General features: G+C 62.3%; 109 protein-coding genes and 1 pseudogene (2 of these 110 running past the window's edge). 63 read left to right on the top strand and 47 right to left on the bottom strand.

The genetic code is table 11. The features are described 5' to 3' along the window. From E4Z66_RS05400 to E4Z66_RS05280, 25 genes are all read left to right on the top strand, one after another. Positions 1-1158: the 3' portion of an NADH-quinone oxidoreductase subunit E gene (locus tag E4Z66_RS05400; protein WP_136461914.1), read on the top strand. 99 nt of this gene lie to the left of the window's left edge; only the last 1158 of its 1257 coding nucleotides appear in the window; the start codon falls outside the window, past its left edge; the stop codon is at positions 1156-1158. Positions 1159-1256: 98 nt separating this feature from the next. Beyond that, on the top strand, positions 1257-2216 hold the full coding sequence (locus E4Z66_RS19815; protein ID WP_246035885.1) for an endonuclease: 960 nt from the start codon (positions 1257-1259) through the stop codon (positions 2214-2216). A gap of 29 nt (positions 2217-2245) precedes the next feature. Further along, positions 2246-2458: a DUF5337 domain-containing protein gene (locus E4Z66_RS05390; RefSeq protein ID WP_136461913.1), complete on the top strand. Its 213-nt coding sequence runs from the start codon at positions 2246-2248 to the stop codon at positions 2456-2458. 31 nt (positions 2459-2489) lie between these two features. Continuing rightward, on the top strand, positions 2490-3776 hold the full coding sequence (nuoF, locus tag E4Z66_RS05385; RefSeq protein WP_136461912.1) for an NADH-quinone oxidoreductase subunit NuoF: 1287 nt from the start codon (positions 2490-2492) through the stop codon (positions 3774-3776). Next, complete coding sequence (locus tag E4Z66_RS05380) at positions 3776-4237, top strand: DUF3291 domain-containing protein (protein ID WP_136461911.1); 462 nt, start codon at positions 3776-3778, stop codon at positions 4235-4237. The genes nuoF and E4Z66_RS05380 overlap by 1 nt, the downstream gene beginning before the upstream one ends. After that, positions 4234-4620 (top strand): hypothetical protein, encoded by a 387-nt coding sequence (locus tag E4Z66_RS05375; RefSeq protein WP_136461910.1) that lies wholly within the window; start codon positions 4234-4236, stop codon positions 4618-4620. The genes E4Z66_RS05380 and E4Z66_RS05375 overlap by 4 nt, the downstream gene beginning before the upstream one ends. Before the next feature lie 139 nt (positions 4621-4759). After that, the gene (locus E4Z66_RS05370; RefSeq protein ID WP_136461909.1) at positions 4760-5170 is read left to right on the top strand and encodes an MAPEG family protein; all 411 of its coding nucleotides are present in this window, start codon (positions 4760-4762) and stop codon (positions 5168-5170) included. Then, the gene (locus E4Z66_RS05365) at positions 5167-5493 is read left to right on the top strand and encodes a hypothetical protein (protein WP_136461908.1); all 327 of its coding nucleotides are present in this window, start codon (positions 5167-5169) and stop codon (positions 5491-5493) included. Before E4Z66_RS05370 ends, E4Z66_RS05365 begins: the two co-directional genes overlap by 4 nt. Positions 5494-5626: 133 nt before the next feature. Further along, complete coding sequence (locus E4Z66_RS05360; RefSeq protein ID WP_136461907.1) at positions 5627-6028, top strand: DUF5333 domain-containing protein; 402 nt, start codon at positions 5627-5629, stop codon at positions 6026-6028. A gap of 33 nt (positions 6029-6061) precedes the next feature. Continuing rightward, positions 6062-6373, top strand: a complete 312-nt coding sequence (locus E4Z66_RS05355) for a hypothetical protein (RefSeq protein ID WP_136461906.1) — start codon at positions 6062-6064, stop codon at positions 6371-6373. 16 nt (positions 6374-6389) lie between these two features. Then, the gene (gene nuoG, locus E4Z66_RS05350) at positions 6390-8402 is read left to right on the top strand and encodes an NADH-quinone oxidoreductase subunit NuoG (RefSeq protein ID WP_136461905.1); all 2013 of its coding nucleotides are present in this window, start codon (positions 6390-6392) and stop codon (positions 8400-8402) included. Further along, positions 8399-8782: a hypothetical protein gene (locus tag E4Z66_RS05345; protein ID WP_136461904.1), complete on the top strand. Its 384-nt coding sequence runs from the start codon at positions 8399-8401 to the stop codon at positions 8780-8782. The genes nuoG and E4Z66_RS05345 overlap by 4 nt, the downstream gene beginning before the upstream one ends. A gap of 9 nt (positions 8783-8791) precedes the next feature. Continuing rightward, positions 8792-9832, top strand: coding sequence for an NADH-quinone oxidoreductase subunit NuoH (nuoH, locus tag E4Z66_RS05340; protein WP_136461903.1), 1041 nt, complete (start codon positions 8792-8794; stop codon positions 9830-9832). Between the two features lie 3 nt (positions 9833-9835). Beyond that, the gene (gene nuoI / locus E4Z66_RS05335) at positions 9836-10330 is read left to right on the top strand and encodes an NADH-quinone oxidoreductase subunit NuoI (protein WP_136461902.1); all 495 of its coding nucleotides are present in this window, start codon (positions 9836-9838) and stop codon (positions 10328-10330) included. Next, positions 10327-10728 carry a carboxymuconolactone decarboxylase family protein gene (locus tag E4Z66_RS05330; protein ID WP_136461901.1) on the top strand — a complete coding sequence of 134 codons (402 nt, stop codon included), beginning with the start codon at positions 10327-10329 and terminating at the stop codon, positions 10726-10728. The genes nuoI and E4Z66_RS05330 overlap by 4 nt, the downstream gene beginning before the upstream one ends. A gap of 52 nt (positions 10729-10780) precedes the next feature. Beyond that, positions 10781-11674 carry a hypothetical protein gene (locus tag E4Z66_RS05325; RefSeq protein ID WP_211097109.1) on the top strand — a complete coding sequence of 298 codons (894 nt, stop codon included), beginning with the start codon at positions 10781-10783 and terminating at the stop codon, positions 11672-11674. A 43-nt stretch (positions 11675-11717) separates the two neighbouring features. After that, the gene (locus tag E4Z66_RS05320) at positions 11718-12323 is read left to right on the top strand and encodes an NADH-quinone oxidoreductase subunit J (protein WP_136461899.1); all 606 of its coding nucleotides are present in this window, start codon (positions 11718-11720) and stop codon (positions 12321-12323) included. A 3-nt stretch (positions 12324-12326) separates the two neighbouring features. Next, positions 12327-12542, top strand: coding sequence for a hypothetical protein (locus E4Z66_RS05315; protein WP_136461898.1), 216 nt, complete (start codon positions 12327-12329; stop codon positions 12540-12542). Positions 12543-12657: 115 nt separating this feature from the next. Then, complete coding sequence (gene nuoK, locus E4Z66_RS05310) at positions 12658-12963, top strand: NADH-quinone oxidoreductase subunit NuoK (RefSeq protein ID WP_136461897.1); 306 nt, start codon at positions 12658-12660, stop codon at positions 12961-12963. Between the two features lie 6 nt (positions 12964-12969). Then, positions 12970-15123, top strand: coding sequence for an NADH-quinone oxidoreductase subunit L (nuoL, locus tag E4Z66_RS05305; RefSeq protein ID WP_136461896.1), 2154 nt, complete (start codon positions 12970-12972; stop codon positions 15121-15123). After that, positions 15123-16667, top strand: coding sequence for an NADH-quinone oxidoreductase subunit M (locus E4Z66_RS05300; protein WP_136461895.1), 1545 nt, complete (start codon positions 15123-15125; stop codon positions 16665-16667). The genes nuoL and E4Z66_RS05300 overlap by 1 nt, the downstream gene beginning before the upstream one ends. Before the next feature lie 12 nt (positions 16668-16679). After that, a complete protein-coding gene (gene nuoN / locus E4Z66_RS05295; RefSeq protein WP_136461894.1) occupies positions 16680-18122 on the top strand; it encodes an NADH-quinone oxidoreductase subunit NuoN in 1443 nt (480 codons plus the stop codon). Between the two features lie 30 nt (positions 18123-18152). Beyond that, on the top strand, positions 18153-18908 hold the full coding sequence (locus E4Z66_RS05290; protein ID WP_136461893.1) for a biotin--[acetyl-CoA-carboxylase] ligase: 756 nt from the start codon (positions 18153-18155) through the stop codon (positions 18906-18908). 12 nt (positions 18909-18920) lie between these two features. After that, positions 18921-19694, top strand: a complete 774-nt coding sequence (locus tag E4Z66_RS05285; RefSeq protein WP_136461892.1) for a type III pantothenate kinase — start codon at positions 18921-18923, stop codon at positions 19692-19694. Continuing rightward, on the top strand, positions 19691-21361 hold the full coding sequence (locus tag E4Z66_RS05280) for a ribonuclease J (RefSeq protein ID WP_136461891.1): 1671 nt from the start codon (positions 19691-19693) through the stop codon (positions 21359-21361). The genes E4Z66_RS05285 and E4Z66_RS05280 overlap by 4 nt, the downstream gene beginning before the upstream one ends. A gap of 119 nt (positions 21362-21480) precedes the next feature. Here the strand turns inward: E4Z66_RS05280 and E4Z66_RS05275 are convergent, their stop codons facing one another. The 8 genes from E4Z66_RS05275 to E4Z66_RS05240 form a co-directional block, all read right to left on the bottom strand. After that, complete coding sequence (locus E4Z66_RS05275) at positions 21481-22899, bottom strand: DEAD/DEAH box helicase (RefSeq protein ID WP_136461890.1); 1419 nt, start codon at positions 22897-22899, stop codon at positions 21481-21483. A 107-nt stretch (positions 22900-23006) separates the two neighbouring features. Beyond that, positions 23007-23981, bottom strand: coding sequence for a glycosyltransferase family 2 protein (locus E4Z66_RS05270; RefSeq protein ID WP_136461889.1), 975 nt, complete (start codon positions 23979-23981; stop codon positions 23007-23009). Positions 23982-24043: 62 nt separating this feature from the next. Beyond that, a complete protein-coding gene (locus tag E4Z66_RS05265) occupies positions 24044-24499 on the bottom strand; it encodes an invasion associated locus B family protein (RefSeq protein ID WP_136461888.1) in 456 nt (151 codons plus the stop codon). Between the two features lie 75 nt (positions 24500-24574). Then, positions 24575-25600: a VPLPA-CTERM sorting domain-containing protein gene (locus E4Z66_RS05260; RefSeq protein ID WP_136461887.1), complete on the bottom strand. Its 1026-nt coding sequence runs from the start codon at positions 25598-25600 to the stop codon at positions 24575-24577. A gap of 286 nt (positions 25601-25886) precedes the next feature. After that, positions 25887-27494 carry a peptide chain release factor 3 gene (locus tag E4Z66_RS05255; RefSeq protein WP_136461886.1) on the bottom strand — a complete coding sequence of 536 codons (1608 nt, stop codon included), beginning with the start codon at positions 27492-27494 and terminating at the stop codon, positions 25887-25889. Between the two features lie 133 nt (positions 27495-27627). Beyond that, positions 27628-28179 (bottom strand): hypothetical protein, encoded by a 552-nt coding sequence (locus E4Z66_RS05250; RefSeq protein WP_136461885.1) that lies wholly within the window; start codon positions 28177-28179, stop codon positions 27628-27630. 58 nt (positions 28180-28237) lie between these two features. Continuing rightward, on the bottom strand, positions 28238-29083 hold the full coding sequence (locus tag E4Z66_RS05245; RefSeq protein WP_136461884.1) for a universal stress protein: 846 nt from the start codon (positions 29081-29083) through the stop codon (positions 28238-28240). A gap of 150 nt (positions 29084-29233) precedes the next feature. Then, positions 29234-30229, bottom strand: a complete 996-nt coding sequence (locus E4Z66_RS05240) for a Hint domain-containing protein (RefSeq protein ID WP_136461883.1) — start codon at positions 30227-30229, stop codon at positions 29234-29236. A gap of 145 nt (positions 30230-30374) precedes the next feature. Between E4Z66_RS05240 and E4Z66_RS05235 the strand changes: the two genes are divergently transcribed. Both E4Z66_RS05235 and E4Z66_RS05230 read left to right on the top strand, forming a co-directional pair. Next, positions 30375-31154, top strand: a complete 780-nt coding sequence (locus E4Z66_RS05235; RefSeq protein ID WP_136461882.1) for an SDR family oxidoreductase — start codon at positions 30375-30377, stop codon at positions 31152-31154. Between the two features lie 122 nt (positions 31155-31276). Further along, complete coding sequence (locus tag E4Z66_RS05230; protein ID WP_246035884.1) at positions 31277-32365, top strand: ABC transporter ATP-binding protein; 1089 nt, start codon at positions 31277-31279, stop codon at positions 32363-32365. 48 nt (positions 32366-32413) lie between these two features. On the opposite strand, the gene E4Z66_RS05225 is transcribed toward E4Z66_RS05230, so the two are convergent. After that, positions 32414-33283, bottom strand: a complete 870-nt coding sequence (locus E4Z66_RS05225; protein ID WP_136461880.1) for an alpha/beta fold hydrolase — start codon at positions 33281-33283, stop codon at positions 32414-32416. Positions 33284-33347: 64 nt separating this feature from the next. Here E4Z66_RS05225 and E4Z66_RS05220 point away from each other — a divergent pair, with 64 nt between their 5' ends. Then, positions 33348-34286 (top strand): DMT family transporter, encoded by a 939-nt coding sequence (locus tag E4Z66_RS05220; protein ID WP_136461879.1) that lies wholly within the window; start codon positions 33348-33350, stop codon positions 34284-34286. A gap of 70 nt (positions 34287-34356) precedes the next feature. Here the strand turns inward: E4Z66_RS05220 and E4Z66_RS05215 are convergent, their stop codons facing one another. Then, entirely contained in the window at positions 34357-34884 is a 528-nt protein-coding gene (locus tag E4Z66_RS05215; protein ID WP_136461878.1) for a YHS domain-containing (seleno)protein, read from the bottom strand. A gap of 203 nt (positions 34885-35087) precedes the next feature. Beyond that, on the bottom strand, positions 35088-36473 hold the full coding sequence (locus E4Z66_RS05210) for a dipeptidase (RefSeq protein WP_136461877.1): 1386 nt from the start codon (positions 36471-36473) through the stop codon (positions 35088-35090). Positions 36474-36700: 227 nt separating this feature from the next. Here E4Z66_RS05210 and hemA point away from each other — a divergent pair, with 227 nt between their 5' ends. The 5 genes and pseudogenes from hemA to E4Z66_RS05190 all read left to right on the top strand — a co-directional run bounded on the left by hemA (position 36701) and on the right by E4Z66_RS05190 (position 41964). Further along, positions 36701-37924: a 5-aminolevulinate synthase gene (gene hemA, locus E4Z66_RS05205; protein ID WP_136461876.1), complete on the top strand. Its 1224-nt coding sequence runs from the start codon at positions 36701-36703 to the stop codon at positions 37922-37924. Positions 37925-38069: 145 nt separating this feature from the next. Beyond that, positions 38070-38324: pseudogene (locus tag E4Z66_RS19995) on the top strand (helix-turn-helix domain-containing protein); the annotation flags it as partial. Next, positions 38325-39374: a DUF4115 domain-containing protein gene (locus E4Z66_RS05200; RefSeq protein ID WP_425456111.1), complete on the top strand. Its 1050-nt coding sequence runs from the start codon at positions 38325-38327 to the stop codon at positions 39372-39374. Between the two features lie 93 nt (positions 39375-39467). Further along, positions 39468-40601 carry a flavodoxin-dependent (E)-4-hydroxy-3-methylbut-2-enyl-diphosphate synthase gene (gene ispG, locus E4Z66_RS05195; protein WP_136461874.1) on the top strand — a complete coding sequence of 378 codons (1134 nt, stop codon included), beginning with the start codon at positions 39468-39470 and terminating at the stop codon, positions 40599-40601. Continuing rightward, complete coding sequence (locus E4Z66_RS05190) at positions 40564-41964, top strand: ATP-binding protein (RefSeq protein WP_136461873.1); 1401 nt, start codon at positions 40564-40566, stop codon at positions 41962-41964. Before ispG ends, E4Z66_RS05190 begins: the two co-directional genes overlap by 38 nt. A gap of 49 nt (positions 41965-42013) precedes the next feature. On the opposite strand, the gene E4Z66_RS05185 is transcribed toward E4Z66_RS05190, so the two are convergent. Both E4Z66_RS05185 and E4Z66_RS05180 read right to left on the bottom strand, forming a co-directional pair. Continuing rightward, complete coding sequence (locus E4Z66_RS05185; RefSeq protein WP_136461872.1) at positions 42014-42757, bottom strand: DsbA family protein; 744 nt, start codon at positions 42755-42757, stop codon at positions 42014-42016. Then, positions 42757-44100 carry a M48 family metalloprotease gene (locus E4Z66_RS05180; protein WP_136461871.1) on the bottom strand — a complete coding sequence of 448 codons (1344 nt, stop codon included), beginning with the start codon at positions 44098-44100 and terminating at the stop codon, positions 42757-42759. Before E4Z66_RS05180 ends, E4Z66_RS05185 begins: the two co-directional genes overlap by 1 nt. Positions 44101-44134: 34 nt before the next feature. Between E4Z66_RS05180 and E4Z66_RS05175 the strand changes: the two genes are divergently transcribed. From E4Z66_RS05175 to E4Z66_RS05150, 6 genes are all read left to right on the top strand, one after another. After that, positions 44135-45280 carry a pyridoxal phosphate-dependent aminotransferase gene (locus E4Z66_RS05175; RefSeq protein ID WP_136461870.1) on the top strand — a complete coding sequence of 382 codons (1146 nt, stop codon included), beginning with the start codon at positions 44135-44137 and terminating at the stop codon, positions 45278-45280. 116 nt (positions 45281-45396) lie between these two features. Continuing rightward, the gene (locus tag E4Z66_RS05170; protein WP_136461869.1) at positions 45397-46608 is read left to right on the top strand and encodes an N-acetylmuramoyl-L-alanine amidase; all 1212 of its coding nucleotides are present in this window, start codon (positions 45397-45399) and stop codon (positions 46606-46608) included. A gap of 99 nt (positions 46609-46707) precedes the next feature. Next, entirely contained in the window at positions 46708-49233 is a 2526-nt protein-coding gene (locus E4Z66_RS05165; protein WP_136461868.1) for a penicillin-binding protein 1A, read from the top strand. Between the two features lie 150 nt (positions 49234-49383). Then, positions 49384-50505, top strand: a complete 1122-nt coding sequence (gene prfB / locus E4Z66_RS05160; RefSeq protein ID WP_136461867.1) for a peptide chain release factor 2 — start codon at positions 49384-49386, stop codon at positions 50503-50505. Positions 50506-50592: 87 nt separating this feature from the next. Next, a complete protein-coding gene (locus E4Z66_RS05155) occupies positions 50593-51939 on the top strand; it encodes an NAD(P)/FAD-dependent oxidoreductase (RefSeq protein ID WP_136461866.1) in 1347 nt (448 codons plus the stop codon). A 32-nt stretch (positions 51940-51971) separates the two neighbouring features. Next, positions 51972-53135, top strand: coding sequence for a M20 aminoacylase family protein (locus E4Z66_RS05150; protein WP_136461865.1), 1164 nt, complete (start codon positions 51972-51974; stop codon positions 53133-53135). A gap of 33 nt (positions 53136-53168) precedes the next feature. On the opposite strand, the gene moaA is transcribed toward E4Z66_RS05150, so the two are convergent. Beyond that, the gene (gene moaA, locus E4Z66_RS05145; protein WP_136461864.1) at positions 53169-54176 is read right to left on the bottom strand and encodes a GTP 3',8-cyclase MoaA; all 1008 of its coding nucleotides are present in this window, start codon (positions 54174-54176) and stop codon (positions 53169-53171) included. A 116-nt stretch (positions 54177-54292) separates the two neighbouring features. Here moaA and E4Z66_RS05140 point away from each other — a divergent pair, with 116 nt between their 5' ends. Further along, positions 54293-54808, top strand: a complete 516-nt coding sequence (locus E4Z66_RS05140) for a hypothetical protein (protein WP_136461863.1) — start codon at positions 54293-54295, stop codon at positions 54806-54808. Between the two features lie 65 nt (positions 54809-54873). Here E4Z66_RS05140 and E4Z66_RS05135 read toward each other — a convergent pair whose 3' ends face one another. The 4 genes from E4Z66_RS05135 to E4Z66_RS05120 all read right to left on the bottom strand — a co-directional run bounded on the left by E4Z66_RS05135 (position 54874) and on the right by E4Z66_RS05120 (position 61326). Beyond that, complete coding sequence (locus tag E4Z66_RS05135; protein ID WP_136461862.1) at positions 54874-55599, bottom strand: DUF1499 domain-containing protein; 726 nt, start codon at positions 55597-55599, stop codon at positions 54874-54876. 82 nt (positions 55600-55681) lie between these two features. Beyond that, positions 55682-57040 carry an efflux transporter outer membrane subunit gene (locus tag E4Z66_RS05130; protein WP_136461861.1) on the bottom strand — a complete coding sequence of 453 codons (1359 nt, stop codon included), beginning with the start codon at positions 57038-57040 and terminating at the stop codon, positions 55682-55684. Then, positions 57037-60144, bottom strand: a complete 3108-nt coding sequence (locus E4Z66_RS05125) for an efflux RND transporter permease subunit (RefSeq protein ID WP_136461860.1) — start codon at positions 60142-60144, stop codon at positions 57037-57039. Before E4Z66_RS05125 ends, E4Z66_RS05130 begins: the two co-directional genes overlap by 4 nt. Positions 60145-60147: 3 nt before the next feature. Next, positions 60148-61326: an efflux RND transporter periplasmic adaptor subunit gene (locus E4Z66_RS05120; protein ID WP_136461859.1), complete on the bottom strand. Its 1179-nt coding sequence runs from the start codon at positions 61324-61326 to the stop codon at positions 60148-60150. 78 nt (positions 61327-61404) lie between these two features. On the opposite strand from E4Z66_RS05120, the gene E4Z66_RS05115 reads away from it, so the two are divergent. Beyond that, complete coding sequence (locus tag E4Z66_RS05115; RefSeq protein WP_136461858.1) at positions 61405-61998, top strand: TetR/AcrR family transcriptional regulator; 594 nt, start codon at positions 61405-61407, stop codon at positions 61996-61998. A gap of 112 nt (positions 61999-62110) precedes the next feature. On the opposite strand, the gene E4Z66_RS05110 is transcribed toward E4Z66_RS05115, so the two are convergent. The 3 genes from E4Z66_RS05110 to glmU are packed head-to-tail and all read right to left on the bottom strand — an operon-like array spanning position 62111 to position 65956. After that, on the bottom strand, positions 62111-62788 hold the full coding sequence (locus E4Z66_RS05110) for a DNA alkylation repair protein (RefSeq protein ID WP_136461857.1): 678 nt from the start codon (positions 62786-62788) through the stop codon (positions 62111-62113). Next, entirely contained in the window at positions 62785-64602 is a 1818-nt protein-coding gene (gene glmS, locus E4Z66_RS05105; RefSeq protein WP_136461856.1) for a glutamine--fructose-6-phosphate transaminase (isomerizing), read from the bottom strand. The genes E4Z66_RS05110 and glmS overlap by 4 nt, the downstream gene beginning before the upstream one ends. 4 nt (positions 64603-64606) lie before the next feature. After that, on the bottom strand, positions 64607-65956 hold the full coding sequence (glmU, locus tag E4Z66_RS05100; RefSeq protein WP_136461855.1) for a bifunctional UDP-N-acetylglucosamine diphosphorylase/glucosamine-1-phosphate N-acetyltransferase GlmU: 1350 nt from the start codon (positions 65954-65956) through the stop codon (positions 64607-64609). A 122-nt stretch (positions 65957-66078) separates the two neighbouring features. Here glmU and E4Z66_RS05095 point away from each other — a divergent pair, with 122 nt between their 5' ends. From E4Z66_RS05095 to E4Z66_RS05080, 4 genes are all read left to right on the top strand, one after another. Next, positions 66079-66759: an HAD-IA family hydrolase gene (locus tag E4Z66_RS05095; RefSeq protein ID WP_136461854.1), complete on the top strand. Its 681-nt coding sequence runs from the start codon at positions 66079-66081 to the stop codon at positions 66757-66759. 96 nt (positions 66760-66855) lie between these two features. Then, on the top strand, positions 66856-68046 hold the full coding sequence (locus E4Z66_RS05090) for a DegT/DnrJ/EryC1/StrS family aminotransferase (protein WP_136461853.1): 1191 nt from the start codon (positions 66856-66858) through the stop codon (positions 68044-68046). A 74-nt stretch (positions 68047-68120) separates the two neighbouring features. Further along, a complete protein-coding gene (locus tag E4Z66_RS05085) occupies positions 68121-69539 on the top strand; it encodes an amidase (RefSeq protein WP_136461852.1) in 1419 nt (472 codons plus the stop codon). Positions 69540-69570: 31 nt separating this feature from the next. Next, entirely contained in the window at positions 69571-70407 is an 837-nt protein-coding gene (locus E4Z66_RS05080) for a DUF2189 domain-containing protein (RefSeq protein ID WP_136461851.1), read from the top strand. Here the strand turns inward: E4Z66_RS05080 and E4Z66_RS05075 are convergent, their stop codons facing one another. The 3 genes from E4Z66_RS05075 to E4Z66_RS05065 all read right to left on the bottom strand — a co-directional run bounded on the left by E4Z66_RS05075 (position 70408) and on the right by E4Z66_RS05065 (position 72709). Next, positions 70408-70626, bottom strand: coding sequence for a hypothetical protein (locus E4Z66_RS05075; protein WP_136461850.1), 219 nt, complete (start codon positions 70624-70626; stop codon positions 70408-70410). Between the two features lie 12 nt (positions 70627-70638). After that, positions 70639-71793: an aromatic ring-hydroxylating oxygenase subunit alpha gene (locus E4Z66_RS05070; RefSeq protein WP_136461849.1), complete on the bottom strand. Its 1155-nt coding sequence runs from the start codon at positions 71791-71793 to the stop codon at positions 70639-70641. 118 nt (positions 71794-71911) lie between these two features. Next, complete coding sequence (locus tag E4Z66_RS05065) at positions 71912-72709, bottom strand: helix-turn-helix domain-containing protein (RefSeq protein WP_246035883.1); 798 nt, start codon at positions 72707-72709, stop codon at positions 71912-71914. Positions 72710-72973: 264 nt separating this feature from the next. On the opposite strand from E4Z66_RS05065, the gene E4Z66_RS05060 reads away from it, so the two are divergent. Next, positions 72974-73339 (top strand): hypothetical protein, encoded by a 366-nt coding sequence (locus tag E4Z66_RS05060; RefSeq protein WP_136461848.1) that lies wholly within the window; start codon positions 72974-72976, stop codon positions 73337-73339. Between the two features lie 20 nt (positions 73340-73359). Here E4Z66_RS05060 and ilvN read toward each other — a convergent pair whose 3' ends face one another. The 4 genes from ilvN to E4Z66_RS05040 form a co-directional block, all read right to left on the bottom strand. Next, positions 73360-73920, bottom strand: a complete 561-nt coding sequence (gene ilvN, locus E4Z66_RS05055) for an acetolactate synthase small subunit (protein ID WP_136461847.1) — start codon at positions 73918-73920, stop codon at positions 73360-73362. 82 nt (positions 73921-74002) lie between these two features. After that, on the bottom strand, positions 74003-75757 hold the full coding sequence (locus tag E4Z66_RS05050) for an acetolactate synthase 3 large subunit (RefSeq protein ID WP_136461846.1): 1755 nt from the start codon (positions 75755-75757) through the stop codon (positions 74003-74005). A gap of 469 nt (positions 75758-76226) precedes the next feature. After that, positions 76227-76871, bottom strand: a complete 645-nt coding sequence (locus tag E4Z66_RS05045) for a response regulator transcription factor (RefSeq protein WP_136461845.1) — start codon at positions 76869-76871, stop codon at positions 76227-76229. Beyond that, positions 76868-78289 carry a cache domain-containing protein gene (locus E4Z66_RS05040; RefSeq protein ID WP_136461844.1) on the bottom strand — a complete coding sequence of 474 codons (1422 nt, stop codon included), beginning with the start codon at positions 78287-78289 and terminating at the stop codon, positions 76868-76870. The genes E4Z66_RS05045 and E4Z66_RS05040 overlap by 4 nt, the downstream gene beginning before the upstream one ends. 231 nt (positions 78290-78520) lie before the next feature. Here E4Z66_RS05040 and E4Z66_RS05035 point away from each other — a divergent pair, with 231 nt between their 5' ends. From E4Z66_RS05035 to E4Z66_RS05025, 3 genes are all read left to right on the top strand, one after another. Then, positions 78521-79597: a TRAP transporter substrate-binding protein gene (locus tag E4Z66_RS05035; protein ID WP_136461843.1), complete on the top strand. Its 1077-nt coding sequence runs from the start codon at positions 78521-78523 to the stop codon at positions 79595-79597. Positions 79598-79710: 113 nt separating this feature from the next. Then, positions 79711-80658 carry a TRAP transporter small permease subunit gene (locus E4Z66_RS05030; RefSeq protein ID WP_136461842.1) on the top strand — a complete coding sequence of 316 codons (948 nt, stop codon included), beginning with the start codon at positions 79711-79713 and terminating at the stop codon, positions 80656-80658. Between the two features lie 18 nt (positions 80659-80676). Then, positions 80677-83028: a TRAP transporter large permease subunit gene (locus tag E4Z66_RS05025; RefSeq protein ID WP_136461841.1), complete on the top strand. Its 2352-nt coding sequence runs from the start codon at positions 80677-80679 to the stop codon at positions 83026-83028. A 95-nt stretch (positions 83029-83123) separates the two neighbouring features. On the opposite strand, the gene E4Z66_RS05020 is transcribed toward E4Z66_RS05025, so the two are convergent. The 3 genes from E4Z66_RS05020 to E4Z66_RS05010 form a co-directional block, all read right to left on the bottom strand. Next, positions 83124-83540 carry a VOC family protein gene (locus E4Z66_RS05020; RefSeq protein ID WP_136461840.1) on the bottom strand — a complete coding sequence of 139 codons (417 nt, stop codon included), beginning with the start codon at positions 83538-83540 and terminating at the stop codon, positions 83124-83126. Positions 83541-83625: 85 nt separating this feature from the next. Next, positions 83626-84162 carry a GNAT family N-acetyltransferase gene (locus tag E4Z66_RS05015; RefSeq protein ID WP_246035882.1) on the bottom strand — a complete coding sequence of 179 codons (537 nt, stop codon included), beginning with the start codon at positions 84160-84162 and terminating at the stop codon, positions 83626-83628. A gap of 2 nt (positions 84163-84164) precedes the next feature. Further along, positions 84165-84725 (bottom strand): helix-turn-helix domain-containing protein, encoded by a 561-nt coding sequence (locus E4Z66_RS05010; protein WP_136461839.1) that lies wholly within the window; start codon positions 84723-84725, stop codon positions 84165-84167. A 132-nt stretch (positions 84726-84857) separates the two neighbouring features. Here E4Z66_RS05010 and E4Z66_RS05005 point away from each other — a divergent pair, with 132 nt between their 5' ends. Continuing rightward, entirely contained in the window at positions 84858-85751 is an 894-nt protein-coding gene (locus E4Z66_RS05005; RefSeq protein WP_136461838.1) for a sulfotransferase domain-containing protein, read from the top strand. A 13-nt stretch (positions 85752-85764) separates the two neighbouring features. On the opposite strand, the gene E4Z66_RS05000 is transcribed toward E4Z66_RS05005, so the two are convergent. The 5 genes from E4Z66_RS05000 to E4Z66_RS04980 form a co-directional block, all read right to left on the bottom strand. Beyond that, positions 85765-86157 (bottom strand): VOC family protein, encoded by a 393-nt coding sequence (locus E4Z66_RS05000; protein WP_136461837.1) that lies wholly within the window; start codon positions 86155-86157, stop codon positions 85765-85767. Between the two features lie 5 nt (positions 86158-86162). Beyond that, complete coding sequence (locus tag E4Z66_RS04995) at positions 86163-86975, bottom strand: arginyltransferase (RefSeq protein ID WP_136461836.1); 813 nt, start codon at positions 86973-86975, stop codon at positions 86163-86165. A gap of 114 nt (positions 86976-87089) precedes the next feature. Next, a complete protein-coding gene (locus E4Z66_RS04990) occupies positions 87090-87533 on the bottom strand; it encodes an RDD family protein (protein ID WP_136462137.1) in 444 nt (147 codons plus the stop codon). A gap of 92 nt (positions 87534-87625) precedes the next feature. Beyond that, positions 87626-88048 (bottom strand): DUF2852 domain-containing protein, encoded by a 423-nt coding sequence (locus tag E4Z66_RS04985; RefSeq protein ID WP_136461835.1) that lies wholly within the window; start codon positions 88046-88048, stop codon positions 87626-87628. 174 nt (positions 88049-88222) lie between these two features. Then, a complete protein-coding gene (locus E4Z66_RS04980; RefSeq protein ID WP_136461834.1) occupies positions 88223-88687 on the bottom strand; it encodes a YbaK/EbsC family protein in 465 nt (154 codons plus the stop codon). Between the two features lie 77 nt (positions 88688-88764). Between E4Z66_RS04980 and E4Z66_RS04975 the strand changes: the two genes are divergently transcribed. The 4 genes from E4Z66_RS04975 to E4Z66_RS04960 all read left to right on the top strand — a co-directional run bounded on the left by E4Z66_RS04975 (position 88765) and on the right by E4Z66_RS04960 (position 93667). After that, positions 88765-91554 (top strand): [protein-PII] uridylyltransferase family protein, encoded by a 2790-nt coding sequence (locus E4Z66_RS04975; RefSeq protein ID WP_136461833.1) that lies wholly within the window; start codon positions 88765-88767, stop codon positions 91552-91554. After that, positions 91547-91828: a hypothetical protein gene (locus E4Z66_RS04970; RefSeq protein ID WP_136461832.1), complete on the top strand. Its 282-nt coding sequence runs from the start codon at positions 91547-91549 to the stop codon at positions 91826-91828. The genes E4Z66_RS04975 and E4Z66_RS04970 overlap by 8 nt, the downstream gene beginning before the upstream one ends. 85 nt (positions 91829-91913) lie before the next feature. After that, positions 91914-93122: an RSP_2647 family RNA methyltransferase gene (locus E4Z66_RS04965; protein ID WP_136461831.1), complete on the top strand. Its 1209-nt coding sequence runs from the start codon at positions 91914-91916 to the stop codon at positions 93120-93122. Then, on the top strand, positions 93119-93667 hold the full coding sequence (locus tag E4Z66_RS04960; protein WP_136461830.1) for an RSP_2648 family PIN domain-containing protein: 549 nt from the start codon (positions 93119-93121) through the stop codon (positions 93665-93667). Before E4Z66_RS04965 ends, E4Z66_RS04960 begins: the two co-directional genes overlap by 4 nt. 14 nt (positions 93668-93681) lie before the next feature. Here the strand turns inward: E4Z66_RS04960 and E4Z66_RS04955 are convergent, their stop codons facing one another. The 5 genes from E4Z66_RS04955 to E4Z66_RS04935 all read right to left on the bottom strand — a co-directional run bounded on the left by E4Z66_RS04955 (position 93682) and on the right by E4Z66_RS04935 (position 98360). After that, positions 93682-94380: a M48 family metallopeptidase gene (locus tag E4Z66_RS04955; RefSeq protein ID WP_136461829.1), complete on the bottom strand. Its 699-nt coding sequence runs from the start codon at positions 94378-94380 to the stop codon at positions 93682-93684. 22 nt (positions 94381-94402) lie between these two features. Then, positions 94403-95557, bottom strand: coding sequence for a cytochrome P450 (locus E4Z66_RS04950; protein ID WP_136461828.1), 1155 nt, complete (start codon positions 95555-95557; stop codon positions 94403-94405). A 53-nt stretch (positions 95558-95610) separates the two neighbouring features. Then, positions 95611-96171, bottom strand: coding sequence for a YdcF family protein (locus tag E4Z66_RS04945; protein WP_136461827.1), 561 nt, complete (start codon positions 96169-96171; stop codon positions 95611-95613). 6 nt (positions 96172-96177) lie between these two features. Beyond that, complete coding sequence (locus E4Z66_RS04940; protein ID WP_136461826.1) at positions 96178-97365, bottom strand: vWA domain-containing protein; 1188 nt, start codon at positions 97363-97365, stop codon at positions 96178-96180. Between the two features lie 92 nt (positions 97366-97457). Next, positions 97458-98360 (bottom strand): LysR family transcriptional regulator, encoded by a 903-nt coding sequence (locus tag E4Z66_RS04935; protein ID WP_136461825.1) that lies wholly within the window; start codon positions 98358-98360, stop codon positions 97458-97460. 118 nt (positions 98361-98478) lie between these two features. On the opposite strand from E4Z66_RS04935, the gene E4Z66_RS04930 reads away from it, so the two are divergent. Beyond that, a complete protein-coding gene (locus E4Z66_RS04930; RefSeq protein WP_136461824.1) occupies positions 98479-99219 on the top strand; it encodes an SDR family oxidoreductase in 741 nt (246 codons plus the stop codon). 23 nt (positions 99220-99242) lie between these two features. Here E4Z66_RS04930 and E4Z66_RS19590 read toward each other — a convergent pair whose 3' ends face one another. The 3 genes from E4Z66_RS19590 to E4Z66_RS04920 are packed head-to-tail and all read right to left on the bottom strand — an operon-like array spanning position 99243 to position 101258. Further along, the gene (locus tag E4Z66_RS19590) at positions 99243-99407 is read right to left on the bottom strand and encodes a hypothetical protein (RefSeq protein WP_168797724.1); all 165 of its coding nucleotides are present in this window, start codon (positions 99405-99407) and stop codon (positions 99243-99245) included. 31 nt (positions 99408-99438) lie between these two features. Beyond that, complete coding sequence (locus tag E4Z66_RS04925; protein ID WP_136461823.1) at positions 99439-100830, bottom strand: DUF2927 domain-containing protein; 1392 nt, start codon at positions 100828-100830, stop codon at positions 99439-99441. Continuing rightward, entirely contained in the window at positions 100830-101258 is a 429-nt protein-coding gene (locus tag E4Z66_RS04920; RefSeq protein ID WP_246035881.1) for a GNAT family N-acetyltransferase, read from the bottom strand. The genes E4Z66_RS04925 and E4Z66_RS04920 overlap by 1 nt, the downstream gene beginning before the upstream one ends. A gap of 393 nt (positions 101259-101651) precedes the next feature. On the opposite strand from E4Z66_RS04920, the gene E4Z66_RS04915 reads away from it, so the two are divergent. Then, the gene (locus tag E4Z66_RS04915) at positions 101652-101906 is read left to right on the top strand and encodes a hypothetical protein (protein ID WP_136461822.1); all 255 of its coding nucleotides are present in this window, start codon (positions 101652-101654) and stop codon (positions 101904-101906) included. 115 nt (positions 101907-102021) lie between these two features. Here the strand turns inward: E4Z66_RS04915 and E4Z66_RS04910 are convergent, their stop codons facing one another. After that, positions 102022-103560, bottom strand: a complete 1539-nt coding sequence (locus tag E4Z66_RS04910) for a trimethylamine methyltransferase family protein (RefSeq protein ID WP_136461821.1) — start codon at positions 103558-103560, stop codon at positions 102022-102024. A gap of 359 nt (positions 103561-103919) precedes the next feature. Between E4Z66_RS04910 and E4Z66_RS04905 the strand changes: the two genes are divergently transcribed. Beyond that, the gene (locus E4Z66_RS04905; protein WP_136461820.1) at positions 103920-104495 is read left to right on the top strand and encodes an outer membrane protein; all 576 of its coding nucleotides are present in this window, start codon (positions 103920-103922) and stop codon (positions 104493-104495) included. Positions 104496-104571: 76 nt separating this feature from the next. On the opposite strand, the gene E4Z66_RS04900 is transcribed toward E4Z66_RS04905, so the two are convergent. Then, the gene (locus E4Z66_RS04900; protein WP_136461819.1) at positions 104572-105744 is read right to left on the bottom strand and encodes a pyridoxal phosphate-dependent aminotransferase; all 1173 of its coding nucleotides are present in this window, start codon (positions 105742-105744) and stop codon (positions 104572-104574) included. 222 nt (positions 105745-105966) lie between these two features. Here E4Z66_RS04900 and cysS point away from each other — a divergent pair, with 222 nt between their 5' ends. The 4 genes from cysS to E4Z66_RS04880 all read left to right on the top strand — a co-directional run bounded on the left by cysS (position 105967) and on the right by E4Z66_RS04880 (position 110612). Further along, positions 105967-107439, top strand: a complete 1473-nt coding sequence (cysS, locus tag E4Z66_RS04895; protein WP_136461818.1) for a cysteine--tRNA ligase — start codon at positions 105967-105969, stop codon at positions 107437-107439. A gap of 75 nt (positions 107440-107514) precedes the next feature. Continuing rightward, entirely contained in the window at positions 107515-109134 is a 1620-nt protein-coding gene (gene cimA / locus E4Z66_RS04890; RefSeq protein WP_136461817.1) for a citramalate synthase, read from the top strand. After that, positions 109134-109844, top strand: coding sequence for a class I SAM-dependent methyltransferase (locus E4Z66_RS04885; RefSeq protein WP_136461816.1), 711 nt, complete (start codon positions 109134-109136; stop codon positions 109842-109844). The genes cimA and E4Z66_RS04885 overlap by 1 nt, the downstream gene beginning before the upstream one ends. A 9-nt stretch (positions 109845-109853) precedes the next feature. Continuing rightward, on the top strand, positions 109854-110612 hold the full coding sequence (locus tag E4Z66_RS04880) for a squalene/phytoene synthase family protein (protein WP_136461815.1): 759 nt from the start codon (positions 109854-109856) through the stop codon (positions 110610-110612). Between the two features lie 6 nt (positions 110613-110618). On the opposite strand, the gene E4Z66_RS04875 is transcribed toward E4Z66_RS04880, so the two are convergent. Further along, positions 110619-111854: an MFS transporter gene (locus E4Z66_RS04875; RefSeq protein ID WP_136461814.1), complete on the bottom strand. Its 1236-nt coding sequence runs from the start codon at positions 111852-111854 to the stop codon at positions 110619-110621. A gap of 63 nt (positions 111855-111917) precedes the next feature. Here E4Z66_RS04875 and E4Z66_RS04870 point away from each other — a divergent pair, with 63 nt between their 5' ends. Both E4Z66_RS04870 and E4Z66_RS04865 read left to right on the top strand, forming a co-directional pair. After that, positions 111918-112565 carry a DNA-3-methyladenine glycosylase family protein gene (locus tag E4Z66_RS04870; RefSeq protein WP_136461813.1) on the top strand — a complete coding sequence of 216 codons (648 nt, stop codon included), beginning with the start codon at positions 111918-111920 and terminating at the stop codon, positions 112563-112565. Continuing rightward, a protein-coding gene (locus E4Z66_RS04865; protein WP_136461812.1) for an alpha/beta hydrolase crosses the window boundary here: on the top strand, positions 112562-112570 show its 5' portion. It continues 657 nt past the right edge of the window; 9 of the gene's 666 nt are visible here — the first part of the coding sequence; it begins with the start codon at positions 112562-112564; its stop codon lies beyond the right edge, outside the window. Before E4Z66_RS04870 ends, E4Z66_RS04865 begins: the two co-directional genes overlap by 4 nt.

Here is a 112570-nt window from a genome sequence, read left to right as displayed (position 1 = left end):
CGGGAGGCATCGGCCATCATTCCGCTTTTGTGGCGGGCGCAGGAACAAGAGGGCTGGCTGAGCCGCCCGGCGATTGAATATGTGGCCGATATGCTCGGCATGGCCTATATCCGCGCGCTTGAAGTGGCCTCATTCTACTTCATGTTTCAGCTGCAACCGGTTGGCAAAATTGCGCATTTTCAGATTTGCGGCACCACGTCCTGCATGATCTGCGGGGCTGAAGACCTGATGGAGGTGTGCAAAAAGAAGATCGCCGCGAAACCGCATGAGATCAGCGCCGACGGCAAGTTCTCCTGGGAAGAGGTCGAATGTCTGGGGGCCTGTTCCAACGCGCCAATGGCCCAGATCGGCAAGGATTATTACGAGGATCTGACCGCCGACCGCTTTGCGGAGATCATCGACGAACTGGCCGATGGAAAAGTGCCGACGCCGGGTCCCCAGAATGGCCGCTACGCGTCCGAGCCGCTCTCCGGTCTGACCTCGTTGACGGAGTTTGACAGCGGGCAGACCAAGTTCAACGCGTCCGTGCAACTGGCTGATGATATTGGCGAAACCGTCAAGCGGATCGACGGGACGGAAGTGCCTTTGGTCGCGCCGTGGGGCGATCAGGGCGGGCGGCCTCATGGCGAGGCGCGCGTGGCGCCTCCGGCAAATGATGCGGCGGCGCCGACCCCGAAAAAACCCTCTGCACCAGAACGCAAGGTCGCGGCGGCCCCGGTGAGTGAGGCGCAATCCAAGGCCAAACCAACCGCGGACCCGTCGGAAAAAACCGCGCCGAAATCCAAGGGCAAAGCTGCGGCGAAACCCAAGGCGAAGAAAGCCGATGCGAAGCCGGTCCCGGCGCCGGCAACGGCTCCAACCGATGCGGATCGTCCTGCGGCGCTGAGCGAAGCGCGCGGCGGTCAGCCCGATGATCTGAAGCTGATCAAGGGCGTCGGTCCCAAGCTCGAAGCCCTGCTGCATTCGATGGGCTTCTTCCATTTCGACCAGGTTGCGGCCTGGACCGAAACCGAGGTCGCGTGGGTCGATGACAACCTCAAGGGCTTCAAGGGGCGGGTGTCTCGCGACAACTGGGTCGAACAAGCCAAATCCCTCGCTGAGGGCAAACCGACAGAATTTTCCCAACGTGCGCAAAAAGACGGTATTTATAAGTCATAAAACACGCATTTAACGGGAGAGGTGAAACGATGAGTACCAGTCAAACTGGGGCAAGCTGCAGATCGAAAGTCTGGTGGCTGGCCATTGGGGCGGGGGTTTTGACCGCCATACTGTTGTTGCTTCTGGGGGATTGGCGGCTCATATCCGCGATCTTCGCCGGGGTCATTCTGACGATTATTCTTGGCGCTTTGCTTGAGTGGACGGTCTGCCGGACGCAGCCTGCATCCGGTAATGCCACCTACGGCGGTGCGGGCCATGACGGCGCGGCTGCCGGGCAGGAGCCTGTGGCCAGCAGTTCCGCAACAGCCGCCGCTGCTGGCGTTGCGGCGGGCGGTGCCGGGGCAGCAGTTGCGGCTGCAGCGACCACGGCGGAAAGCGAAGAGGCCGAAGACGCAGCGGCTTCCGGCGCGGCACCAGCCGAGGATGCAAATCCGCTTGCGGATGATGCGGCCATGGCCAGCGCGCCCGGTGACGCGGCGACCGCTGCGCCGGAAACGGCCGAGGCGGAAGCTGTGATGAAGCCCTCGCAATCCCTTCCGGGAGAGGAAGAATTGGCGGCGCGAAAAGGCTCGTGGACCTATGACGGCGGCGCGTCCGGCGATGCGGCAGAGCCGGCGAAGGCCGCGCCAGAGCCGACACCTGCACCCGCGCCAGCGGCTGAGGACCCCGTCGCCGCCGCCCCGGTGGCCGCGGCCCCGGTTGCTGCAGCGGCGACGACTGAAACGGGCGTCGACTATGACGGCGACGGCGTGATCGAAGGCACCAATGAGGGCGCACGGCCCGAAACGCTCGACGGTCCGCGCGGCGGCAAGGCTGACGATCTCAAACAGATCAAGGGGATCGGGCCGAAGCTGGAACAGCTGTGCAACAGCCTTGGCTTCTATCATTTCGACCAGATCGCGAGCTGGTCCGCTGATGAGGTCGCTTGGGTGGATGCCAACCTTCTTGGCTTCAAGGGGCGCGTGTCGCGCGACAAGTGGGTCGAACAGGCAAAGGTATTGGCCAGCGGCGGAGAGACTGCGTTCTCCAAGCGGGTCGAGGATGGCGGCGTCTACTGACGCCCGTCAAAGGGAATTGAGAAAGAGAGATGGCGGGAGAAACAGAGGATACCGGGAAGGCAGGGCGACGTCTGTCGCTTGTCATCGCTGGCACCGGGGTTCTTTGGGTTCTCGCCAACCTCATCGGGTCGGAATACGGCTGGTCCAACAGGGTCCGGGCGTTATTCGATCTTCTGGCGCTGGCCGGTTTCGGCGGGGCGTTGTGGATTGCAATCGGGCTGTGGCGCGCGCGCAAGGATTGACGCGGGCCGGGGCAAGTAAAGGATAGGGCGTATGCTGAAGGATCAGGACCGGATCTTTACCAACATCTACGGGATGCATGACCGGACGCTGAAGGGCGCGCAGTCGCGCGGTCATTGGGACGGTACGGCGGGCCTTATCAAGAAGGGCCGTGACTGGATCATCCAAGAGATGAAGGATAGCGGGCTGCGCGGTCGCGGCGGCGCGGGCTTCCCGACGGGGCTTAAATGGTCATTCATGCCCAAGGAAAGCGACGGGCGTCCGTCCTATCTGGTTGTGAATGCTGACGAATCCGAACCGGGCACCTGCAAGGACCGGGAAATCATGCGCCACGATCCGCATACGCTGATCGAAGGGTGCCTGATCGCCAGTTTCGCGATGAACGCCCATGCCTGCTATATCTACATCCGCGGCGAGTATATCCGCGAGAAAGAAGCGCTGCAGAACGCCATCGACGAGGCATATGATGCCGGGCTTCTGGGCAAGAATGCCGCTGGGTCGGGCTGGGATTTCGACCTGTACCTGCACCATGGGGCCGGGGCGTATATCTGCGGCGAGGAAACCGCGCTGCTGGAAAGCCTTGAGGGCAAGAAGGGCATGCCGCGCATGAAACCGCCATTCCCGGCGGGGGCGGGGCTTTACGGGTGCCCGACCACGGTGAACAATGTGGAATCCATTGCCGTTGTGCCGACGATCCTGCGCCGGGGCGCCGATTGGTTCGCAGGCTTTGGCCGTCCCAACAATGCGGGTACCAAGCTGTTCGCGATTTCGGGCCATGTGAACAACCCCTGCGTCGTCGAAGAGGCGATGAGCATCTCTTTCGAAGAACTGATCGAAAAGCATTGCGGCGGTATTCGCGGCGGTTGGGACAACCTGCTGGCGGTCATTCCAGGCGGGTCGTCCGTCCCGTGTGTGCGCGGCGAAAAGATGCGCGATGCGACCATGGATTTCGACTATCTGCGCAACGACCTTGGCTCCGGCCTTGGGACGGCAGCGGTGATCGTGATGGACAAAAGCACGGACATCATCAAGGCGATCTGGCGTCTGTCGAAATTCTACAAACACGAAAGCTGCGGCCAATGTACGCCCTGCCGCGAGGGCACGGGCTGGATGATGCGGGTGATGGAACGCCTTGTCACGGGCGAGGCGGAGCCCGAGGAAATCGACATGCTGTGGGACGTGACCAAGCAGGTCGAAGGCCACACGATCTGTGCTCTGGGCGATGCGGCGGCCTGGCCGATTCAGGGGCTGATCCGCAATTTCCGGGACGAGATCGAGGACCGGATCAAGCACAAGCGGGCGGCGGTCGCGGCCGAATAATGCATCTTGCCGCGTTCAACATAGGCATTCTGCGCTATGCTTGGGATGATCCGCGCATTGTGGATTTCGCGGATAATATTGACCGCGTGAACGCGGTTGCGCAGCGCAGCCCGGGCTTTGTCTGGCAGTTGCACGCCGACGCGATGGAAGCCGCGCAGACCGCGCCCGATGGCCCGTTGGGGAACAACCCGCGCACGGCCTCGACCTTGTCGGTCTGGACCGATTTGGAAAGTCTTAAGGGCTTTGTGTTCAACACGGTGCACAAGAAATTCTATGACCGCCGGGCCGAATGGTATGATGTGACCGCGCAGGGCTGGAACGGGCAGCGTTTGGTGTTGTGGCATGTGCAAACCGGCCATCGCCCCACCATTGCGGATGCGGTGGCGCGCTTGACCCATCTGGCAAGGCATGGTGACAGTGACATGGGTTTCGGGTGGGATTATGCGAGGAACGCCGCATGACGCGACTGCCCCTGATCTGTGCCGTGGCCCTGTTCCCCTCCGTCGCTTTCGCGGCCGCGACGCCTGCGGAACTTATGGCGAAACTGCTTGTGGCCGGGGATTTGGCCGATGCCTGTCCTCACTACGTCCAACGCAAGGGCGGCGGCACGCAGGAGGATTTCATCTCCAACGGGGTGATCCAGATCATCAACGAGAATGACGTGACGATGTCCGATCTGGCGCGGGTGACGCAAGAGATTGACCTCGATCGGATGTATCTGATGAAGCGCGAAGAGCTGGAGCGGCGCGGCGTCGATATCGAGAACACGCAGCGGCTGTGCTTTTTCGCGTTGCAGATCGTTGGCGGCAATGACGACATTGGCCGCTATTTGGAACGGCGCTGACATGGGCGCGGCGATGGAACATATAGGCCGATTGCAGGCCGGCCCGACCGCCCCATCCGTGGTGGAGAGCGGCCGGGCCAATTTGGATAAGTCGCGGATGTGGGTAGCCCACACCAGCGGCGGGGCGGGGGAGTAAACCTTGGAAATTTTCGATCCTTACAGTCACTCTTTGGCGGCGATGGCCGGATTTGCCATTCTGATCCTCGTGCTGGGCGCGCTGTCCACGGTGGGGCGAACGCCCGAGAACCGCTGCGCCTGCGGGCAGGTCAAGCGCGACTATTCGGATCCGGCCTATCGGCGCGGGCGGGCCTTCATGAACGCGATCGAGATTTCCGGCCCCTTCGTCATGGCCACGCTGGTGGCGATCATGACCGGGGCCGCGCCGTTCTGGGTGAATATGTTGACGACGGTTTTCCTTGTGGCGCGGATCGCAACTGCGGTGGTGCATATCGCGACGGAAAATCAAGGGCTGCGCTCGGCAACGTGGGCGGTTGGAACAGTTTGCGTTGCCGTGCTGGCAGTGACGGCCATGGGAGGAGCTTTCCGGTGAGACTTTTTGTGGGGATGATGGTGTGCGCCGTGGCGTTGAGCGCGTGTCAGTCGAGAAAGGACCAGATCGCCTTTGATGGGCAGTTCTTCCGGTCCAAGCTTAGCAAGGTCGATGGCGACCGGGCGCAGATCATGGTGACGGTCAAGCCAGTCAGCGCTTCGCTGGAAGGGGCGCGGGAAGCGGGCCGTTATGAGGCGACGCGCTATTGCGTGACCACGTTCGGAAACTCGGCGGTGGATTGGGTCGTCGGCCCGGATCAGGCGCCGGAGACCTATTCGATCGAAAACGATACGCTGGTTTTGCGAGGCGCCTGCGAGGGATGATCGCTTTGGCTGCATATCGCACGTTTTTTCGTGGTAAATTGGGCTGTTATTGCATATCAGGGCATCAAGTTCCCATCTGCACCGCGCGCGTCGCAATGCGCGCGTTAGAAGCAGCAGATAAGGAGTATCGCTGATGCGGTTTTTTGTGGTGTCATCGCTGGTATGTGCAGTTGCGGCGGGAAGCGTTGCGGCCAAGCCGTCCCTAAGGGATGTGGATCCGGTCGAGAACGGGCTTTTCGCCATCGCGGTCGCGGATAAGATCCGAAACGAGTGTGATGCGATCTCTGGCCGCGTGCTGAAGGCGATGCGTCAGTTGAGCGATCTTCAAGACTATGCAGTTTCAATCGGTTACTCCAAGGATGAGATCAAATCCTATGTGCGCAGCGATGCTGAAAAGCGGCGCATGGAGGCCAAGCGGGATGCGTATTTGACGACACTGGGGGTTGTGAAATCCGACCCCGCAACGTACTGCGCGGCAGGCCGTGCAGAAATTGAGAAATCCAGCCGGATCGGCGCGCTGCTACGTGCGCGCTGACAGCTAGAAAGCGTCGGAGGCAAGGCGAACGACATGTTCAATGCGACGGGTGTTCAACAGGCTGCTCCGGCCGTGGCGGCGATCCTGCCGGGCGGCGCGGATTTGAGCTGCCTTGGTTCGAACGGTTCGGCCCGTGCATCCATTGCCTTTGACGCGATGCTTATCCAGCAAAATCAGGACGTGGAAGCGCGCGTTATGCGCCGTGGCGGGCGCAGGGTGTCTGCGGCCATGCGGCAGGCGCGCAGCTTCGGCAGCAGCGAAACGAAACCGGACGCGGGCAAGGCGTGCGTGGCAGGTCGGGCGCGCGGCGTCCGGGGCGCTGTCATTGCGCGGCTCTTGAAGTAAATGGCGGGAAAACGACATGTCTGACCTTCGCAAAATCAATATCGACGGGCGGGAGATCGAGGTCGACGGGGCGATGACCCTGATTCAGGCGTGCGAAGAGGCGGGGATCGAAATTCCGCGTTTCTGCTATCACGAACGTCTGTCGATCGCGGGCAATTGCCGGATGTGCCTTGTGGAAGTCGTAGGCGGCCCGCCGAAGCCTGCGGCCTCTTGTGCGATGCAGGTGCGCGATCTGCGCCCCGGTCCCGAAGGTCAGCCGCCGGTGGTCAAGACGAACTCGCCCATGGTCAAGAAGGCCCGCGAGGGCGTGATGGAATTCCTGCTGATCAACCACCCGCTGGATTGCCCGATCTGCGATCAGGGTGGCGAGTGTGATTTGCAGGATCAGGCCATGGCTTACGGCGTCGATTTCAGCCGTTTCCGCGAGCCAAAGCGCGCGGTGGACGATCTGGACCTTGGCCCGCTGGTCGAAACCCATATGACGCGCTGCATTTCCTGCACCCGTTGTGTCCGTTTCACGACCGAGGTCGCCGGGATCACCCAGATGGGCCAAACCGGCCGCGGGGAAGATGCGGAAATCACCTCTTATCTGGGGGAAACGCTCCATTCCAACTTGCAGGGCAACATCATTGACCTGTGCCCGGTGGGCGCGCTGGTGTCGAAACCCTATGCCTTCACCGCCCGCCCGTGGGAATTGAACAAGACCGAAAGCATCGACGTGATGGATGCGCTTGGGTCCAATATCCGGGTCGATACCAAGGGGCGCGAAGTGATGCGGTTCCTGCCGCGCAACCATGACGGCGTGAACGAAGAGTGGATTTCCGACAAGACACGTTTTGTCTGGGACGGTCTGCGCCGCCAGCGGCTGGACAAGCCCTATGTGCGCGAGAACGGAAAGCTGCGCCCGGCCACATGGCCCGAAGCGCTTGGCAAGGCCGCCGAAGCCATCAAGGGCGCGTCGAAGCTGGTCGGCCTTGTGGGCGATCTGGCCCCGGTCGAAGCGGCCTATAGCCTCAGGCAGTTGGTCGAGGGGCAGGGCGGCGTGGTCGAGTGCCGGACTGATGGTGCGAAACTGCCGACGGATAACCGGTCGGCCTATGTCGGCACGGCCCGTATCGAAGATATCGACGACGCCAGGATGATCCTTCTGATCGGCACCAACCCGCGCGAAGAAGCGCCGGTGCTGAATGCGCGGATCCGCAAGGCCTGGACCCATGGTGCCACCGTGGGGCGCATCGGCCCGTCGGTCGATCTGAGCTATCCGGTGGTCGAACTGGGCGCAGGCCGCGCCGCGATTGACGAGGTCATGGCCCAAGACCATTCCGACAAGCCGGGCGGTGTGATCATCGTGGGGCAGGGCGCGTTGCAGGAAGCCGATGGCGCGGCGGTTCTGGCTGCGGCCATGAAGCTGGCCGAGATGGGCGGTGCCAAGTTGATGGTTCTGCACACGGCGGCCGGACGGGTCGGGGCGCTGGATGTGGGCGCTGTCAACGACGCGGGCATCGCGGCAACCGAAGATGCGGATGTGATCTTTAACCTCGGCGCAGATGAAGTCGAAATCGCTGCGGGTGCGTTCGTGATCTATCAAGGCAGCCATGGCGATCGGGGTGCGCACCGCGCCGACGTGATCCTGCCGGGCGCGGCCTATACTGAAGAAAACGGGCTTTTCGTAAACACCGAAGGGCGTCCGCAGCTTGCGATGCGCGCCAGTTTCGCGCCGGGGGAGGCCAAGGAAAACTGGGCCATCTTGCGGGCGCTGTCCGCAGAAGTCGGGGCGCAGTTGCCATGGGACAGCCTTGCGGGGCTGCGTCAGGCGCTGGTAAAGGATGTTCCCCATCTCAAGAAAATCGACGCAGTGCCGGAAAATGCGTGGCAGCCCTTGGCGATGGGCAAGCTGGGCAACGCGGATTTCCGCTATGCGCTGCGCGATTTCTACCTGACCAACCCGATTGCACGGTCTTCGGAACTGATGGCGGAGCTCTCCGCCGGGGCCAAGGCGCGCGGGCAAGAGGCGATGGCAGCAGAGTGAACCGGGCCTTGCTCATATCCCCCCTGCTTCTCGCCGCCTGCGGCGAGCCTGTCCTGACGGCAGAGCAGTTGATCCCTGATTACCGGGGCGTCGATACGCAATTGTTGGACGGGGATCTGGTGCAATTTCGGGTGGAAATGACCAACGCATTGGAGCCGCGCAACGTCGCGGCCTATGCCGAATGTGCGGCGGCGGGCTATACGCTGGTGCGCGGCTATGGTTTTGCCCGGCATGTGCGTACGTCGGTCGACGAGCAGAACGGCGTCTGGACCGGTGACGCGGTCTATACGATTTCTCCGACCCTGCCGGAGGGGCTGACGAAAATCGACGCGGAGGTGGTTGCCGCCAACTGCCGCGAAAAGGGAATACCATTGGTGTAAGGGCCTGAGATGTACGAATTCTTCACCACAACCGTCCTTGGCCAGCTTCTGGTCATCATCGGGCAGATCTTCCTTCTGGTGATCCCGCTCCTTCTGGCGCTGGCCTTCCTGATGTATGCCGACCGCAAGGTCTGGGCCGCTGTGCAGATGCGGCGCGGCCCGAACGTGGTCGGGGTCTATGGCCTGCTGCAAAGTTTTGCCGATTTCCTGAAATACATCGTCAAGGAAGTGGTCTTCCCGGCGGGGGCGGACAAGGCCGTGTTCCTGCTGGCGCCGCTGATCAGCCTGGTGATGGCGCTGGTGGCTTGGGCGGTGATCCCGTTCAATGACGGCTGGGTGCTGTCGGATATCAATGTGGCGATCCTGTACGTTTTCGCGATTTCCTCGCTTGAGGTGTATGGCGTGATCATGGGGGGCTGGGCATCGAACTCGAAATACCCGTTCCTCGGCTCGTTGCGGTCTGCCGCGCAGATGATTTCCTACGAGGTGTCGATCGGCCTGATCATCATCGGCGTCATTATCTCCACGGGGTCGATGAATTTCACCGGCATCGTCGAGGCGCAGGATGGTCGGTTCGGCCTGTTCTCGTGGTATTGGCTGCCGCATCTGCCGATGCTGTTCCTGTTCCTGATCTCTGCGCTGGCGGAAACCAACCGCCCGCCCTTCGACCTGCCCGAAGCGGAATCGGAACTCGTCGCTGGCTATCAGGTGGAATATTCGTCGACGCCGTTCCTGCTGTTCATGATTGGCGAGCTGGTGGCCGTGGTTCTGATGTGCGCGCTGGTGTCGCTGATGTTCTTCGGCGGCTGGCTGTCGCCCATTCCGGGTCTGCCGGACGGCATTCTGTGGATGCTGATGAAGATGCTGTTCGTGTTCTTCATCTTCTCGATGGTGAAAGCGATCACGCCCCGCTACCGCTATGACCAGTTGATGCGGATCGGCTGGAAGGTGTTCTTGCCGTTCAGCCTGTTCTGGGTTGTCTTCGTGTCCTTCGCGGCAAAGTTCGAATGGTTCTGGGGCGCCTATGCGCGCTGGACCACAGGAGGTTAAGCAATGACGCAGATCGATTATTCACGCGCTGCCAAATACTTTCTGCTTCAGGATTTCTGGGCGGGGATGAAGCTGGGCCTGAAATACTTCTTCGCGCCCAAGACCACGCTGAACTACCCGCATGAGAAGGGGCCGCTCAGCCCGCGCTTTCGTGGCGAACATGCGCTGCGCCGCTATCCCAATGGCGAAGAGCGCTGCATTGCCTGCAAGCTGTGTGAAGCGATCTGCCCGGCGCAGGCGATCACCATTGACGCCGAACCGCGCGAGGATGGCTCGCGCCGGACCACGCGCTATGACATTGACATGACCAAGTGCATCTATTGCGGGTTCTGTCAGGAAGCCTGCCCGGTCGACGCGATTGTCGAAGGGCCGAATTTCGAATTCTCCACCGAGACCCGCGAAGAGCTGTTCTATGACAAGGACAAGCTGTTGGCGAATGGGGACCGCTGGGAGGCCGAGATTGCCCGCAACCTTGAACTGGATGCGCCCTACAGATGAGCAGTAAATCCCCCTTCGAGCTGATGATGGAACAGGCGCAGGCGATGGCGAAGTCCTTCCCGGCGATGGAAGCCTTTTCGCCCAAAGGGTTCGACAAGCTCTGGCCCACGATGCCAAAGGAACTCATGGAAGCATGGTTCGGCAACGCGGTGAACGAGAACGGTTTGGACGCCAAGACTCGGCTGATGCTGACGCTGGCGGGGATGACCATGCAAGGCGCGCAGAACGAAATCGGGCTGCGTCAGACGGTGCGCCATCTGGTGGAGCTTGAAGCGACCGATCAGCAGGTCTACGAGGCGATCGGCATGATGAGCATGTTCGCGGGGCTGCCTGCCTCGACACGCGCGATGGAGATTGCGCGGGACGTGTTGGAAGACGGAAAGGACACCGAGGAATGAGCGACGAGCTTCAGCGCCGTTCCATCGCCGTGCGAAAGGCGTCGTTGCTGACGTGACGGGCGTGGCCGGGCATAACGGGGCGAAAGCCACCTATCTGCCAGTGCGTTCTGGCAAGAGCTCTCCGGCTTTGGGGACGTTGTGGCTGGGCGATAGCTTGCCGCGGATGGAGTTGCTTTGCCTCCTCAGCATGGTCGCGCATCGCTGGGACATCACGGTCTTTTCCTATGCGCCGATCAAGAACCTTCCTGAAGGCGTCGCGTGGCGCGATGCCCGCGATATCTGTGAGGTCAACCTCGCGGATGAGGCGCTGTGCGGCGCGCGGGTCATCAAGCCGGCGATGTTTGCGGATATCTTCCGGCTCCACATGATCGAACAGGAAGGGCTTGTCTGGGTCGATAGCGATCTTCTGGTCGTCAAGGACGCCTTCCCACAGGTCGGCGGGTTGCTTTTCGGGAACATGCCGGGCGACCATGTGAACAACGCGGTGTTCTATGCGGATGCCTATCATCCGCTGTTGCAGGCCTATTTGGAGGCCGTCAGCGAAGAATATCCGACGCCGAAACCCTATTTCCGCGATGTGCGCAATGCCGAGCTTCGTCTGCGGGCGCAGATGGATGACCCGGTGCACCGCAACACGTTCGAGCCGAAATATTACAGTGGCCCATGGCCTCTGCGGCATATGTTGGACGCGATGAATTACCGTCATCTGGGCCTGAGCCCAGAGGTGTTCTATCCGATTTCCTACAACAACCGAAAGTATCTGTGGCGGTCCAACAGCTTCGTCGAGTCTTGCCTGTCACCGCAAACCGTCGCCGTGCACCTTTGGGGCAGCTTCATGCGCCCGTGGTTCGAAAACCAACAGGCTGGGGCGGATACGTTTTTCGCACATCAGATCAAGAAACTGGATGCAGCCGGGCCGGTCCCGGTGCGGGCAGGTGTGTCATGACCTGCCCATATAGCGGCGCCGCCGGCGCGCGAGAGGAGAGATAATGGCACATGCTTTTGCCTTTTACCTGTTCGCCATTTGCGTGATCGCAGGAGGGCTGTTCACTGTCATCAGCCGTAACCCGGTGCATTCGGTGCTGTGGCTGATCCTGGCGTTCCTGTCATCGGCGGGGCTCTTCGTGCTGCTTGGGGCGGAATTCGTCGCGATGCTGCTGGTGATCGTCTATGTCGGCGCGGTGGCCGTTCTGTTCCTGTTCGTCGTGATGATGCTGGATGTGGATTTCGCCGAGCTGAAGGCCGAGATGGCCCGATATATGCCGCTGGCCTTGTTGATCGGCGTTGTGATTTTGATGCAATTCGCCATGGCCTTTGGCGCGTGGGAAGCCAATGCCGCTGCCGAGGGGCTGCGCGCGAACCCGGTGCCGGACGATCTGCACAACACGCAGGCGCTTGGGATGATCCTGTACGATCAGTATTTCCTTTTGTTCCAGCTGTCCGGTCTGATCCTGCTGGTGGCGATGGTCGGGGCGATCGTGCTGACGCTGCGCCACCGCGCGGATGTCAAACGCCAGAACGTGCTGGCGCAGATGTACCGCGATCCGGCAACGGCGATGGAACTGAAAGACGTCAAACCGGGGCAGGGGCTGTAAAGAATGGCGGAGCTTTGGGCCTTTCTGTTTTCGCCGGCAGGCATCGCGGCATATGCCGGGTTCTGGGCGTTCAAGCTGATGGCGGGCGCGTGGATTATTCGCCAGTCGCTGCGCGTGCTGCCAGAGACCGCACGGGCGCGGGTCGAATACCGGCTGTCGCGCCTCAAGGCGATGTCGCCGCGCCGCCCGAGCTTTCGCAGATCAAGGCAGGGGCTCTGATGGATTGCAAAGTGACCACCCCAGCGCCCGCCGTTTTCCGGTTGCGGAAAACGGTCCGGAAAACGCGCACGTTTTCCGCGCCCACCCGAAGGACTTATGAGGATCGAGGTTCCAGATGATCGGACTTGAACATTATCTCACCGTCGCGGCGACACTGTTCGTCATTGGCATCTTCGGGCTGTTCCTGAACCGCAAGAACGTCATCATCCTGCTCATGAGCATCGAACTCATGCTGCTGTCGGTGAATATCAACCTTGTCGCGTTCTCTTCGTATCTGGGGGATCTCGTGGGGCAGGTCTTTACGCTCTTCGTGCTGACCGTCGCCGCGGCCGAGGCCGCGATCGGACTTGCGATCCTCGTCTGTTTCTTCCGCAACCGTGGCACCATCGACGTCGAAGACGTCAACGTGATGAAAGGCTGACCTGATATGGAGACGCTCATTCTCTTCGCCCCGCTGGTTGGCGCGATCATTTGCGGGTTCGGCTGGAAATTCATTGGCGAACGTGCCGCGCTTTGGATCGCTACGGGGCTGCTCTTCGTCGCGGCGTTCTTCTCGTGGATCGTGTTCCTGAGCTTCGATGGCGTGACGCAGCAGATCACCATTCTGCGCTTCATCGAAAGCGGAACATTGTCGACCGAATGGGCCATCCGCCTTGACCGCCTGACGGCGATCATGCTGATCGTCGTGACCACGGTGTCGAGCCTCGTTCACCTGTATTCCTTCGGCTACATGGCGCATGACCCCCAGTTCGAGGGGGAGACATACAAGCCGCGTTTCTTCGCCTATCTGTCCTTCTTCACCTTCGCGATGCTGATGCTGGTGACCTCGGACAATCTGGTGCAGATGTTCTTTGGCTGGGAAGGCGTGGGCGTTGCCTCCTATCTGCTGATCGGTTTCTATTATCGCAAACCGTCGGCCAATGCGGCGGCGATGAAAGCCTTCGTGGTCAACCGTGTCGGCGATTTCGGCTTTGCGCTTGGCATTTTCGGCCTGTTCTTTCTGGTCGACAGCATCAACTTCAATGACGTCTTCGCCGCCGCGCCGACGCTGGCGGAAACGCAGGTCAGCTTCCTGTGGACAGAGTGGAACGCGGCCAATCTGATTGCCTTCCTGCTGTTCATTGGCGCGATGGGCAAATCGGCCCAGTTGTTCCTGCACACATGGCTGCCCGACGCGATGGAAGGTCCGACACCGGTGTCGGCACTCATTCACGCCGCGACCATGGTGACGGCGGGGGTCTTCCTCGTCTGCCGCATGTCGCCGCTGATGGAATTCGCCCCCGAGGCGATGGCCTTCGTGACCATTATCGGTGCGATCACAGCCTTCTTCGCGGCAACGGTGGGGCTGGTCCAGACAGACATCAAGCGCGTCATTGCCTATTCGACCTGTTCGCAGCTTGGCTATATGTTCGTGGCGGCGGGTGTCGGCATGTATTCGGCCGCGATGTTCCACCTGTTCACACACGCGTTCTTCAAGGCGATGCTGTTCCTTGGCGCCGGTTCGGTCATCCATGCGATGCATCACGAGCAGGACATGATGAACTATGGCGGCCTGCGCAAGAAGATCCCCTATACCTATTGGGCGATGATGATCGGCACGCTGGCCATCACCGGGGTCGGAATTCCGCTGACCACAATCGGTTTCGCCGGGTTCCTGTCCAAGGATGCGATCATCGAAAGCGCCTATGCAGGCGGTTCGCTTTTCGGCTTCTGGTCCCTGGTGATCGCCGCGGCGATGACCAGCTTCTATAGCTGGCGGCTGATCTTCCTGACATTCTTCGGCGAGGCACGTGGCGACAAGCACACTCATGAGCACGCCCATGAAAGCCCGATGGTCATGCTGATCCCGCTGGGCGTTCTGGCGCTTGGCTCGGTTCTGGCGGGGATGATCTGGTACAACAGCTTCTTCGGGCACGCGGATCAGGTCGGCAAGTTCTACGGCATCCCGGTTGCAGAGGCCGGTGCGCATGACGACGCGAAGGCCGATGGTCACGACGACGCCCATGGCGCGGATCATGACGCGGATACCCATGCCGCGCATGAGGCCGACGGCACGGCAGAGGCGCATCACGGCGATGAGGAAATGGCCCATGGCGGCGATCATCACTATGCGTTCACCGGCCAACCGGGCGAGGGCGCGCTGTATTTCGCGCCGGACAACCACGTATTGGACGACGCCCATGCGGCACCGAAATGGGTGAAAACCTCGCCCTTCATCGCGATGCTGCTGGGGCTGGGTCTTGCCTATCTCTTCTATATCGTGAACCCGTCGCTGCCCGGTCGCTTGGCCGAAAACCAGCGCCCGCTGTACCTGTTCCTCAAGAACAAATGGTATTTCGACGAGATTTACGACGTGATCTTCGTCAAGCCAGCCTTAGCCATTGGCCGCTTCCTCTGGAAGAACGGCGACAGCGCCACGATTGACGGGACGATCAATGGGGTGTCCATGGGCATCATTCCGTTCTTCACCCGCCTCGCGGGCCGGGCGCAGAACGGCTACATCTTTACCTATGCCTTCGCGATGGTGATCGGCATGGCGCTTCTGATTACTTGGATGACGCTCAGCGGAGGAGCGGAGTAATGGACAACCTGCTTTCCATCACCCTTGCCATCCCGGCACTGGCCGCCATCATTCTTGCCCTGTTCCTGCGGGGCGAGGACGAGGCCGCGCAGCGCAATGCAAAATGGCTGGCGCTGATTGCCACCAGCGCGACCTTCCTGATCTCGCTGTTCATCCTCTTTGGATTTGACCGCAACGACACGGGCTTTCAGTTCGTCGAAGAGGGCGCTTGGATCCTTGGCCTGAAATACAAACTGGGCGTGGACGGGATCAGCGTGCTGTTCGTGATGCTCACCACCTTCATGATGCCGCTGACCATTCTGGCCAGCTGGGATGTGAAGGTGCGCGTCAAGGAATACATGATCGCCTTCCTGATGCTGGAAACGCTGATGATCGGCGTGTTCGTCGCGCTGGACATGGTGCTGTTCTACCTCTTCTTCGAGGCAGGGCTGATCCCGATGTTCCTGATCATCGGGATCTGGGGCGGGGCGAACCGGATTTATGCCTCGTTCAAGTTCTTCCTCTACACCTTCCTTGGCTCGGTTCTGATGCTGGTCGCGATGGTGGCGATGTATGTGGATGCCGGTACAACCGATATCGAGGCGCTGCTGAAACACTCCTTCGAGTTCAGCGATTTCAGCGTGCTTGGCGTGCAGGTCGTCGGCGGGATGCAAACGCTGATGTTCCTTGCCTTCTTTGCCAGCTTCGCGGTGAAAATGCCGATGTGGCCGGTGCATACATGGCTGCCGGATGCACACGTGCAAGCGCCCACGGCGGGTTCCGTGGTGCTGGCCGCGATCCTGTTGAAGATGGGCGGCTATGGCTTCCTGCGGTTCAGCCTGCCGATGTTCCCCGTCGGGGCCGATGTCATGACGCCGCTGGTGCTGTGGATGTCCGCGATTGCGGTGGTCTACACATCGCTGGTCGCGCTGGTGCAGGAGGATATGAAGAAGCTGATCGCCTATTCCTCTGTCGCGCATATGGGCTTTGTCACGATGGGTATTTTTGCCGCGAACCAGCAGGGGATCGACGGCGCGATTTTCCAGATGATCAGCCATGGCTTCATCTCGGGCGCGCTCTTCCTGTGTGTCGGCGTGGTCTATGACCGGATGCACACGCGCGAGATCGACGCCTATGGCGGGCTGGTCAACCGGATGCCGGCTTATGCGCTGGTCTTCATGCTCTTTACGATGGCCAATGTCGGGCTGCCTGGAACCTCTGGCTTCGTGGGCGAATTCCTGACATTGATGGCGGCCTTCCAGGTCAACACATGGGTTGCGGCGGTGGCGGCGACCGGGGTGATCTTCTCGGCGGCCTATGCGCTGTGGCTGTACCGCCGGGTGGTGTTCGGGGATCTGATCAAGGAAAGCCTGAAGACGATTTCGGACATGACCGCACGTGAACGCTGGATTTTCGCGCCGCTGGTGGTGATGACCCTGTGGCTGGGCATCTATCCGGCGCTGGCGCTGGATGTGATCGGCCCGTCGGTCGAAGCCTTGGTATCGAATTATGACACGGCGCTTGCCGCGGCAGAGGCCGCGACGCAAGTGGCCGAGACTCAATAAGGGGACGGGCGAATGAGCGCGGATCTGAACATCATCCTACCCGAGATCATTCTGGCGGTCTTCGCGATGCTGGGGCTTGTCGGAGCGGTCTATACCGGCAAGGACAAGGTGGCGTCGCTGCTGCTGTGGATGACGGTGGCGGTCATGCTGGCCGTAGCGCTGTGGATCGGGATGACCCGCGAGGGAGGGCATCTCGCCTTTGGCGGGCTGTTCATCGACGATGCGTTCTCGCGCTATGCCAAGGTGGTTCTGCTGGTCTCTGGCGCGGCGGTTCTGCTGATGAGCGAAGGCTACATGACCCGCAAGGGGCTGCTGCGGTTCGAGTATCCGATGCTGGTGGCGCTGGCCTCTGTCGGGATGATGGTGATGGTCTCTGCCGGCGACCTGATGACGCTGTATATGGGGCTGGAGCTGCAATCGCTGGCGCTTTACGTCGTGGCCTCGCTGCGCCGGGATAGCCTGCGTTCGACCGAGGCAGGGTTGAAATACTTCATTCTTGGCGCGCTGTCGTCGGGCCTTTTGCTGTATGGTGCGTCGCTGGTCTATGGCTATGCGGGGACGACGCAATTTGGCGGCATCATCCAGACAGCCGTGCATGGCGAGGTGTCGATCGGTCTTCTCTTTGGCCTTGTCTTCCTGATCGCGGGTCTTGCCTTCAAGGTGTCTGCGGTGCCGTTCCACATGTGGACGCCGGACGTCTACGAAGGCTCGCCCACGCCGGTCACCGCCTTCTTTGCGACGGCGCCCAAAGTCGCGGCGATGGGGCTGTTTGCCCGTGTGATGCATGATGCTTTCGGGCAGGCTGTCGCGGATTGGAGCCAAGTCATCGCGCTGCTGTCTGTCGCTTCCATGTTCCTTGGCGCGATCGCGGCGATCGGGCAAACGAATATCAAGCGGCTGATGGCGTATTCCTCTATCGCGCATATGGGATATGCGATGATCGGTCTGGCGGCGGGCACCGCGCTGGGTGTGCAGGCCATGCTGATCTATATGGCGGTCTATGTGACGATGAATGTCGGCACCTTCGCCTTTATCCTGATGATGGAAAAGGACGGCCAACCCGTCACCGATATCGGGGCGCTGAACCTTTACGCCAAACGCGAACCGGCCAAGGCTTGGGCGCTTCTGTTCCTGCTGTTCTCGCTGGCCGGTGTGCCGCCCTTCCTTGGCTTCTTTGCCAAGCTGGGCGTCTGGATCGCGGCGATTGACGCGGGCATGGTCTGGCTGGTGGTGGCGTCTGCTGTCGCCTCGGCCATCGGGGCCTATTACTACCTGCGCATCGTCTATTTCATGTTCTTCGGCGAAGACCGGGGGGATACCCTGGATGTCGGAAAATCGACACCGGTTCTGTGGGGTCTTTTGATGGCCAGCGCGGCGGTGATGATCCTTGGCATCGTGAATCTGTTCGGGATCGAGGGCGCGGCGAACGCGGCAGCACTGTCGCTTGTCAACTGACATGACCCCGCGAAGGATGCGCGTGACAGGATGACCCAGCAGGACTGGCCTGTGGGCTATGGTCGCCGTGTGTTGGCCGAAGTGGACAGCACGTTGGACGAAGCGCGCCGCATCGCGAACAGCCTTGCGGGGCCGGAGTGGATACTCGCCCTGCACCAGACAGCGGCCCGTGGCCGCCGCGGGCGCGCATGGCACAACCCCAAGGGTAACTTCGCGGCAACGCTTGTACTTCGCCCGGACGCGCCGCCGCAACAGGCGGCGCTGCGGTCCTTCGTGGCGGCGCTGGCGCTGTTCGATGCGGTTGTTGCGGTAACGGGGCGCGCGTCCGGTCTGTCTTTGAAATGGCCCAACGATGTCTTGCTGAACGGCGGCAAACTGGCGGGTATCCTGCTGGAGAGCGTCGGGAACGGCACCGGCGTCAACCATCTGTCGATCGGGATCGGCGTCAACCTTGCCGAAGCCCCCTCTGCCGCGCAGGTCGAGGAAGGTGCGGTACGGCCCGTGTCACTTCTGTCCGAAACTGGCATCGCCGTCACGCCAGAGGATTTCCTGAACGCACTCGCCGCCGCCTATGCCCGGCATGAGCACAGCTTTGCCACGCAAGGTTTTGCACCGATCCGCCGGCTTTGGCTGGACCGGGCGGCCCGCCGGGGGGAGGTGATCACCGCCCGCACCGGCACCAGCGAACAGCAGGGCCGCTTCGTGGACGTGGACAATGACGGTCAGCTTGTTCTAGAGACCGCCAATGGTCGCGTGGCGATCCCCGCTGCCGATATCTACTTCTAGGGAGGGACCGCCATGTTGTTGGCGATTGATTGCGGAAATACCAATACGGTGTTCTCGATCTGGGACGGCGAAACATTCCTGTGCACCTTGCGCACATCGACCCACCATGCGCGCACGGCGGATGCCTATTTCACATGGTATTCGACGCTTGTTGCGCATTACGGGATCAAGGCGCAGATCACCGATGTGGTGATCAGTTCAACGGTGCCGCGCGTGGTGTGGAACCTGCGCGTCTTTGCCGACCGGTTCTTCAACTGCCGCCCGCTGGTCGTGGGCAAGCCGGAATGCGCGCTGCCCGTGCCGCCACGTGTGGATGCGGGAACGGCAATCGGGCCGGACCGTCTGGCCAATGTCGCCGGTGCCTTTGACCGGCATGGCGGCGATGCGGTCGTGGTGGATTTCGGCACGGCAACGAATTTCGATGTGGTGGCGGAGGATGGCGCCTATGTGGGCGGTGTGATCGCTCCGGGCGTGAACCTGTCCCTCGAAGCGCTGCACCAAGGGGCCGCCGCGCTGCCGCATGTGGACATCACCCAGCCCGACAAGGTGATCGGCACCAATACGGTGGGCTGCATCCAATCGGGCGTGTTCTGGGGCTATGTCGGGCTGATCCGCGGCATTATCGGGCAAATCAAGGCGGAGTATGGCCGACCGATGAAGGTTATCGGCACCGGAGGGCTTGCGCCTTTGTTCGCTTCGGGGGAGATGCTCTTTGATACAATTGAAGACGATCTGACAATGCACGGGCTGACCGTGATCTACGATTATAACAAGGATAAGGCATGAGCCAGAAACGCGTGATCTACCTGCCCCTCGGTGGGGCGGGTGAAATCGGGATGAACTGTTACGTCTACGGATATGGTCCGGCAGGCAAGGAGCGGCTCATCGTCGTTGATCTTGGCGTGACCTTCCCGAACATGGAAACCTCTCCCGGGGTCAATCTGATCCTGCCCGATATCGCGTGGCTGGAAGAGCGGGCCGACCAGATCGAGGCGATTTTCATCACCCACGCGCATGAAGACCATGTGGGCGCGCTGCCCCATTGCTGGCCGCGTCTTGGGGCCAAGGTTTATACCCGCGCCTTCACCGGCAATATCGCACGGCGCAAGATGGCCGATAACGGTCTGCCCGAAGACGTGGTTGAGACTGTTTCGGCATGGCCGCAGCAGGTTGAGGCCGGGCCGTTCCGCGTGGGCTTCGTGCCGATCAGTCACTCGATCCCCGAAAGCTCTGCGCTGGTGATCGACACGCCCGAGGGGCGGATCGTGCATTCGGGCGATTTCAAGCTGGATGCGACCCCGGTGGTGGGGGAGCCGTTCGACGAAGAGATGTGGGCGGAGATCGGAAAATCCGGTGTCATGGCCCTGGCCTGTGACAGTACGAACGTCATGTCGCGCAGCCCGGGCCGGTCCGAGATCACCGTCGGGCCAGAGATCGAAGCGCTGGTCGCCGGGGCCAAGGGCATGGTGGTGGCGACGACATTTGCCTCCAACGTGGCGCGGGTCAAGACGCTGGCGGATGCGGGGGAACGGGCAGGGCGGTCGATCTGCCTTCTGGGCCGGGCGATGCGGCGCATGGTCGAAGCCTCCATCGAAACGGGGGTTCTGACCAAGTTCCCCAAAGTCATCAGCCCCGAAGATGCGCGGCAGATCCCGCGTGAGAACCTGATGATCCTAGCCACAGGCAGTCAGGGCGAGCGCCGCGCCGCCTCTGCGCAACTGTCGCGGGGCAAGTATAACGGCATCCTGATGAAGGAAGGCGATACGTTCCTGTTCTCGTCTAAGACCATCCCGGGCAATGAACGGGAGGTGCTGCGCATCGTCAACCAGTTCTCCGAAATGGGGGTGGATGTGGTCGATGAAAGCTCTGGCGGGCATTACCATGTGTCCGGCCATGCCAACCGGCCCGACCTTGAGCGGCTGCACGAGATCGTCAATCCGCGCTCCGTCATTCCGATGCATGGCGAACACCGGCATCTGCGTGAACATTCCCGCTTGGCGATGGCCAAGGGCTATCGCAGCGCGCTGGCCGTGAATGGCACGATGCTTCAGATCGGGCCGGATATGCTGGACGTGGCCGAATACGTCGAAACCGGACGCACTTACCTGGACGGGACGGTGCAGATCGGCGCGATGGACGGGGTGGTGCGGGATCGTATCCGCATGGCGCTGAACGGTCATGTGGCGGTGTCGGTCCTGATCGATGAAGAGAACGAACCCCTGGGTGAGCCGTGGTGTGAGCTGATGGGCCTGCCAGAGATTGGCCGGTCCAAGGCGCCGCTGCTGGACGTGCTGGAAGAGGATCTGTCGCAGTTTCTTGGCCGTGCCTCGCCCGCCACGCTGTCCGACGATGACAAGCTGGAGGACGAGCTGCGCCGCATAACGCGCAGCACGGCGCAAGATGAAATCGGCCGGAAGCCGGAAGTCACGGTGATCGTCAGCCGCCTCAGCTAAGCGCGGACAATCGGACCAACGAAAAACGCAGGCCAGATCACTGGCCTGCGTTTTCATTTCTAGCATCCGCCGACGGGGGCAGGCGATGGTCTTTGCCGGAACCGGCAGCGCTGCGGGGGTTAGCCCGCTTTACGCTCCTCAAAGCTCATCGCGATGAAGCCGGGCAGGTGATCGCCCAGACCGACGACCTTGTTCTTGTCATCGCGGCGGCTGCGGTCACGGCTGCGCCCGCTCTCCTGTTTTTCACCGCGCGGCTCATTGCGTTGCGGCTGCGGTGTCGGCTCTTTGGGCTTGGGCTCGCTCCGGCGGCTGCGCGTGCTGCGCTTTTCCTGCGGTGCTGACTCTTTGGCCGCCTCATTATCTTCCTTGGGCGCAGGGGCGTCCTTGGTTTTCAGCGGGTTGTCCAGACGAGGGATTTCCTTCTGGATGAGCTTTTCGACCGCATCGAAAGCCTTCTCATCGCGCGGCGAACACAGGGTAATCGCCTTGCCCTCACGCCCGGCGCGACCGGTACGGCCAATGCGGTGCACGTAGTCTTCGGGATGGCCCGGCACGTCGAAGTTGAACACATGGCTCACCGCCGGAATGTCCAGCCCGCGCGCCGCCACATCGGACGCCACCAGCAGGCGGAGGTTCCCGTCGCGGAACCCTTCCAGCGTTTTGGTCCGTTGCGACTGGTCCAGATCGCCATGGATCGCCGCCGCATCATACCCGTATTTTTTCAACGACTTGGCGCAGATATCCACATCGGTCTTCCGGTTGCAGAAGATGATCGCGTTGGAGCATTTCTCCCCCTCGCCATCGATCAGCATGCGCAGAAGTTTGCGTTTCTCAGAGGCTTCCCGGTCCTTGCGCGAGGCGCGGAACATCACAACACCCTGTTCGATCGTCTCGGAGGCCGTGGCCTGACGCGCGACTTCAACCCGTTCGGGGTTGGACAGGAAGGTGTTGGTGATCCGCTCAATCTCTGGCGCCATGGTGGCGGAGAAGAACAGCGTCTGCCTGGTGAAGGGGGTCAGGCCGAAAATGCGTTCGATATCGGGGATGAACCCCATGTCGAGCATCCGGTCGGCTTCGTCCACGACCATGACTTTCACATCCGACAGGATCAGTTTGCCCCGTTCGAAATGGTCCAGAAGGCGGCCCGGCGTGGCGATCAACACGTCAACGCCCTTGTCGATGATCGCCTCTTGTTCCTTGAAGCTGACGCCGCCGATCAAAAGGGCACGTGTCAGTTTGAGGTACTTGGAATAGGTGTCGAAATTCTCGGCCACCTGTGCGGCAAGTTCGCGTGTCGGGCACAGCACGAGGCTGCGCGGCATACGGGCGCGCGCACGGCCACGGGCCAGAAGCGACAGCATCGGCAGGGTGAAGCTGGCGGTTTTGCCGGTTCCGGTCTGGGCAATCCCCAGCACATCGCGCCCGTCCAGCGCGGCGGGGATGGCCCCGGCCTGAATGGGGGTGGGACTTTCGTACCCGGCTTCTTCAATCGCCTTGAGAACCTTCGGGTTCAGATTAAGGTCAGAAAACTTTGTCATTATGTCCGTCTATCGGGTGCGGACACATCTGCTTTGGCCCGCCAACTAGCAATGCGCCACCCGTATGGCAGCGCTTGGGTGGGTCATATCAGGCGCGGTGCTCAGGGTCAAATTTTGCTTGAGAATATGGCGGTTACAGCCTCTTCCAGTTGTAAATCGGCACGGTGCAGCAATCCGTGACGCTCCAGCTCCTCCAAAAGCGCCGGGTGGGCAGTGCAAACCTGATCGTAGAACTGGCGCAGACCGTCCTCGCCCGAGTCGATTTCGATCTGGCTCAAGAGTTCGTGCAAGGTGACGCCGCCCTGTTCGCGTGGCCGGTTTGGCGCAAGTTCCGCCCTGTAGGATCCGCGCGTCAGACGGAACCGGTAAGCATGTAAGAACGCGTCGCAATTCGGGGCGTGCATGTGGGCCAGTCGCATCTGGGCGATCTCGGTCATGGCGGGGTTGCGCACCTGCCCCTGAAAGACGTTGTGAATGCGCAGGCGAATATTGCGCGCACCGGTCCGAACAAAGAGCTTTCCGGCGGTGTGGCTGAGCAGTCCGCCTTGCAGCAAGTCCGCCCAATCGGGGTAGAGGTCTTGCAAGATACGGTCCCGATCCGGGCCGCGCGGGACACTGCTTTTGAACAGGCCCGGCGCGCCGGCCAAGGGCTCCATCGGGCGCAGGCGCAGGCAGAATTGCTCTGCCGCCACAGTGCCAAGCATATCTGCGATGGGGGCGGGTGCGGTGATGAACTCATCCACGTCGATATGCGCGATCCAGTCGAGCCTGCGGCCAGACTGCCTATAGGCCCATGTGGCGTTAAGCGTTTGCCGCTGCTGATGTTTCTCCGGCCGTTTGCCTGTCAGGTCGCGCCAGTGCTGGGCGTCGCAACGCTGTAGGGTGATGCGCGGATGCGCGGCCACCGGGGCGGGCACGTCGCCGTTCGGGTCGTCCAGGCAAAGAGTGATATGCGCCGCCCCGGCGCGAAGGTGATAGGCGCAGAACTCCGCGATCCGCGCGGGCGGCGCCTTCACCGTGGTGACGATACCCCATCGCGGCGACGGGGCAGGTGGCAAATCGGGCGGGGTGGGCGTGACCATATCCCGACGATGCTGACCTGCGCGCGCGGGTCAAGCCCTGCCGGGCAGGTGCGTGGCAGTGATTACTGGTCGAACGCGCCCAGCATCCCATCCACAGGCATCACGATGGAGACCGGGTTCGCCGAGCCATAGGCGAAAAAGCGGACAGAGATTTCGTCAGCCCCTTCGACCTTTTCCAGTTCCTCGGGGGTGAATACGCGCTGTGCGCGGCACCCGTCGGGGAAACAAACTTCAAAGGGCAGGTCCAAGGCGGTTCCGTCCAGATCGAAGCGCACACCAGGTTCCAGCAGGATACCAAGAGGCAGGGCGACACCCAGGCGGATTGCGCCAGAGTCGATCTGTTTGACGGCAAAGAATGTCGCCACGCGCTTGCCATCCTCTGCGCGGTTCAACTCCCGCGCCATCGTGCATTTCGTATCATCGCATTTCGGGATCCAACCGCCAGATTGTTCTTGCGCGGCAGAGAGGGTCGGGAATGTGGCCAATGACAGAAGGCCTGCGACGAAGAGTTTACGCATGACGATGTCCTTGCTTGCGGGCAAAAGAAAACGGGCGCCCGAGGACGCCCGTTGTAGACTATTTCAAACTGCGGGTCACGCGGTCTTGCGTTTCCGCATCGCGCCGATTGCGCCCAGACCTGCCAGCAGCAGAACGGAGCTTGCCGGCAGCGGAACCGCGCTCGGGTTCGGTGTGGTCGGCGGAATGATCACAGTGCCGCCAACGCCGGAGAAGGCGAAGATGAAGGTGGGCGTGAGATCACCGTTCACGTCGCTGAACCCGTCTTGGTCAGCATCGTCACCGGACCAACCGAAGGAGAACAGCTCTGCGCCAACAGCGCCGAGTGCCGCTTCAGCTGCGTCCAGGTTCTCTGCACCACCGTAGAAGATGGAGAAAGAGTAACTGTCGCCACCAGCGATGGACCCGAAGTCAAAGTCGAACACCGCGCCGTGATCGTCAGGACCACATGCGGTGAAGTCGACGGTTTCGCCACAGCTTAGCAGATCGGAACCTGCAATCGGGGACGACAGGATGTCGCCGCCGATGAAACCGTCATCGGAGGAGGCTGCAAGCAACGATGTTGTGCTGGTGCCGCCGATTGTGACGAACTCGTTAAACGGGGTCGGCGATGCGTCCCAGTCCATTTCACGGCGGTACATCACATCGTTCACTGCGGTTGTGCCGCGGTTTTCGATCGTGACGACAACTTCCATCAGGTCGTCCGAAGCGGACAGTTGGAAGTCGTGCGTGACGAAAACGTCAGATCCGCTCAACTGGACAACCGATTGAGCGGTGGTCGCTGTGGATGTGAAGCTGACGCTGGACAGGCCAGCAACGCCGTCGGCGTTGTCGGCATAGCCTGCGGTGGTGCCGTCGATGGCAATACCCCAGCCTTCGCACAGGCAGCCGTGCGAAGTGCCTTCATATTCGACGCCGGTATCGGCAATCCAACGTACGCCGACTACTGTTTCGCCGGCGACATCTGCGTTGCCGCCGCTCACATTGAGTTGACCCAGATCATCGATGCCGAGCGACACGTTCCCGTCTGAGATGATTGTGGCGGCATGCGAGACCGCCGGAAAAGCTGCAATGACTGATGCAGCAGCAAGTTTACGGAGCATTGTAAGCGCCCTTCCTCTCGTTAACGACTAAGTCGGGGAGTGAACCACCGACATGCCAAAAAAGGGCCGATCCCCCGACCCGGTACTAAAGCGCTTAACAAACCCGTAACCAAAAAGAAATCTATAAACTTTATCTTATCGTGAGAATTGGTGCTTATTTGTCAATAAGTTTCTAAAAGATAGGCGGATTGTCTCTGATTGGGAAAATTCCCCACACGTCAGGCGGGAAATGTGGTTTCGGTGCGGCGCGCAGGTGCTCAAAATTGGCGCAGGCCGCAGCTGAGTCTCAGGTCATCATTTCTTTGGTCGCGGTCAGCGTGATGTCCGGGTAATCCCGCGCAATCCGGTCGATATCCCATTGCAGGCGCGTCAGGTACACGACGTCGCCATCATGGTCATAGCTGATATGCTGCTTGTTGGCGTCGATGAAGGCGTCGAGGGCCTGTTTCGCCCCCGAGGCCCAGCGGGCGGAGGTGAATTGCGAGGCCTCGAACCGGACGGGAAGGCCGTATTCCAGTTCGATCCGGCTGGCGAGCACTTCGAACTGAAGCGCGCCGACAACGCCGACGATAAAGCCAGAGCCGATCATCGGTTTGAACACCTTGGCCGCGCCTTCTTCGGCGAATTGCATCAACGCCTTTTCGAGGTGCTTGGCCTTCATCGGATCGCCCGCGCGCACGCCTTGCAGCAATTCCGGCGCGAACGAAGGGATACCCTTGACGCGCAGGGCTTCACCTTCGGTGAGGGTGTCGCCGATGCGCAATTGTCCATGGTTTGGGATGCCGATGATGTCGCCCGCCCAGGCCTCTTCGGCCAGTTCCCGGTCAGAGGCGAGGAACAGCACCGGGTTCGACACGGCCATGGGTTTCTTGGTGCGCACATGGTTCAGTTTCATGCCGCGTTTGAAGTGCCCGGACGCCATGCGCACAAAGGCCACCCGGTCACGGTGTTTGGGGTCCATATTGGCCTGCACTTTGAACACAAAGCCCGACACCTTGGTTTCGTCCGGCGCAATCTGACGCGGTTCGGCCGATTGGGGTTGCGGCTCCGGCCCGTAGGCACCGATACCGTCCATGAGTTCCTTCACACCGAACGAGTTGATCGCAGAGCCGAACCAGATCGGGGTCATGGTCCCTTCCAGCACCGCCTTGGGGTCCAGCTTGGGCAGCAATTCGCGCGCCATTTCAAGCTCTTCGCGCAGTTGAGCCAGCTGGTGTTCCGGCACATGTTCGGCCAGCTTGGGATCGTCCAGCCCGTCGATTTCGATGGCATCGGCAACACGGTTCCGGTCGGCCCGGTCCATCAGTTCCAGCCGGTCGCGCAGAATGTCATAGCAGCCGATGAAATCGCGGCCCTGACCGATGGGCCAGCTTGCCGGGGTCACGTCAATGGCAAGGTTTTCCTGAATTTCGTCAATGATTTCGAAGGTGTCGCGGCTTTCCCTGTCCATCTTGTTACAGAAGGTCAGGATCGGCAGATCGCGCAGACGGCACACTTCGAAGAGTTTCTGAGTCTGGCTTTCGACCCCCTTGGCCCCGTCAATCACCATCACCGCGGCGTCCACCGCCGTCAGCGTGCGGTAGGTGTCTTCCGAAAAGTCCGAGTGGCCGGGCGTGTCGACGAGGTTGAAGCGCAAGTTCTTGTAGTCAAACGACATTGCCGATGCAGAGACAGAGATGCCCCGGTCTTTTTCCATCTGCATGAAGTCGGACCGCGTGCGGCGCGCTTCGCCTTTGGCACGGACCTGGCCCGCCATTTGGATCGCTCCGCCGAAAAGCAGAAACTTCTCGGTCAGCGTGGTCTTGCCCGCATCCGGGTGCGAGATAATCGCAAAGGTGCGACGACGCGCGATTTCGGGCGGCAATTCGGGGCGATTTGAGGCGGAATCCAACATGGCTGTGATTTAGGCGAGCGCCGCGCAAAGGGCAATCTGTTAACGCAGCTTACCGCGCGCGGGCAGGGGGGAATTGGCCCGAATTGACGCGAAATTGTGGTGCGATCGCCCGTTGTGAGCCTTCAGGGCCGCATCAGGGGGCGGGTTTGGCCTGCGTCAGGGTCAGGAAACTGTCGGTCTTGCTGGTCCATGCCTTGAGAACCAGTCGATCCGAGCCATTGGTCAGCAGGATGTCCTGGCGCATATCCTGCCCGGCGGTGTCAAAGCCTGCGGCCTTGGTGTGGGCCAGTGCAAAGCGGCCAAGCGCATTTTGCTGGCTGGGCAGACCGACCCGCAGGGCGCAGGCGCGTTCGGGTTCAGCCGTTACGCCCATGACCAAAGCGACTGGCTTGCGCGCATCGGGGTGCTGGACCTTTTGCTTGTATTGCAGGCTTCGATCCGTGTGCGCGATATTGTATCCGGCCACGGCAAAGCCCTCGCTGCTTGGCGAACGCCCCTTTGTCACGAAGGTCAGGCATTGGGCGAAAAGCGGGCTGACCCGGCTGTCCAGCGCCTGCGCAAGGCCGATGGGGGCGGGCTGCGGGACGGGTTCGATCCCGGCACCACTACGAGAAGCCAGCGGCGCGGAAGCGTCACAGGCGCCTAGACTCAAGGCGAGAGCCAGCAGAAGCGGCGGGCGGTACACGGGTAGAACTGCTCTTTTTGTCGTTTTGACGCCAAACTGTTCTGCCCGCGTCGCCGGGTCAAGCCCTTGCGATCAGAACGTCGCAGGGAGGGTTGCGCATAAGATCCAGTGCCAGCGAGCCAAGATAGGACCGTGCCGCCCCAACACGCCCATGCGCCCCGGCGGTGATCAGATCGTATTGACCGCCCTGTGTCAGATCCGCCACGAAACTCATCGGCGGGCTTTGCGCCATATGGGTGTCAGGGGTCAGTTGCGCGGGCAGGTCCGTCCGTTCGCGCCAAGCGGCATCCTCGGCCTTCGCGTCTTCCTGAAAGGCCACTTGCAGGTCCATCTGCACCGCGCCGGTGGTATCAAGCGCCCCGGCATAGGGGATGTTGATCGCATGAGCCGCAGTAATCCTGGCCGACGGGGCAAGTGCCGCGCCCATGTGCAGCGCCGCTGTAGACACCGCGCCGTAATCCAGCAGCGATAGGATGCCGGTATAGGGTCCGGTCACGGGTTCGCGGGCCAGAAGCACGGGCGCGGCGGTCCGGCGCACGATGCGCTGCATGGTGGTCTCGCGGAGGCTGTCGAGGAAGGGGCGCGGGCGATGCGGCCCCATGACAAGCAAGCTGGTTTCTTCGGGCACAGCGGCTTTCAGGATTTCCTCTGTCGGGTCGCCGGGCTGAACGCTGACCGTATAGGGGCGGCCATCGGCACAGCGGGCGCAGATCGCCTCAAGCTGGGCGTTGGCCTTGTCGTGCAGCGGTGCAAGAAGGTCTTCGGGCAGGGCATCGTCGAGGACCAGCAGCGCTTCGACGGGCAGGCCCAGTTCTGCGCCCAGTTGGAAGGCGCGTTCGACCGCGCGGTCTGAGCGCGCCGACATATCCGTGGCGACGAGTATTCTGGAGAGCGGGTGTGACATGCAATTCTCCTGTCTTTGCCAGACAAGAGTGGCCTGCTTTGCGGGGCGTCACCTTGACGTGAATCAATCCGCTGTCGCCGTGTCGGGGGCGGCCAATCTGCACGCGTTCCAATCGTCAGGGAACGGCCAGTGGCGGATTGAGCGCCCTGGTTAGCGGCTGGAGGCCAGGCGCAGCAATTCGGCCGCATCGGGCCGGTCCAGAAGACCTTCGTTCACATCCAGACGGGCCATGCGGTTGCCGGGCGTGCTGGACATGCGGCTGGACAGTTCGATCGGCACTGCGGGGGCGGTGCGCAGGTCCACAAGGAAGCTTTCCGCGGCGATACCTTCGGCAAAAATGATCTGGTGATCGTCGAAAAGCAGTTGGAAATAATCGATATATCCGCCCTCCATCACCACGACGCTGTCGCCATTGACGAGGTGCCGCGCCTTGACCAGCAGTTCAGAGCGCCCGGCGCCGATGCGGTCTTCGCGTTGGTAGATGAACAGGCGGTGGTCGGGCGACACGATCAGGTCGCGGTCGTTGTTGAGGGTTCCGGCCTTGATGCGGATCGGGGCGAATTGGCCTGTGGCGCGCAGCGTGTTCTGGCCGATCCAGCGGATTTCCTGCGCGCCCGCATCGCGGGTCAGCACCTTGTCACCGGGTTGCAGGTCTTCGATCGGGCGTTGCAGCCCGCTGGACAGGGTGATCTGCGTCCCGCGCGAGAACGACACGCAGGCGATCCGGGCCAGCATTTCGCGCGCGTCGGAAATATCGATCCCGACCAGCGCGTAATCCATTTTGGGGCTTATCGGGGCGAGGGGCAGCAAATAGCTGGCGGCGACATAGTCGTTCCCATCCAGTTCGACCATCACGATGGCATCGGTGGTCTCCCCGTCTTCCGACATCAGCGTCAGCGCGCAATCAAGGCAGACACGCGCGCCGATCTGACCGGCCTCACTGCCTTCCGCGATTCGAAAATGGCCGCCTTCGCTGGTCAGCGACATGCGCGGGCGCAGGGCGGTTTCCGACAGCTGGTAGATATCGTCCAGCACCAAGTCGTCCGCAAAGGACAGTCCATCGCCCAAATTCGCCCCTCTAACGACTTTGAAGGCGCGACCATCGATCACCGCGAGGCTTTGAAGGGGGGCACTGTGTGGGGACATGGATACTATACTCGAACAACTCGTTCCTGTTTCCAGCATCAGACCATAGGAATATGTCATCAATCGGTCAACGGTCCGGCGTTTTGCTGGCAATTGTTCAAGCCTTGGGGCAGTGTGCGCCGAAATTGACTTGAGGAGGTCGGATATGGATTTGGGTATCGCAGGAAAACGGGCGCTGGTCTGCGCGTCATCCAAGGGGCTTGGTCTGGGCTGCGCGACGGCGTTGGCCGAGGCCGGGGTGGACCTTGTCATGAATGCACGCGGCGCGGAAGCCCTTGAAACGGCTGCGGAAAACCTGCGCGCGGCGTATGGGGTCAAGATCGACACTGTGGCCGCGGATGTCACGACCGAAGACGGGCGCGGCGCGCTGTTGGAGGCTGCGGCAGGTGTCGACATCCTGGTCACCAATGCGGGTGGTCCGCCGCCGGGCATGTGGACGGATTGGGACCGGGAGGACTTCATCAAAGCGCTCGATGCGAACATGCTGACGCCGATCTCGCTGATCAAGGCGCTGGTGCCAGGCATGATGGAGGCCGGATGGGGCCGGGTGGTCAATATCACCTCGCAATCGGTGAAGGCACCGATCCCGGTGCTGGGTCTGTCCAACGCGGCGCGGGCGGGTCTGACAGGCTATGTGGCGGGCACGGCGCGGCAAGTGGCAAGCAAGGGCGTGACGATCAACAACCTGCTGCCGGGTATCCATGCGACGGACCGGGCAGTGGCGCTGGATACGGGCGCGGCGCAGCAGGCCGGTATTTCCATCGAAGAGCAGAAAAAGCAGCGCGCGGCGTCGATTCCCGCAGGGCGCTATGGCACGGCGGCAGAATTCGGTGCGGCCTGCGCCTTCCTGTGCTCACAACATTCCGGGTTTATCATCGGCCAGAACATCCTGCTGGATGGTGGCGCGACGAACCTGTCGATGTAAGACAGCCCATCGGTTCGGCCCCCTCACCGGGGCCGGGCCCAGCCCCGGCGGCGCGCCGCACAGCGGTTGCAGCGGCGGGGCGGGGCTGATAGGGGCAAAGCGTTTTGGTCGGGAATGACAAAGTGAACGCACCGGGCAGTCCAACCCCCCGTTTGGAAATTCGCAATCTCGTGCGCGCCTATGGCGGGCGCCGGGTGGTCGATGACGTGTCGCTGACCGTCATGCCGGGGCAGGTGACGTGTCTGCTTGGCCCGTCGGGGTGCGGCAAATCCACAACGCTGCGGATGATCGCCGGGGTGGAGATGCAGGATGCGGGCGAAATCTGGGTCGATGGCAACCTGATCTGCGACACGGTCTTTCGCGTTCCGCCGGAACGGCGCCAGATCGGGCTGATGTTTCAGGATTTCGCACTGTTTCCGCATCTGACCGTTGGGGCCAATGTGGCCTTTGGGCTGACCGGCAGCAAGGCGGAGAAGCGGGAACGGGCCGAAGAAATGCTGTCGCGCGTGCATCTCAAGCGCTTTATCGACGCCTATCCCGACAGCCTTTCGGGCGGGGAGCAGCAGCGGGTCGCCTTGGCGCGGGCGCTTGCCCCGCGGCCCCGGATCATGCTGATGGATGAGCCGTTCTCGGGGCTGGACAACCGGCTGCGCGACGGTATCCGGGACGAGACCCTTGCGCTGATGCGCGAAGAGGATACGGCCGTTCTGCTGGTCACGCATGAACCCGAGGAAGCGATGCGCATGGCCGATCAGATCGCATTGATGCGCGACGGGCGGGTGGTGCAACTGGGCGCGCCTTACAATGTCTACACCCGTCCCGCCGATAAGGCGGCCGTCGCGTTCTTCAGCGATACCAATGTCTTGAAGGCAAAAGTTGAAGGCGCGTTGGCGATGACGCCGTTCGGGCGTTTCCTTGCTCCGGGCCATCCGGATGGGACCGAGGTAGAGATCGTCTTTCGCCCGCAGCATCTGCGGATCGACTTCGACCGGGGGATGCCTCCGGCGCCGACCCCGACCGAAGGGACGCCCGCACGGGCCGAGGTCGAGCGCGCGCGGTTCCTTGGCAATGAGAGCCTGATCGAGTTCAAGTTGGTTGAAACCGGAATCCGGCTGAAGGCAACGGTGCCGAATGTCTTTCTGCCGAAGGTCGGGACCATGCTGCTTTTGCGGGTGCCGCGCGATCGTTGCTTCGTGTTCGAGGCCGGTTGACGGCGCTCTTGGCCCCTTGGCCAACTCGCCCCGCCCACCGTCCCGTGATCACCGCGCGTTCAGAAAGCTCTGCAAGGCGTCAAGCGTGTCTGCCGGGTTCGTGTCGGGAAAGAAATGCCCGCCGGGAATTCCCTTGGCAGTCATGTTGGACAGCCTGTCTTTCCATGTCGCCGCGACATCATAGGCCCGGGCCATGGCCCCATCCGCGCCATAGAGGACCAGCGCCGGGCAGGTGACTTGCCGACCGAGGTCTTGTGCATCGTGGTCGAAATCAAGGGTCAGCGACGCGCGGTAGTCGTCGCACATCGCCCGGATGGTTTCGGGCCGCTGCCAGCTTGTCCGATAGGCGGCAAGTGCGGCGGCGTCGAAATCGGCCAGCTTTGCCGCACCCCAGCCCAGAAGGCAGCTTTCATAGTAGAAATCCGGGTCCGCCGCGATCAGCGTTTCGGGAAAGGGTTCAGGCTGGGCAAGGAAGAACCAGTGGTAATAGCCCGCCGCGACCTCTTTGCGCAGATCATCCAGCAGTAGATATGTCGGCACAATATCCATCAGCGTCAGGCTGTTGATACGTTCTGCGTGATCCAGTGCAAGGCGGTGCGATGTCCGCGCGCCCCGGTCGTGGCCAACAAGGTGGAAGCGGTCGAAGCCCAGTTCCGTCATCAGTGCCGCTTGGTCGGCGGCCATCGCGCGGAAACTGTATTGCGCCACCCCCACCGGTTTGGAGCTGTCGCCATAGCCGCGCAGGTCCGCCGCGACCACGGTGAATGTCCGGGCCAGCACTGGGGCGATTGCATGCCACATCGCGCGGGTTTGCGGAAACCCGTGTAACAGCAGCAAAGGCGGGCCGTTACCGCCTTTTTCATAGGCGATGGTTTGGCCGTTGACCTTGGCGGTCGCCGATGTGAACCCGTCGATCATTTTTGTGCCCTCTCCCTGTGCGCAGGCACTTTACGTTCTTTGATTGCGCGCCGATAGGGGAGGGATGGAGAACAGCGCACAGCATCGGACCCTGCTTGGGGTCATGTTCATGTCGATTGGCATGTTTTGCATCTCGCTCAACGATATGGCGGTCAAAGCCTTGTCTGGCGGCTATCCGCTGCATGAGATCGTGCTGATCCGGTCGGTGATCGGCATTTGCATCACGGTGGGGCTGCTGCGTTTCGAGGGCGGGTTTGCCGCGCTGCGGGTGCAACAGCCGGGGCTGCATGTGGCGCGGGCGCTGTGCATCGTTTTCGCCAATTCGGCGTTCTATGCCGCGATCGTGGCAATGCCCTTGGCGACGGCCTCTGCGATTTACTTCGTGGCGCCGCTGTTTGTCACGTTGCTGGCGATCCCGGTTCTGGGCGAGGCGGTCGGTCCGCGCCGGATCGCGGCGGTGAGCGTCGGCTTCATCGGGGTGCTGGTGATCTTGTGGCCGGAGCTGGACAGCGCGGCGGGGCTTGGCTGGGTCACGGCGCTGCCGGTGATGGCCGCAGCGGGCTATGCTGTGACATCGGTGCTGACGCGCAAACTGGGCGCGGCGGCCCCGGCGTCGGTTCTGGCGTTCAACTTGCAGGCGGCGTTCATCCTGTCCTCGCTGGCGGTCTATCTGATCGCGGGTGATGGCCGTTTCGCGGCGCAGGAGGGCATATCGGAGAGCAGTCGCTTCCTGCTGCGCGCATGGGTCTGGCCCGAGCGCGCGGATCTGCCGGTTCTGGCCGGGCTTGGGCTGCTATCGGGGATCGTGGGCTATTCGATGAGCCAGGCCTACCGGATGGCGGCGGCGGCGGTGGTTGCGCCCTTCGAATATCTGTTGCTGATCTATTCGCTGTTCTGGGGCTGGACGGTGTTCGGCGAGTGGCCGAAGCCGACAGTCTTTCTGGGCGCGGCGATCATCGTCTTGGCGGGCGTCTATATTGTCTGGCGCGAGCGCGGGAAGTAGCCGCGCCCCGTTTGATGCCGGGGCGCGGCCTGTAACAATTTCCGCCTGAACTGGCGGCCGTCCGGATCGCTTATTTCGACGGCGCGGGCGAGCTGTAATTCGGAATGGTCCGATCCGAAGCTGCGTCCGGCTCAAGGCTCACCCAATTGCCCTCGGCGGTCTGGATGTTGCCGGGGATGTCTTCTTCCCAGAAGGTCACGACGTTCTTGGTGACATTGAGATAGAGCTTGTCATCGACGATGCGCCACAGGGTCGGATTGCCCGGCACCTTGCCACCCTTGGCGACGCCATAGGCGCAGTGGCCATCATATTGCGGGGCGAAACGGTCAGGATCGGCAAGGAAGGTGTCGCGGTTTTCAGCCGAAGAGAACGCGAATTTGGCCCCGTTATATTCGGCGGTGTATTCCGCTTTGCCCGCGATGGGGGCGGGCTGCGACTGGCCGACGGGGCTTTGTTCAAGGTCGAAATAGGCGACCACGTCGAAGCCGGAAGCGGCATAGCCTGTCTCGTCCACATATTGCGGGCCGGCAAAGGCGGTTTGGGCAAGGGTCAGGACGCTGACGGCGGTGGCAGCGATGAAAAGCGGAATGCGGGTCATAGCAATATCCTTCGTTCGGGCATTAAGCCGGGTCTGCCCACCCTGAACCGGGCGGGTTCCAATAGCCTAATGGCACCGCTCGCGTTGCGGCAGTCCCCCTCACGGCCTCGTCATGCCGGGGGAGACCTTCGTGATCCGGTGTAACGATTTCCGGCACGGAAATCGGAGCGGAAACCGTGTCGGTTTCCGCCCCCTCTGGGGTGTCAGCCGCTCAACTTGTCCATGATCCGCGCCCAGCTGCGGATGCCGCGGTGGAAGCTTTCCACATCGTATTTCTCGTTCGGGCTGTGGATCGAGTCGTCCTCGTTGGCAAAGCCGATCAGCATCGAATCCATGCCCAGGATCGACTTGAAGAAGCCCGCAATCGGGATCGAACCGCCCATGCCGGTGAATACGGCTTCACGCTCCCATTCGTCGGTCAATGCGGTGCGAGCGCGTTCGAATTCGGGGCGGGTTACATCCATGACAGAGGCTTTGGACCCATCCAGCGATTGATCCCAGCGCACCGTGCAATCGGCCGGCAGGCGGTCTTCCACGTGTTTGCGGATTTTCAGGCGCAGCGCGTCCGGGTCCATATCGCCCACGAGGCGGCAGGTCAGCTTGCAATGTGCCTCGCTCGGGATCACGGTCTTTGTACCCGCGCCCTGATAGCCGCCCCAGAGCCCGTTGATTTCCAGCGTGGGGCGCGCCCATTGCTGTTCCAAGGTGCTATAGGCCTTTTCCCCGTGGGCGACGCTGTATCCCGCCGCACCCAGGTAATCTTTCTCGTCAAAGCCGCAGCCCTCCCACTGGCGGCGCAGCTCGTCCGAGATGTCTTCGACGCCTTCATAGAACCCTTCGACCGCCACCGCGCCGGTTTCCGGGTCATGGAACGAGGCGATGATATGCGCCATCTCGCGCAGCGGGTTGAGGCCGGGACCGCCGTAATGGCCCGAATGCAGATCGCGCGCGGGGCCGATCAGGGTGAATTCGTCTTTCAACATGCCGCGCAGTTGGCTGGCGATAGAGGGCACGCCGGGCGCGACCATGCCGGTGTCGCAGATCAGCGCCAGATCGGCGCGCAGCTCGTCCGCGTGTTCTTCCATGAAGGGCACCAGCGAGGGCGAGCCGGATTCCTCTTCTCCCTCGAAGAAGAAGGTAATGCGGAAGGGCAGCGTGCCATGTTCAGCCTTCCACGCCCGGCAGGCTTCGACAAAGGTCATCAACTGGCCCTTGTCGTCCGATGCCCCACGCGCCTGGATGATGCGGCCATTGGGGCCGTCCGCGATAATCGGCTCGAACGGGGGCTGGGTCCAAAGCTCCAGCGGGTCAACGGGCTGCACGTCGTAATGCCCGTAAAACAGCAGATGCGGCGCGTCTTCGGGGCCGTCCACATGCGCGGTGACCATGGGCTGACCGGGGGTCGGCCGCTTTTGCGCGTCGATGCCGATTTCTTGCAGATTGGCCACCAGCCAATCGGCGGCGCGGTCGCAGTCGGGCTTGTAGGCGGGATCGGTCGAAATCGAGGGAATCGCGAGGAAGGTTTTCAGACGCTCCAGGGCCGCGTCCAGATCGGTGTCGATGCGGCTGAGGGTATTTTCGAGGGTCATGGTTTCTCCGGGGTTACTGCTGCGCGAAGCTAGCGCCGCGCGGACGGGAAAGGCAACCGGGGCTGGCGCTGGGTCCGGATTTCCCCACTTTCCCGCATGTGCCTTATGGTCCAACCTTCGGATGCGACCCGATGTCCGGCGCCAATGCGTTGATCGCCCGGACTTTTGCCGCTAGATAGTTCCAAACCGAGAACTATTCTAAGTCTTCGTGCTGCGAGGAGAGACTGTTGACCTACGAGACCCGGCTGGATGACGCGCTGAACCGCCTGCACGACGAAGGACGCTACCGGACCTTCATCGATATCGAGCGCCGCCGCGGGCATTTCCCCCATGCGGTCTGGACGCGGCCCGACGGGACGGAGCGTCCGATTACCGTTTGGTGCGGCAACGATTATCTGGGAATGGGCCAGAATCCGGTCGTTCTGGAAGCGATGCACGAAGCGATCGATGCCACCGGGGCAGGTTCGGGCGGGACGCGGAATATCTCTGGCACGACGGTCTATCACAAGCGGCTTGAGGCGGAACTGGCCGATCTGCATGGCAAGGAAGCGGCGCTGCTTTTCACCTCTGCCTATATCGCCAATGATGCGACGCTGTCGACGTTGCCCAAGCTGTTTCCCGGTCTGATCATCTATTCGGATGCGCTCAATCACGCTTCGATGATCGAAGGCGTGCGCCGCAATGGCGGGGCCAAACGGATTTTCCGCCATAACGACGTGGCGCATCTGCGCGAATTGCTGGCGGCGGATGATCCGGCTGCGCCGAAATTGATCGCATTCGAGTCGGTCTATTCGATGGATGGCGATTTCGGCCCGATTGAAGAGATTTGCGACCTTGCCGATGAATTCGGCGCGCTGACCTATATCGACGAGGTGCACGCGGTGGGCATGTATGGCCCGCGCGGGGGCGGCGTGACGGAACGTGACCGGCTGGCGCATCGGATCGACATCATCAATGGCACCTTGGCCAAAGCCTATGGTGTCATGGGCGGGTATATCGCCGCATCTGAAAAAATGTGTGACGCGGTGCGCTCTTACGCGCCGGGCTTCATCTTTACCACCTCGCTGACGCCTTCGGTTGCGGCGGGTGCGGCGGCATCGGTGCGATTCTTGAAATCCGCATCCGAGCTGCGCGAACAGCATCAGACGCAGGCGAAAATTCTTAAAATGCGCCTGAAAGGTTTGGGCTTGCCCCTGATCGATCATGGCAGCCACATCGTTCCGGTGATCGTCGGGAATCCGGTTCACACCAAGAGCATTTCCGATATGCTATTGGAAGATCACGGAATTTACGTTCAGCCGATCAATTTCCCGACGGTGCCACGCGGCACGGAACGTCTGCGTTTTACGCCATCACCCGTACACGGTCCGAAAGAGATCGACGCGCTCGTACACGCTATGGACGAGCTTTGGTCACATTGTGCGCTAAATCGTGCCGAATTAGCCGGCTAAATTACACAATAGTGAAATCTTCTTTGCCTTGTGTTAGGTTTTCCTAAACAAAAGGCCATGCGCCGAATCGACAGGCAGATCTGCTGACTGGCATAAGCAGATTTCACAGGCGTATAGGTTGGGGACACGAGGATAGGGCAAGCGCATGATTGGGCGCAGATCATCCAAATTGGAAAAGGTTGAAGACGTCGCTCCGAAGGGGTTTGACGACTATGATCTGCGTTTGGGTGACGTCATGCGCGGCGAACGCGCAACCATGGGCAAATCGCTTCTCGATGTGCAGCGCGAATTGCGCATCAAGGCCGCCTATATCGCCGCAATCGAAAACTGTGATCCCGGCGCGTTTGAAACGCAGGGATTCATCGCAGGCTATGTCCGGTCCTATGCGCGCTATCTCAACATGGATCCCGATCTGGCCTTTGATGCCTTTTGCCGGGAAAGCGGCTTTGAGGTCGCGCATGGCATGTCGGCGGAAGCCTCCGGCCTGCGCAAGCCAAGCCGCGAAGACCGGCTGAAGCCGCGCGACGGCAAAGATATTTTCGCCACGCCGACCACGCCCTTCGTTCCCACCGGGGAAAGCGTTCTGTCGCGGATCGAACCGGGGGCCATCGGGTCCGTCACGGTGCTGGCCTTGCTGATTTCGGCGATTGGTTATGGCGCGTGGACTGTGTTGCAGGAAGTGCAGAAGGTGCAGGTCGCGCCGGTCGAACAAGCGCCCGTCGTGGCTGCCGATATCGACCCGCTGGCCAATGTGCAGGCTGCGATTGATCCTGTCTCCCCCGAGATTTCCGCAAGTGCGAACATGGAAGTGTCGCGCTCTGCCTCTCTGGATCGGCTGTACCGCCCGCAGGCGCTGGATGTGCCGGTGCTGGTGGCACGTGATGCACCGATTGCCACACTGAACCCGCAGGAAACCGGCGCTTTCGCAGCGGTTGGGTCCAATGCGCGCCGGGGGCCCGGTGCCGCAGCCCAGCCGGGTGGGGCGTATGATCTGAATTCCGCAGTCACCGCCGCCTTGGGCGAAGCGCTGCAATCGCCCGAAGCGGGCACGCCGAACGGGCAGCGGATGCCGCAGGTGGTCGAAGACCTTGGCCCGTCGATCCGTATGGTCGCGACCGAGGAAAGCTGGGTGCGGGTGCGTTCGGCCGAGGGGAACACCCTGTTCGAAACCGTGATGAAACCCGGTCAAACCTATGACATCCCCGTCATGGAAGGCCCGCCCACGCTGCGGACCGGCAATGCTGGGGCGATCTATTTCGCAATGGGCACCGATTGTTACGGTCCTGTTGGCGGTCGCGGGGAAGTGACGTCCAATGTGGCGTTGGAGCGCGTTGCGCTGCTTGACAGATATCAGTCCGTGAACCCCGCCGATGCGGATAGCGCGCTGAACCGTATGTTCGCGACACTGGAGCCGACGCAATTGCCCAAGCTCCCTTGTCATGGCAACTGAATTTCATATCTGAACTGGAAGGTGGGGCGCGTGTCGGTGTAAGGCAGAGAGTGTCGCTGCTTTTTTTGTTTCCAGTCACCGGGAGACCGCTTGATGTCGCTCAACCATATTCGTCCTTGGCGTAATATTTACCGTCGGGAAAGCCGCCAGATCATGGTTGGCAATGTTCCTGTCGGGGGCGACGCACCGATCACGGTGCAGACAATGACCAACACGTTGACGACGGATGTGGCGGGCACCATCGCGCAGATACAGGCGGCGGCGGATGCGGGGGCGGATATCGTTCGCGTGTCCGTGCCGGACGAAGACAGCGCCCGCGCGATGAAAGAGATTTGCCGCGAAAGCCCGGTGCCCATCGTGGCGGATATTCATTTCCACTACAAACGCGGGATCGAAGCGGCAGAGGCCGGCGCGGCCTGTCTGCGGATCAATCCGGGCAATATCGGCAGCGAAGACCGTGTGCGCGAAGTGATCAAGGCGGCCCGCGACCATAATTGTTCGATCCGGATCGGGGTGAACGCGGGCAGCCTGGAAAAGCACCTGCTGGAGAAATACGGCGAACCGACCCCCGACGCGATGGTGGAATCCGGGCTCGATCACATCAAGATCCTGCAAGATAACGATTTCCACGAATTCAAAATCTCCTGCAAGGCGTCCGACGTCTTCATGGCGACGGCGGCCTATCAAAAGCTGGCAGAGGCGACGGATGCGCCGATCCACCTTGGGATCACCGAAGCGGGCGGGCTGATGTCGGGGACGATCAAATCGGCCATCGGTCTGGGCAATCTGCTGTGGATGGGGATTGGCGACACGATCCGGGTCAGCCTTTCTGCCGATCCGGTAGAAGAAGTGAAGGTCGGGTATGAAATCCTCAAATCGCTGGGCTTGCGCCATCGGGGCGTGAACATCATTTCCTGCCCATCCTGCGCGCGTCAGGGCTTTGACGTGATCAAGACTGTCGAAGCGCTTGAAAAGCGGTTGGAACATATCAAGACGCCCATGAGCCTGTCGATCATCGGCTGTGTGGTGAATGGTCCGGGCGAGGCCTTGATGACCGATGTCGGTTTCACCGGCGGCGGGGCAGGGCATGGCATGGTCTATCTGGCGGGCAAGCAAAGCCACAAGGTCGATAACGCGGCGATGATCGATCACATCGTGGAGCAGGTCGAAGCCAAGGCGGCTGAGATCGATGCCGCCGCCCAATCGGTTGATCGTGCCGCCGAGTAGCGACATATCCACCGGCGCGCCGACAGGCGCGGCTCAGGACGCAGATGACACTCTGCACAGCACGGCATATGACCTGACGGGTATGAAGAAATTCCACCGGCTCGACCGGCGGGAAATTCAGGTGCGCCTTGGTCTGTTGGGCATCATGGCCCTTGCAGTGGGCGTCTGGCTGGAACAGCCGGTCTTTCTGATCCATTTCGCCATCTATTTCGTCGCCAATCTGGCGGTGGCCTGGATCATGCGCCATGCCCCGTTCGAGACCAGCCGCGCTGGCTTCATGACATACGGGCTTGTCGCGTCCTTGCCGATGTCGCTGATCGTATTGTCGACCTTGACGCTGTGGGCCAGCGACGAGCCGTTCCTGCAGGTTCTGGCGATGATGCTGCTGTGCAGTAACCTTTTCAACATGCTCACGGTGCGGGCGGTGGCGCCGATCCTGATCAACTGGGATGTGTTGTGGGCAATGTTGGGGGTCATCTGTCTTGTAGCGATGGAAGCGATGACCCATGGGCTGTCCATGCGGGTACTGGTCTTTGCGCTCTGCTGCGCGGGGATGATGCTGTACTTCGTCAATTGCGCCGGGGTGATTGTCCGGTTTCGTCGGCGTTTGGACGCGGCGCGTTTGTCGGAACAGGAACGCTCCAAGATGGAGGCGATTGGCCGCCTGACCGGCGGGGTTTCGCATGATTTCAACAATTTGCTGACCGTGATCCTGGGCAGTATCGAATTGTCGCGCCTGACCAAAGAGGATGCAGAGCGGGAGGCGCTGCTGGCAGAGGCGGAACATGCCGGACGGCGCGCCGCACGTCTGACGGCGCAGCTTTTGAGCTTTTCGCGCCAGTCGGTGTTGACGCCGCGCGACGTTGATATCGCCAACGAGATGAGGAAGCTGCGCAGCTTCCTGCTGCGGATTTTGCCGCCCTCGATCTGGGTCGAGGTCGTCCCGCCGCCCGAAGGGCTGGGCAATGTGCGCCTTGATCCGGGCAAGCTGGAAACCGTGCTGGTCAATCTGGCGCTCAATGCCCGCGACGCGATGCCCGACGGCGGCACGTTGGAACTGTCCGCGCGCGACATCGGCATCCAGCGCTCAGAGCAAGTGGAAGGCCTTCACCTTGCGCCGGGCCAGTATGTGGTGATGCAGATGCGCGATACGGGTGAGGGGATCGCCCCGGCCACGCTGCCTTTGGTGACAGAGCCGTTCTTTACCACCAAGACGGTGGGCGAAGGCTCTGGCCTTGGGCTGTCGATGGTCAAGGGTTTTGCAGAGCAATCGGGCGGCGCGTTGGAGATCAAAAGCCGTTTGGGCGAGGGTACGATCGTGCGGCTTTATATTCCGGTGGTGGAGCAAAGCGCGTCGACGTGACGGCCCCAAGGCACGGGGCCGCCGGTTTTCTGCGTGTCGGGCGGCGCAGTTAGCCGCGCTTGTCGTCCACGATCACGGTCAGTTGGTCATAGGGCACATAGCCGCGGATCATCTCGTCCTGCACCACGAAGGTCGGTGTGCCGGTGATTTGCAGCAGTTGCGCCAGCGCGCGGGTCTGGCGGATTTCGTCAGTCACACTGTCGTCATTCATGCGCGCGGTGATGGCCTGCGCATCCAGACCGAAGCCATTGGCGATGCGCGTCAGCGTCGCGTTGGAGAATTCCCCATCGAAGGTCATCATCGCGTCGGATACCTGCTTGTAGGCGTCGGACCCGGCGACCTGCTTGGTGGCGATGGCGAAACGCGAGGCCAGCAAAGATTGCTCGCCCAGGATCGGGAACTCCTTGCGGATCAGGCGGATATTCTTGTCGGTCTCGACCAGCTTTGCCACTTCGGGATGCGACTTCCGGCAATAGCCGCAGCGGTAGTCAAGGAATTCGACCAATGTGATATCGCCGTCGGGATTGCCGCCAACAAAGGAATAGCCGTCATCAAAGATCGCCGCCGCATTGTCGGACACCAGCGATTGTTCCGCCGCGGCCTGCGCTTCGGCCTGCTGCTGTTCCAAAACGGCAACCGCTTCCATGATGACTTGCGGATTTTCAATGAGATAGGACCGCACCGCTTGGCCGAACGCCTCTTTGTCGGCATCCGACATGGCGGCGGGATCGAAGGCCTGCGCGGGCAGGGCGAACCCCAGTGCGAGGACGGAGACAGAAAGAGCACGCAGCATCAGCGTTTCCTTTTTTTCGAGTGGCGTTTGGCGGCAGACAACACATCTTGCGCGCGCTGCCAAGGGCCGGAACCAACCGGCAGAAGATCAGAGGCGCGCTGCGCGTGGATGCCCGCATCGTCGAGGCGTCCGCGCAGCGCATAGCGTTCGGCCGTGACCAGTGCGGCCATGCCCGTCTGGCCCAGCTTGGCATAGGTCGTGGCCAGATCGCGCAGCATATGCCCGTCGCGGTAGTCAATTCCGCGCGCACGCTCAAGATACCCAAGTGCCGCTTTCGGCTGACCAGAGGCCAGCAACGCGCGCCCATAGCCCGACAGCACCAGCGCATCGCGCGGGGCAAGCTGTACGGCGCGGGCATAGGACGCGGCAGAGGCCGAGAAATTCCGGCTATCCATCAGGATTTCGCCCTTTAGGTCATGCAGGAACGGATCGTTGGGGCTGGGGGCAAGGGCGCTGTCTACCGCTTTCAGCGCTTTCTTGGTCTGGGATTGGCGGTGATAGGCAACGGCCTCGCGGATCGCGCGCACATCTGCATAGCCGCTTTCCTTGGCGCGGCGCAGGGTCCATTTCGGGGCGCGCTGCCATGCGGTCAGCTTGCCTTTGACGCGGGCAAAGAAATAGGCGGCGGTCTTGTCGTCGGGCAATTCCTTGTCCTGACTGACGGCGGCATTGATCGCGCGCAGACGGTCACGGGACAGCGGGTGCGTGCGGGCGTAGGGGTCTTGGCGGTGTTCGGCCAGCACCTCTTGGCCGCGAAAGATCTGCATGACCTCGACCATGCCCTGCGTGCCGATCCCGGCAGAGCGCAGAAAGCTGATGGCGGATTGGTCGGCAGAGCTTTCCTCGGCCCTTGTGTGGCGGAAAAAGCTGCGCATAGCGGAATTCTGCGCCCCAAGCGCGATGCCGGCGGCGGCCCCGCCATTGCCGGATGCGGCCCCGGCCACCGCGGCAAGCGCGACGCCCAGCCCGGCTGCGGTACGCGCGGCCCGCAGATTGGTCAGGCGGCGCGTCAGGTGGCCATTGACGATATGCGCGGCCTCATGGGCGATGACCGATTGCAATTGCCGGGCAGAGGTCAGCTTTCCGATCAGGCCCGAATGGATGAAGATCGCGTCTTGGCTGACCACGAAGGCATTGAGCGTGCCGTCATCGACGATCAGGATCTTGACCCGCGTCGGTGACAGCCCGGCGGCCCGCAGGACCGGCGTCGCGATCTGCTTCAGCCCGTATTCCAGATCGGCATCGCGCAGCAGCGTGACGGCGTGCGCGGGCAGGGCCAGAGTGACCATGAGAAGCGCAAGGGCGGCGATTGACGCCGCGCGTCGGGCAAGGTGTAAGACCATAAGCGAAACCTGAACGAGGCAAAGGGTCTTTTCAATGCGGAAATCGAGCCGAGGCAGTGTCGATCCCTTTATTGTGATGGATGTGATGGAGCAGGCGCGCGCGCTGGAGGCGGCAGGACAGCAGATTATCCATATGGAGGTCGGCCAACCCGGCACCGGCGCGCCCAAGGGGGCGGTGGAGGCCGTGCGCGGCGCGGTCGCGGAGGATCCGCTGGGGTACACGGTCGCGCTGGGCCTGCCGGAGCTGCGCGCGCGCATCGCCGCGCTTTACGGCGATTGGTACGGGGTCGATCTGGACCCGGCGCGCGTGATCGTGACGCCGGGATCGTCGGGCGCGTTCCTGCTGGCGTTTACCGCGCTCTTCGACAATGGCGACAAGGTCGGGATCGGCGCACCGGGTTACCCGTCCTATCGGCAAATCCTCAAAGCCGTCGGGTTGGAGCCGGTGGTGATCGAAGCGGCCGAGGAAAACGGCTATCAGCTTGTCAGCGACGATCTTGCGGGGCACGGGCTGGCCGGGCTGATGATGGCCTCTCCGGCCAATCCCACGGGCACGATGTTGGACAAGGACGCATTGGCCGCGATCATGGCGGGGGCCGCGCGCGAGGGGGCTGCGTTCATCTCGGACGAGATTTACCACGGGATCGAGTATGACAAGAAAGCGGTAAGCGCGCTTGAGATTTCGGACGATGTCTATGTGATCAATTCGTTTTCCAAGTATTTTTCGATGACGGGGTGGCGTGTCGGCTGGATGGTGGTGCCGCCGGATCATGTGCGGGTGGTGGAACGTCTTGCGCAGAACATGTTCATCTGTGCTCCGCACGCGGCGCAGGTCGCGGCGCTGGCGGCGCTGGAGTGCGACGCGGAATTGCAGGCCAACCTGACGGTGTATCGCCGCAACCGTGACCTGATGCTGGACGGGCTCGCCGCTTGCGGGTTCGACAGGATCGCGCCGCCGGACGGGGCGTTCTATGTCTATGCGGATGTGTCGCGCTTTACCGATGACAGTCTGGCCTTTGCCGCGCGCATCTTGAACGAGGCCGGGGTCGCGGTCACGCCGGGGCTGGATTTCGATCCGGGGCGGGGCGGCCGGTTCCTGCGGTTTTCCTATGCGCGCAGCACGGCGGATATCGAAACCGGGCTGGCGCGCCTTGCGCAGTTCATGGCCAAGATGACCTGATCCGCGCTGGCCGGGTCCAGAGCCGCCGCCACCTGCTGTCCTTGGAAGGTGCAGGGGGGATTCAAAGCCGCGTGCGAATGGTGTAGGCTGGCGCGTAAACAAGCCGGGGCAAGGCGATGAGCAGGTTTATCTACACACTGATCTTCTGGGCGGTCTGGTCGGTCGCGGCAGCGGCGCAAGCCCTGACCGGTTTGGCACGCGTCGATCCGGCGGGCTCGTCCCTGACGGATGGCTGGTTCGGGCGCACGGAGCTGGTACTGGCCCTGTCGCAAGGGGTGCCGTTCCGGGTCTTCACGCTGGAAGGCCCGCCGCGCCTGGTGGTCGATTTCTCCGAAGCCGATTTCAGCGCGCTGTCCGCCGATACGCTGCTGCCCGAACAGGGCAGCGTCTCTGGCCTGCGGTTTGGTGTCTTTCGTCCCGGCTGGTCGCGGCTGGTCGCGGATTTGAGCGCGCCGATGCTGCCAAGTGACGTGCAGATGGAGATCGACGAAGATAGCGGTGCCGCCCGGTTCAGCCTTGCGCTGCACCCCGCCACGGTGGAGGAGTTCGCCGCCGCCTCTGGTGCGCCCGCGCGGGTCGATTGGGGGCCGGTGGCGCAGACGCCTTTCGTCGCGCCGACCGTGCCGGACCGCTTCACCGTGGTGATCGACCCGGGTCATGGGGGGATTGATCCGGGGGCGGAACGGTCCGGACTGGTGGAAAAGGTGTTGGCGCTGGATGTGGCCCTGCGGGTCAATGCTGCGCTGCGCCGCGAGGGCATTCAGGTCGTCATGACCCGTGACCGCGACGTGTTCGTAAGCCTCGAACAGCGCACGGCGATTGCCCATCAGGCGGGGGCCAGCGTTTTCATGTCGATCCATGCGGATGCGCTCAGCGATGGCGGCGCAAACGGGGCGACTGTCTATACCCTGTCGGAAAAGGCGTCGGATGCGGCGTCTGCCCAGCTTGCGGCACGGCATAACCGCAGCGATATTCTTGCCGGTCTCGACCTGACCGGCGCGGATGACGAGGTGACGAGCGTGCTTTTGGATCTTGCCCGGCAAGAGACAGACCCGCGCAGTGCCGCACTGGCGGAAGAGGTGATCGCGGGGATCGGGCAATCGGGCGCGCCGCTGAATGGCAAGCCGTGGCGCAAGGCCGGGTTTTCGGTTCTCAAATCCGCCGATATCCCCAGCGTTCTGGTCGAGATCGGCTTTTTGTCCAGTGCGCGGGATCGCCGCAACATTGCCGATCCGGCATGGCGCGCGCAGATGGCGCAGACGCTGGCGGATGCGGTGCTGCAATGGCGCGATGCGGATGCCGCGCGGGCCGAATTGGTGCGTCACTAGCGGCCCAGAAACTCGGCGCTTTGTTGCGCGGCGCCTTTGACCCTGACCGCGTGCGGGCGTATATCCGTTGAAATCAGTTTCGCCCGAGAGGCCCGTTTTATGTTTCGTTTTATCCTGTCTTTCTTCGGAGGGATTTTCACGACGCTGACCCTCGGTCTGGCGATGGTCGCGCTTGGCATTTCGGCCGTGTTCTACATGTATGGCCGCGATCTGCCGAGCCATGAGAGCCTGGCGCAATATACCCCGCCGACGATCAGCCGCATCTATTCGGGGCAGGGGCGGCTCATCGATGAATTTGCGCAGGAGCGCCGCCTTTTTGCCCCCATCGAAACGATCCCCGATCTTGTAAAGCAGGCGTTCATCTCGGCCGAGGACAAGAATTTCTATGAGCACGAAGGCTATGATCTGCGCGGGATCGCGGCGGCGGCGGTTGATTGCGCGCGCTCGCGCGGCTCTGGCTGCCGGGGTGCGTCAACGATCACGCAGCAGGTGACCAAGAACTTCCTGCTGGATGGCTCGCGACAAGCGGAGCGGAAGATTCGCGAGATCATCCTCGCGTCCCGCATCACCGACACGCTCAGCAAGGATCAGGTGCTCGAACTCTATCTGAACGAGATTTACCTCGGCGCGAACTCCTATGGCGTGGCGGCGGCGGCGCAGACCTATTTCAACAAGACGCTGGACCAGTTGAAGCCGCGCGAGGCGGCGTATCTGGCGTCGCTGCCGAAACAGCCTGCGAAACTGCACCCGGTACGCGACATGGAATACGCCATCGAGCGGCGGAATTTTGTGCTGAAGGAGATGTACGAGAACGGCTATATCGACCGGGACACCTATGCCGGCGAAGTGAACGAGCCGCTCCGCTCCGTGCAGAATGGCGATTACGAGAGCTTCAAGTCGGTCCTGCCGCCGCGCGACTATTTCACCGACGAAATCCGCCGCCAGCTCAGCCAGAACTTTGGCGAGGGCGAATTCTTTTCCGGCGGCATGACCGTGCGCGCCACGATCGACAATGAAATGCAGCCGGTGGCGGCCACGGCGCTGCGGCGTCAGCTTGAGCAATATGACCGTGGGCTGAAACGCTGGCGGGGCACCGGAAAGACCATCCCGGCGGACACACTGACTGACCCGGACGCATGGCGCGACGCCCTGGCCAGTGTCGCCGTGGCGCGCGACATCGATCTGGATGGGACGTGGCATGTGGCGGTGGTGCGCGAGGTGCAGGAAAACCAGCTGCGCCTTGGCATCGAAGGCGTGGAAGAGACCGAGGCAGAGCCGCATGTGGTCCCGCGCAAGGACATCGCGTGGATGAAGGGCAACTTCTTCGACAATTTCACGCCGGGCGATGTGGTGCATGTGCGCCGGATGACCTCTGGCGAGGACGGCGCGGGTGAGTTCATCCGCTGGACGTTGCGGCAGGTGCCTGAGGTTCAGGGCGGGTTCGTGGCGATGGACGTGAACACAGGCCGGGTGATCGCGATGCAGGGGGGGTTCTCTTACCAGCATTCAGTGTTCAACCGCGCCACGCAGGCGAAGCGGCAGCCGGGCTCTTCGTTCAAACCCTTTGTCTATGCGGCGGCGCTGGATAGCGGGTATTCCCCGGCCACCATCGTTGTGGACGCCCCGATCGAGATCAACACGCCGCAGGGGCTGTGGCGTCCCAAGAACGCATCCAACCAGTTCTACGGGCCGACACCCCTGCGCACCGGGATCGAAATGTCGCGGAACCTGATGACGGTCCGTCTTGCTCAGGAAATCGGGATGGATCTGGTCGGTTCCTATGCGACGCAATTCGGGGTCTATGATTTCATGAGCCCGGTTCTGGCAAATGCGCTGGGATCGCAGGAAACGACGCTGTACCAAATGGTTGCAGCTTACGCGATGTTCGCCAATGGCGGCGAGCGGGTGCAGCCCACGCTGGTGGACCGGGTGCAGGATCGCTATGGGCGGACGATTTATCGCCATGATGAACGGGTCTGCGCCGATTGCACTGCGGCGGACCTGCCGCCGGGGCAGGCGCCGCGCATCATTTCCAACCGCGAACGGGTGATGGACCCGGTCACCGCCTATCAGCTGACCTCCATGATGAAGGGCGTGGTCGATCGCGGCACCGCGTCCAAGGCGATCAACCTGCCGGTGCCGATTGCGGGCAAGACCGGGACCACCAATGATGAGCGCGACGCGTGGTTCGTCGGCTTTTCCAGCAATATCGTGGCTGGCTGCTATATCGGGTATGACACGCCGCGCCCTATGGGCCGTGGGGCAGGGGGCGGGGCCATGTGCGCGCCGGTCTTCCAGCGCTTCATGTCGCAGGCCATCGCCAAATATGGCGGTGGTCCCTTTGCGGTGCCCGATGAGTGCGAATTCATCAAGATCGACCGCTATTCCGGCGTGCGTCTGAGCGATGATGCTTCGGGGGCCAATGTCGTGTCCGAGTGTTTCCGTTCGGGCGAAGAGCCTTTGTTCGGGATCACCTTCGACGGTGGTTTTGCGATGGGCGCGGATCTTCGGCTGTTTGACGAGGTCGGATCGCGCTCGCGCCAGGTGACGACATCCACGGGCAAGAAAGCCGTGGTCGGTCCCAAGGCCAGCTTCGGTTCGATCAGCTCGGGCGGTCTGTACTGAACGGGCGTTGCCCTGGGGGCGGGGACGGCGCTGTTTCCTTGCGGAAATGCGCCCCGCCCACCGTCCCGCTGGCCACTGCGCAGGGTGTGCTTGTGAAGCGCGCGGCGGTGATCTATCACACCCGGACCAAGTATATGTGAGGCAATCCACATGCGCGCAGAGACGCAGAACATCGTGACCGAGATCGAGAAATCCCTGGCTCTGCTCGGCCAGAGGATGGATGTGGAAACGGCGGCGCATCGGCTTGAGGAATTCAACGCCCGAGTAGAAGATCCCAATCTGTGGGACGACCCGGCAGCGGCGCAGAAGCTGATGCGGGATCGTCAGAACCTGGTCGATGCGATGGACACCTACAATTCGATCAAACAGGAATTGGAAGACAATGCCGGGCTGATCGAACTTGGCGAGATGGAAGACGACGCGGAAGTCGTGGCCGAAGCGGAAAGCGCGCTGGAAGCGTTGCGCACCCGCGCCGCCAAGAAGGAGCTGGAAGCGCTGCTGGATGGCGAAACTGACGGCAACGACGCCTTTCTTGAGATCAAGTCCGGCGCAGGCGGGACCGAGGCCTGCGATTGGGCGTCGATGCTGGCGCGCATGTATGTGCGCTGGGCCGAAAAGCGCGGGTTCGAGGTCGAGCTGCAGGAAGAGACCCCGGGCGCGGAGGCCGGTATCAAATCGGCCACCTATCAGATCAAGGGCAAGAATGCCTATGGTTGGTTGAAATCGGAATCCGGCACGCACCGCTTGGTGCGGATTTCGCCCTTTGGCAAAGGCACGCGCGAGACCTCTTTTGCCGCTGTGGGCGCTTATCCGGTGATCGACGACAATATCGAGATCGAGGTCAACCCGGCCGATATCCGTATCGACACCTATCGCAGTTCGGGCGCGGGCGGTCAGCACGTGAATACCACCGATTCCGCCGTTCGGATCACGCACCACCCGACGGGCATTGTCGTGACCAGTTCGGAAAAGTCGCAGCACCAGAACCGTGACATCGCCATGAAAGCGCTGAAATCGCGGCTTTATCAGCTTGAGCTCGACCGCCGCAATGCCGAGGTCAACGCGCTGCACGAAGCCAAGGGCGATGCGGGCTGGGGCGCGCAGATCCGCAGCTATTTCCTGCAGCCTTATCAGTTGGTGAAAGATTTGCGCACCAACTATGAAACCTCGGACAGCCAAGGGGTGCTTGACGGCGATCTGGACGGGTTCATGGAAGCCACGCTTGCCATGGATGTGTCGGGCAAAAGCCGGGCCGAAGCGCAAGCGGAATAGGCGATTGCCGCAGCCGCCGGGCGATTTGTTCGGCGTGCGGCGGGCCTCGTCTTGCGCATCGCAAAGCGCGGCGTAAGGTGCCGCCTTATGAAGCCTTTTCCCATTTCTGAGTCGACGCCCGTCACCTATCCCGGACCGTTGCCGGAGGCCGCGGATGTCGTGGTGATCGGTGGCGGTGTCATGGGTGTTTCGACGGCGCTGCATCTGGCCCGCGCGGGCCAAAAGGTCGTTCTGTGCGAGAAAGGCCGCATCGCGGGTGAACAGTCCAGTCGCAATTGGGGCTGGATTCGCCAGCAGGGCCGCGATCTGGACGAATTGCCGATCATGATCGAATCCGCCGCGATCTGGCGCGAGTTGGAGCGGGAAACCAATCAGGATTTCGGATTGCGGCAGGTGGGCGTCACCTATCTGGCCGAAACGCAGGCAGAGGCGGACCGCTATGCCGAGTGGCTGCGCAAGGCGGCCCCGCTGGGCGCGTCGGGGCAGATGCTTTCGCGCGAGGAAACCGCCGCGCGCGCGCCGCAAATGTCGCGCAGCTATGTCGGTGCGATCCACACAGCCGCAGATATGAAGGCCGAACCGTTTCTCGCCGTGCCGGCAATTGCAGGCATTGCAGCGCGCGATGGGGCAGTGCTGGTCGAAAACTGCGCCGTGCGCGTCTTGGAGACGACCGGCGGGGCGGTGTCCGGCGTTGTGACCGAACAGGGCCGCATCGCATGCAGCCGGGTCGTTGTCGCGGGCGGCGCGTGGAGCGCGCTGTTCCTGCGTGCCCATGGGGTTGATATTCCTCAACTTTCCGTTCGCGCGTCGGTCTGCCGGACGCAGGCTTTGCCGGATATCGGGGTCTCTGCCTCTGCCGATAATACGGTCGCTTGGCGGCGGCGATCCGATGGTGGATACACGCTTGCGCCGGGCGGCTTTCACGAGCTTTTCGTTGGGCCCGATGCGTTTCGGGCCTTTCGCAAATACATCAAGCAAATGCGCGCCGATGGTATGAACACGACTCTGCTGCCCTCTGCGCCGCAGCACTATCCCGATCACTGGTTCACCCCGCGCAAATGGGCCGCGGATGAGGTCAGCCCGTTCGAGAGGTTGCGCGTTCTCAATCCCGCGCCCAATATGAAGGCGTTGCGCCGCGTTGCGCAGGGCTTTGGCACGCTGTTTCCAGAACTCGGCCCGATCCAGATCGAACAGGCATGGGCCGGTTTGATCGACACGATGCCCGATGTGGTCCCGGTCGTGGATGAGGCCCCGCAGATATCGGGGCTGTTCATCGGCACGGGGCTATCGGGGCATGGGTTCGGCATCGGGCCCGGGATGGGGCGGGTCATGGCCAGCCTTGTTCGAGGGCAGGCACCGGGTCACGATTTGACGCGGTTCCGCTTGTCACGCTTTACCGACGGGTCCGAAATCGATCTGGGCCCGGCACTTTAAAACCACGGATCTACTCAGAAGGGAGGTCGGATATGCCGATCAAGAACCGCTTTGCCGAGATGCATGAAGAAGTGACCGCATGGCGGCGCGATATCCATGCGCATCCGGAGATTTTGTTCGAAACCCACCGCACGGCGGCGCTGGTGGCGGAAAAGCTGCGCGAATTCGGCTGTGACGAGGTGGTCGAAGGGATCGGTCGCACGGGCGTTGTCGGTGTGATCCGGGGCAAGTCCGATGGGTCGGGCAAGGTCGTGGGGCTGCGCGCGGATATGGATGCGCTGCCCATGACCGAGGAAACCGGGCTGGACTATGCGTCGGAAAACGAAGGCGCGATGCATGCCTGCGGCCATGACGGTCACACCGCCATGCTGCTTGGCACGGCCAAATATCTAAGCGAGACGCGGAATTTCGACGGCACCGCCGTGATGATCTTTCAGCCTGCCGAAGAAGGCGGCGGCGGCGGCAAGGAAATGTGCGATGATGGCATGATGGACCGCTGGGGCATTCAGGAAGTCTATGGGATGCACAACTGGCCGGGCCGTCCTGTGGGCGAATTCTCCATCCGTTCCGGCCCGTTCTTTGCAGCGACCGACCTGCTGGAGATCGAATTCGAAGGTCTGGGCGGCCATGCGGCGAAACCCCATGAAACCGTCGATACGACTGTGATGGCGTCCCATGCGGTGACAGCGCTGCAATCCATTGTCAGCCGCAATGCGGACCCTGTGGACCGGATCGTGGTGTCGATCACCTCGTTCGAGACAAGCTCGAATGCGTTCAACGTCATTCCCCAGAAGGTGCAGCTACTTGGGACCGTGCGGACCATGTCGGCAGAGATGCGCGATCTGGCCGAAAAGCGCGTGAACGAGATTTGCACCGGGATTGCGGCAACCTTTGGCGGCACGGCGAAGGTGGATTACAAACGGAACTATCCGGTGATGGTCAACCATGACGACCAAACCGAATTCGCCCGCGATGTCGCCCGCTCCGTCAGCGGTGACTGCGATGAAGCGCCTTTGGTCATGGGCGGCGAAGATTTCGCCTTCATGCTGGAAGAACGTCCCGGCGCTTATATCCTGATCGGCAATGGCGACACGGCGATGGTTCACCATCCCAAGTACAACTTCAACGACGAAGCGATTCCAGCCGGGTGCAGCTGGCTTGCCGGGATTGTTGAACAGCGGATGCCTGCGGCCTGATCGCGCCGCGTTTCCATGGGCGGGTAACGGTGGTTATCCGCCCGTATGGCTCATGTGGCGGGACATTTGCCCATCGGCGCGTTGCCGCGAGTAGTCGAAATCATGCCCTTTGGGCTTCAGATCGATTGCCGCACGGATCGCGTCCTCAAGCGGGCGATCGTCCTGCGGGAAATTGCGCAGGGCAGGGCGCAGATCGGCCATGTCTTCCTGACCCAGGCACATGTAAATCTCGCCGGTGCAGGTGATCCGCACGCGGTTGCAGCTTTCGCAGAAATTATGGCTGAGCGGTGTGATAAAGCCGATCTTCTGGCCGGTTTCCTCCAGCCGCACATAGCGGGCAGGGCCGCCGGTGCGTTCAGGCAGGTCGGTCACGGTATAGGCCCCTTCATAGGCGGCGCGGACATCCTTGAGTGACCAATATTGGCCAAGCCGGTTTTCATTGCCGATATCGCCCATTGGCATGACTTCGATCCACGTCAGGTCCATATCGCGCTCTGCGCACCACTCGGTGATGCGGGGCAATTCGTCTTCGTTGAAGCCTTTCAACGCGACGGCATTGATCTTTACCCGCAGCCCGGCAGCCTGCGCGGCGTCGATCCCGCGCAGCACTTGGGGCAGTCGGCCCCAGCGCGTGATATCGGCGAACTTGCCCTCATCCAGCGTGTCGAGAGAGATATTCACCCGCCGCACGCCCACATCGGCCAATTGCTGCGCGAAACGTTCCAGCTGAGAGCCATTGGTCGTCAGCGTCAATTCCTCAAGCGCGCCGGAGTCCAGATGCCGCCCCATTGATCCGAAGAAGGTCATGATATCGCGCCGCACCAAGGGCTCGCCCCCGGTGATGCGCAGCTTGCGCACGCCCAGCCGCACAAAGGTCGAACACATGCGATCCAACTCTTCGAGGGTTAGCAGTTCCTTCTTGGGCAGGAAGGTCATGTTCTCGGCCATGCAATAGACGCAGCGGAAATCGCAGCGGTCTGTCACGGAGACGCGCAGATAGGTGATTGCGCGCTGAAAAGGATCGATCAAAGGAGCAGCCATAGGACATAGGTAAATGCCCGCCCGTGCCCCGGCAAGGGGATTTGAATAGATTGTGAGCAAGCAGACCCTGTGCTTAGGTGCTATTGTACCAGTTCAGGTTGTCGATAGGGGCCGTTATGAAATTCGCAATTGCTGCCATGTGTTTGTCTGTCTTGGGGGGCTGCGCGCTGACCCAGTCGATCCTGCCCGGCGGGACGGAACCGGCGCCGGAAGCGGCCGCCTCGGCCCAGGACGCGGCGCCAGAGACCCCTACGCCGGCAACAACGCCTGTCCCTGTGCCTGTGGAAGGCGCGCAAACGGTCGATCAGTTCGACACGACCACGAAGGAAGAAAAAGCTGCCGCGCAAAGCGTGCCGGAACCCGCGACCGAAGCCAGCTTGGGCCGCACGGTAGCATCGCTTGGATCACCCTCCGAGGCCGGGTTCTGGCTGAAAACGCCGCTTGTCAAAACCGAACAGCGCGGGCGTGTTGTCTATCCGGCCAATGGCCGATCCGTGCAGGTCACGTTGATCCCGATCGAAGGCGAGGCCACGGCTGGCAGTCGCTTGTCCCTGTCTGCGTTCCGCGTGATCGAAGCGCCGCTGACCGGCCTGCCGGAAGTGGAAGTTTTCGCGACCAGCGCCAAGGGCTGAACACCCAGTTGGCGATTATGCGATGGGGACTTTGCGGCCTTGGTAGACCCGCAAAGCCCGGCAGTTTATGCCCCAAACCGCTGTTGGAAGTCACGGATGCGGGCGGCGTTGACGCCTTGGTCGCTGCGTCCCACCCTTGAAACGCTGCGCATGTCGACGCGGCTGGCGTTGTCTTGCGGCGTCACGACCAGCACCACGTCATCGGCGAAGTAGAAGACCGAGGTGCGCGCGGTCGCTTCGAACCGGCGGCGTTCCTTGTCTTCGGCGACGATCTCCCAGCCCATGTCCCGCGCCAGTTCCAGCGCACGCTGATAAGCGGCATCTGCCGGCAGCACTGTGACCAGGGGCGCGATGTCGGGATAGGCCGCAGCCTGCGCTTCGGCCAGGTCTGGCCCGCCATATTCCAGCGTGTTTCTGGCGCCTTCGCGGGTTTCATCCAGCACCTCGAAGACCGGTGGATTGGCCGTGTCGGTTGAGATGTCGTGGATCGGCGCCGCGCGCGGCTTGGGGTTGATCGAGGCGGAAGCCAGCGGCGCAAGAAGGGCAAGGCCGATGATCGTCGCAATCCCGCCTGCCAGCATTCCGCCGCGTTCCTTACGCAGAACATGGACAACCAGCGCGAAAAGACCGACCCCGGCCACAACCATCGCCAGCGGGTTGAAATAGCTGCGATAAAGCCCGAACCCGGTGATTGGCTGCCAAAGGTCAAGGCGCGCGCCAAACAGCATCAGCGCCGCTCCGATCATGCCAAGAAGGGCGATCAGAAGCGCAATTTTTCCTATATGTTTCATTAGTTTCCAAGGCCTTTCTTGCCTGTATTCGCCGTGCGGGGCCGCTGTGCCCCGCATGTTTTGTTGCCCGCCGATGGCCAGATCAACCGCCCGCGAGGCCGGTCGCAGCCGCGCCCGCGCCTGTGGCGATCTTCAGCGTGGCCCAGGCCTGCGCCGCGTCATTGACCGCCGATGCTGCCGAAATCCTTGCGGCGGCTGTGTTCCGGTCCGTTTCGAGCAGGTCCAGAAGCGTGATCGCCCCGTTGCGATAATTTTGCTGCGCTAGGGCCAGCGCGCGGCCGTAATCGTCAGCCGCCCGTTGCAACAGCCGGGCCCGTTGCCGGTAGCGGGACAGGTTGGATTGCGCGACCTGCACGTCTTCGACCGCAGACAGAACCGCGCTTCGCCATGCGATTTCGGCCTGTTTCGCGGCAGAGATTTGCGCATCACGGCTCGCCCGCAATTGCCCCTGTTTGAACACTGGCAGCGCCAGTTGCGGACCAAAGGTCCAGCTATCCACGCCATCGGCACGCGCCACCGTGCCCGTCAGCGACAGGGACGGGTAAAGCGCGGCTTCCGCCACACCGACCTCGGCCACGGCGGCGGCAAGATCGGCTTCGGCGCTGCGTACATCGGGGCGGTTGCGCAACAGGTCGGCAGGCACACCCGTGCGCGCGCCGCCGGGTGTGGAAAGCTGCGGCGCGCCCTTCTGCAACTGCGCCAGGATCGGGCCTGCGGGCTCGTTCAGAAGCGTGGCGATGGCATAGACATTCGCATCAAACAGCGCCCCATATTGCGGCAGGCTTGCTCGCGCCGTGGACAGCAGCGCCTGCGCCTCCGCCACCTCGTATTCCGTTGCGGCGCCCGCGTCGAACTGGCTGCGGGTGATCGCCACCGTTTCTTCGCGCGATTTGATCGTCTCGCGGGTCAGGGCCAGCACTTCCTGATAGTAACGCGCGTCGGAATAGGCGGCGAGCAGTTCGGCCAGCCATGCCAGCCGGACGGTTTCGGCCTCGGCCCGTGCGGCGGTCAGTGAGGCTGCTGCGGCCTCGCGTTCGCGGCGGATGCCCCCGAACAGGTCAAGCACCAGCTCAGCCCCGAGAGAGCCGCTGTCTGTGGTGACTGTGCCGTCAATGCCTTCACCGCCGGTTGTGCTGCGCTGTGCGGAGAGCGCGCCATCGACAGCGGAATTGACGCCGGTCATGCGCAGATTGGCCTGTGCCTGCCGGATCGCTTCGGTCGCGGCCATCACGTCCAGGTTCTGCGCCAGACCGCGCGACACCAGCCCGGTCAACACCTTGTCCTTGTAGTCCAGCCACCATTTCTCGGCGGCAACCGCGCCAATGGTGTCGGCGCTGCCCGCGACAAAGCGGGTCTGAAGGGCGACCTCCGGGCGTTGATATTCCGGGCCGACGGCACAGCCGGCCATAAGCAGACCCAGCAAAAGGAATTGAGGTTTCACTGCAAGGCTTCCTTTCGGGTACGGAACATTTCCGTGGTTTTGATGACAGCGACATAGAAGACCGGGACCATCACGACACCGATCACGGCAGAGAAGATGATCCCGCCCAACATGCCTGTACCGATGGATTTCTGCGCATTGGCACCGGCGCCAGAGGCCAGAACCAGCGGCAGGATACCGAAGCCGAAAGCCAGTGATGTCATGAGAATCGGACGAAGCCGCTGCCGCGCCGCCATGGTCGTCGCCTCCATCAGGCTTTGGCCCTGGGCGCGCAGGGCTTCCGCGAATTCGACGATCAGGATGGCGTTTCTGGCCGCGAGGCCGATGGTGGTCAGCAGGCCGACCTTGAAATAAACGTCATTCGATTGCCCGAAATACCACGTCGTCGCCAGCGCCCCGAAAATGCCCACCGGGACCGACAGCATGACGGCGAAGGGCACGGCCCAGCTTTCGTACAAGGCGGCAAGGCAAAGGAAGACCACCAGCGCCGAGATCGTGTAAAGGATCGCCTCCTGATCGCCGGACAAACGTTCCTGATAACTCAGGCCCGTCCACGCGGCGGCGTAAGAGCCGTCAAGCTCGGTGGTAAGCTCTTCCATCAGGTCCATCGCATCGCCGGAACTGGTGCCGCTTGCCGCTTCGCCCGAGATTTCCAGCGCGCGGGTGCCGCCGTACCGGGCCAGCTGCGGGGTGATCATCTCCCATTCCTGGCTCATGAAGGCGGACAGCGGCACCATCTCGGAGGACGAATTGCGCACATACCAATGGTCGATATCCGAAGGCTGCATCCGCCAATCCGCGCCGCCCTGAACGATGACCTCGCGCAGATCGTTGCCAAGCGGGAAGTCGTTCACGTAAGAGCCCGCGAAGACCGTGGACAGCATGCTGTTCACATCCGATAGCGAGACGCCCAAAGCCTCGGCCCGTTGCTGATCGATCTTCAGTTTCAGGGCAGGTTCGGTCGCCGCGTCATTGCCGCGCAGGTTGGTCACTCGTCCGTCCTGGTTCCCCAACGCCACAAGCTGATCCGCTGCCGCGCTCAACGCCTCCTGGCCCTGGCCGGACTGGTCCACCAGATACATGGCGAAACCGGACGTGGTGCCCAGCCCCTGAATGGCTGGCGGTTGCAGTACAAAGATGCTGCCAAGGCGGGATTGGAAGAAGCGGCCATTCGCGCGCATCAGCAGATCGGCGGCATCATCGTTCGGGCGTTCCTCGTAATCCTTCAGCCGGATGAACAGCATCCCATAGCGCTGCCCGGACCCGCTGAAGCTGTACCCGACATTGGCGAACACCCCATCCACGACAGCGGTTTCTTCGGTCATGAGGTAGGCTTCGATCTGTTCGATCGTGTTTTGCGTCTGCTGCACGGTCGAACCTTGCGGCAGTTCGACCATCGCCATCAGAACGCCCTGATCTTCGGTCGGCAGGAAAGAGCTTGGCAGACGGTCATAGACCCAATAAGCGCCCACACCTACCAGCGCGAGTACAAGGACCATGCGGAAAGGGCGCAGGGCAAAACGCCCGACAGTGGCGCCATAGCCGCCGGTCAGCCGTTCAAGCCCGGTGTTGAACCAGCGCAGCGGCGCCAATGGGGCCTTGCCATGCCCGGGTTTCAGCAATTGCGCGCACATCGCAGGCGTCAGGATCAGCGCCACAAACAGCGACAGCACCATGGCAGAGATGATGGTGACCGAGAACTGTTTGTAGATCACCCCGGTCGACCCGGACATGAAGGCCATCGGCAGGAACACCGCAGACAGCACCATCACGATCCCGACCAGCGCGGTCGAAATCTCGCCCATGCTTTTTTCGGTGGCGGCCACCGTGTCCAGCCCGTCTTCTTCCATCACGCGTTCGACGTTTTCGACCACGACGATGGCGTCATCCACCAGCAGGCCAATGGCCAGCACAAGCGCGAACATCGTCAGCGTGTTGATCGACATGCCGAAGGCCGAGAGCACACCAAAGGTGCCCAGCAGCACGACAGGTACGGCAATTGTCGGAATAAGCGTCGCGCGCCAGCTTTGCAGGAACAGGAAGATCACAAGGAACACCAGAACGATGGCCTCGATCAGTGTCTCGTAAACCTGATCGATGGATTCCTCGACGAAGGGCGAGGTGTCATAGGGGTATTCGATGGTTACCCCTTCTGGCAAAGCCGAGGACAGCCCGTTCACGACGGTGCGGACACGTTCGGCGGTGTCGACCGCGTTGGCCCCCGTAGACAGGTTGACCGCAAAACCGGCCGCCGGATGGCCGTTGAACCGGCTGACGCTTCCGTAATCTTCTTCGGCAAGTTCCACCGTCGCCACGTCAGCAAGATAGACCGCCGATCCGTCGGAGTCGGTTTTCAGCAGGATGGACTGGAAATCCTCAACCGTGCCCAATTGCGACTGCGCCGACAGGGACACCGTGAATTGTTGGCCCTTGGTGACCGGTTGATCGCCAAGGCTGCCCACGGTCACGTTGGTGTTCTGCTCTGACACCGCAGAGGTCACATCGGAGGCCGTCAACTGGTATTGATACAGCCGCTCCGGGTTCAGCCAGATCCGCATCGCGTATTCGGTGCCGAAACTGTTGATGGAGCCGACACCTTCGGTGCGTTGCACCGCATCTTCGATCGTGCTGCTCAGGATGTCGCCCAGTTCAAGCGAGGAATAGCGCCCATCCTCGCTCACCAGCGCGCCGACCATCAGGATCGAACTGGTGGAACGGGTGACGGAAACCCCGTTATTGGTCACGGTGTCGGGCAGTTGCGATTCGACAAGCTGCAGCTTGTTCTGCACTTGCACCTGCGCCATGTCGGGGTCGATGCTGTCGTCAAAGGTCAGCGACACGGTGGCGGACCCCTCGCTGGAGGAGGAGGTCATATAGGTCAGGCCATCCAGCCCGGTCATCCCATCCTCGATAACCGCCGTCACCGAATTTTCGACCGTTTCTGCCGATGCCCCGGTATAGGTCGCGCTGATCCGCACGGTGGTCGGGGCGATGTCGGGATATTGCGAAATCGGCAGGCTGGTCATGCTGTAGGCACCCAGCAGCATGGTCGCAATGGCAAGCACCCAGGCGAAGACCGGGCGGTGAATGAAGAACGCGGCCATGAATCAGTCCTCTGCGGCGGGAGTTTCGGCATCGCGCACGACGCCGTCTTCATCGATGGTCACGGCAACGGGCGCTACCGTCTGTCCGGCTCGCAGCGAGGACAGCCCATCGACGATCAACTGATCGCCCTCGCTCAATCCTTCGCGCACGATCCATGCGTTTTGATAGCTGCCATCATCTTCCAGAGTGACCTGCTTGGCCGCGCCGTCTTCGCCCACGATATAGGCGGTCAACTTGCCGGAATTATCGCGCGTGGCGGCCAGTTGTGGCACGAGATAGGCCTGCACAGAGCCGATCCTGACCTCGCCCCGGACAAACATGCCCGGAATGATCACATGGTCCGGGTTGTCGAACTTGAACCGGATGGTCACGGTTCCTGTCGTGGTCGACACCGTGTTGCCAGCGGTGACAAGCTGACCGGTGCCGCGAAACACCTCTTCGTTTTCCAGTGTCAGCGTCGCCTCAAGCGTGTCGTTCTGCTTGATCACCCCTTCGGTAATACCCTTGCGCACGGAAAGGATACGCGCGCTGGCTTCCATCATGTCCACATAGATCGGATCGGATTGCACGATGGTGGTCAGCGCATCCGTTTGCCCGGCGGTCACAAGATCGCCAACGGAGACCGTCGAAACATCCGCGCGCCCGGAAATCGGGCTTTTCAACGTGGTCCAGGACAGTTCGGTTTGTGCATAATCCAGTGCGGCCTGCGCCGATTCCAGCGTCGCTTTCGCTTCTGCCAGACTTGCGCGGGCCGATTCTACCTCGGCCTCGGTATATCCGCGACCGGCCAATTGCACCGCCCGGTCATAGGCTGCCTGCATCACGGGCAGGTTGGCCTGCGCCGTCGCCAAATTCGCGCGCGCTGTGGCCTCTGCCGCCACGTAAGAGGAATCGTCGATCCGGAACAGGGGATCACCGACTTCGAGCAATCGATCCGGTGTATAAAGCACCTCCTGGATAACGCCGCCGACGCGCGGGCGCACCTCAACCTGTTGATACGCAACCGCAAGACCCGGCGAGGTGACGATGCGGGGCACCTCTTGCAACGTCATCTCGACAACACCAACCTCGGCAGGGCCCATCTCCATGTTGCCCGGCATCCCGGCCTGTGCATGTGCGATCGTGGCAGACCCCGCCACCGCGAGGACCACGCCTATCATTTTCAATACGCTGAACTTCATTCCGGTCTCGATCCTTGACTATCAGGCGATTTTGGTTCCCAATACGCAAACAATGCACACTACGCAAGTTTTGATAAAATGACAGTTTCGTTACGAGAGAGACGAAGACAGCAAACCGCACGCGATATTCAGCTTGCCACGCTGGATCTGGCGGCAGAGCAAGGGCTTGAAAACGTCACGACTGAAGAGATTGCCGCATCTGCGGGCGTCAGCACGCGGACCTTCTTCAACTATTACACCAACAAGGAAGCCGCAGCGATCGGATCGCCTCCGGCGTTCCTGGATGAAGACGTGGCAGCGCTGCGTGAGGGACGCGGCGCGCTTTCAGATGATCTGAAGCTGTTTTTGGACAAGCATATCAAGGTTTTGTCCGAGGAAGTGGATGTCATCAGAAAGGTCGGCAACGTCCTGCGAACCAATGAAAAGGCGCGCGGTATCCTCGAAGGTTTCCTGATGATGCAGCGCCGGACACTCACCGAAGGCCTGCGCGGTCGCATAGAGGACCGCCACACTGCGGCTGCCCTTGCCAGCATGACCACGGATGCGGTCGGGCGTGCGATTTTTCTGTGGGAACATGAAGACGGCCTGACCCTTGGTGCGGCTTTGAACACCGTCTGGCAAGGTCAGATGGCGGCGGCGCAGCTTTTGACCTCTGCATCGGCTGACCAGTGAAGACGGCGGGCGGCGCGTTCACGTGACAGGGGGAGTCTACGGTAGGTCGCAGGGCATAGGGCGGCGAATGGGACTGGCGCCGCGAATGTCGCCCCGTTGCGCCGCAGCCGGGTCAGAGATACTTGCCAGCTTCCTTGCGGGCAAAGGGCTTCATCGCGTCGCCATACGCGGCAAGGAAGGCTTCGGCACGCGGGCGGTCATGTTTCGACAGGTCGCGCACCCACCATGCAATCGCTTTCTGAATGAACCAATCACGGTCCGGCACATAGCTGGCGGCCCAGCCAAGGACGCGGTCGCGGATTTCCAGATCTTGCGGTTTGGGGAAATTCTGCTTGGCCCAGGGCAGGGTGATGACCAACGCCGCGCGGCGGGTCCACATATGCTCTGACCGCGTCCATTCTGCGACCTGATCCACCCGCAAGGGGTCTTCCTGCAGGCGTTTCTGTCCGGCCATGCAGGCATGATCGGCAATCGCCCAACTGTCAAAATCCGGCGTCCATGATGCGATAAGCGCCCAGGCCGCGCTGTCATCGGGGCGGATACGCGCGGTCGTCAGCAGCTTGGCGGCGGCGATGCGCGCCTCGTAGATATTGGTCTGCCACAGATCGCGGGCAAGGCTGACGCGGCCGTCGGCATCCAGATCGGCTCGCCACGCACGGGTCAGATCGTTCAGCACCGGGTTGGGAACGCCCAGATAGGGGCGATCCGCCTTGTGATAGGCGCGTGCGCCTTCCGCCCGCTGCGGGTCTGCGTGCTCTGCTATCTGCGCCAGCGCGTCCTCCGGGGTCATTCCACCGTCACGGATTTCGCAAGGTTGCGTGGCTGGTCCACATCGGTGCCCTTCGCAACCGCCGTGTGATAGGCAAGAAGCTGCGCAGGCACGGCGTAAAGGATCGGGGTCACGATTTCGGGCGCTGCGGGCATCTCGATCTCTTCCCAGACGTCATCACCGGCTTCTTTGAGGCCCTGCGAATCCGACATCAGCAACACCTTGCCCTTGCGCGCCATGACCTCTTGCATGTTCGACACGGTCTTGTCGAACAGGCTGTCGCGCGGGGCCATGACGATCACTGGCACGTTCTTGTCGATCAGTGCGATCGGCCCGTGTTTCAGTTCGCCCGATGCATAGGCTTCGGCGTGGATGTAGCTGATTTCCTTGAGTTTCAGTGCGCCTTCAAGCGCCAGCGGATACATCAGGCCGCGGCCCAGGAAAAGCACATCGCGCGCCTCGCTCAATTTGCGGGCAGTGCGCCGGATGCTGTCGCCCGCGCCAAGCGCGACATTGATCGCACCGGGCAGGTTTTGCAGCGCCGACAGGTGGGTGGCAAGCTCCGCATCACTCTGGGCACCGCGCGCCTTGGCCGCCTTGAGCGCCAGCAAAAGCAGCACGGTCAATTGGCAGGTAAACGCCTTGGTGGAGGCCACGCCCACTTCGACCCCGGCAAAGATCGGCAGGGTGACATCGGATTCCCGCGCGATGGAACTTGTCGTCACATTCACCACGGACACGATCTTGTCGGCCTTTTCCTTGCAGTAACGCAGCGCGGCCAGCGTATCGGCGGTTTCACCGGACTGGCTGACGAACAGGGCCATGGTGCGGTTCGGGATCGGCGGTTCGCGGTAACGGAATTCAGAGGCGATATCGACCTCGACCGGGATCCGGGCGAGTTGTTCGAACCAGTATTTCGCCGTCAGGCAGGCGTAAAAGGCCGTGCCGCAGGCGACCAGTGTCAGGCGGTCGATCTTGGTGAAATCAATGCCATCGCCGGGCAGAACGATGTCGCTGCCTTGCAGGTAATGCTCTATCGCGCGGGCCACGACGGCGGGCTGTTCGGCGATTTCCTTTGACATGAAGTGCTTGTGACCGGCCTTGTCCACGCGGGCGGCATCGACTTCGATTTGCTGCATGTCGCGGTTGGCAAGGCGGCCTTCGGCATCGGTGATCACCGCACCGGCGCGGGTGACAACGGCGCGGTCGCCTTCTTCGAGATAGGTGATCCGGTCGGTCAGGGGGGCCAGCGCAATCGCGTCCGATCCCACGAACATCTCGCCATCGCCATGGCCGATCGCCAGCGGTGAACCTTTGCGCGCCACCACGATCAGGTCTTCTTCGCCATCGAACAGGAAGGCCAGCGCAAAGGCCCCTTCGAGTTGGTCGATGGTTTTGAACGCGGCCTCCACCGGGGGCAGGCCCCGATCCATGTGCAGGCGCGTCATCATGGCAACGGTTTCGGTGTCGGTTTCTGTCTCGGGGGTCAGGCCCGCCTCGGCCAGTTCGGCGCGCAAGTCGCGGAAGTTCTCGATAATCCCGTTATGGACGACCGCGACATTGCCCGACTGGTGCGGGTGGGCGTTGATGACAGAAGGCTCCCCGTGGGTGGCCCAGCGGGTGTGCCCGATCCCGGCATGGCCCGGCAGGGGATCATGCACCAGAAGGTCCGACAGGTTGACCAGCTTGCCCAAAGCGCGCCGCCGGTCGAGCTTGCCATTCTGCACGGTCGCAATGCCCGCACTGTCATAGCCGCGATATTCCAGCCGCTTGAGTGCTTCGACCAGAATCGGAGCGACCTCGTGATTCCCAAGAACACCGACAATTCCGCACATGAGGTTAACCTTTCTTGTGTCGGGCCTTTTTCGCCCGCAGCATATCAAAATAGCGCCCGGCGCGGCCTTCTTTCACCTCGACCTGTTGTGGCGGGATCGCGATGGCATCGCCCGGAATGTCGGTTTTCACAATAGAGCCGGTTCCCGTCAGCGCCCCATTGCCGACGGAGACAGGGGCAATCAGCATCGTGTTGGAGCCGATGAACACATCCGCACCGATTGTCGTCTGGTGCTTCATCACGCCGTCATAGTTGCAGGTGATCGTCCCCGCGCCGATATTGGACCGCGCGCCGATGGTGGCATCACCGATATAGGTCAGGTGGTTGACCTTGGCGCCTTCCGCGATCTCGGCGTTCTTGATTTCGACGAAGTTGCCGATGCGCACATCTTCGGCCAGTTCCGCGCCGGGGCGCAGGCGGGCATAGGGGCCGACCACGGCGCCGCGGCTCACGTGGCAGCCTTCCAGATGGGAAAAGGCGCGAATATGGGCGCCGGTTTCGATGGTGACGCCGGGGCCGAAAACCACATTGGGTTCGATCAGCGTATCGCGGCCGATCACGGTATCCTGCGCGAAATGAACCGTTTCGGGTGCAACGAGCGTTACGCCGATCTCCAGCGCCTCGGCCCGCGCGGAATTTTGGAAAAAGCGTTCGGCTTCGGCCAGTTGCGCGCGGTTGTTGATGCCGATTGTCTCATCCTCGGTGCAGGTGACAACGGTGCTTTTCAGCCCCTGTTGGCCAGCAAGGGCGGGGATGTCGGTCAGATAATATTCGCCAGAGGCGTTTTCGTTATTGGTGGCGTCGATCAGTTCGAACAGCTTTTGCGCCGAGCAGGCCATCAGCCCGCCATTGCACATCGAGATCGCGCGCTCCGCCTCGCTCGCATCCTTGTATTCGACGATCCGGTCCAAGCGGTCGCCGTCCATCACCAAACGCCCATAACGGCCCGGATCCTGCGGCTCAAACCCCAGCACGACCACGTCGGCGTCCTGCGCCGCGTCGCGCATGGCGTGCAGGGTTTCTTCGCGGATGAAGGGGGTATCCCCGAAAAGGACCATCGCCAGCCCGTCGAAATCCTGCAGCAGCGGGCGGGCCTGGGCGACGGCGTGGCCGGTACCAAGCTGTTCTTCCTGCCGCACGGTCTGGATGTCTTCGTTCACGTCCCGCGCGGCGGCTTCGACGGCCTCGGCCCCGTGGCCGGTCACAACGACGGTGCGCGCAGGGTCAAGCGCGGCCGCGGTCGAAAGCACATGGGTCAGCATCGGTACGCCCGCAATGGGATGCAGGACTTTGGGAAGGTCCGACCGCATGCGGGTGCCTTTCCCTGCCGCTAGGATGATCAGGGCGGTCTGCATCTTTTGCCTCATATCGTCTTTTGTTCGCGCTCGTTTTATCGGAAGAGGGGTGCAGCGCAAGGCAGGGACGATCAAACAAGGTTGCGGCCTGCAATATAATTGGGATGTAACGGGTGGCGGCCATGAACACGGTTATTTTCGATTTGGACGGAACGCTGGCCGATACCAGCGGCGATCTGATCGCGGCGGCGAACCATTGCTTTCGCGAAATGGGGGCTGGCGATGTGCTGGACCCGGTGCGCGATGCGGGGGTCGCGCTGCGCGGTGGGCGGCGGATGCTGGAGACCGGTTTGGCGCGCATGGCGCATCCGGACCCGGAGCCGATGGTGCGCGATTACTATGCGGTGCTGCTGGAGGCCTATGCGCAGGCGATCGACGTGCATACGCGGCTTTACGATGGTGCAATGGAGAATGTCGAACGCCTCAAATCCGCCGGTTTCGGTGTCGGCATCTGCACCAACAAACCCGAAGCACTGGCAGATCAGTTGTTGACGCGCATGGGTATCCGGGATGCGTTCGCCGCGCTCGTCGGGGCCGATACGCTGCCGGTGCGCAAACCCGACCCGGAGCCGCTTTTCGAGGCGGCACGGCGGGCGGGCGGCACGGCCAAGGCCTGCTGCCTTGTGGGCGACAGCGACACGGATCGGAATACGGCAAAGGCGGCGGGCGTGCCCTCTATCCTTGTGACCTTCGGCCCGTCCGGGGAGGATATGGCCGCGCTGGAGCCAGAGGCGCTGATCGGCCATTTCGACGAATTGCCCGGCGTCGTGGCGCGGTTGCTGCGCGGTGCAGGATCGGCATAGGCCCGAAATCGGGGGGTGTTTCGCCGCCGCTTTGGGATTTTGAAATGCGCAAGCGCCCGCTTGACCGGGCGCGATGACAGGACGACAAGGTGTGCCATGACAGAACGTTTCACAGGCAGTTTCACCCAGCAGGAACCCATCCCCGACGCGGCCATCGACGCGGCCATGGCGGTGCTGAAAAGCGGGCGCCTGCATCGCTACAACACCGCGCCGGGAGAGCATGGCGAAACCGCGCTGCTTGAGCAGGAATTTGCAGCCGAGGTCGGCGCGAAATACTGCCTTGCGGTGGCCTCTGGTGGCTATGCGCTGGCGACGGCACTGCGGGCCGTTGGGGTCGCTCCGGGGGATGCGGTGCTGACCAACGCCTTCACGCTGGCCCCTGTGCCCGGTTCCATTGCCGCTGTGGGCGCGGTGCCGGTCTTTGTCGATGTGACCGAAGCGCTGACCATTGATCTTGCCGATCTGGAGGCGAAAGCGGATCAGGCCAAGGTGCTGCTGCTGTCGCATATGCGCGGCCATAGCTGCGACATGGACGCGCTGATGGAAATCGCCGCCCGCCATGGGCTGACCGTGATCGAGGATTGCGCGCATACGATGGGCGGGGGCTGGAACAATGTCCCGTCGGGGCGGCACGGTGTGGTCGGTTGCTATTCGACGCAGACCTACAAGCATCTCAATTCCGGCGAAGGCGGCTTTCTGGTCACTGACGATGCGCAAATCGCCGCGCGGGCGGTGATGCTGTCCGGGTCTTACATGCTGTTCGAACGCCATTTGGCGGCACCGGGGCCGGAGGCGTTCGAGCAGATACGCTATGAAACGCCCAATATCTCGGGGCGGATGGATAACCTGCGCGCGGCGATCCTGCGTCCGCAATTGCAGCACCTGAAAAAGCAGGTGGATCGCTGGAATGAACGCTACCACGTGCTTGAGGACGGCCTGCGCGGCGTTCCCGGCCTGACATTGGTCGAACGCCCGGAGGCCGAGCAGATCGTCGGCTCTTCCTTCCAGTTTCTGTTGCTGGGCTGGGACGCGCAAAAGGTGCAAGAGGTCGTGCGCCGCTGTGCCGATCGCGGGGTCGAACTGAAATGGTTTGGCGCGGCGGAGCCGGTGGCCTTTACCTCGCGCTATGACAGTTGGCGCTATGCCCCATCCACGCCCCTGCCGCAGACCGACCGGGTGCTGGCGGGGCTGCTGGATATGCGCGTGCCGCTGACATTCTCGCCGGATGATTGCGCGCTCATCGCCCGGATCATCCGCGCCGAAGTCTCTGCCGTCTATCAGGGCTAAGGCGCAGTTTTCGCTTGATCCTTGCCGGGCGGCCTGTCTGTGATGGGCGCGACCACGGCGGCAAAGGGGCGGGGATGAGCGATCTATTGGAACATTCGGGGCTTGAGTTGAGCGCGCTGATCGCGGGCAAGGACGTGTCCTGCGCGGAGGTTATGGATGCCACGCTGACCCGGATCGAGGCGGTGAACGGGCCGCTGAATGCGATCACGTCGCTGCGCGACCGGGATGCGCTGATGGACGAGGCGCGCCAGGCCGATAAGGCAGAGCCGCAGGGCTGGCTGCATGGCATCCCGATGGCGATCAAGGATCTGGCGGCGGCCAAGGGTTTGCCCAATACCATGGGCTCGCCCGTATTTGCGGATCAGATCGCAGGCGCTGACGATATCCACGTGGCCCGTCTGCGCGCGGCGGGCGCGATTTTCATCGGCAAGACGAACGTGCCGGAATTCGGGCTGGGCAGTCACACGTTCAACCCGGTTTTCGGGGCGACCGCCAACCCCTATGCGCCGGGACGGACCTGCGGCGGATCCTCTGGCGGTGCGGCGGTGGCGCTGGCGGCGCGGATGGTCAGCGTCGCGGATGGGTCGGACATGATGGGCAGTCTGCGCAACCCGGCGGCGTGGAACAATGTCTATGGGATGCGCCCGACCGAAGGCGTCATCCCGTCGGAGCCGCGCGGCGATACCTATTTGCAACGGCTGTCGACCAATGGCCCGATGGCGCGCAGCCCCCGCGATCTGGCGGCGCTGCTGGACACAATGGGCGGGCCGGATCCGCGCCAGCCCTTCGGCATTTCGCTGCCACTGACCTTGCCGGAAATCTCGGCGCAGGTGACGGGGCGGTGGATCGGATGGCTGGGCGATTGGGGCGGTGCGTACCCGATGGATGCGGGCATTCTGGCATTGTGCGAAACCGCGCTGCGCCAGATGGAAGAGATCGGCCTTAGCGTTGAAAACCTGGCACCGCCCTGTGCCGCCGAAGAGATATGGGAGCCGTGGAAAGGGCTGCGCCATTTCGCGGTGGCCTCGTCTTTGGGGCCGCTCTTTGACAACCCGGAGACCCGCGGCAAGCTCAAGCAGACAGCCCAGTGGGAGATCGAGAACGGGCGCGCATTGAGCGCACAGGACATCAGCCGGCTCAGCGCCATGCGCAGCCTCTGGTTCCAGCGGGCGGCAAAGCTTGCTGAAACCTATGACGCGCTGGTTCTGCCATCGGCGCAGGTCTGGCCGTTCGATGTGGACACCGAATACCCGCAGCAGATCGCGGGGCAGGGCATGGATACCTATCACCGCTGGATGGAGGTCGTGATCCCCGCCAGCCTGATCGGTTTGCCTGTCGTGAACGTGCCGATCGGCTTCAGTGACGACGGCCTGCCGATGGGGCTGCAACTGATTGGCCCGCGCGGCGGTGACGGGCGTTTGCTGCAATTGGCGGAAAGCTGGCACGCGGCAACGGATTGGCCGGGGCGCTGTCCGCCCACATTGGCAACTTGAAACCGGGCAGGGCTTGTCGCAAGGTTTCGCCATGACCACCACAAAGACAGAACCAGAGGTCCATGACCGCCCGCATGGGGTGCCGCCGCTGCGCAAGCCGGATTTCGCCCTGCTGCGCGAAGCGTTGCGTCAAGGCTGGGTCGATTTCCGCCTCGCGCCCGTGTTGGGGCTGTTCTTCGGCCTCGTCTATGTGCTGGCCGGGCTTGCGATCTGGTGGATTACCGTCTCGACCGGGCAAAGCTATTGGTTGGTGCTGGCCGCTGTCGGCTTCCCGCTTGTGGGGCCGTTCGCTGCCATCGGGCTTTACGAGGTGTCGCACCGGCTGGAGGCGGGCATGGCCTTGAATGCGGGCGCGATCCTTGGCGTCACATGGCGTCAGCGCGGCCGCCAATTGCCGTGGCTTTGCGTGATCATTCTGATCCTGTTTCTGTTCTGGTTCTTCATCGGCCACATGATTTTCGCTCTGTTTCTGGGGCTCAGCGCGATGACCAATGTGTCCAGTTCGCTCGACATCTACTTCACCTCCGAAGGGTTGATGATGCTGGGCGTCGGGACACTGGTGGGCGCGGTCTTTGCGGCGGTGCTTTACAGCTTTTCCGTCATCTCCCTGCCGATGGTGCTCGACCGGGAGGTCGATTTCGTGTCGGCGATGATCGCGTCCATGTCCGTTGTGCGGGACAATCCCGGCGTCATGTTCGCATGGGCGGTGTTTCTGGCCGTTGTCGTGTTTCTGGCGATGTTGCCCGCGTTTCTGGGGCTGCTGGTCGTGTTCCCGTGGCTCAGCCATGCCTCTTGGCACATCTACAGCCTGATGCGCGACCGGGAGGAGGCTGCCGATACGGGGGGCGCTGATACGGGAGCGGCCTGATCAGGCGGTCCGAGGCTCTCGCCCCATATCGACCAGACGCGCCCGAAGGGTTGCTGCCTCCGGCGCGCCTGCTTCCAGCGCGAAGACATAGGCATGGGTCAGGTAAAAGCCCCGCGCCGTATCCTCATTCGCGCTGTTCGCCGCCTCTTCATAAAGCGTGATCAACGCGCGGATGTCTCCGCTGGCATGGGCGCTGAGAAGGCGATCATTCAGATCCATCGCGCCGCCTGCTTATTCGGCGGCCTGCGCCTGCTGCGCGCGCCATATCTGCATCCGGCCGGCCACCCAGTCATGGAACAGATGTGTCGGCCCATCCATCGCGGGTGAGAACCGCCCCCCGTCGAACAGCGGCGCATGGCGGCCGCGCTGCATCCCTTCGACCACGAAGACGTCCTCTTCGAACACGGTTTTCCAAAGCTGCGTGTTGCGCTGGCGCAGGCCGCTGTCGGATTTCGGTTCGGCGTAATACAGGTGGATGTTCTCAACCGTGCGCTCCGGCCCCTGCGGGACCAGCACGATGGCGAAGGTGTGGTCGCGGTGGACGCCCAAAAGGACGTTCGGATAGACCGCAACATATTCCGCGCCGGTGTCCCACTTGTCGCTGAGCCCCTCGAAATCGGCAAAGGGGTGGCCGTCCTCGTTGGTGACTTGCCGATAGACCAGCGTGCCCTGACCGGAGAACGCGCCCGGTGCTTCAATATGATAGTGGTCTTCCAGCCGCGAATAGCTGTTGAGGCCGGGATGCACCCAGGGCAGGTGGTAGCTTTCGCAGTAGTTCTCCACCGCGAGCTTCCAGTTGCAGTTCACATCCAGTTGGAACCGGCTGTCATCGCCGCCGTGATACAGCGGCTTGTCGAATTCCGCCCAGCGGGCCAGCAATTCGGCATGGACCTCTTCAAAGGCGGGCGCGGTGCCAGAGACATTGATCCAGACCACATCCATCCAGACATGGCTGCGAATTTCGATCAGGCCCAGCAGGGCGCGGTCGATCCCCTCTGCCTTGTTCTGGCCCGGCCCACCCACATGCGGCGTGGAAACCAGCTTGCCATCGGTGGCGTAGCACCAGCTGTGATAGGGGCAGCGAATGGCGCCTTCGATCTTGCGCGGCGTTTCGACAAGGATCATGCCGCGATGGCGGCAGGTGTTCTGAAAGACACGGACCGCGCCAGACTTGTCGCGGATCAGCAGCAGCGGCATGCCCAGAAATGTGATGGGAACTGCATCGCCTGGTTCTGGCACATCTGCCGCGACCGCAAGTCCGGACCATTCGTTCAGCAGCACTGCACGGTTTTCTTCGGCATGGGTCGCCGCGTCGATGTAATGTGCGTTGGGCAGACCGTGTGCGGATTCAATCGGCTGGCGTACGGCGGAAAGCGTGTCGGACATGGCAAGACTCCGGTTCTGGGCTCTGTTCCCAGTTAACCGGAAATCGCAGTCGCGACTTTTATCAAGGCGACCCACATCCACTTTTTGCGACATCTTCGCCGACGCCAGGGCGACGCGCTTAACGGAAGGGCGTTTGCGGCTTGAGAAGGCGGCGCGTGAAATTCGGGATTTGCTCTTCTGTGACCAGCCCGGTACCTCGGCCCGCTTCAAGCGCGCGGCGGAACGTGGTGCCCAGATGTTCGTATACCATGCGCACAATGCGTTCGCTGTCGACGCTTTCCGGAACCGTGCGGCTGACATATCCGGCGAAAAAGTTGTTCTCGAATGACGGAACGGGGGCGAGGAAATTATAGCTTGCCGATTGTGCCTGACGGCGGGCAATCACAAAGCCGATCCCCGCTTCGAGCCGCAGGATATGGCCGCGAAATTCCCGATATTCGGGGGTCATGGGCAAATCTTGCTGGCGAATGGCCTCGCGCGCCTCGAAGCCGCGCACGAAACATTGCTCTTGCGAGTTGCGCCAAACGCGGACCAGACCGATCACGTAACTCTCGGGCGCGAAAAAGCTGCGCCGAGTGAAGCGGTAAAAGCCGCTGGGAAACTGTGCTTCGTTCGGATGCGCGCCCGTGCCGAAATATTCCCGCAGTTCGGGCCCCTCAAGGACCGATTGGCTCATCGTCAGGTTGCTGACCGGCTCAAGCAGGACGCGGGCGTCGACGTCAAAGAAGTCACAAATCCGGGCAAGCACGTCCGGCCGCGGGAAACTTTCCCCCGCAAGATAGCGGTTGAACTGCGTCCGGTTGATGTCGAGTTGACGCGACAATTCGGAGATCGACGGATAATCGCGGGCCATCGCTCTCAAATTCGCGCCGAACATGTTGCGCAGTTCGGCAGGGGACTTTTTCAAATGCGCCATTTTCACCCATCGGTAGCACTGCCAGCCGATTCTTGCATGCGTTTCGTTTGGATTAGCCAAGGTTTGATGCTGTTTGGCGTCAGTCTTGGCGCTGAGTTGCGTCAGAACTTATTCAGCTAGACACAAATTGCAAGAGTGCGTTGCTCGGTTGTTTGTACCCAAGTGACTCAACGAACGGTAGATTCGGTTAACAGGTGCAAGTTCCCTTGGCGCGGGGAGGGGCACTGGGCCGTGAACGGTGAATAACGATGATCGGAACGACAGATGTATGGTGTAATTCTCTGGAGTGACCCGCTTGATCGCCGCGCGGTAATTTGGTGCGAAGATCAACGGGGATTGGCCTATTACGAGGATCCCCAACGCGCGGTGGATGCCGTGGATATCGAGAAGATCTTTTTCGATCCCGGCGATCTCGTTGAATTCGATGTGACATTCGAACAGGACAAGCGCCTTGCCTTCAACGCGGCAAGCGTCGTGCTGAGCAATCGGCATGTGGTGCTGGAACCGTCAGACGGCGTGATCGCGCCATTTGTGGGCATGGCGTCAGAGACGCAAACTTTGCCGCCCAAAGACCCTGACAACGTGATCATGTTGGCAGCGCACCGCGTTGGCGGAGCGCGCTGGGATTAATTGCGCAAAGGCGGTGCCGGTTACACGCCGCGGCTAAGCGCCGCAACGCCGGTTCGGGCGACTTCCACCAACCCGAGCGGACGCATCAGTTCCGCGAAAGCGTCGATCTTTTCCGGCGCTCCGGTGATTTCGAACACGAAGCTTTCGAGCGTGCTGTCCACGACATTGGCGCGGAAAATCTCTGCGATGCGCAGGGCTTCGACCCGCTTTTCACCCGATCCCGCAACCTTGAAGATTGCAAGCTCACGCTCGACGCTGTGCCCTTCGACCGTCAGGTCATGGACGTCATGGACCGAAACGATACGGCCAAGCTGGGCCTTGATCTGTTCGATCACCTGCGGCGTGCCGCGCGTGACGATGGTAATGCGCGACAGATGACCGGTATGATCCACCTCGGCCACCGTCAGGCTGTCGATGTTGTAACCGCGCCCGGAAAACAGACCGATGACGCGGGCCAGCACACCCGGTTCGTTTTCGACCAGCACCGCAAGCGTATGGCGTTCTTCCACATCGCTGAATGTGGGACGTAGGTTATAGGCGGAATGGCTCGTGGAGCCTTTCTTGATTTTCAGGGCAGACATCGATCTCTCGTCTCCGTTCTTTCCGTTAGCGCCGGAAACCGTCACGGTTTCCGGCCCGTTTTCCGTGCCGGAAAACGCGGCGTTACACCAAGACCGAGCCTTTGGCGTCGATCACACCTTGGGTGTCGGCCTCGCCCAGCAGCATCTCGTTATGCGCTTTGCCCGACGGGATCATCGGGAAGCAGTTCTCGTGCTTCTCGACAAGGCAGTCGAAGATCACCGGGCCGTCATGGTTGATCATCTCCATGATCGCGTCATCCAGATCGGCCGGGTCAGAGCAGATGATCCCCTTCGCGCCAAAGGCTTCGGCCAGTTTCACGAAATCGGGCAGGGCTTCGGACCAGGAGTGCGAGTAACGCTCGCCATGCAGCAATTCCTGCCACTGGCGCACCATGCCAAGCCGTTCGTTGTTCAGGATGAACTGTTTGACCGGCAGGCGGAACTGCACTGCCGTGCCCATTTCCTGCATGTTCATCAGCCACGAGGCTTCGCCCGCGACGTTGATCACCAACGCGTCCTGATGCGCCATTTGAACGCCAATCGATGCCGGGAAGCCATAGCCCATCGTGCCCAGTCCGCCAGAGGTCATCCATTGGTTCGGCTGATCGAAGCCAAGGAACTGCGCGGCCCACATCTGGTGCTGGCCGACTTCGGTGCAGATGAACCGGTCCTTGCGGTCCTTCGTCAGCGCTTCAAGCCGTTGCAGCGCGTATTGCGGTTTGATGGTGGTTTTGGAGCCGGTGTAGGCGAGGCAATTCACCTTCTTCCATTCGTCGATCTTGCCCCACCATGTCTTCACGGCCTCGGCGTTGGTCTTGCGACCGCGCGACTTCCAGACTTTCAGGATGTCTTCCAGCACATGGGCCACATCGCCGACAATCGGGATATCGGTCTTGATCACCTTGTTGATCGAGGACGGGTCGATATCGATATGCGCCTTGATGGATTTCGGGCTGAACGCATCCAGCCGCCCGGTGATCCGGTCATCGAAGCGGGCACCGATATTGATCATCAGATCGCAATCATGCATCGCAAGGTTGGCCTCATAAAGCCCGTGCATCCCCAGCATCCCCAACCATTTGTCGCCGGATGCGGGGTAGGCGCCAAGCCCCATCAGCGTGGAAGTGATGGGAAAGCCGGTCGCTTCGACCAGTTCGCGCAGCAATTGGCTTGCTGCCGGGCCGGAATTGATCACGCCGCCGCCGGTGTAGAACACCGGGCGCTTGGCGGTCTCCATCGCGGCGACCAGTTCCGTGATCTCCTCCATATCGCCCTTCACCTGCGGCTGGTAATGCGAGGCCGAGGGTTTGGCACCCTGATAAGTGCCAGTGGCGAATTGCACATCCTTTGGGATGTCGATCAGAACCGGGCCGGGGCGGCCTGCGGTCGCCACATGGAAGGCCTCGTGAATGGTGGCGGACAGCCGGTCGGTCTCTTTCACCAGCCAGTTATGCTTGGTGCAGGGGCGGGTGATGCCCACGGTGTCGGCTTCCTGAAACGCATCCGAGCCGATCATGAAGGTCGGCACCTGTCCGGTCAGAACCACGATCGGGATGGAATCCATCAGCGCGTCGGTCAGCCCGGTTACCGCGTTGGTCGCCCCCGGACCGGAGGTCACAAGGCACACGCCCGGTTTCCCGGTCGAACGCGCATAGCCTTCGGCGGCATGCACCGCGCCCTGTTCGTGACGAACAAGGATATGGCGGATGTTGTTCTGCTGAAAAATCTCGTCGTAAATCGGTAGTACCGCACCGCCGGGGTATCCGAATACTGTGTCCACACCCTGATCGATCAGGGCTTGAACGACCATTTTCGCTCCGGTCATCTGGCGTGCCATTGTGCTGTTCTCCGATCTCAGGACACTGTCATTTTCGCATAAAAAAGCCCCCGGTTTGCAGTCGGGGGCGCATGGGTCTTGATATGGTCAACCGTTACCGGCCCATGCGCGTTATTCCTACAATTACGACTAGATCAGCCATTGTTCAGGGACTCCTTAAGCGTGGCGGGACATTAGGAGCCGCGTATCGGGGCGTCAACAGCGAAAACGACAAAAAACATACTCTCAGACCGGTAAATTTTGAAACTATCTTGCGTTTGCTGTCGCCGGATGGACATTTTCGCGAATTCAGCGTGGTTTTTGCCCCGGTTTCGGGCGCGCGTGCGCCTTCAAGTCCACCGCCGGGCATGATGCGGCCGGGTATCTGGGCGCATGTGCCGCGCCGGATTGGATGTATTACGCCGAAAGAGGGGACAGCGCTCCGGCGATCTTGGGGCCCCGTGTTACAGGTGGCCCCCGGCGCGCGCTTTTAGATCGATACGCCGGTGCCCTGCAAAACCCCGTGTTCCATCGCATAGCGCGTAAGGCCCGCGGTGGTGGAAATCCCCAGTTTGCGCTTGATGTTCTTACGGTGGGTTTCGACCGTGCGCACAGAGATATCCAGGGCCAGCGCGACCTCCTTGTTGGAGCGGCCTTGCGCCAGTTGCAGCAGGATCGTCTGTTCCCGGTTGGTTAGGCTGCGCGAGACAGAGACCGATTTCGGCTCCAACGCGCCTTCGGCCCCGGTGCACAAATAGCGTTCCCCGCGCATCACCGTATCGATCGCGGTGCGGATTTCGTCCGTGGGCACGTCCTTGAGCACATATCCCATCGCGCCATGCGTCAGCGCCGAGGACACATATTCCGGGCTGTCGTGCATGGACAGGATCAGGATGCGCGTGTCTGGGCGCTGTTCCAGCACGACTTCGGTCGCGGTCAGGCCGCCCATGCCCGGCATGTTCAGGTCCATCAGGATCACATCAGGGCAAAGCCTGTCCAACTGGTCCACCACCGCTTGCCCGTCGCCAAGCGTGCCGACGACGTCTATATCGTCATAGCTTTCGAGGATCGATTGAATGCCTTCGGCCACCATCGGGTGATCGTCCACGACAAGGATGCGGATACGGTCGGTCATGCGCGGTTCTGTGCGTCCTGAATTGTGGTCGGCTCGGGCGGAAGCAGGTGGCTCAGCGGCACGGTGGCTTCGATCACGGTGCCGGCTTCCGCTTTGCCCCGTGCCGACAGGATGCGCAAGGTGCCGTCGATTTGTGACATGCGCTCTTCCATGTTGCGCAGGCCAGAGCCATCGCCCCGCGCCGAAGATACGCCCACACCGTTATCGCTGATCCGCAGCGTCGCGCCCTTGCGGTGGCCGCGCAGATCGACCTTGACCTCGGTGGCCTGCGCGTGCCGTTCGATATTGGTGAGCGCTTCCTGCGCAATCCGGTAGAGCGCGATCTTTGCCTCCGGGTCGAGGCGGTTGCGAAACACCACCGTGTTGAACTCCGTCGTGATGCCGGTGCGGGCGGCGAAATCCTCGACCAGTGTCTTGATGGCGGGGCCGAGGCCCAGATCATCCAGCACGCCGGGGCGCAGATCCCGGCTGATCCGGCGCACTTCGGAGATCGCGTTGCCAAGCGCGTCCATCCCCTTGTCGAGGCTGGCGGAGGCTCCGTCCTCGCCCCGCGCCAATTTGCGCCGCGCAGTGTCCAGCGCATAGCGGATGCCGACAAGGATCTGGCTGATCCCGTCATGAAGTTCCCGCGCCACGCGCCCGCGCTCTTCCTCTTGCGCGTCAAAGACCCGCTGGGTCAGTTCCTTCAGCTTGGCATCGGCCAGTCGGCGTTCGCGGAAATTGATGAACATGCCCGAGGCAAAGACCAGCAGAAGCGCGGCCAGCGTGATCCCGGCAATGTAGAAGGATGTGCGCTGCACGCGCGCCTCGACCTCGGCGCGGGCGGCGGCGACCGTGCCCAGCACATCGTCGATGAAGACGCCGGTGCCCACGGCCCACCGCCAATCCTGAAAGCCCAGAACGAACGTGATCATGCGCGCGTCCTCCCCGGTGGAGGGTTTGGGCCACAAATGCGTGACATAGCCGGACCCTTGCCGCGCCAGCCGGACATATTCGCGGACGATCTGCGTGCCTTCGGCATCGGTCAGGTCGATCCAGTTCTGCCCGATCCGGTCTGTCTGCCGGGGCGAGACCAGATTGTTGCCGTCGTAATCATAGACGAAGAAAAACCCTTCCTCGCCATAGATCATCGCCGCGAGGATCTGGGCCACTTGCTGCTTGGCGGCGGCATCTTCGGGGGCGGCGCTGCCATATATGAAGTAGAAGCCGTTGCGCGCCTGCGTGACGTAGTTGCGCAGCTCTTCTTTCTTGGCTTCAAGCAGGCGGGTTTCCAGCGTCTGGATTTCCTGTTCGGCGACGGTTTTGGATTGCAGCGCCACAAGCGAGGCAATCGCCGCCATGGCCAGCACCAGAGGCACCGCCGCGACAAGCGAGAGTTTCTGGCTGTAGGTCAGATGTATCCGGTCGGCGAAGCGCATCGATGATTCGTTACGATGGATTGGGCGCGAATCAAACCCCGGATCACGCGGTTTTCCTACCTTTGAGTATCCTATCTTGCCCGATTCGTTCAAGTTTTGCTGCATTCGCAGGCAAACTACGTAGTGATGGGTATTTCTATCGGGCGCGCGATCGGTATGGTTGCCCCACCGTAAACGATCCGCAGGCGAGGGAGAGCCTGTACGTCTGCGAAAACCGGGAGGAGTATCTCAATGGATCGTCGTTCATTTTTGAAGAAGTCCGCACTTGGCGGTGCCGCAGCGACCACGCTGGCAGCCCCCGCCTATGCGCAGGGCAAACGTACGCTGACAATGGTGACCACGTGGGGACGTGGTCTGGCCGGCGTGCATGATTCCGCGCAGCGCGTTGCGGATTCCATCACCGCCATGACCGATGGCGACCTGACCGTTGACCTGAAAGCGGCTGGCGAACTGGTTGGCGCGTTCGAAGTCTTTGACGCCGTGACCTCTGGTCAGGCCGACATGTATCACGGTGCCGACTACTACTTCGTGGGTCAGCATCCGGGTTATGCCTTTTTCACCGCCGTGCCGTTCGGTCTGACCGCGCAAGAGCAGGTGAACTGGTACTACCACGATGGCGGTATGGAGCTGCATGACGAGCTGGGTCAGATCTTTGGTCTGAAATCCTTCCTCGGCGGCAACACCGGCGCGCAGGCGGGTGGCTGGTTCCGTAAGGAAATCAACGGCCCCGACGATTTCAACGGCCTGAAGTTCCGTATGCCGGGTCTGGGCGGCAAGGCGCTGGGCAAGCTGGGCGCATCCGTGCAGAACATTCCGGGCGGCGAAGTGTATCAGGCGCTGTCCTCCGGTGCGATCGACGGCACCGAGTGGATCGGACCCTGGGCGGACGAAAAAGCCGGTTTCCAGGAAATCACCAAGACCTACTATACCGCTGGCTTCCACGAGCCGGGCGCGTCCCTGTCGGTTGCGACCAACCGCGACGTGTTCGAAAGCCTGTCGCCGGCGCACCAGAAGGTCATCGAGATCGCATCCGCAGAAGCGCACCAGTGGAACCTGGCGCAATTCCTGGCCAACAACGGTGCGGCGCTTCAGCGTCTGCAATCGGGCGGCGTGAAGATCCTCGAATTCCCGGACAGCGTTTGGGATGCCTTCGGCAAGGCTTCGCAGGAAGTGCACGACGAGAACCTCGGCGACGATCTTTACAAGAAGATCCACGACAGCGCGATGGCATCCATGAAGTCCTCCTCGGGCTGGCTGGGCCGCTCTTCGGCAGCTTACGTGGCGCAGCGCGACCGCGTTCTGGGCTAATCACGGCCTGATCTACGGCATAGCCTCTCCGCTCCGGCGGGGAGGCGCATCTATTCAAAGACGCCGCCGTTGGGGACAGGGCGGGGCGCGCAATCATCAAATGTGGGGGCATCATGCAGGACGAGGTCACAACTTCATTCGGAGGGCAGCTCTGGGGCGGCATAATGTGGCTGCTTGAGAACCTCGTAATGGGGATCGTGAATATCTTCACAGCACTCTTCAACGCCGGATCCTGGCTGGATTGGATGAGCTGGGAGAACACGACCGAAGACAAAGAATCCCTGATGCGCTTCGTCTATTACGGTGGTTCGGCAGAGTTCTTCTTTGTCGTCTTCTCGCTGTTTTTGCTGATCACATTGGTGGGGATCTGGAAGCGGAACTGGCTTTGGGGGGCCGTCCGCGTGCTTGAGACCTTTGCCAACACGGTGGGTCGGTTCTTTGCCTGGGCGGGGCTTCTCATGGTGCTCCAGCAGATCGTAATCGTCTTTATCCAGCGTGTGTTCGCGCGGCCTGACATCACAATCGGGTTCGGCATTCCGATGCAGTTCGACATCTCGTGGTATGCAGAAGAATTGAAGCTTTACAATGCGTTGGTCGTCGCGCTTTGCGTCACATACACATTCGTGCAGGGCGGGCATGTGCGGGTAGACCTTGTCTATTCCGCCGTCAAATTCCGCACCAAGCGCGTGATCGACATGGTCGGCGCGCTGATTTTCATGATGCCGGTCGCGGTGCTGACATGGATGTATTCGTGGTACTTCCTGTGGCGTCACCTGATCGTGCCGAAGCCGTCGGCGTCAGATCAGCTTGACCGTCTGGTGATGAAAGCGCGGGCGCTGCGCTGGAATGTGGAAACCATCGGGTTCAGCCCGAACGGCTTTACCGCGTATTTCCTGTTCAAGATTCTGCTGGTTGTGTTCTGCGGCATCGTGTTCCTGCAGGCGGCGGCATTCTTCTGGCGATGCTACCTCGAATTTGTCGAGGGCGAAGAGAGCGAGGGCAAACACCTCGACAAAGATAGTCTCGGCGAGGGTGAAGAAGCCTTCGAAGGCACACACTAATTCCGGGGGCAGTGGGTTATGTTTGGACTTGATGGCGTAGAAATCGGCCTGATCATCGTTTTTGTCTGCCTGTTCGGCGGCATTCTTTCCGGCTTCCCGGTGGCATTCGCCATCGGCGGGGCAGGGCTTATCGCATTCGGGATCATTGCCGCGCTGGACAGCGCCGGGTTGCTGATCCACCAGGCGATCGACAGTTCATCGGATGCGTTCCGGGCGCTGGTGGCAGAGGGGGTCAACCCCAACACCATATCGATCTTCCGATACCCGGACCTGCCACGACTGGCAGAGCCGGTCTTCCCGCAGGGCTGGGAAGTGGCGATGGACCGGAATATCTCCTTCATCGTGAACCGGATCAACGAACGGGTTCTGGCGGGCCAGTCGATCGAGACTTTGCTGGCGGTGCTGATGTTCGTTCTGATGGGCATCACGCTGGAACGGTCCAAGATCGCGAATGATCTGCTGACCACGATGGCGCGTGTCTTCGGCCCGCTGCCGGGCGGTCTGGCCGTGTCCATCGTTGTGGTGGGCGCGTTCCTTGCGGCCTCCACCGGGATCGTGGGCGCGACCGTGGTAACGATGGGCCTGCTGGCCTTGCCGACCATGCTGCGCAACAACTACTCGCCCGAGATCGCCACCGGCGTCATCGCGGCATCGGGCACGCTGGGGCAGATCATTCCGCCATCCATCGTGATCGTTCTGCTGGGCACATTGGCCGGGGATCTTTATTCCGCCGCGCAGGAAACCCGTGCGCAGGTGGCTGGCTGTACCGATGCGCTGACCTATCTGGGCGAGCCTGCGGTTCTGTCCGTCGGCACCTTGTTCCAGGCCGCGCTGCTGCCCGGCATCCTGCTGGCGCTGCTTTATGCGCTTTATGCCTTTGGCTATGCGCTGGTGAACCCGTCCAAGGCACCTGCGGTGCCGATGGGATCGTCCAACGAAGAGCCCATCACCCGGGGTGAGGCGTTTACCTGGTTCCTCGGCGCACCTATCGCGCTGATTGCCGGGACAATGCTGCTGTCCTCGCTGGGTGTGGTCGGGTCGCAAAGCCTGACGGTGTCCAGCTTCTCCGATCTTGGGGAAAGCGCGGCGCTGCGCACCAATGTGAGCCCGGAATGCCAAGCCTCCATGATTGAACTGCATGGACAGTCCGCTTGGGATGGCGCGGTGGCCCAACAGGCAGAGATCGACGCGGCAGGCGGGCTGCAACAGTCCGAACGTCTGACCGATGAGCAAATGATCGAAGCGCGCGAGAGCCTGATTGCGAACGCTGCGCCGATCGGCAGCGGTATCGCGATCCTCGTGGTGATGCTGAGCCTCGTTCTGACAACGGCGCGCGGTATCTCTCCGTCCTCCGATCCGCGTCCCTTGCTGATCGGTGCCTTGGGGGCGGTTCTGATCTTCCTGGCCGATATCCTGCTGATCGGGGCAGATACCAGCGCGGGCCTGTCGGTCGTGATCTGGGCGCTGCCCATGGCGATGCTGCTTTACGGCTGTGTCCATGCGGTCCGCTATTGCGCCAAGAACGAGCTGATCCGCGTGGTCTTCCCGCCCTTGGTTCTGATCGTGGCTGTGCTTGGTTCCATCCTTGGGGGGATCACCAACCCGACACCGGCGGCGGCGCTTGGGGCGGGCGGGGCGATCATGCTCGCGGCCTATCGCAAGCTGCGCGATCAGGACCGCAGTCCCAAGATCATCATCTGGTCGACATTGGCCATTGTGATCTGCCTTCTGGTTGGCGTGAATTTCGACCTGCGCATCAATACGGACGATGTGAGCTTTGAAAGCTGGGTCGCGTTCTTCGTCGCCTATGCGGCCTATCTCTATGCGTTGTTCGGGCTGCTGTTCAGCTGCTACGTGCTTTATACCTCCGGCGTTCTGACCCCGGTGGTGCGGGAGACGGCGAAAGTCACTTCCATGGTGTTCGCGATCCTGATCGGCTCGCAGCTTCTGAACCTCGTGGTGATCTCCTTCGGGGGTGAGCATTACATCCAGCAATGGCTGAAAAGCTTCGATGACGAGTTCACGGTCTTCCTGATCGTGATGCTGGTGCTGTTCATCCTTGGCTTCGTGCTCGACTTCCTTGAGATCATCTACATCGTGATCCCGATCGTCGGGCCGGTCATCTATGGCGGCAGCTTCGATCCGAAATGGGTCACGATCATGATCGCGGTGAACCTGCAAACGTCCTTCCTGACACCGCCCTTTGGCTTTGCGCTGTTCTATCTGCGCGGGGTGGCACCGAAGGAAGTCACGACGGGCCACATCTATCGCGGCGTGCTGCCCTTCGTGCTGATCCAGGTGCTGGGGCTGGCGATCCTGTGGTTCTTCCCGGACATCGTCACCATCGTGCCGGAACTGATCGGCCGCTGACGCGGCTGCTGTCAGGCAATCGGAATTGGAAAGGGCGCCTCGGTCGGGGCGCCCTTTTTGCAGCGGGGGGGCGGGATCGGGGGCAGGCTGTGGTCCTAGTCGTCGCGGCCCGGCTCATCGGGATTGGCGGAGAACAGCGCGATCTTGTTGCCCTGCGGGTCGCGCAGATAACCGACATAGAACTGCGGACCATAGGCGGCACGAAACCCCGGCGCCCCTTCGTCGGTGCCGCCCGCCTGCACCGCAGCGGCATGAAGCGCGCGGACCTGCGCCTGCGCGGGCACCTCGAAGGCCACCATCGCGCCATTGCCTGCCGAAGCAGGTTTTCCGTCGAAGGTGGGCTTCACATAGAAATCGGGCAGAACCGGCGACTGGCCGTCCGGCGCGGGCAGCGCAAAGCTAAGCCCCTCTGGCCCCTCGGTCAGGCCATAGCCAAGCGCGGGTAGAAACGCGGCATAGAACCGCTTTGCCCGCGCGATATCATCCGCGCCGACAGTGACATAGGCGATCATGGCGGGGGCCTTTCCTGCTGGACCTGTGGCCCTGTTTAGGTCTTCGTCGTCGCGGGCTCAACTCTGGCCTCCGCTGGCCGGGTGCTTAAACGTAGCGATACATATAGGTGGTTGCGTGGCGCTGGATGCCGTCCGGGTCAAAAGCGTAATCCGGGATCGTCCCGGCGACTTCAAACCCGACCCGGCGATACAGCCCTTCGGACACATCGCCGCTGCGGGTATCCAGCGTGACGATGGTTTTCCCCGCGTCCTTGGCGGCGCGCAAAGCGGCCTGCATTAGGGCAGTGCCCAGTCCAAGGCGGCGCCCTTCGGGGTGGACGATCATCTTGGAGATTTCTCCGCGATGCGGCTGGTTCGGCGGCATTGCCAAAACAAGTTGCACCGTGCCAATCAGCCTGCCGTCCTGAACTGCGCCCAGCAGCAACCGGTCCCCGCGCGCGACATCGGGTCGGACGCTATCGGACCAGAACGCGGCGGCGGCTTCCTGTGACAGGGGCGACATGAAGCTGATGGCGGCGCCGTCCTCCACGCTGTCGATCAGCACGCGGCACAGATCGTCCAGATGGCGGTCCATATCGTCGGCGGTCAGGCGGGCAATCGTGGTGGTTGGGGGCAGGGGCATGGTCATGACAAGGCGATCACATAAGAACAAGGGGAGGCGGCGGTGCGAAAGACAGTCTCGCCAAACAGCACGTAGCGCAGGCAATCGCCCTGTCGTAACGGGTGGGTCCTGCCTTCGACGGTAATCTCTATCTCACCCGACAGAACATAGAGGTGATGTTCCTGGCCCGGCACCGCAGGCGCGGCATAGGTGATGGTCTGGTCTTCGCCCAGCGTGGCCTCGATCAGTTCGACGGATAATTGCCCGCTGGGCGGCGACACGCTGCGCCGGGTGAAGGCGTGGCCGGGATCGGTCCAGACCGCCTGCTCAGAGCGCCGGATAACAGGTTGGAACGCTTGTTCCATCGGGCTCAGCAATTGCGAGATCGGCAAGGCATAGGCCGACGCCAGCCGCCCCAGCGTTTCTGCCGTTGGGCTTACCTCGTTCTTCTCGATGCGAGAGAGGGTCGCGCGGCTCAGCCCCGTCGCGCGGGCCAGCGCATCAAGGGTCATGTCGCAGCCTTCACGCAAAGAGCGCAGATGCTGTCCCAATGGGGCGGAAGAGGTGACGGTGGGGTGAGTCATATGTGGGAATATTTCCGAATATGAACATTCAGTCAAGTGTCCGGACGCGGTCTTTGACAAGGCGCGCCGCATCTCGTTCAGTTGGCGGTGGGCGGGCTTTCGCACCCCGCCCGGTAGAAGGAATGACCGGACATGCCGCAGAACACGCCGCGCAGACAGCTTTATCTGGGTCCGCTCACGGATAACCGGCGCTGGGATCATGTGGACCTGCGCCCCGATGATGTGATTGTCGTGACCCCGCCCAAATGCGGAACCACATGGATGCAGACCATCGTCGCGCTGCTGCTTTCGGGCGATCCAGAGGTAGAGACACAATTATCGGTCAAGATGCCATGGGTCGATAACCGGATGCGCGCGATTTCGGATGTCGCCGGACGTCTGGCCGCCATGCAAAACCGCCGCAGCCTGAAAAGCCATACGCCGCTGGACGGCCTGCCGCTGGGGGAGGGCGGGCAGTATCTGTGCGTTTTCCGCCATCCGCTTGATGCGCATTTCTCGTTCCGCAATCACGCGCAGAATGCGCCGATGCCGGTGTTCAAGATGTGGTATCCCGAGGACGACAGCACCGGGCAGGCCTTTCGCTGGTTTCTGGAGGGTGGACCGGAAGGGTTCGATACCGATCTGATGCCGCTGGCCCATATTCTGCGCCACTACCGGGCGGCCAAGGCGGTGGCAGAGCGGCCCAATGTGACGCTGTTCCACTACCGCGATATGCAGCGGGATTTGGCCGGCACGTTCGACGCCGTCGCGGCGCTGTTGGGGGTTTCGCACCCTGCGCCGGTCATGGCCGATTTGGTGGCGGCCGCGCAGTTCGACAATATGCAGCAGAATGCGGAACGCTATTCGCCGTCGGGTGGTACGGGGTTCTTCAAATCCGATGCCGCTTTCTTTCATAGCGGCACCAGCGGCAAATGGCATGGCAAGCTGACAGAGGCGGAGCTGGCGGGCTATGACGCGATGATGGCGGCGGAACTATCGCCAGAAGATCGCCTTTGGCTTGAGAACGGCGCGCAGCCTGACGATTAGGGCCGGGCGCCGGTCAGGCGAAGGCGATCAGATCCCAGCGATTGCCCCAGGGGTCACGCCAGACCGCGACCTTGCCATACGGCTCCGACCTTGGGGCCTCTTCAAAGGTGACGCCTGCGGCCAGCATCCGGGCATGGTCCCGGTCAAAATCATCCGTGGAAAGAAAAAATCCTACGCGCCCGCCTGTCTGGTTGCCAATGGCCGCACGCTGCGCATCATTGGCGGCCTCCGCCAGCAGCAAAGAGCCGTCAGCGCCACCCGGCGGCGCCACGCGCACCCAGCGTTTGCCATCGCCCAGATCGATGTCCTGAAGCAGGGTAAAGCCCACGGCATCCACATAGAAGGCAATCGCGCGGTCGTAATCATCCACGACCAGCGTGACGGCATGCAGACTTTGACGGGCCATTTCGGTCAGGAGGCCGTGTCGGGCAGTTGGATATTGGCGACCTGCTCGGCAATTGGATCATTGGCCAGCGGGTGGTTTTCGATCTTAAAATTCGCCGGATCGTCCAGCCGCTGCCATGTGCCGCCCAGATAAATCTCCAGCCCCGAAAAGCGCGACTTGTAGCCCATCTTGGCACTGCCCGGCACCCAATAGCCAAGATAGACATAGGGCAACTGCGCTTCTTGCGCGATCTCGATATGGTCGAGGATCATGTAAGTACCCAAGCTGGCATCGGTCTTGGCGGGGTCATAGAACGAATAGACCATGCTCAGACCATCGCTGAGCACATCGGTCAGGCTGACGGCGGTCAGATCGCCGCTTTCCAGATCGGTATATTCGACAACGCGCGACCGGATCGGCGTTTCTTCGATCATGGCGGCGAATTCGAACACATCCATATCCGCCATGCCGCCGCTGGCGTGACGGCTGTCAAGATAGGCGCGGAAGAGTTCATACTGATCTTCGGTCGCCCAGGGCGATGTGGCGCGGCGTTCCAGATGGGCATTGCGCCTGATCGTGCGCCGTTGCGACTTGCCAGGCTTGAAGCGTGACACGTCGATGCGGGCGGACAGGCAGGCAGAACAATCGGCACAGGAGGGACGGTAAAGCACATTCTGGGACCGGCGGAAGCCCTGCTGGCTCAGGCTGTCATTGAGCCGCTGCGCATTCGCCCCTTGCAGCGCAGTGAACAGCTTCCGCTCCATCCGGCCCTCAAGATAGGGGCAGGGTTGCGGCGCTGTCACATAGAATTGTGGCGCAAGAGGAAGCGTGTGACGCATGGTGATCCGGACCTGTTTCGGCGGAGCGTAACAAATAGACCCGCGCAAGGACAAGCGGATACGTCAGCCCCGGTACAGGCTAATATGGACCTGTGAATATTGGGTTCAAGGCGCTTAGCGGCGACGATTCAGCGCGGTCGTTCCCATCACGTGATCGGTCAGGCCCTGCCCATAGGCGGTGGTCATCATCAGCACGATGGAAATGATCTGCAAAATCGGCACAGAAAGCGACACGGTATAGCCGAGCGTGTGCAAAAAGGCGCTGCCAAGGTCCATCCTGCGGCCATCCTGCTGGCGGATCTCAATCGCGGCAAGGCGCATGCCCAGCGTGGCAGAGCCATTGGCCAACGTCACCACGCGATAGGCAAAGCCAAGCAGGAAGAACATGGTGGGGATGAAGAACACGGCCAGAAAGGCGGTGAAGGGCAGCGACACAAGCACCAAGGTCAGGATCAGCAGCGTGTCGATGACCCAAGCCAGAAACCGCTTGGCCGGAACGCTGTCATAGAATTCCGGTTGCGTGATCGGATCGGGAAGCTGGGATGTATAGTCGGACATATAAGCCATGATCGGTTGCTTGAGTGTGTGCCTTGCGTGTTGATCGAAACGGGAGGCGCGCCCCGGCACCGGGCCGGGACACGCGGATCATATCAGCTTTGAGCGGTTTCGGCACGGGCCGCCGCGGCGCGTTCCTCCATGAACTGGTCGAACTCGGATTTGTCCTTCGCCTCGCGCAGGCGCTCAAGGAATTCCTCGAACTTTTCCTGTTCGTCCTCAAGGCGACGCAGCGTGTCGGCCTTGTAGGTGTCGAAGGCGCTGTTCCCGGTGGGGCGCAGATGGGTCATCGCGTGGCCCCGGTGGCGTTTCTGGCGGTGGGTGCAGGATGTTGAAAACATGCGTTTGCTCCAGATCATGTAGAACAGAAGGGCGAGGCCAACCGGCCAGAAGAAGATAAACCCAAGAACCATTGCGGCGATCCATGCGCCTTTGCCCTTATCATCGAGCCAAGCTTCGGTCCTTGAAAACATACCCTGAGAGCGGGCGGTGGTGTGGTTCGTGGCGACGGCGGTCATCTCGGGTCCTTTCTCGCGGTTGTCATGTCCCTTCGTTGAGGGATGTGAATTCCTTTCACATTAGAACAGATGGGGCGCGAGGGCGCACCGCGCAAGGACGGATGTAAATGTTTTTTACATTTTTCGCGCAGGTAGCTGATTTAACGTCAGAAAATACGGAGAAATCTGCGGATTTCAGACGGTGAAATCGGCCTCGACCGCGCCGGAAACCTGCATCAAAAGACCCGGCGCGCAGGAAAATACGTGATGCGGCGTGCCCGCAGCGGCCCAGATATTGCTGAAATCCGCAAGGCGCGGATCGAACCAGGCACGAATGGGATTGAGGTGTCCCAGCGGCGATACACCACCAATGGCAAAGCCGGTCTGGGCGCGGATCAGCGCGGCATCGGCCTTGCCCAGGGGGCCACCGGCGATGGCAGCGGCCTTGCCGGTATCGACTTGATTGCCGCCCGCCGTCAGGAACAGGACGACGCGCCCATCCTCGCCTGCAAAGATGATCGATTTGGCGATCTGGTCCACATCGCAGCCGACCGCATCCGCCGCGTCGCGCGCGGTTCTTGCCAGCGGGGTTTCGCGGATCGTGTCTTCGAGACCCGCATCGATCAGCGCCGCGCGTACACGTTTCAAACTCTTGCTCATGGGCGCAGTGATGGCGCAGCGCGCGCCGATTGCCAAGCCCATTGACCTTGGCGCGGGCAGGGGTCAATCCTGCCGCCATGACCACAAGTTCCCGCCTGACCCTGATGCCGCGCGCCTATCACGCGCAGCGCGGCGCCGAATTGCGGGAGATGTTCCCGCAGCTTGATACCGATTTACGAGACCTGATTGCCGGGGCGGGGGGCAGCGCGCCGTATCTCGCCGGGCTGATACAGGCGGAGGCCGAGTGGCTGACAGAGGCGATTGCGGCCCCCGAGGCGGCGATCGACGCGGTGATGGCCGATATTCCAGAGGCCGATCCGGCGCAGATCGGCAGCGTATTGCGGCGGGGCAAGCGCCGGGTGGCGCTGATGTTGGCGCTGATGGATCTGGGCGGGGTCTGGCCTTTGCACGAGGTTACGGGGCGGCTTACGCGGTTTGCCGCCTTGGCCTGCGACGTGGCCTTGAAGGCGGCACTGGCGCCGCTGTTGCGCCGGGGCAAGGTGCCGGGACAAAGCGAGGATGACCTGCCAAGCGCAGCGGGGATGGTTATTCTGGCGATGGGCAAGATGGGCGCGGGAGAGTTGAATTACTCGTCCGATATCGACCTGATCTGCCTGTTCGATCAGGACCGGTTCGACCCGGACACATATCTTGACGCGCGCAGCGCGTTCGTGAAGGCGACGCGAACCATGTCGCGCACCCTGTCGGACGCCACGGGCGAAGGCTATGTCTTTCGCACGGACCTGCGTCTGCGCCCCGACCCATCGGTCACGCCGGTCTGTCTGGCGATGGAAACGGCGGAAACCTATTACGAAAGCCTTGGCCGCACATGGGAGCGCGCCGCCTATATCAAGGCGCATCCGGTGGCCGGTGATCTGGAGGCGGGGGCGCGCTTTCTTGCCGCGCTCAAACCCTTTGTCTGGCGCAAACATCTCGATTTTGCCGCCATCGAGGACGCGCATAACATGCGGCTCGCCATTCGCGAACATAAGGGGCTGGGCGGGCCGATCACGCTGCCGGGCCACAACATGAAGCTGGGCCGGGGTGGCATCCGCGAGATCGAATTCTACACCCAGACGCGGCAGTTGATTGCCGGGGGGCGCGATCCGTCGCTGCGGGTGCGCGGCACCTGCGAGGGGCTGAAGCAACTGGCACTGGCCGGGTGGGTGCCCGAAGACCTGTCGGCCACGCTGACCGATCACTACATCTTTCACCGCACGGTCGAACACCGGGTGCAGATGGTGCAGGACGCGCAGACCCATAACTTGCCGGCAACGGACGCGGAATTCGACCGATTGGCCTGCATGATGGGGCGCGAGGCTGCTGCGCTGAAATCGGAACTGCGCGCGCGGTTGACCGATGTCCATGCGGCGACGGAAGGCTTCTTCGCCCCCGATACGCCCAGCGAGGACGACGCGACGCCGGAGCTTCTGACAGAAGAGGTCATCTCGCGCTGGACCGGCTATCCGGCGCTGCGCACCGACCGCGCCAGAACCATCCTGTCGCGGCTGCTGCCCGAACTGGAAAACCGCTTGGCCAAGGCCGACCGCCCGCCCGAAGCGCTGCTGGCGCTGGATGGGTTTTTGGCGGGACTGCCTGCCGGCGTGCAACTTTTGTCGCTGTTCGAGGCGAACCCGCAACTGATCGATCTGGTGCTGGATGTGGTGTCGATTTCGTCGGATCTGGCCACCTATCTGTCACGCAACGCACAGGTGCTGGATGCGGTGATCGGCGGGGATTTCTTTGCCGAATGGCCCGGACAGGAAGCGCTTGAGGCGTCGCTTTTGCAGATGCTTGGCCGGTTCGGCGAGGATTACGAGGCGCGGCTGGACGCTGCGCGGCGCTGGCAGAAGGAATGGCATTTCCGCATCGGCGTGCAACTGCTGCGCTCTGTCATCACGGCGCAAGAGGCGGGCGCGCAATATGCCGATCTGGCCCGCGCGGTGGTCCATGTGCTCTGGCCTATCGTGCAACAGGAATTCGCCCGCCGTCATGGGCCCGCGCCGGGCCGGGGGGCAGTGATCCTTGGAATGGGCGCGGTGGGCGCGCGGCAGATGAATTCGCGCTCTGATCTCGACCTGATCGTCATCTACGATGCCGAAGGGCAGGACACGTCCGAAGGCAAGCGCCCGCTGGCCACGCGGCCCTATTTCGCACGTCTGACGCAGGCGATGATCACGGCGATTTCCGCGCCAATGTCGGAAGGCCGTCTCTACGAGGTCGATATGCGTCTGCGCCCTTCGGGCAGTCAGGGGCCGGTGGCGACCAGTTGGAACAGTTTCCGCACCTATCAGCAAACCGAAGCGTGGACGTGGGAGCATCTGGCCCTGACGCGGGCGGATGTCATCGCGGGGCCAGAGGATCTGTCGCAGGATGTGCGCGCCTTCCGCGATGCGCTGCTGTGCGGCACGGCAGACCCGGCAGAGGTCGCCAAGGACGTGGCCCAGATGCGGGCGCGGATCGCCTCGGCCAAGCCGTCCTCTGGCTGGCTGGATGTCAAGGCGGGGCCGGGACGGATGCAGGATATCGACCTCTTCGCGCAAACCGGTGCGCTGCTGACGGGGCAGGGCGCGCGCGCCGGGCTTGCGGGCGGTCTGGCGGAACTGGCACGGCGCGGCGTGCTGGAGGCACCCGAAGACCTGACGCGGCTGCATGACCTTTATTGGACCGTCCTTGTCGGGGGGCGTTTGCTTTCCAGCGCGGTGGCGGATGCCGAAGGGCTGGGCCGCTCTGGCTGCGCTTTGTTGCTGCGTATGACCGGGATGGCGTCGCTGGATGAACTTCGGGCGGCGCTAACAGAGGGGCAGCAGATGGCCGACCGGGTGATATCGGACGGGCTGAACGGTCTGAGAGGCGGCGATGATTGACAAGGGCGATAGCCACGACCCCAAAGGTCTGATCTTTGAATCCTACCGGATCACCGGCATTTTGCCGGAAGAATGCCGCGCGATCTTTCTCGATTGGGCGCTGAGCCTGCCGGTCGATACGGACACTCGCCCCGAGATCGAGGCGCTGCTGACCCGTTATGAACCGCTGCATCCCAGCCACCCGATGACCGAAACACTGCGCGCCGGGCTTGAGGCCGCGGCCAAACCGCGGCGGCGGGGCGGGGCGCGTGGCCGGGACCGCGGCGGCAAGTAGCGGCGGGCCAACTTGCGCGCAGCCGGTGGGCCTTGCGCAAATCGGGGCTTTCCGCAGCGGCCAAGACAGCTTAGGGAACGGCCCCATGAACACGTCCCCAAATTCCCCCGACAAGCCGGTTGTCCGGCTGAAACCCAAGGTCAACGCCCGCGCCCTGCGCCATGGCGCGCCGTGGGTTTTCGACAGCGATATCGTCACGGACCGGCGCACCAAGGCGCTGGCCCCCGGCACCCTGGCCATTCTGGAAGATGCCGAACGCAAGCCGCTTGGGCTGGTGGGGTTCAACCCGGCTTCGCGGATCATGGCGCGGATGCTGGATCGCAATCCGGACGCGGTGCTGGATGCCGATTGGTTCGCCGCGCGGTTCCGCCGGGCGCTTGCCCTGCGCGAGAATTTGTTCGACGCGCCGTTCTATCGCCTGATCCATGCCGAGGCGGATGGCTTTCCCGGCGTGATCATCGACCGGTTCGGCGACACCGCCGTGGTCCAGCCCAACGCCGCTTGGGCCGATACATTGATGGAGCCGCTGGTGCAGGCGCTGCGCGAGGTTACCGGCGTGACCACCGTCATCAAGAACGCCTCGGGCCGGGCGCGCGGGCTGGAAGGTCTGGACGATGAAACCGGGCTGGTCTGCGGTACGCTGCCGGACGCCCCGATCCCGGTGCCAATGAATGGCGCGACCTATATGGCCGATCTGGTGGGCGGACAGAAAACGGGCCTTTTCTATGACCAACGCCCGAACCATGCCTTTGCCGCCGGTTTGGCGCGCGGGGCCGAGGTGCTGGACGTGTTCTCCCATGTGGGCGGCTTTGCGATGGCCGCGTTGGCAGGCGGGGCGACATCGGCGCTGGCGGTCGACGGCTCTGCCGCTGCGCTTGAATTGGCGCAGGCCGGGGCGGCGCAGTCGGGCTTTGCCGATCGTTTCAGCACGCGCTCGGGCGATGCCTTCGATGTGCTGACCAAGCTGGGCGAAGAAGACGCGCGTTTCGATCTGGTGATCTGTGACCCGCCCGCCTTCGCCCCGGCAAAACCTGCGCTGGAGGCGGGGCTGCGCGCCTATGAGCGTGTGGCGCGGCTGTCGGCGGGGCTGGTGCGCGAGGGCGGCTTTCTGGTGCTGTGTTCCTGCTCGCACGCGGCGGGGCTGGACAAGTTCCGCACCGCCTGCGCGCGCGGGATCGGACGCGCCGGGCGCACGGGCCGGTTGATCCATACCGGCTTTGCAGGCCCAGACCATCCGCAGATGCCGCAACTGGCGGAAAGCGGATATCTCAAGGCGTTGTTCTTCGCGCTATGAAGCTGCTTCTGGATGCTTGCGTGATCTATCCCACCGTGATGCGGGAGATGCTGCTGGGCGCGGCAACGCAAGGGTTGTTCCAGCCGCTTTGGTCCGCGCGTATTCTGGAAGAATGGGCGCGGGCGGCGGCCCGCCATGGCCCCGCGCAAGAGGCGCAGGCGCGCGGAGAGATCGCTTTGGTTCGTGCGGCTTTTCCCGGCGCAGAGGTCACCGTCCCACCGGCGCTGGAATCGCGGCTTTGGCTGCCCGATGACAATGACATTCATGTTCTGGCGGCCGCCATCGCCGGTTCGGCGGATCAGATCGTGACGCTCAACCGCAAGGATTTTCCGCGCGGCATTCTGGCAGAGGAAGGTCTGGACCGCATCGACCCCGATACATTGCTGATGCAGTTTCATAGCGATGCGCCGGATCAGGTCGCGCAGGTCGGTCAGAACGTACTGGCAGAGGCCCGCAGGTTATCCGCCGAGGATTGGCAGATGCGCCCGCTGCTTAAGAAAGCGCGGCTGCCGCGTCTGGCCAAGGCCCTGTCCACGCCGGGCTGATCAGGTCGGGCTGATCAGGTCGCGTCCGCCGCGCCGTTCCACTTGTCTTCCAGCTTTTTCAACGCCGCGATGCGCTGGTCGGTCTTGGGGTGGCTCATCAGCCATGCGGGCACCGGACCGGCCTTGGATCGGGTCAGTTCGTCCAGCTTGGAAAACAGCGAAATCTGAGGGGCGACGCCAATCCCGGCCTTGGTCAGCAGCGCCGCTGCATAGGCGTCTGCCTCGAACTCGTCCGAACGGGACAGCCGCGCGGCCAGCAGGGATGTCAGCATATTGGCGATCCAGATGCCGATGCCGGGCAGGATACGGCTTAGCACCATACCAAGGGCCATGCGCATCGCGTTCTGGCCGGAAAAGTCGATCATGCGCCGCCGCGAATGGCCAAGGGCGACATGGCCCAGTTCATGGGCGATCACGCTGGCCATTTCCTCGCCGCTGACTTCGCCATTACGGAACTTGTTGTAAAAGCCCCGCGTGATGAAGATACGCCCATCGGGCGCGGCCAGCCCGTTGACCGGGGCGATTTCGTAGATATGGACCTTGATCCGTGGCAGGTCGAGCGCGCCAGCAAGCCGGTCGCAGATACGGCCAAGCTCCGGGTCGTCCAGCACTGTGGATTGGCTGTCCAGCTCGCGTGCGGTGCGCCAGACCGAAAAACGGTACATGATCAGCCCATAGGCCAGCGCCAGCAGGATCGGTGTAAGTTTCAACATAAGGTGAATATGGGCACGATTGTCAGGGTGTCCAGCGCACTGGCACCCGTACCGGCCCGCGAAAGGCCCAGCCATGCAGCGGAGCATCGCCGTCGATGCGCAGGCCCGGCAGGGCGGCAAAGAGCATCGGCAAGGCGATTTCGGTGATCATGCAGCGCGCCGCAGCCGCCCCGGCGCAAAAATGCGGGCCGGCACCGAAGGGGATGGCCGGGCCGGTGTTACGGGTCAGATCGAAGGTGTCGGGTGCGGTGAAATGCGCCTCGTCCCGCCCGGCAGAGGAGAACATCAGAAAGACGCGCGACTCCGCTTCGATGTCAAAGCCGTTGATCTGAAATTGTTTGGCGGCCCGGCGCGGCGACATGCCGATGGGCGAATGCAGCCGCACATATTCGCCGAACGCATCCGCCCAATCCGCCTTGCCCTGCCGGATGAGGGCAAGCTGGTCCGGATGGTCCAGAAGGGCCAGCGCGGTTCCGGCAATGGCGTCGCGCGGTTCATTCTGACCGCCGGAGATCACCAGTTTTACATTGGCGCGTGTGTTGTCCATGGGCAGCCCGGCCTGCACCTGCACGGCAAGCACCGATTGTTCGGGCGGGGCGGCCACTTGGCGGTCGATATGCGCGTCGATCAGCGCGGTGGCCGCGTGGCAGCGCGCCTCGATCGCCGGATCGCCCGCGTAATTCGCACAGCCGTCGATCATCGCCTGCGACGCGCTGTCCATCTCCTGCGCCGTCATGGTTGTCAGGCCGGTGATCTCGCGCAGCGCATGGGCGGAGACAGGCATCGCGAAATCGCGCACCAGATCGCAGCTGCCGCGCGGCTTCAGGTCGTCCAGAATGGCGCGGGTGGCGGCTTCGAATTTCGGCTTCCAATGCCGGGCCACGGTGCGGGGGCTGAGCGCGGGGAACAGGATCTTGCGTTCGTTTTGATGATCCGCGCCGTCGCGCCTCATCAGGTTCTGGCCCATCAGGACGGTCATCAATCCGCCCGGCTGATCGGAGGAGAGGCAAGCAGTCTGCTTTTCCCAATGGTGAACATCGTCGCGCCGGGTCAGCAGCACCGCCCCCAATTGCGGAACAAAGGTCACGGGGGCGGTTTTGCGCATGGCGGCCAGCGCCGGATAGGGGTCGGCGGCAAATGCGGCAAGGTCGATTTCGGTGACGGGCGCTGTGGTCATAGGCAAAGGGTAAGGCCAGCGCGCCATCGGGGTAAAGGTTCCTTTGTCCCGTATCACGCGCGGGGGGCGCGGGTGGGTTCAGGCCCGCGTTCCGCCACCCCCTGAAGATCGGGATGCGGCGCGGGCAGGGCGCGGGCATAGAGTTTCAGCGCATAGACGGGCAGGGCCGCGCATTCGCGAAGCTGCCCTTTGAGCCGGACCTGCCAGCGCGGCGTCGGGGGCGCGTCATCGGCAGACACGACACGCGCGGCCAGGCCCAGGCGGCGAAATGTCAGCGCACTGCGCAGCCCGTGATAGCCATCGGTGACAACCACCACCTGCGGGCGCGTCAGGGGCCGCAAAAGCGCCGCGCTGTTCACGGCGTTGGTGAGCGTCGTGGTCGAGTAAGGCTCTGGCAGGATCGCGCTTTCTGGCACGCCCGCGCCGATCAGCATATGCTGCATCACCTCGGCCTCGGTCGGTGGATGGGCGCTCGGCCCGCCGGAGGGGATCACCAGATCGAAACCGCCCTCCCGCCAAAGCGCAATCGCTTTATTGACGCGCCGTTCCAATGTCGGACTTGGCCGCCCGCCGGGCCAGACCGCCGCGCCAAGGATGATCAGCGCGCGCGTCATCTGCGGTCACCGGCTCAGCGCGCGCATCCCGCGGCTGAGCCCTTCCAGCGTCATGGGCACCATCGCATCCTTGCCGAAAATCTCTTGGATCATGGTGATGGAATGGGTGTAGTCCCAGTATTTCTCGGGCACCGGGTTGATCCACAGGTGCGATGCCCACTGATCGCGCGCCCGCGCCAACCAGACCGAGCCCGCCTCTTGGTTCCAATGCTCATTCGCGCCGCCCGGATAGGCGATTTCATAGGGGGACATGGAGGCGTCGCCGACGAAGATGCACTTGTAATCGGGCCCATAGGTCCGCAGCACCTCGTGGGTCGGGGTCTGATCGTCCCAGCGGCGGCGATTGTCGCGCCAGACGCCTTCGTAAAGGCAGTTGTGGAAATAGTAATATTCCAGATGCTTGAATTCGGATTTGGCGGCGGAGAATAGCTCTTCCACCACTTTCACATGGGGGTCCATCGATCCGCCCACATCAAGAAACAGGACGACCTTGACCGCATTGCGCCGTTCGGGCCGCGTTTTCACATCCAGATAACCGTGTTCGGCGGTGGCCCGGATTGTGCCATCCAGGTCCAGCTCATCCTGCGCACCATCGCGCGCCCAGCGGCGCAGACGTTTCAGCGCGACCTTGATGTTGCGCGTGCCAAGCTCGACCGTGTCGTCGAGATTCTTGAACTCGCGCTTGTCCCAGACCTTGACCGCGCGCTGGTGCCGGCTTTCCTTCTGGCCGATCCGCACGCCTTCGGGATTGTAGCCATAGGCCCCGAAGGGCGACGTGCCCGCCGTGCCGATCCACTTATTGCCGCCCTGGTGACGCTCTTCCTGCTCTGCCAGCCGCTCGCGCAGGGTTTCCATCAACTTGTCGAAACCGCCAAGCGCCTCGATCTCTTTGCGTTCTTCCTCTGACAGATGCTTTTCGGCCATCTTCTCCAGCCAGTCGGAAGGGATATCCACGGCCTCCAGCACCTGATCGAAGCTGATCTGCTCCAACCCTTCGAAGGCCGCGGCAAATGCGCGGTCGAACTTGTCGATATTGCGCTCGTCCTTCACCATGCTGGTGCGGGCAAGGTAATAGAACGCTTCCACGTCATAGGTGGCCAGCCCGGTCTTCAGCCCTTCGAGAAAGGACAGAAACTCGCGCAGCGACACCGGCACCCCGGATTTGCGCAGATGGTCGAAGAAGGGCAGAAACATGAACGGCACCTTTCGCTTGGCTCACGGGATTTGTAGCCAATCGAAAGGCGCGGGGCCAGTGCTGACGGCGCGGCACAAAATGGCGCGCGTCGTTAGGCCTGCGCGCCGGTGTCTTGGCGCAACGCGCTGTCGGCCCAGTCGACGAAGGCGCGGACACGCGCGGACAGGTGGCGCGCCCGTGGATACAGGATCGAAACCGGCGACGCGGGCGGCGGGGTGTCCCGCAGGACTTCGACGAGGCGGCCGCTTGCAAGATCCTCCGCAGCCGAATAGCGCGGCTTTTGAATAAGCCCCAAACCCAGTCGTCCGCAATGCGCAAGCGTATCGGCCCCGCTTACCGTCACGGGCGCTGGCAAGGACACGGCCTTGACCTGCCCATTGATTACGAATTCCAACGGCAGAACCGCCCCGGTCGCCGTCGATTTGAACCCGACCATTTGATGACCTTCCAGCGCGTCCAGCGTTTCGGGCGTGCCAAAGCGGTCAAGATAGGCGGGCGATGCGCAGGTCACTTCTTCGAGGCTTGCCAGTTTGCGGATGATGAGATCGCTATCGGCTGGCACACCCACACGCAGCACGCAGTCCACGCCCTCGCGAACAAGATCGACGAGGCGGTCTCCCTCGCCGATCTCAATCTCCAGTTCCGGGTAACGCGCGACGAAGTCTGGAAGCGATGGCAATAGAAAGTGCCTTGCAAGAATGCCGTGGACATGGACCCGCAATCTGCCCTTGGGCTGCGCGCCGGAAAAGGCGGCTTCGGCATCTTCGACCTCGGACAGAATGGACAGGCAGCGGCGATAGTATGCCTCGCCGTCCAGCGTCGGGCGGACGACCCGCGTCGTGCGGTGCAGCAAGCTGACACCAAGCCGCGCTTCCAGCCGTTTGATCGCATCTGTCAGTGTCGAGCGGGGCAGGCCCAGATCGCTGGCGACCTTGGTGAAGCTGCGGGCCTCGACGATTCGTGTGAACAGATCCATCGCGTCAAGGCGGTCCATTATATTGTCCGTATGATCCGAATAGTGATGCCAGATTGTAAGTGATTATCTGAACAACGTCCAAGCCTATCTGTGCCGCACGACTGGCACGCCGCCAGCCTTTGACAAGGAATTGGACATGACAGACAGCACACGCAAAACGGCTTTGGTGACGGGCGCATCGCGCGGGATCGGGGCGGCCATCGCTTCGCGCCTCGCAAGGGATGGGTTCAATGTGATCGTGAATTACTCGGGCGACGAAAAGGCAGCGGCCGCCGTGGTCAGCAGGATCGAAGCCGAGGGCGGGCGCGCCATTGCGGCCAAGGCGGATGTGTCCCACGGCGCGGATGTACGGCGCCTGTTCGATCATGCGCACACAGCTTTCGGCGGAATCGACGTTCTGGTGAACAACGCGGGCGTCATGAGATTGGCCCGGATCGGCGACAGCGATGACGCGCTTTTCGACACCCAGGTCGCGGTGAACCTCAAGGGCACGTTCAATACCTTGCGCGAGGCGTCGGCGCGCGTGCGGGACGGCGGGCGCATCATCAACCTGTCAAGCTCAGTCGTGGGACTCGCGCTGGAAACCTATGGTGTCTATGCGGGCCTCAAGGCAGCGATTGAGACGATGACCGTGATCATGGCCAAAGAGATGCGGGGACGTCGGATTACCGTGAATGCGATCGCGCCGGGACCAACGGCGACCGCCCTGTTTCTGGACGGAAAGCCGGACGAGGTCGTTCAGAAACTGTCGCGGATGCCTCCGCTGGAACGCCTTGGCACGCCGGAGGATATCGCCAATGCGGTCGCGTTTCTTGCCGGGCCGGATGGGGCATGGGTCAACGGTCAGACCCTGCGCGCCAATGGCGGTATCGTGTGACGCGCCGCACCGCCAAGGCGGTGTCACATGCTGGTGCGGGCGAGGATCAGGCCAAGAACCAGAAAGACAAGGCCGAAAGCGATGCCGAAGGATGCAGCATATTGCAGGATGTCGGCGAGGTTGCCCTTGCGCCGCCAAGCGGTGAAGGCGCCAATGGCCGCGCCCAGAGCCAGTCCGATCACGAACATGCGTGCCTCTCCTGTTTCGCGGCCACGCCGTTCAGGACCGGGCGCGCGCCTTGAGCGGATTGAGGGCCGAGATTTCGCGCAACTTGGCACGCACGGCCCAATCCGGGCCGAACCCGTAGCGCGCCCAGCCAAGGCTGTCCAGCCTGACGGTACGGGCATGGGCAACCTGTCCGGTGAGTTCCAGCGCCTCCGCACGCAGCAGCAAAAGCGTTGCCAGCAAGGCCGCGTTTTCGTTGCGGGCGGCGGTTTCGATATGCGGTGCGACAAGATGCAGCGCGGTCATGCCATCCCCGTCCGAGATCGCGTGGGCGGCCAGCTGCGTGGCGACATAGGCGCGGTGCAGCTCGGTGCCTGGGGTGCGGGCATAGATCGCGTCGGCCTGCCGGAAATGGGCGCGGGCAGCGACCGGGTCGTTCAACTGTGCCAGCCGTCCGGCGGCGTAGTGGGCGAAGGCGCTGCGATGGTCTTCCCAACCCATTTCATCGGCGATGCGCAAGGCGCGGTTCACGGCGCGGCGTCGCTCTGCCGTGGTGGAGCCTTGCCCCAGCGCATCCTGCACCGCCTGCGAAAAGGCTGGGGGGGTGCGGGCCGAATAACGGGGGGGCAGGCTTTCGCCCTCGGGATTGATCCGCGCAAGGATCGCAGGCAGCCGGGCCGCGACCTGTCCGCGCGTCATGCCAGAGGCCAGCGCCGGGTCGTAATAGGCGCGCAGCACCATCATGTCATAGCCGGTCAGGACGGTGTGCACATTGTCGTCGTTAAAGACGCTGTCGGGCAGGCGATACAGATCGTTGAGCGGGCCAATGGCCTGCGCCAGTTCCTCGTGCAGGCAGTCGCGCACTTCCTGCGGGCTGGCATCGTTGGGCAGGAAGATCGCAAGCCGGTCGCGCGTCGTCAGGCCGGACCAGCTGACCCGCGCGCTGCGGCGAGCGCGTCGGTATTCGCTGAGCGAGGTGACGTTGGGCACCACGAAACAGGCGGCTTGCGGCAGGGCACGGCGAATATCGGCGCGGGTGACGGCCTCGATCGTGATATTGGCCCGCGACGAGGACGTGCGCGAAATCTCGATCCCGGCCTCTGTTTGCAGACGGTAGATCAGCTTTGTCAGATCGGGCGAGAGCGAGGGCGGCGGGTCGCCGGTCACGCGCACGGTGATGGGGTGTTCGAACCGGGTGAACACGGGCAGGTCGCGCCCGGATTCAAGGCGAAAGCTCAACTCGATGAAATCGATGGCCAGATCGCGGTTCGAAATATGCGGCGCGGTGACATGGGGCGCACCGAAGGATTTCATCGGTGGCAGGCCAGAGCCGTTGACCTCTGCCGAGGTGACGCCGCGGGTGGCGGTATCGGCGATGGGCCCCAGCGGTGTCACCGGGGTACAGGCGTTCAGAACCAGCGCCAGCGGCAGAAGGAACTTGCGCATCACGGGGCAGGCCGGTTGTAGCGGACGAAGCCGGAATATTCGCCAACCCGGTCATACAGACGGCGCGCGGTGTGGTTATCTTCCTGGGTCAGCCAATAGACAGAGGGCGCCCCCGCCGCATCGGCTGCCGCATAGACCGCTTCGATCAGCGCGCGTCCAATGCCGGTGCCGCGCACATCCGGGTCGGCGTAGAGGTCTTGCAGATAGCAGACGCGCTCGACCTTCCAGCCATGGGCGTGAAACAGGTAATGGGTTAGGCCGACCAGCTTGCCATCTTGTTCGGCAACCAATCCGTTGAACTGGTTCGGGTCACTGCCAAGAAGACGGGCGAAGGCAAGGTCATACACCTCTGGCGCGACGGTTGCCTTGTAAAAATCGTGATAACCCGCCCAAAGGCGCGCCCATTGCGCGCGGTCGGACTCCCTCAAGGGGCGCACCAAGGGTGCGTCTGTCGATCCTGTCACTTGCCTGCCTCGCCATTTTGGCTGTTGAACGGTCGCGTTGGCCGCAACTCGTCGCTTTTTCGTCTACGAATCAATTGGGGCGAAAATGTGGCGCGGGTCTTGGTTCCGTCACAATTGGGTTTCGGCTGCGGTCGGCAAGCACCGGCGCAAGGGGGCAGGTGGGCTGCGCCCGTTTCCGCCGAAACGGCGCGGCGTGGGCTTGCCCGGCACGGCTTTGCCGAAGCGCGCAGCCGGTTTCGGCACGCGCCTGCCGGATCAGCGCGGTGGCACGCGGGCCGTCTTTCCGGGGCGCGCCGGACGCCCCAGATTACACCTCGGCTGTCACGAATATCTCAACGACCCCAAGGAGGAGTCACCATGTTCACATCTCTTACAACCCGTACCGCAGCCGCTTTGCTTCTGACTGCCGGAGGCGCATTCGCCATGAGCGATGCTGCGGTGTCGGCAGACAAGAACGGCGACGGGATGCTGACCATCGACGAAATTCAGGCCGCGTTCCCGGACGTGTCGACCGATACGTTCACGACGATTGACGCCAATGCGGACGGTCTGCTGGACGAGGCAGAGATTTCCGCCGCCGAAGAAGCGGGCATCCTGCCAACGGGCTCCTAACGCCCGGCCAAGCTTCGCGGATGCTTTGGCCTGATACCGCCGTGACAGCCTAAAGGCTGGGGCATCCGGTGAAGGCGCGCGGCCCGGTTTTTCTCAAGCTGCCGGGCCGTGCGTGTCAGCGCGGAAGATAGATGTTGAACGTCTGCCTGATCTGCGCATCCACGGCCGGATCGAACTGCGCCTTTGAGGGTTCGGACAGGTACATGTCTTTGCGGCGCCCGGCTTTTTCCAGCAGGTCCGGCTTGCCGATTTCGGCCCATTCCTTCGGGCTGGTCCGGTCCCCAAGCTGTGGATAGACATAGTCGCTTTGCATCCGGGCAAGGGTCTGCGACGTGCCAAGGTAATGGCCCGGCCCCCCCATGCAAACGTCGCGGATCTGGTCCAGCGCCATGGTTTCCTCGTTCACCTCGATCCCGCGCACGCAGCGCTGTGCCTGGCCGATCAGATCGTCGCCAAGGATCAGGCTTTCGTGGCAAAATCCCAGCAGCGAGGCGTGCATCCCGGCGGCCTCATAGACCATGTTCAGCCCGGCCAGCCCCGCCGTGACGTTGGAACACATCGCTTCCCATCCGGCTTGCATGTCGGGCAGCTTGGAATCCGATATTCCCGCCGCCGCGCCACCCGGAATACCGTAGAACTGGTGCATCTGCGCGCATCCGGCGGTCAACAGCGCCTGTTCGCCAGAGCCGCCCGTCATGGCCCCCGAACGCAGATCCAGCCCGAAGGGCCAGGTGCCGAAGATTGCCGGGTGGCCGGGGACGATGGCATTCACATAGACCAGCCCGGCCAGGCATTCGGCCACGGCCTGCACGATGGCCCCGGCCACGGTGGAGGGCGCCGTCGCACCCGCCATCCCGGCAGACAGCAGCAGAACCGGCATCCCGGCGGCGATGCAGTGTTCCATGACGATGCAGGCTTCGGTCGCGAATTTCATCGGCGGCACGACAAAGCAGTTGGAGTTGCTCATGAAGGGCCGCGCGCGCCACTTGTCCTCGCCGCCCGCGATCATGTGCAGCATCTCGATGGAGGGGGCGACCGTTTCGGGCGCCGAAAAGGACGTGCCGATATGTTTCAGCGTTCCGGCGCAGCAGGCATAGACGGTGTTGTAATCCATCTCCAGCATGTCGGCGACGTCACGGGCCACGATGGGGCGTTGCAGGAAGTGAATATTGTCCAGCCGTTCGACGATGCGCGCCGCGTCGAACAGGTCTTGCAGTGTGCTGTCGCGGTAGTTGCGCCCGTCGATATCCACCATGGAAACCGCCGCCCCCGCCGTGCCGTAGTGAACGCGCGTACCGCTCAGGTGCAGGTCATGGGCCGGATCGCGTCCGAACAGGGTGATCTCACGCGCGGCTTTGGCCAGCGCGTCTTCGACCAGCGCGCGGGGAATGCGAATACGCCCGTCATCGCCAAGGATCGCGCCCGCGCCGGTCAGGATCTCGACGCCGCTGGGCGGGGCGTCGGCCAGCCCGATCTGCTCCAGCGCATCCAGCGCGGTGTGGTGGATATTTTCGATGTCGGTCTGGCTGAGCGGTTTGTAAGTGCCGCCGCTCATGCCGGGGCGCACGGGGCGCATATGGTCGGGCAGGGCGGATGCACGGGCGGCTCTGCGCGCGGCGCGGCCACCGGAACGGGGAGGGGAAAGATCTGTCATGGAAACCACCAGGGTCAAGGGATGTGCAAAGGGGAATGTCGGATCACATCCATGCGGGTCGACCCCGCGCCGCGCGGCCTCTGGCCGCTCCGATTGTGCGGCTCACCAACGAGATTTTGCACAGCACTGCTTGTACCATGTGTCTCCTCCGACTTGACTTAGCCTAGCGGTCTGGGAGGGGCGATCTGGCTTGGAAACGACCTGATGTCGCAAACGAGACTTATCCCGTCGGCCGACATCGGCGGAAATTGGTTTTCTGACGCGAGCGTGACTCGCAATTCCGCAATGCTCACCATATGTTAAGTTTAATCGGGTCATAGGTGTAACTTGATGTCTGTCACCCCGTCTGGAGAGTCGAAATGAAGCCCTTGGTCATCCTTGCAGCCGCCCTTGGCATCGCAGCCCCCGCCTTTGCGGGCAGCAGCGATTCTGCCCCGGCGGATGCGCCGGTCGTCGCACCGGCCCCGGCGGTCACCTATGGTGGCGAATGGACGGGCGGTTATGCCGGGTTAAGCATTGGTGGAATCGATATCGATGCAACGGGCGCACCGGATGGTGAACATTCCAGCTATGGTCTGCATCTGGGGTATGACTACGATTTCGGCCAGTTCGTTCTGGGCGGTGAAATCGAATATGAAACCACGAATATCGGCCTTGGCGCTGTTGCGGATGTGGACAGCGTGGCGCGGCTGAAGCTGCGCGGCGGTTATGATCTGGGGCGCACACTGCTATATGCGACCGCAGGTATGGCTGAAATCGATACCTCGATCGGCTCTGAAACGGGCAGTTTCGCGGGTGTTGGCGTGAGTTACCAGCTCAATGACCGCTTCTATCTGGGCGGTGAGGTTCTGGGTCACCGGTTTGACGACATCAATGGCTCTGGCGTCGATGCGGACGCAACCAGCCTGTCGATCCGGGGCGGCCTGCGCTTCTAACGCCCCCGTAAGGTTCCGCGTCAGCGCGGCGAAATTTGAAACCCGCCACGGCATTGCATGGCGGGTTTTTCTTTGTTTAGCGCGCAAGACGTTCCGCAAAGCGGCAAATCATCCGAAGGGCATCGGCAAAGGCCGCGTCTTCGATGGTCATGGCCACGCGCACATGGCCCGAGGCTGCCGCGCCGAAACTTTCGCCCGGCATGACCGCGATGTGATGGGTATCCAGCAGCTTGTCGGCAAAGTCGTCGCCGCTTAGCCCCGTGGCGCGGATATCCAGCATCAGATACATCGCGCCGCCCGACGGGATCAGGCCAACAGTGTTCTGCGCCGACAGGATGTCCTGCGCCAGTGCCCGCCGCCGCCGGAAGGGCGCTGCGATTTCCGCCTCGAACTCCGGGCCCAGACCCAGCGCATAGCTGCTGGCATCCTGGATGTAACCCGGCACCCCGTAATTGGTGTGGGTGGACAGGGTGATCAGTTGGGCGATCGCATCCTCCGGCCCGATCAGCCAGCCACAGCGCGATCCGGTCATTGCGTGGCTTTTCGACATGGAACCGACAACCAGCGTGCGGTCGGCCATCCCCGGCAATGCGCGCGGCGAAATATGCTCGCCCTCCCAGACCTGACTGTCATACACCTCGTCCGAGATCAGCCACAGATCAGCTTCGGTGCAGACCCGCGCGATGCCTTCCCATGTGGACGCCGAATAGATGACGCCTGTCGGGTTGTTGGGGGAATTGACCAGCAGCGACCGCGCACCCTCAGCGGCGGCGCGCAAGTCGTCCTCGCGCGGTTGAAACGCGTCTTCGGCCCGCGCCCGAACGGAACGGGGCAGGGCAGAGGCCCCGCGAATGGTGCCGGGATATGTCGCGTAATAGGGATCGACATAAAGCGCCGTATCCCCCGGATCGCATACCGCAATATGGGCCGCGAACAGCGCCGCCTGTCCGCCGGGCGTGATCACGACATTCTCGCGGCGGGTTTTCACGCCGGTCAGCGCCTCGGTCCGGGCCGCGACCGCATCGCGCAGCGCGGCGGTGCCGGGAATGCTGGCGTAACCCGTGTGCCCCTGCAGCGCGGTGCGGTGCATTTCCTGAAGGATCGGGGCCGCGGTGCGGATATCATGTTCGCCGATGGTCAGTTCGGTTACATCCACGCCATCCGCCATCATCTGGCGCGCCTTGTTGAACAGGTCCCACCCGTCAGACCCGCCACCAGTCAGCCCCAAAATCCGTTCCGAGAGTTGCATGCACGATCCCTTTCGTTTTGCGGCACAGCGTCAGAGCGGCCCGGCAAAGTCAAATCAATTGCCTTGACCAAGCCGATGACAGGGCGTTATGGATCACGCCATGAACCGCAAGACCTGCATCATTTGCTGCATTATCTCCTGCTGAACGTCAGCGGGCCGGTTCTTCTTTTCCTTCACGATCAGACTTGCTAGGCCCGCGCCAAACCTGCGTGCGAGGACGCCATGACCGAGATCAAGCTTTACAACACGGCCAGCCGCTCCAAAGAGGTGTTCACCCCCTTGGACCCCAAGAATGTGCGCATGTATGTCTGCGGCCCGACGGTTTATGACCGTGCGCATCTGGGCAATGCACGCCCGGTGCTGGTCTTTGACGTGCTGTACCGGCTGCTGCGCCATGTCTATGGGCCGGATCACGTGACCTATGTGCGCAACTTCACCGACGTGGATGACAAGATCAACGCGACGGCGCTGGCGCGTAAAGAGGCCGGGGCGAAGGGCACGCTGGAAGAGCTGATCGCAGAGCGCGCGGAAGAAACGATTGGCTGGTATCTGACGGATATGGGTGCGCTGGGCGCGCTGGAGCCGAACGAGATGCCCCGCGCGACCGAGTTTATCGGGCAGATGATCCAGATGATCGAAAGGCTGATCGCGGACGGGTTCGCCTATGCCAAGGACGGACATGTCCTGTTCCGCGTCCGCAAGTATGACGCTTACGGTAAATTGTCGGGCCGTTCGGTGGATGACATGATCGCGGGCGCGCGGGTGGAAGTGGCCCCCTATAAAGAAGACCCGATGGACTTCGTGCTGTGGAAGCCATCCGATGACGCGCTGCCCGGATGGGACAGCCCGTGGGGTCGGGGGCGTCCGGGCTGGCACATCGAATGCTCTGCCATGGCGGATGAGTTGCTGTGGGAAAAACCAGTGCGCGAAGGCCGTCTTTCTGCCGAGGCGATGCAAAAGCCCCATGTCTTCGACATCCACGGCGGCGGGCTGGATTTGCAATTCCCGCACCACGAGGACGAGATCGCTCAAAGCTGCTGCGCCAACCAGACCGACGAAATGGCGCAGATCTGGATGCATAACGAGATGCTGCAGGTCGAGGGCAAGAAGATGTCCAAGTCGCTGGGCAACTTCTTTACCGTGCGCGATTTGCTGGATGATGGCGTACCGCCCGAAGTGATCCGCTTCGTGATGCTCAGCACGCATTACCGCAAGCCGATGGACTGGACGGAGAAGAAGCGGCAGGAGGCGGAAATGCGTCTGACCGCTTACTTCAAAGCCACCGAGAATGTCGAAGCTGCGCAATCGGTCCCGCAAAAATTGGTCGATGCACTGGCGAACGACCTTAATACGCACTTGGCGCTGTCAGAGCTGGTCCACTTGCACAACAATTCGATGCTACCGGAGTTGAAAAGCGGGTTGCGCTTCTTGGGTTTTCCAGACGCGGAGGATGTGGAGTGGTTTCGCGGTGGAACTAAAATGGCCGCACTGTCGAACCTATCGGACCACAGCACTTTGCTGTTGGAGCTATTGTCGCGTTGGCAGGAGTTCAGAGACAAAAAAGAATACGCTGCCGCCGATGAGCTGAAGCAAAAATTGGAAGCAACAGGGTTAAAGCTGTCGGTTGGCGTTGCTGGGCCAGAAGCAGAACCAACAGGTGACTTTGACCCTGCCAAGCTCGAGGCACTGAAGTGATGCTCAACGCTTGCCGACTTCATGCTGAACGGCGCGCACGCACCGGGGTTCGCCCGATATGCAAAGGGCAGAAAAATGACTAAAGACCGCCTTTACCTGTACGACACGACGCTGCGCGACGGGCAGCAGACCCAGGGGGTGCAGTTTTCCACCTCTGACAAGCAGCAGATCGCCGCGGCGCTGGATCGGCTGGGGGTGGACTATATCGAAGGCGGCTGGCCCGGCGCCAACCCGACCGATAGCGCGTTTTTCGAAGCCGCACCCAGCACGCGCGCGACCCTCACGGCCTTTGGTATGACCAAGCGGGCCGGGCGCTCTGCCGAGAATGACGATGTGCTGGCGGCGGTGCTGAACGCGGGGACGCCTGCGGTATGTCTGGTCGGCAAATCCAACCTGTTCCACGTCACAGAAGCGCTGGGCATCACCGCCGAAGAGAACCTTGAAAACATTCGCGCCTCCATCGCGCATCTGGTGGCCCAGGGGCGCGAGGCGCTTTTCGACGCAGAGCATTTCTTTGACGGCTACCTGGTCGATCCCGGCTATGCGCGCGCCTGTCTTGAGGCTGCGCAGGAGGCCGGGGCGCGCTGGATGGTTCTGTGCGACACCAATGGCGGCACCATGCCGGGGCAGATCGGGCGCATCGTCTCGGACCTGATCGCGGCGGGGCTGGATGGCGCGCGGTTGGGCATTCACACCCATAACGATACCGAACAGGCGGTTGCTGGCAGTCTGGCGGCGGTAGAGGCCGGGGCGCGGCAGGTTCAGGGCACACTGAATGGGCTGGGCGAACGCTGCGGCAATGCCAATCTGACGGCGCTGATCCCGACCTTGAAGCTGAAAGCACCCTATGCCGATACGCTGGATATCGGGGTGAGTGATGACGCGCTCGAAGGGTTGACGCGGGTGTCGCGGATGCTGGACGATATCCTCAACCGGGTGCCGATGAAGCAATCGGCCTATGTCGGGTCCAGCGCGTTTGCGCATAAGGCGGGGCTGCATGCGAGCGCGATCCTCAAGAACCCGGCGACCTATGAACATGTGGACCCGGCGCGCGTCGGCAATAGCCGGATCATCCCTATGTCCAACCAGGCGGGGCAGTCGAACCTGCGCAAACGTTTGGCCGAAGCGGGGCTGGAGGTCGAGGCCGGCGACCCCGCCCTTGCGCGGATTCTGGACCGGGTGAAAGACCGCGAGGCCGAGGGCTATTCCTATGACACGGCGCAAGCCTCGTTCGAGTTGCTGGCGCGGGACGAATTGGGCCGGATGCCGGACCTGTTCGAGGTCAAGCGCTATCGGGTGAGCGTGGAGCGGCGCAAGAACAAGTATGACCGGATGGTCAGCCTGTCCGAGGCCGTTGTCGTGGTAAAGGTGGATGGCGAAAAGAAGCTGTCTGTCTCGGAAAGCATGGATGAAACCGGATCGGATCGCGGGCCGGTGAACGCGCTGTCCAAGGCGCTGGCCAAGGATTTGGGGCGCTACCAAGACGCGATCGACGATATGCGGCTGGTGGATTTCAAGGTGCGCATCACCCAAGGCGGGACCGAGGCCGTGACCCGTGTCATCATCGACAGCGAGGACGGGCAGGGCAAGCGCTGGTCGACGGTCGGGGTCAGCCCGAACATTGTCGATGCCTCGTTCGAGGCGCTGCTGGACGCGGTGCGCTGGAAAATCATCCGGGACGAGGTACCATCCTGATGGACTTGAACGCGATCAAGACATTGCATGCGGATATGCCCCGGCAGGGGCCGGGCACGGCAGACGATGTGGCGTGGACCGTGGCACGGCTTGGTCTTCAGGGCGCGCTGCGCGTTGTCGACGCGGGCTGCGGGCCGGGCGCCGATCTGAAACATCTGGCCGATCTTTTGCCTGATGCCACGCTGACCGGGATCGACGCATTCCCGCATCTGGTGGCAGAAGCGCAGGCGCGGCTGGGTCGCCGCGCGCAGGTGGTCGCGGGCGACATGAGCCAGATCGAAGGGCCGGTTGACCTGATCTGGTGTGCGGGCGCGGTCTATTTCCTTGGCGTGACCGAGGCGTTGCAGGCGTGGCGTCCGGCATTGGCGGATGGTGGCGTTGTCGCGTTTTCGGAACCGATCTTGCCCGAAGGCCCGCGCGAGGTGGCAGAAGACTTCTGGCAGGCCTATCCGGCCATTACCGATATGGCGGGTCTGACAAAGCGGATCGAGTCCGCAGGATATACGTTGATCGACAGCCGCGACGTGCAGGGCCGCGCGCCTCGGTGGGACAGCTATTTCGCCCCGCTCGAAACCCGCGTGGCGGCGTTGCGGCCGACGGCGGATGAGACGCTGGGCGCGCTTCTTGATATGACGACCCGCGAAATCGACACGTGGAAGCGCGCGCCCGATCAGGTGTTCTACAAGCTTTGCCTCGTGCGTCCGGTATAAGGGGCGGCGATGGGTTTCGATGACGATCTCAACGCCTGCGCGGCCATCGTTGAAAAGGGCGATCCGCTGCGGTTTCGGACGGTCATGGCGGCCCCAGTTGCCGCGCGCAAGACGCTCTTTCCGCTTTATGCATTCAATGTCGAGGTCTCGCGCGCCCCATGGGTGACGCAAGAGCCCATGATCGCGCAGATGCGGCTGCAATGGTGGCTCGACGCGCTGGAGGAGATCGCCGCTGGGCAGGGCGTGCGGCGGCACGAGGTCGTCACCCCGCTGGCAGGCTTCCTGACGCGGGCCAATGCCGAGGCTTTGAGCGCGCTCGTTCGCGCACGGCATTGGGATTGCGAGAAAGATCCGTTCGACGACGCGGCCCATCTGACAGGCTACCTGCAACATACGTCGGGGAACCTGATGTCCGTTGCCGCCGCTTGTCTTGGTGGCAGCGCGGGCTTGGCGCAGGATGCGGGCTTTGCCTTGGGCGTGGCCAATTGGCTGCGCGCGTGCCCGGCGCTTGAGGCGCAACAGCGTATCCCGCTGGTGGATGGAACTGCGGAGGGGGTCCGCGCCCTCGCGCAGGAGGGGCTGGCCGCCTTGGCCTCTGCGAAAAGCCAGCCGGTTCAGCGGGTTGCGCTGCCCGCGTTCTGGCCGGCGTCTGGATCGGGCAGGGTTCTCAAAGCGGCGGTGAAGACCCCGTCACATGTGGCTGCGGGCCGTTTGCCCGAACCCAGCCGACTTGGCCTGACCCTGCGCGCCGCGTTTGGGGAATGGTAGGCCGGATCAGGCCGCCACATCGCGTCGTTGATGAAAGGCGAGCCAGATCAGCGCACCACCGGCAAGGGTCAGGAATGGGGCCATCGCCAGATTGACCGCTGTCCAGCCTGCCTCTGGTGTGCCGCCCGAACAGTTCATCAACCCGCCCGAGGCCAGCGACGCAAAGGTGACGCCGCCAAAGACCAGCAGATCATTAAGCCCCTGCATCCGGCCCCGCTCATGCGGTTCATGCGCCCCCGCCAGCATCGTGGTCGCGCCGATGAAGCCGAAATTCCAGCCGATGCCCAGAAGGATCAGCGCGATGAAGAAATTCTCCAGCGCGACGCCGGACAGGGCGACGGCCCCCGCCGCCGCGAGGATCAGCAGGCCCAGGGCGACGATCCGTTCGACCCCGAAACGGGCGATGAGATGCCCGGTGAAGAAGGACGGCGCGAACATGGCCAGCACATGCGCCGTCACCACATCTGCGGCGCTGTCCTGTTCGAAGCCGCAGCCGACAACCGCCAGCGGGGTTGAAGTCATCACAAGGTTCATCAGCGCATAGGACACCATCGCGCAGATCACGGCGACGGCGATGCGGGGCGTGGTGATCAGTTCCCACCGCGTGCGGCCCTTGGGGCTGTCGGCGGAGGGGGCTTCGGGGCGGGGGATGTCGAGCATGGTGAAGAGCAGCGCGCCCACGACATTCAGCACGATCACCAGCAGATACGCGCCAGCAAAGGTCGAGACGAGAGCAGAGGGGTGGTCAATCGCACCGTTCGACAGTTTGACCAGTTGCGGGCCGATAATGGCCGAGGCCAGCCCGCCTGCCATGACATAGGAAATCGCCTTGGGGCGAAATTCCGGAGCGGCGGTATCGGCGGCTGCAAAACGGTAAAAACCCTGCGCCGACATATACAGCCCGGTGCAGAGCGACCCCAGCAGGAAGATCGGGAAAGAGGCGTAGTACAGGCCGGTCGCGCAGATCAGCCCGCCAAGCGCGCCGCCGAACGCGCCAAGGGCGAAGCCGGCCCGGCGTCCGTAGCGCTGCATGAACCATGATAGCGGCGTCGCGGACAACATCGACCCCAAGACGATGAGCGAAATCGGCAGCGTCGCAAAGCACAGATTGGTCGCAAGCGATTGTCCGGCGAGGCCTCCAATCGTGAAAATCAGGGGCATTTGCGCGCCAAGAATGGCCTGCGCGGCGACCAGAACCGCGACGTTGCGTTTCGCGCGCGCATTATCATAAGTCTCTGTCATGGGTTTGCTTTAGCTATCTTGCGTGGCGGGGTCCATAAGTCGGAAGAGCAGGGGAATGCACAGGTGAGTTACGGAAAAACGCACAAGGGGCGCATCATCACCTGCGACGCGGATGTGGCAGAGGGCGCGGCGTGGCTGCGCGGGCAGGATGCGCGGTGGGCCGCCGCGTTGAAGAAATGCGGCCCGCTGCCGCTGCGGCGTAAGCCGGATGGGTTTGCCGAATTGCTCAGCGCGATTGTCTCGCAGCAGGTCTCAATCGCGTCTGCGGCGGCGATCTGGGCGCGCATGGTCGAGGCGGGCCTCTCGGACGAGGATGCGGTGGCCAGCGCGGGGGAGGACGCGCTGCGGCAGGTCGGACTGTCGCGGCAGAAGATCCGCTATGCGCAGGCTTTGGCAGCGGCCCGGCTGGATTACGACGCGTTGCGGCAAGCGGATACGCAGACCGTGGTCAAGAACCTGACCGAGGTGCCGGGCATCGGCGTTTGGACGGCGGAGATCTATGCGATGTTCTCGCTGGGCCATGCGGATGTCTTTGCACCGGGGGATTTGGCCTTGCAGGAAGCGGCGCGTGGGTTGTTCGATTTACCGGACCGTCCGAAGGAAAAAGCGCTGCGTGATATGGCCGAAGCGTGGTCGCCGTGGCGATCGGTTGCGGCGCGGACGCTTTGGGCCTACTACCGGGTCATGAAGAACCGGGAGGGTGTAAGGTGACGCGT

The sequence above is a fragment of the Aliishimia ponticola genome, from assembly GCF_004803475.1.
Taxonomy (GTDB): Bacteria; Pseudomonadota; Alphaproteobacteria; order Rhodobacterales; family Rhodobacteraceae; genus Aliishimia; species Aliishimia ponticola.
The sequence above is the reverse complement of the archived record's forward strand: the minus strand, read 5'-3'. Positions and strand labels throughout refer to the sequence as shown.

Excerpts from the sequence above, each read along its gene's own strand:
- E4Z66_RS05390 (WP_136461913.1), top strand. The coding sequence starts at position 2,246 with ATGGCGGGAGAAACAGAGGATACCGGGAAGGCAGGGCGACGTCTGTCG.
- nuoF (WP_136461912.1), top strand. The coding sequence starts at position 2,490 with ATGCTGAAGGATCAGGACCGGATCTTTACCAACATCTACGGGATGCAT.
- E4Z66_RS05380 (WP_136461911.1), top strand. The coding sequence starts at position 3,776 with ATGCATCTTGCCGCGTTCAACATAGGCATTCTGCGCTATGCTTGGGAT.
- E4Z66_RS05375 (WP_136461910.1), top strand. The coding sequence starts at position 4,234 with ATGACGCGACTGCCCCTGATCTGTGCCGTGGCCCTGTTCCCCTCCGTC.
- E4Z66_RS05360 (WP_136461907.1), top strand. The coding sequence starts at position 5,627 with ATGCGGTTTTTTGTGGTGTCATCGCTGGTATGTGCAGTTGCGGCGGGA.
- E4Z66_RS05355 (WP_136461906.1), top strand. The coding sequence starts at position 6,062 with ATGTTCAATGCGACGGGTGTTCAACAGGCTGCTCCGGCCGTGGCGGCG.
- nuoG (WP_136461905.1), top strand. The coding sequence starts at position 6,390 with ATGTCTGACCTTCGCAAAATCAATATCGACGGGCGGGAGATCGAGGTC.
- nuoH (WP_136461903.1), top strand. The coding sequence starts at position 8,792 with ATGTACGAATTCTTCACCACAACCGTCCTTGGCCAGCTTCTGGTCATC.
- nuoI (WP_136461902.1), top strand. The coding sequence starts at position 9,836 with ATGACGCAGATCGATTATTCACGCGCTGCCAAATACTTTCTGCTTCAG.
- E4Z66_RS05330 (WP_136461901.1), top strand. The coding sequence starts at position 10,327 with ATGAGCAGTAAATCCCCCTTCGAGCTGATGATGGAACAGGCGCAGGCG.
- E4Z66_RS05320 (WP_136461899.1), top strand. The coding sequence starts at position 11,718 with ATGGCACATGCTTTTGCCTTTTACCTGTTCGCCATTTGCGTGATCGCA.
- E4Z66_RS05315 (WP_136461898.1), top strand. The coding sequence starts at position 12,327 with ATGGCGGAGCTTTGGGCCTTTCTGTTTTCGCCGGCAGGCATCGCGGCA.
- nuoK (WP_136461897.1), top strand. The coding sequence starts at position 12,658 with ATGATCGGACTTGAACATTATCTCACCGTCGCGGCGACACTGTTCGTC.
- nuoL (WP_136461896.1), top strand. The coding sequence starts at position 12,970 with ATGGAGACGCTCATTCTCTTCGCCCCGCTGGTTGGCGCGATCATTTGC.
- E4Z66_RS05300 (WP_136461895.1), top strand. The coding sequence starts at position 15,123 with ATGGACAACCTGCTTTCCATCACCCTTGCCATCCCGGCACTGGCCGCC.
- nuoN (WP_136461894.1), top strand. The coding sequence starts at position 16,680 with ATGAGCGCGGATCTGAACATCATCCTACCCGAGATCATTCTGGCGGTC.
- E4Z66_RS05290 (WP_136461893.1), top strand. The coding sequence starts at position 18,153 with ATGACCCAGCAGGACTGGCCTGTGGGCTATGGTCGCCGTGTGTTGGCC.
- E4Z66_RS05285 (WP_136461892.1), top strand. The coding sequence starts at position 18,921 with ATGTTGTTGGCGATTGATTGCGGAAATACCAATACGGTGTTCTCGATC.
- E4Z66_RS05280 (WP_136461891.1), top strand. The coding sequence starts at position 19,691 with ATGAGCCAGAAACGCGTGATCTACCTGCCCCTCGGTGGGGCGGGTGAA.
- E4Z66_RS05275 (WP_136461890.1), bottom strand. The coding sequence starts at position 22,899 with ATGACAAAGTTTTCTGACCTTAATCTGAACCCGAAGGTTCTCAAGGCG.
- E4Z66_RS05270 (WP_136461889.1), bottom strand. The coding sequence starts at position 23,981 with ATGGTCACGCCCACCCCGCCCGATTTGCCACCTGCCCCGTCGCCGCGA.
- E4Z66_RS05265 (WP_136461888.1), bottom strand. The coding sequence starts at position 24,499 with ATGCGTAAACTCTTCGTCGCAGGCCTTCTGTCATTGGCCACATTCCCG.
- E4Z66_RS05260 (WP_136461887.1), bottom strand. The coding sequence starts at position 25,600 with ATGCTCCGTAAACTTGCTGCTGCATCAGTCATTGCAGCTTTTCCGGCG.
- E4Z66_RS05255 (WP_136461886.1), bottom strand. The coding sequence starts at position 27,494 with ATGTTGGATTCCGCCTCAAATCGCCCCGAATTGCCGCCCGAAATCGCG.
- E4Z66_RS05245 (WP_136461884.1), bottom strand. The coding sequence starts at position 29,083 with ATGTCACACCCGCTCTCCAGAATACTCGTCGCCACGGATATGTCGGCG.
- E4Z66_RS05240 (WP_136461883.1), bottom strand. The coding sequence starts at position 30,229 with ATGTCCCCACACAGTGCCCCCCTTCAAAGCCTCGCGGTGATCGATGGT.
- E4Z66_RS05235 (WP_136461882.1), top strand. The coding sequence starts at position 30,375 with ATGGATTTGGGTATCGCAGGAAAACGGGCGCTGGTCTGCGCGTCATCC.
- E4Z66_RS05225 (WP_136461880.1), bottom strand. The coding sequence starts at position 33,283 with ATGATCGACGGGTTCACATCGGCGACCGCCAAGGTCAACGGCCAAACC.
- E4Z66_RS05220 (WP_136461879.1), top strand. The coding sequence starts at position 33,348 with ATGGAGAACAGCGCACAGCATCGGACCCTGCTTGGGGTCATGTTCATG.
- E4Z66_RS05215 (WP_136461878.1), bottom strand. The coding sequence starts at position 34,884 with ATGACCCGCATTCCGCTTTTCATCGCTGCCACCGCCGTCAGCGTCCTG.
- E4Z66_RS05210 (WP_136461877.1), bottom strand. The coding sequence starts at position 36,473 with ATGACCCTCGAAAATACCCTCAGCCGCATCGACACCGATCTGGACGCG.
- E4Z66_RS05200 (WP_425456111.1), top strand. The coding sequence starts at position 38,325 with ATGGATCCCGATCTGGCCTTTGATGCCTTTTGCCGGGAAAGCGGCTTT.
- ispG (WP_136461874.1), top strand. The coding sequence starts at position 39,468 with ATGTCGCTCAACCATATTCGTCCTTGGCGTAATATTTACCGTCGGGAA.
- E4Z66_RS05190 (WP_136461873.1), top strand. The coding sequence starts at position 40,564 with ATGCCGCCGCCCAATCGGTTGATCGTGCCGCCGAGTAGCGACATATCC.
- E4Z66_RS05185 (WP_136461872.1), bottom strand. The coding sequence starts at position 42,757 with ATGCTGCGTGCTCTTTCTGTCTCCGTCCTCGCACTGGGGTTCGCCCTG.
- E4Z66_RS05180 (WP_136461871.1), bottom strand. The coding sequence starts at position 44,100 with ATGGTCTTACACCTTGCCCGACGCGCGGCGTCAATCGCCGCCCTTGCG.
- E4Z66_RS05175 (WP_136461870.1), top strand. The coding sequence starts at position 44,135 with ATGCGGAAATCGAGCCGAGGCAGTGTCGATCCCTTTATTGTGATGGAT.
- E4Z66_RS05170 (WP_136461869.1), top strand. The coding sequence starts at position 45,397 with ATGAGCAGGTTTATCTACACACTGATCTTCTGGGCGGTCTGGTCGGTC.
- E4Z66_RS05165 (WP_136461868.1), top strand. The coding sequence starts at position 46,708 with ATGTTTCGTTTTATCCTGTCTTTCTTCGGAGGGATTTTCACGACGCTG.
- prfB (WP_136461867.1), top strand. The coding sequence starts at position 49,384 with ATGCGCGCAGAGACGCAGAACATCGTGACCGAGATCGAGAAATCCCTG.
- E4Z66_RS05155 (WP_136461866.1), top strand. The coding sequence starts at position 50,593 with ATGAAGCCTTTTCCCATTTCTGAGTCGACGCCCGTCACCTATCCCGGA.
- E4Z66_RS05150 (WP_136461865.1), top strand. The coding sequence starts at position 51,972 with ATGCCGATCAAGAACCGCTTTGCCGAGATGCATGAAGAAGTGACCGCA.
- moaA (WP_136461864.1), bottom strand. The coding sequence starts at position 54,176 with ATGGCTGCTCCTTTGATCGATCCTTTTCAGCGCGCAATCACCTATCTG.
- E4Z66_RS05140 (WP_136461863.1), top strand. The coding sequence starts at position 54,293 with ATGAAATTCGCAATTGCTGCCATGTGTTTGTCTGTCTTGGGGGGCTGC.
- E4Z66_RS05135 (WP_136461862.1), bottom strand. The coding sequence starts at position 55,599 with ATGAAACATATAGGAAAAATTGCGCTTCTGATCGCCCTTCTTGGCATG.
- E4Z66_RS05125 (WP_136461860.1), bottom strand. The coding sequence starts at position 60,144 with ATGGCCGCGTTCTTCATTCACCGCCCGGTCTTCGCCTGGGTGCTTGCC.
- E4Z66_RS05120 (WP_136461859.1), bottom strand. The coding sequence starts at position 61,326 with ATGAAGTTCAGCGTATTGAAAATGATAGGCGTGGTCCTCGCGGTGGCG.
- E4Z66_RS05115 (WP_136461858.1), top strand. The coding sequence starts at position 61,405 with ATGACAGTTTCGTTACGAGAGAGACGAAGACAGCAAACCGCACGCGAT.
- E4Z66_RS05110 (WP_136461857.1), bottom strand. The coding sequence starts at position 62,788 with ATGACCCCGGAGGACGCGCTGGCGCAGATAGCAGAGCACGCAGACCCG.
- glmS (WP_136461856.1), bottom strand. The coding sequence starts at position 64,602 with ATGTGCGGAATTGTCGGTGTTCTTGGGAATCACGAGGTCGCTCCGATT.
- glmU (WP_136461855.1), bottom strand. The coding sequence starts at position 65,956 with ATGCAGACCGCCCTGATCATCCTAGCGGCAGGGAAAGGCACCCGCATG.
- E4Z66_RS05095 (WP_136461854.1), top strand. The coding sequence starts at position 66,079 with ATGAACACGGTTATTTTCGATTTGGACGGAACGCTGGCCGATACCAGC.
- E4Z66_RS05090 (WP_136461853.1), top strand. The coding sequence starts at position 66,856 with ATGACAGAACGTTTCACAGGCAGTTTCACCCAGCAGGAACCCATCCCC.
- E4Z66_RS05085 (WP_136461852.1), top strand. The coding sequence starts at position 68,121 with ATGAGCGATCTATTGGAACATTCGGGGCTTGAGTTGAGCGCGCTGATC.
- E4Z66_RS05080 (WP_136461851.1), top strand. The coding sequence starts at position 69,571 with ATGACCACCACAAAGACAGAACCAGAGGTCCATGACCGCCCGCATGGG.
- E4Z66_RS05075 (WP_136461850.1), bottom strand. The coding sequence starts at position 70,626 with ATGGATCTGAATGATCGCCTTCTCAGCGCCCATGCCAGCGGAGACATC.
- E4Z66_RS05070 (WP_136461849.1), bottom strand. The coding sequence starts at position 71,793 with ATGTCCGACACGCTTTCCGCCGTACGCCAGCCGATTGAATCCGCACAC.
- E4Z66_RS05065 (WP_246035883.1), bottom strand. The coding sequence starts at position 72,709 with ATGGCGCATTTGAAAAAGTCCCCTGCCGAACTGCGCAACATGTTCGGC.
- E4Z66_RS05060 (WP_136461848.1), top strand. The coding sequence starts at position 72,974 with ATGTATGGTGTAATTCTCTGGAGTGACCCGCTTGATCGCCGCGCGGTA.
- ilvN (WP_136461847.1), bottom strand. The coding sequence starts at position 73,920 with ATGTCTGCCCTGAAAATCAAGAAAGGCTCCACGAGCCATTCCGCCTAT.
- E4Z66_RS05050 (WP_136461846.1), bottom strand. The coding sequence starts at position 75,757 with ATGGCACGCCAGATGACCGGAGCGAAAATGGTCGTTCAAGCCCTGATC.
- E4Z66_RS05045 (WP_136461845.1), bottom strand. The coding sequence starts at position 76,871 with ATGACCGACCGTATCCGCATCCTTGTCGTGGACGATCACCCGATGGTG.
- E4Z66_RS05040 (WP_136461844.1), bottom strand. The coding sequence starts at position 78,289 with ATGCGCTTCGCCGACCGGATACATCTGACCTACAGCCAGAAACTCTCG.
- E4Z66_RS05035 (WP_136461843.1), top strand. The coding sequence starts at position 78,521 with ATGGATCGTCGTTCATTTTTGAAGAAGTCCGCACTTGGCGGTGCCGCA.
- E4Z66_RS05030 (WP_136461842.1), top strand. The coding sequence starts at position 79,711 with ATGCAGGACGAGGTCACAACTTCATTCGGAGGGCAGCTCTGGGGCGGC.
- E4Z66_RS05025 (WP_136461841.1), top strand. The coding sequence starts at position 80,677 with ATGTTTGGACTTGATGGCGTAGAAATCGGCCTGATCATCGTTTTTGTC.
- E4Z66_RS05020 (WP_136461840.1), bottom strand. The coding sequence starts at position 83,540 with ATGATCGCCTATGTCACTGTCGGCGCGGATGATATCGCGCGGGCAAAG.
- E4Z66_RS05015 (WP_246035882.1), bottom strand. The coding sequence starts at position 84,162 with ATGCCCCTGCCCCCAACCACCACGATTGCCCGCCTGACCGCCGACGAT.
- E4Z66_RS05010 (WP_136461839.1), bottom strand. The coding sequence starts at position 84,725 with ATGACTCACCCCACCGTCACCTCTTCCGCCCCATTGGGACAGCATCTG.
- E4Z66_RS05005 (WP_136461838.1), top strand. The coding sequence starts at position 84,858 with ATGCCGCAGAACACGCCGCGCAGACAGCTTTATCTGGGTCCGCTCACG.
- E4Z66_RS05000 (WP_136461837.1), bottom strand. The coding sequence starts at position 86,157 with ATGGCCCGTCAAAGTCTGCATGCCGTCACGCTGGTCGTGGATGATTAC.
- E4Z66_RS04995 (WP_136461836.1), bottom strand. The coding sequence starts at position 86,975 with ATGCGTCACACGCTTCCTCTTGCGCCACAATTCTATGTGACAGCGCCG.
- E4Z66_RS04990 (WP_136462137.1), bottom strand. The coding sequence starts at position 87,533 with ATGTCCGACTATACATCCCAGCTTCCCGATCCGATCACGCAACCGGAA.
- E4Z66_RS04985 (WP_136461835.1), bottom strand. The coding sequence starts at position 88,048 with ATGACCGCCGTCGCCACGAACCACACCACCGCCCGCTCTCAGGGTATG.
- E4Z66_RS04980 (WP_136461834.1), bottom strand. The coding sequence starts at position 88,687 with ATGAGCAAGAGTTTGAAACGTGTACGCGCGGCGCTGATCGATGCGGGT.
- E4Z66_RS04975 (WP_136461833.1), top strand. The coding sequence starts at position 88,765 with ATGACCACAAGTTCCCGCCTGACCCTGATGCCGCGCGCCTATCACGCG.
- E4Z66_RS04970 (WP_136461832.1), top strand. The coding sequence starts at position 91,547 with ATGATTGACAAGGGCGATAGCCACGACCCCAAAGGTCTGATCTTTGAA.
- E4Z66_RS04965 (WP_136461831.1), top strand. The coding sequence starts at position 91,914 with ATGAACACGTCCCCAAATTCCCCCGACAAGCCGGTTGTCCGGCTGAAA.
- E4Z66_RS04960 (WP_136461830.1), top strand. The coding sequence starts at position 93,119 with ATGAAGCTGCTTCTGGATGCTTGCGTGATCTATCCCACCGTGATGCGG.
- E4Z66_RS04955 (WP_136461829.1), bottom strand. The coding sequence starts at position 94,380 with ATGTTGAAACTTACACCGATCCTGCTGGCGCTGGCCTATGGGCTGATC.
- E4Z66_RS04950 (WP_136461828.1), bottom strand. The coding sequence starts at position 95,557 with ATGACCACAGCGCCCGTCACCGAAATCGACCTTGCCGCATTTGCCGCC.
- E4Z66_RS04945 (WP_136461827.1), bottom strand. The coding sequence starts at position 96,171 with ATGACGCGCGCGCTGATCATCCTTGGCGCGGCGGTCTGGCCCGGCGGG.
- E4Z66_RS04940 (WP_136461826.1), bottom strand. The coding sequence starts at position 97,365 with ATGTTTCTGCCCTTCTTCGACCATCTGCGCAAATCCGGGGTGCCGGTG.
- E4Z66_RS04935 (WP_136461825.1), bottom strand. The coding sequence starts at position 98,360 with ATGGACCGCCTTGACGCGATGGATCTGTTCACACGAATCGTCGAGGCC.
- E4Z66_RS04930 (WP_136461824.1), top strand. The coding sequence starts at position 98,479 with ATGACAGACAGCACACGCAAAACGGCTTTGGTGACGGGCGCATCGCGC.
- E4Z66_RS19590 (WP_168797724.1), bottom strand. The coding sequence starts at position 99,407 with ATGTTCGTGATCGGACTGGCTCTGGGCGCGGCCATTGGCGCCTTCACC.
- E4Z66_RS04925 (WP_136461823.1), bottom strand. The coding sequence starts at position 100,830 with ATGCGCAAGTTCCTTCTGCCGCTGGCGCTGGTTCTGAACGCCTGTACC.
- E4Z66_RS04915 (WP_136461822.1), top strand. The coding sequence starts at position 101,652 with ATGTTCACATCTCTTACAACCCGTACCGCAGCCGCTTTGCTTCTGACT.
- E4Z66_RS04910 (WP_136461821.1), bottom strand. The coding sequence starts at position 103,560 with ATGACAGATCTTTCCCCTCCCCGTTCCGGTGGCCGCGCCGCGCGCAGA.
- E4Z66_RS04905 (WP_136461820.1), top strand. The coding sequence starts at position 103,920 with ATGAAGCCCTTGGTCATCCTTGCAGCCGCCCTTGGCATCGCAGCCCCC.
- E4Z66_RS04900 (WP_136461819.1), bottom strand. The coding sequence starts at position 105,744 with ATGCAACTCTCGGAACGGATTTTGGGGCTGACTGGTGGCGGGTCTGAC.
- cysS (WP_136461818.1), top strand. The coding sequence starts at position 105,967 with ATGACCGAGATCAAGCTTTACAACACGGCCAGCCGCTCCAAAGAGGTG.
- cimA (WP_136461817.1), top strand. The coding sequence starts at position 107,515 with ATGACTAAAGACCGCCTTTACCTGTACGACACGACGCTGCGCGACGGG.
- E4Z66_RS04885 (WP_136461816.1), top strand. The coding sequence starts at position 109,134 with ATGGACTTGAACGCGATCAAGACATTGCATGCGGATATGCCCCGGCAG.
- E4Z66_RS04880 (WP_136461815.1), top strand. The coding sequence starts at position 109,854 with ATGGGTTTCGATGACGATCTCAACGCCTGCGCGGCCATCGTTGAAAAG.
- E4Z66_RS04875 (WP_136461814.1), bottom strand. The coding sequence starts at position 111,854 with ATGACAGAGACTTATGATAATGCGCGCGCGAAACGCAACGTCGCGGTT.